This is a genomic window from Pseudoduganella sp. jia 12 (assembly GCF_055502675.1).
Map to the genome: position 1 here is coordinate 1 of NZ_JBUXKP010000015.1, position 113899 is coordinate 113899.

The 113899-nt window shown below is 65.9% G+C and carries 97 protein-coding genes, 3 tRNA genes, 1 rRNA gene, 1 other RNA gene and 1 riboswitch (1 of these 103 cut by a window edge); of the genes, 44 read left to right on the forward strand and 58 right to left on the reverse strand.

Annotation, left to right across the window (positions count from 1 at the left end):
- The first annotated feature begins 91 nt into the window (after nt 1-91).
- The 6 genes from rrf (at nt 92) to ACY65G_RS26735 (ending at nt 5179) form a co-directional block, all read left to right on the forward strand.
- Nucleotides 92-204, forward strand: a 5S ribosomal RNA gene (gene rrf / locus ACY65G_RS26710).
- 356 nt (nt 205-560) lie between these two features.
- Nucleotides 561-1004: a hypothetical protein gene (locus ACY65G_RS26715; RefSeq protein ID WP_465000317.1), complete on the forward strand. Its 444-nt coding sequence runs from the start codon at nt 561-563 to the stop codon at nt 1002-1004.
- A gap of 16 nt (nt 1005-1020) precedes the next feature.
- Nucleotides 1021-1497 (forward strand): D-Ala-D-Ala carboxypeptidase family metallohydrolase, encoded by a 477-nt coding sequence (locus tag ACY65G_RS26720; protein ID WP_465000318.1) that lies wholly within the window; start codon nt 1021-1023, stop codon nt 1495-1497.
- Between the two features lie 129 nt (nt 1498-1626).
- Nucleotides 1627-2118, forward strand: a complete 492-nt coding sequence (locus ACY65G_RS26725; protein WP_465000319.1) for a hypothetical protein — start codon at nt 1627-1629, stop codon at nt 2116-2118.
- Nucleotides 2119-2285: 167 nt separating this feature from the next.
- Entirely contained in the window at nt 2286-3731 is a 1446-nt protein-coding gene (locus ACY65G_RS26730) for a DUF2868 domain-containing protein (protein ID WP_465000320.1), read from the forward strand.
- Complete coding sequence (locus ACY65G_RS26735) at nt 3728-5179, forward strand: DUF3482 domain-containing protein (RefSeq protein ID WP_465000321.1); 1452 nt, start codon at nt 3728-3730, stop codon at nt 5177-5179. Before ACY65G_RS26730 ends, ACY65G_RS26735 begins: the two co-directional genes overlap by 4 nt.
- Before the next feature lie 45 nt (nt 5180-5224).
- On the opposite strand, the gene ACY65G_RS26740 is transcribed toward ACY65G_RS26735, so the two are convergent.
- The 3 genes from ACY65G_RS26740 to ACY65G_RS26750 all read right to left on the reverse strand — a co-directional run bounded on the left by ACY65G_RS26740 (nt 5225) and on the right by ACY65G_RS26750 (nt 8600).
- On the reverse strand, nt 5225-6613 hold the full coding sequence (locus ACY65G_RS26740) for a hypothetical protein (protein WP_465000322.1): 1389 nt from the start codon (nt 6611-6613) through the stop codon (nt 5225-5227).
- A gap of 196 nt (nt 6614-6809) precedes the next feature.
- The gene (locus ACY65G_RS26745; RefSeq protein WP_465000323.1) at nt 6810-8081 is read right to left on the reverse strand and encodes a nitronate monooxygenase; all 1272 of its coding nucleotides are present in this window, start codon (nt 8079-8081) and stop codon (nt 6810-6812) included.
- A 33-nt stretch (nt 8082-8114) separates the two neighbouring features.
- Nucleotides 8115-8600 carry a YajQ family cyclic di-GMP-binding protein gene (locus ACY65G_RS26750; protein ID WP_130185588.1) on the reverse strand — a complete coding sequence of 162 codons (486 nt, stop codon included), beginning with the start codon at nt 8598-8600 and terminating at the stop codon, nt 8115-8117.
- Nucleotides 8601-8746: 146 nt separating this feature from the next.
- Here ACY65G_RS26750 and murB point away from each other — a divergent pair, with 146 nt between their 5' ends.
- Nucleotides 8747-9787: a UDP-N-acetylmuramate dehydrogenase gene (gene murB / locus ACY65G_RS26755; protein WP_465000324.1), complete on the forward strand. Its 1041-nt coding sequence runs from the start codon at nt 8747-8749 to the stop codon at nt 9785-9787.
- Here the strand turns inward: murB and ACY65G_RS26760 are convergent.
- The 16 genes from ACY65G_RS26760 to ACY65G_RS26835 form a co-directional block, all read right to left on the reverse strand.
- Nucleotides 9748-10803: a diguanylate cyclase domain-containing protein gene (locus tag ACY65G_RS26760; protein WP_465000325.1), complete on the reverse strand. Its 1056-nt coding sequence runs from the start codon at nt 10801-10803 to the stop codon at nt 9748-9750. The two genes, murB and ACY65G_RS26760, sit on opposite strands and share 40 nt — an antisense overlap.
- A 59-nt stretch (nt 10804-10862) precedes the next feature.
- A complete protein-coding gene (gene cheB, locus ACY65G_RS26765) occupies nt 10863-11882 on the reverse strand; it encodes a chemotaxis-specific protein-glutamate methyltransferase CheB (protein ID WP_465000326.1) in 1020 nt (339 codons plus the stop codon).
- Complete coding sequence (locus ACY65G_RS26770; RefSeq protein WP_465000327.1) at nt 11879-14182, reverse strand: hybrid sensor histidine kinase/response regulator; 2304 nt, start codon at nt 14180-14182, stop codon at nt 11879-11881. The genes cheB and ACY65G_RS26770 overlap by 4 nt, the downstream gene beginning before the upstream one ends.
- Nucleotides 14179-14754: a chemotaxis protein CheW gene (locus ACY65G_RS26775; protein WP_465000328.1), complete on the reverse strand. Its 576-nt coding sequence runs from the start codon at nt 14752-14754 to the stop codon at nt 14179-14181. Before ACY65G_RS26775 ends, ACY65G_RS26770 begins: the two co-directional genes overlap by 4 nt.
- A 10-nt stretch (nt 14755-14764) precedes the next feature.
- A complete protein-coding gene (locus ACY65G_RS26780; RefSeq protein ID WP_465000329.1) occupies nt 14765-16090 on the reverse strand; it encodes a CheR family methyltransferase in 1326 nt (441 codons plus the stop codon).
- Nucleotides 16087-16539: a chemotaxis protein CheW gene (locus tag ACY65G_RS26785; RefSeq protein ID WP_465000330.1), complete on the reverse strand. Its 453-nt coding sequence runs from the start codon at nt 16537-16539 to the stop codon at nt 16087-16089. Before ACY65G_RS26785 ends, ACY65G_RS26780 begins: the two co-directional genes overlap by 4 nt.
- A 13-nt stretch (nt 16540-16552) precedes the next feature.
- Nucleotides 16553-18367, reverse strand: a complete 1815-nt coding sequence (locus ACY65G_RS26790) for a methyl-accepting chemotaxis protein (RefSeq protein WP_465000331.1) — start codon at nt 18365-18367, stop codon at nt 16553-16555.
- A 160-nt stretch (nt 18368-18527) separates the two neighbouring features.
- On the reverse strand, nt 18528-19760 hold the full coding sequence (locus ACY65G_RS26795; RefSeq protein ID WP_465000332.1) for an argininosuccinate synthase: 1233 nt from the start codon (nt 19758-19760) through the stop codon (nt 18528-18530).
- A 19-nt stretch (nt 19761-19779) separates the two neighbouring features.
- Nucleotides 19780-20175 carry a VOC family protein gene (locus ACY65G_RS26800; protein ID WP_465000333.1) on the reverse strand — a complete coding sequence of 132 codons (396 nt, stop codon included), beginning with the start codon at nt 20173-20175 and terminating at the stop codon, nt 19780-19782.
- A 20-nt stretch (nt 20176-20195) separates the two neighbouring features.
- Nucleotides 20196-21119: an ornithine carbamoyltransferase gene (gene argF, locus ACY65G_RS26805; RefSeq protein WP_465000334.1), complete on the reverse strand. Its 924-nt coding sequence runs from the start codon at nt 21117-21119 to the stop codon at nt 20196-20198.
- A 110-nt stretch (nt 21120-21229) separates the two neighbouring features.
- Entirely contained in the window at nt 21230-24049 is a 2820-nt protein-coding gene (locus tag ACY65G_RS26810; protein ID WP_465000335.1) for an ATP-binding protein, read from the reverse strand.
- A gap of 7 nt (nt 24050-24056) precedes the next feature.
- Nucleotides 24057-24710 (reverse strand): hypothetical protein, encoded by a 654-nt coding sequence (locus ACY65G_RS26815; protein ID WP_465000336.1) that lies wholly within the window; start codon nt 24708-24710, stop codon nt 24057-24059.
- A gap of 1 nt (nt 24711) precedes the next feature.
- Complete coding sequence (locus tag ACY65G_RS26820; protein ID WP_465000337.1) at nt 24712-25812, reverse strand: AAA family ATPase; 1101 nt, start codon at nt 25810-25812, stop codon at nt 24712-24714.
- 10 nt (nt 25813-25822) lie between these two features.
- Entirely contained in the window at nt 25823-26719 is an 897-nt protein-coding gene (gene rsgA, locus ACY65G_RS26825) for a ribosome small subunit-dependent GTPase A (protein ID WP_465000338.1), read from the reverse strand.
- Nucleotides 26716-27060 carry a 4a-hydroxytetrahydrobiopterin dehydratase gene (locus tag ACY65G_RS26830; RefSeq protein WP_465000339.1) on the reverse strand — a complete coding sequence of 115 codons (345 nt, stop codon included), beginning with the start codon at nt 27058-27060 and terminating at the stop codon, nt 26716-26718. Before ACY65G_RS26830 ends, rsgA begins: the two co-directional genes overlap by 4 nt.
- Entirely contained in the window at nt 27057-28361 is a 1305-nt protein-coding gene (locus tag ACY65G_RS26835) for a M48 family metallopeptidase (protein WP_465000340.1), read from the reverse strand. The genes ACY65G_RS26830 and ACY65G_RS26835 overlap by 4 nt, the downstream gene beginning before the upstream one ends.
- Nucleotides 28362-28408: 47 nt before the next feature.
- Here ACY65G_RS26835 and orn point away from each other — a divergent pair, with 47 nt between their 5' ends.
- Nucleotides 28409-29005, forward strand: a complete 597-nt coding sequence (gene orn, locus ACY65G_RS26840; protein WP_465000341.1) for an oligoribonuclease — start codon at nt 28409-28411, stop codon at nt 29003-29005.
- Between the two features lie 84 nt (nt 29006-29089).
- Here the strand turns inward: orn and ACY65G_RS26845 are convergent, their stop codons facing one another.
- Nucleotides 29090-29782, reverse strand: a complete 693-nt coding sequence (locus tag ACY65G_RS26845) for a UPF0149 family protein (RefSeq protein ID WP_465000342.1) — start codon at nt 29780-29782, stop codon at nt 29090-29092.
- Nucleotides 29783-29875: 93 nt separating this feature from the next.
- Between ACY65G_RS26845 and ACY65G_RS26850 the strand changes: the two genes are divergently transcribed.
- A complete protein-coding gene (locus ACY65G_RS26850; protein ID WP_465000343.1) occupies nt 29876-30865 on the forward strand; it encodes a serine/threonine protein kinase in 990 nt (329 codons plus the stop codon).
- A gap of 110 nt (nt 30866-30975) precedes the next feature.
- Complete coding sequence (locus ACY65G_RS26855) at nt 30976-33168, forward strand: coiled-coil domain-containing protein (protein WP_465000344.1); 2193 nt, start codon at nt 30976-30978, stop codon at nt 33166-33168.
- 208 nt (nt 33169-33376) lie between these two features.
- Here the strand turns inward: ACY65G_RS26855 and ACY65G_RS26860 are convergent, their stop codons facing one another.
- Both ACY65G_RS26860 and ACY65G_RS26865 read right to left on the reverse strand, forming a co-directional pair.
- The gene (locus ACY65G_RS26860; RefSeq protein ID WP_465000345.1) at nt 33377-33751 is read right to left on the reverse strand and encodes a hypothetical protein; all 375 of its coding nucleotides are present in this window, start codon (nt 33749-33751) and stop codon (nt 33377-33379) included.
- Nucleotides 33752-33799: 48 nt separating this feature from the next.
- On the reverse strand, nt 33800-34840 hold the full coding sequence (locus ACY65G_RS26865) for a DUF475 domain-containing protein (RefSeq protein ID WP_465000346.1): 1041 nt from the start codon (nt 34838-34840) through the stop codon (nt 33800-33802).
- A gap of 131 nt (nt 34841-34971) precedes the next feature.
- Here ACY65G_RS26865 and ACY65G_RS26870 point away from each other — a divergent pair, with 131 nt between their 5' ends.
- The 4 genes from ACY65G_RS26870 (at nt 34972) to ACY65G_RS26885 (ending at nt 41809) form a co-directional block, all read left to right on the forward strand.
- Nucleotides 34972-35394 (forward strand): divergent PAP2 family protein, encoded by a 423-nt coding sequence (locus ACY65G_RS26870; protein ID WP_465000347.1) that lies wholly within the window; start codon nt 34972-34974, stop codon nt 35392-35394.
- A gap of 290 nt (nt 35395-35684) precedes the next feature.
- Nucleotides 35685-36830, forward strand: a complete 1146-nt coding sequence (locus ACY65G_RS26875; RefSeq protein ID WP_465000348.1) for an efflux RND transporter periplasmic adaptor subunit — start codon at nt 35685-35687, stop codon at nt 36828-36830.
- 17 nt (nt 36831-36847) lie between these two features.
- The gene (locus tag ACY65G_RS26880) at nt 36848-40069 is read left to right on the forward strand and encodes an efflux RND transporter permease subunit (protein ID WP_465000349.1); all 3222 of its coding nucleotides are present in this window, start codon (nt 36848-36850) and stop codon (nt 40067-40069) included.
- 324 nt (nt 40070-40393) lie between these two features.
- Nucleotides 40394-41809 (forward strand): OmpP1/FadL family transporter, encoded by a 1416-nt coding sequence (locus ACY65G_RS26885; RefSeq protein ID WP_465000350.1) that lies wholly within the window; start codon nt 40394-40396, stop codon nt 41807-41809.
- Between the two features lie 70 nt (nt 41810-41879).
- Here the strand turns inward: ACY65G_RS26885 and ACY65G_RS26890 are convergent, their stop codons facing one another.
- From ACY65G_RS26890 to ACY65G_RS26905, 4 genes are all read right to left on the reverse strand, one after another.
- Complete coding sequence (locus ACY65G_RS26890; protein ID WP_465000351.1) at nt 41880-42209, reverse strand: hypothetical protein; 330 nt, start codon at nt 42207-42209, stop codon at nt 41880-41882.
- Nucleotides 42210-42314: 105 nt separating this feature from the next.
- Complete coding sequence (locus ACY65G_RS26895) at nt 42315-43229, reverse strand: NAD(P)H-hydrate dehydratase (protein ID WP_465000352.1); 915 nt, start codon at nt 43227-43229, stop codon at nt 42315-42317.
- Between the two features lie 14 nt (nt 43230-43243).
- A complete protein-coding gene (locus ACY65G_RS26900; RefSeq protein ID WP_465000353.1) occupies nt 43244-44008 on the reverse strand; it encodes a histidine phosphatase family protein in 765 nt (254 codons plus the stop codon).
- 124 nt (nt 44009-44132) lie between these two features.
- A complete protein-coding gene (locus ACY65G_RS26905; RefSeq protein WP_465000354.1) occupies nt 44133-45539 on the reverse strand; it encodes an L-cystine transporter in 1407 nt (468 codons plus the stop codon).
- A gap of 113 nt (nt 45540-45652) precedes the next feature.
- Between ACY65G_RS26905 and ACY65G_RS26910 the strand changes: the two genes are divergently transcribed.
- The gene (locus tag ACY65G_RS26910; RefSeq protein WP_465000355.1) at nt 45653-46168 is read left to right on the forward strand and encodes a hypothetical protein; all 516 of its coding nucleotides are present in this window, start codon (nt 45653-45655) and stop codon (nt 46166-46168) included.
- A 58-nt stretch (nt 46169-46226) separates the two neighbouring features.
- On the opposite strand, the gene ACY65G_RS26915 is transcribed toward ACY65G_RS26910, so the two are convergent.
- Entirely contained in the window at nt 46227-48014 is a 1788-nt protein-coding gene (locus ACY65G_RS26915; protein WP_465000356.1) for an amidase, read from the reverse strand.
- Between the two features lie 152 nt (nt 48015-48166).
- Here ACY65G_RS26915 and ACY65G_RS26920 point away from each other — a divergent pair, with 152 nt between their 5' ends.
- Complete coding sequence (locus tag ACY65G_RS26920) at nt 48167-48643, forward strand: (2Fe-2S)-binding protein (RefSeq protein WP_465000357.1); 477 nt, start codon at nt 48167-48169, stop codon at nt 48641-48643.
- A 20-nt stretch (nt 48644-48663) separates the two neighbouring features.
- Entirely contained in the window at nt 48664-50889 is a 2226-nt protein-coding gene (locus ACY65G_RS26925) for a xanthine dehydrogenase family protein molybdopterin-binding subunit (RefSeq protein ID WP_465000358.1), read from the forward strand.
- A gap of 50 nt (nt 50890-50939) precedes the next feature.
- On the opposite strand, the gene ACY65G_RS26930 is transcribed toward ACY65G_RS26925, so the two are convergent.
- The 5 genes from ACY65G_RS26930 to ACY65G_RS26950 form a co-directional block, all read right to left on the reverse strand.
- The gene (locus ACY65G_RS26930; RefSeq protein ID WP_465000359.1) at nt 50940-51533 is read right to left on the reverse strand and encodes an FxDxF family PEP-CTERM protein; all 594 of its coding nucleotides are present in this window, start codon (nt 51531-51533) and stop codon (nt 50940-50942) included.
- Between the two features lie 12 nt (nt 51534-51545).
- A complete protein-coding gene (locus tag ACY65G_RS26935) occupies nt 51546-52130 on the reverse strand; it encodes a PEP-CTERM sorting domain-containing protein (RefSeq protein ID WP_465000360.1) in 585 nt (194 codons plus the stop codon).
- Nucleotides 52131-52493: 363 nt separating this feature from the next.
- Nucleotides 52494-53774 (reverse strand): hybrid sensor histidine kinase/response regulator, encoded by a 1281-nt coding sequence (locus tag ACY65G_RS26940; protein ID WP_465000361.1) that lies wholly within the window; start codon nt 53772-53774, stop codon nt 52494-52496.
- A 3-nt stretch (nt 53775-53777) separates the two neighbouring features.
- The gene (locus tag ACY65G_RS26945) at nt 53778-55241 is read right to left on the reverse strand and encodes an ATPase domain-containing protein (RefSeq protein WP_465000362.1); all 1464 of its coding nucleotides are present in this window, start codon (nt 55239-55241) and stop codon (nt 53778-53780) included.
- A complete protein-coding gene (locus tag ACY65G_RS26950; RefSeq protein ID WP_465000363.1) occupies nt 55242-55661 on the reverse strand; it encodes a hypothetical protein in 420 nt (139 codons plus the stop codon).
- A gap of 319 nt (nt 55662-55980) precedes the next feature.
- Here ACY65G_RS26950 and ACY65G_RS26955 point away from each other — a divergent pair, with 319 nt between their 5' ends.
- The 3 genes from ACY65G_RS26955 (at nt 55981) to ACY65G_RS26965 (ending at nt 60506) form a co-directional block, all read left to right on the forward strand.
- Nucleotides 55981-57141: an MFS transporter gene (locus ACY65G_RS26955; RefSeq protein WP_465000364.1), complete on the forward strand. Its 1161-nt coding sequence runs from the start codon at nt 55981-55983 to the stop codon at nt 57139-57141.
- A 70-nt stretch (nt 57142-57211) separates the two neighbouring features.
- The gene (locus ACY65G_RS26960; protein WP_465000365.1) at nt 57212-59149 is read left to right on the forward strand and encodes a helicase-related protein; all 1938 of its coding nucleotides are present in this window, start codon (nt 57212-57214) and stop codon (nt 59147-59149) included.
- 169 nt (nt 59150-59318) lie between these two features.
- On the forward strand, nt 59319-60506 hold the full coding sequence (locus ACY65G_RS26965) for a DUF418 domain-containing protein (protein WP_465000366.1): 1188 nt from the start codon (nt 59319-59321) through the stop codon (nt 60504-60506).
- Between the two features lie 2 nt (nt 60507-60508).
- On the opposite strand, the gene ACY65G_RS26970 is transcribed toward ACY65G_RS26965, so the two are convergent.
- The 4 genes from ACY65G_RS26970 to ACY65G_RS26985 all read right to left on the reverse strand — a co-directional run bounded on the left by ACY65G_RS26970 (nt 60509) and on the right by ACY65G_RS26985 (nt 66189).
- On the reverse strand, nt 60509-61108 hold the full coding sequence (locus ACY65G_RS26970) for an IMPACT family protein (protein ID WP_465000367.1): 600 nt from the start codon (nt 61106-61108) through the stop codon (nt 60509-60511).
- An 81-nt stretch (nt 61109-61189) separates the two neighbouring features.
- Nucleotides 61190-62377 carry a DesA family fatty acid desaturase gene (locus ACY65G_RS26975; protein ID WP_465000368.1) on the reverse strand — a complete coding sequence of 396 codons (1188 nt, stop codon included), beginning with the start codon at nt 62375-62377 and terminating at the stop codon, nt 61190-61192.
- Between the two features lie 139 nt (nt 62378-62516).
- Nucleotides 62517-63086, reverse strand: a complete 570-nt coding sequence (locus ACY65G_RS26980; RefSeq protein WP_465000369.1) for a cohesin domain-containing protein — start codon at nt 63084-63086, stop codon at nt 62517-62519.
- Nucleotides 63087-63183: 97 nt separating this feature from the next.
- The gene (locus tag ACY65G_RS26985) at nt 63184-66189 is read right to left on the reverse strand and encodes a reprolysin-like metallopeptidase (RefSeq protein ID WP_465000370.1); all 3006 of its coding nucleotides are present in this window, start codon (nt 66187-66189) and stop codon (nt 63184-63186) included.
- Here ACY65G_RS26985 and ACY65G_RS26990 point away from each other — a divergent pair.
- A complete protein-coding gene (locus tag ACY65G_RS26990; protein WP_465000371.1) occupies nt 66179-66592 on the forward strand; it encodes a hypothetical protein in 414 nt (137 codons plus the stop codon). The genes ACY65G_RS26985 and ACY65G_RS26990 overlap by 11 nt on opposite strands.
- Entirely contained in the window at nt 66589-67509 is a 921-nt protein-coding gene (locus ACY65G_RS26995; protein ID WP_465000372.1) for a sulfurtransferase, read from the forward strand. The genes ACY65G_RS26990 and ACY65G_RS26995 overlap by 4 nt, the downstream gene beginning before the upstream one ends.
- Before the next feature lie 19 nt (nt 67510-67528).
- Here ACY65G_RS26995 and ACY65G_RS27000 read toward each other — a convergent pair whose 3' ends face one another.
- The 13 genes from ACY65G_RS27000 to ACY65G_RS27060 all read right to left on the reverse strand — a co-directional run bounded on the left by ACY65G_RS27000 (nt 67529) and on the right by ACY65G_RS27060 (nt 77396).
- Nucleotides 67529-67993 carry a hypothetical protein gene (locus ACY65G_RS27000; RefSeq protein ID WP_465000373.1) on the reverse strand — a complete coding sequence of 155 codons (465 nt, stop codon included), beginning with the start codon at nt 67991-67993 and terminating at the stop codon, nt 67529-67531.
- 259 nt (nt 67994-68252) lie between these two features.
- Complete coding sequence (locus tag ACY65G_RS27005; protein ID WP_465000374.1) at nt 68253-70463, reverse strand: OsmC domain/YcaO domain-containing protein; 2211 nt, start codon at nt 70461-70463, stop codon at nt 68253-68255.
- A 204-nt stretch (nt 70464-70667) separates the two neighbouring features.
- Nucleotides 70668-70743: transfer RNA gene (locus ACY65G_RS27010), tRNA-Lys, on the reverse strand.
- A gap of 22 nt (nt 70744-70765) precedes the next feature.
- A tRNA-Lys gene (locus ACY65G_RS27015) sits at nt 70766-70841 on the reverse strand.
- A 59-nt stretch (nt 70842-70900) separates the two neighbouring features.
- A tRNA-Lys gene (locus ACY65G_RS27020) sits at nt 70901-70976 on the reverse strand.
- A gap of 130 nt (nt 70977-71106) precedes the next feature.
- Entirely contained in the window at nt 71107-71862 is a 756-nt protein-coding gene (gene ybgF / locus ACY65G_RS27025; protein WP_465000375.1) for a tol-pal system protein YbgF, read from the reverse strand.
- A gap of 92 nt (nt 71863-71954) precedes the next feature.
- On the reverse strand, nt 71955-72485 hold the full coding sequence (gene pal / locus ACY65G_RS27030; RefSeq protein WP_130185537.1) for a peptidoglycan-associated lipoprotein Pal: 531 nt from the start codon (nt 72483-72485) through the stop codon (nt 71955-71957).
- A gap of 51 nt (nt 72486-72536) precedes the next feature.
- Nucleotides 72537-73799, reverse strand: coding sequence for a Tol-Pal system beta propeller repeat protein TolB (gene tolB / locus ACY65G_RS27035; RefSeq protein WP_465000376.1), 1263 nt, complete (start codon nt 73797-73799; stop codon nt 72537-72539).
- Nucleotides 73800-73807: 8 nt separating this feature from the next.
- Nucleotides 73808-74788, reverse strand: a complete 981-nt coding sequence (gene tolA / locus ACY65G_RS27040; RefSeq protein ID WP_465000377.1) for a cell envelope integrity protein TolA — start codon at nt 74786-74788, stop codon at nt 73808-73810.
- 3 nt (nt 74789-74791) lie between these two features.
- A complete protein-coding gene (locus ACY65G_RS27045; protein WP_465000378.1) occupies nt 74792-75232 on the reverse strand; it encodes an ExbD/TolR family protein in 441 nt (146 codons plus the stop codon).
- Nucleotides 75233-75249: 17 nt separating this feature from the next.
- Nucleotides 75250-75942, reverse strand: a complete 693-nt coding sequence (gene tolQ, locus ACY65G_RS27050; RefSeq protein WP_465000379.1) for a protein TolQ — start codon at nt 75940-75942, stop codon at nt 75250-75252.
- A gap of 84 nt (nt 75943-76026) precedes the next feature.
- The gene (ybgC, locus tag ACY65G_RS27055; RefSeq protein WP_465000380.1) at nt 76027-76434 is read right to left on the reverse strand and encodes a tol-pal system-associated acyl-CoA thioesterase; all 408 of its coding nucleotides are present in this window, start codon (nt 76432-76434) and stop codon (nt 76027-76029) included.
- 215 nt (nt 76435-76649) lie between these two features.
- Nucleotides 76650-77396: an SDR family NAD(P)-dependent oxidoreductase gene (locus tag ACY65G_RS27060; protein WP_465000381.1), complete on the reverse strand. Its 747-nt coding sequence runs from the start codon at nt 77394-77396 to the stop codon at nt 76650-76652.
- A gap of 192 nt (nt 77397-77588) precedes the next feature.
- Nucleotides 77589-77727, forward strand: a riboswitch (ZMP/ZTP riboswitch).
- 96 nt (nt 77728-77823) lie between these two features.
- Between ACY65G_RS27060 and glyA the strand changes: the two genes are divergently transcribed.
- From glyA to ACY65G_RS27115, 11 genes are all read left to right on the forward strand, one after another.
- On the forward strand, nt 77824-79068 hold the full coding sequence (gene glyA / locus ACY65G_RS27065) for a serine hydroxymethyltransferase (RefSeq protein ID WP_465000382.1): 1245 nt from the start codon (nt 77824-77826) through the stop codon (nt 79066-79068).
- A gap of 233 nt (nt 79069-79301) precedes the next feature.
- A complete protein-coding gene (nrdR, locus tag ACY65G_RS27070; RefSeq protein ID WP_465000383.1) occupies nt 79302-79769 on the forward strand; it encodes a transcriptional regulator NrdR in 468 nt (155 codons plus the stop codon).
- A 224-nt stretch (nt 79770-79993) separates the two neighbouring features.
- Complete coding sequence (gene pilV, locus ACY65G_RS27075) at nt 79994-80536, forward strand: type IV pilus modification protein PilV (RefSeq protein WP_465000384.1); 543 nt, start codon at nt 79994-79996, stop codon at nt 80534-80536.
- Nucleotides 80533-81456, forward strand: coding sequence for a PilW family protein (locus tag ACY65G_RS27080; RefSeq protein ID WP_465000385.1), 924 nt, complete (start codon nt 80533-80535; stop codon nt 81454-81456). Before pilV ends, ACY65G_RS27080 begins: the two co-directional genes overlap by 4 nt.
- A gap of 2 nt (nt 81457-81458) precedes the next feature.
- Nucleotides 81459-82022 (forward strand): pilus assembly PilX family protein, encoded by a 564-nt coding sequence (locus tag ACY65G_RS27085; protein ID WP_465000386.1) that lies wholly within the window; start codon nt 81459-81461, stop codon nt 82020-82022.
- A 12-nt stretch (nt 82023-82034) separates the two neighbouring features.
- Nucleotides 82035-84167: a pilus assembly protein gene (locus ACY65G_RS27090; protein WP_465000387.1), complete on the forward strand. Its 2133-nt coding sequence runs from the start codon at nt 82035-82037 to the stop codon at nt 84165-84167.
- Nucleotides 84164-84625 (forward strand): type IV pilin protein, encoded by a 462-nt coding sequence (locus tag ACY65G_RS27095; protein WP_465000388.1) that lies wholly within the window; start codon nt 84164-84166, stop codon nt 84623-84625. The genes ACY65G_RS27090 and ACY65G_RS27095 overlap by 4 nt, the downstream gene beginning before the upstream one ends.
- The gene (locus ACY65G_RS27100; protein WP_465000389.1) at nt 84622-85215 is read left to right on the forward strand and encodes a GspH/FimT family pseudopilin; all 594 of its coding nucleotides are present in this window, start codon (nt 84622-84624) and stop codon (nt 85213-85215) included. Before ACY65G_RS27095 ends, ACY65G_RS27100 begins: the two co-directional genes overlap by 4 nt.
- Before the next feature lie 74 nt (nt 85216-85289).
- Nucleotides 85290-86369 (forward strand): bifunctional diaminohydroxyphosphoribosylaminopyrimidine deaminase/5-amino-6-(5-phosphoribosylamino)uracil reductase RibD, encoded by a 1080-nt coding sequence (gene ribD / locus ACY65G_RS27105; protein ID WP_465000421.1) that lies wholly within the window; start codon nt 85290-85292, stop codon nt 86367-86369.
- Nucleotides 86370-86385: 16 nt separating this feature from the next.
- Complete coding sequence (locus tag ACY65G_RS27110) at nt 86386-87021, forward strand: riboflavin synthase (RefSeq protein WP_465000390.1); 636 nt, start codon at nt 86386-86388, stop codon at nt 87019-87021.
- A 4-nt stretch (nt 87022-87025) separates the two neighbouring features.
- On the forward strand, nt 87026-88021 hold the full coding sequence (locus tag ACY65G_RS27115) for a hypothetical protein (protein WP_465000391.1): 996 nt from the start codon (nt 87026-87028) through the stop codon (nt 88019-88021).
- Here ACY65G_RS27115 and ACY65G_RS27120 read toward each other — a convergent pair.
- Nucleotides 87996-89744, reverse strand: a complete 1749-nt coding sequence (locus ACY65G_RS27120) for a DUF885 domain-containing protein (RefSeq protein WP_465000392.1) — start codon at nt 89742-89744, stop codon at nt 87996-87998. The genes ACY65G_RS27115 and ACY65G_RS27120 overlap by 26 nt on opposite strands.
- Before the next feature lie 82 nt (nt 89745-89826).
- Between ACY65G_RS27120 and ACY65G_RS27125 the strand changes: the two genes are divergently transcribed.
- Nucleotides 89827-91563: a cation:proton antiporter domain-containing protein gene (locus ACY65G_RS27125; protein WP_465000393.1), complete on the forward strand. Its 1737-nt coding sequence runs from the start codon at nt 89827-89829 to the stop codon at nt 91561-91563.
- 46 nt (nt 91564-91609) lie between these two features.
- On the opposite strand, the gene ACY65G_RS27130 is transcribed toward ACY65G_RS27125, so the two are convergent.
- The 3 genes from ACY65G_RS27130 to ACY65G_RS27140 form a co-directional block, all read right to left on the reverse strand.
- Nucleotides 91610-92032 carry an OsmC family protein gene (locus ACY65G_RS27130; protein WP_465000394.1) on the reverse strand — a complete coding sequence of 141 codons (423 nt, stop codon included), beginning with the start codon at nt 92030-92032 and terminating at the stop codon, nt 91610-91612.
- Between the two features lie 99 nt (nt 92033-92131).
- The gene (locus ACY65G_RS27135; protein WP_465000395.1) at nt 92132-93013 is read right to left on the reverse strand and encodes an SMP-30/gluconolactonase/LRE family protein; all 882 of its coding nucleotides are present in this window, start codon (nt 93011-93013) and stop codon (nt 92132-92134) included.
- Between the two features lie 131 nt (nt 93014-93144).
- Entirely contained in the window at nt 93145-96723 is a 3579-nt protein-coding gene (locus ACY65G_RS27140; RefSeq protein WP_465000396.1) for an EAL domain-containing protein, read from the reverse strand.
- Between the two features lie 254 nt (nt 96724-96977).
- Between ACY65G_RS27140 and ribBA the strand changes: the two genes are divergently transcribed.
- Genes ribBA through nusB form a run of 3 tightly spaced genes read left to right on the forward strand, consistent with a single transcriptional unit; the run spans nt 96978 to nt 99108 of the window.
- Complete coding sequence (gene ribBA, locus ACY65G_RS27145; RefSeq protein ID WP_465000397.1) at nt 96978-98087, forward strand: bifunctional 3,4-dihydroxy-2-butanone-4-phosphate synthase/GTP cyclohydrolase II; 1110 nt, start codon at nt 96978-96980, stop codon at nt 98085-98087.
- A 30-nt stretch (nt 98088-98117) separates the two neighbouring features.
- Complete coding sequence (ribH, locus tag ACY65G_RS27150) at nt 98118-98606, forward strand: 6,7-dimethyl-8-ribityllumazine synthase (protein ID WP_465000398.1); 489 nt, start codon at nt 98118-98120, stop codon at nt 98604-98606.
- Nucleotides 98607-98637: 31 nt separating this feature from the next.
- Nucleotides 98638-99108, forward strand: coding sequence for a transcription antitermination factor NusB (gene nusB, locus ACY65G_RS27155; protein ID WP_465000399.1), 471 nt, complete (start codon nt 98638-98640; stop codon nt 99106-99108).
- A gap of 308 nt (nt 99109-99416) precedes the next feature.
- On the opposite strand, the gene ACY65G_RS27160 is transcribed toward nusB, so the two are convergent.
- Nucleotides 99417-100349, reverse strand: a complete 933-nt coding sequence (locus tag ACY65G_RS27160) for a transglycosylase SLT domain-containing protein (RefSeq protein ID WP_465000400.1) — start codon at nt 100347-100349, stop codon at nt 99417-99419.
- Nucleotides 100350-100840: 491 nt separating this feature from the next.
- On the opposite strand from ACY65G_RS27160, the gene ubiD reads away from it, so the two are divergent.
- From ubiD to recR, 6 genes are all read left to right on the forward strand, one after another.
- Nucleotides 100841-102325, forward strand: coding sequence for a 4-hydroxy-3-polyprenylbenzoate decarboxylase (gene ubiD, locus ACY65G_RS27165; RefSeq protein ID WP_465000401.1), 1485 nt, complete (start codon nt 100841-100843; stop codon nt 102323-102325).
- 37 nt (nt 102326-102362) lie between these two features.
- An RNA gene (gene ffs, locus ACY65G_RS27170) (signal recognition particle sRNA small type) lies at nt 102363-102461 on the forward strand.
- Nucleotides 102462-102732: 271 nt separating this feature from the next.
- On the forward strand, nt 102733-105042 hold the full coding sequence (locus ACY65G_RS27175) for a DNA polymerase III subunit gamma/tau (RefSeq protein ID WP_465000402.1): 2310 nt from the start codon (nt 102733-102735) through the stop codon (nt 105040-105042).
- Between the two features lie 42 nt (nt 105043-105084).
- Nucleotides 105085-105411, forward strand: coding sequence for a YbaB/EbfC family nucleoid-associated protein (locus tag ACY65G_RS27180; RefSeq protein WP_465000403.1), 327 nt, complete (start codon nt 105085-105087; stop codon nt 105409-105411).
- A gap of 19 nt (nt 105412-105430) precedes the next feature.
- Nucleotides 105431-105730 carry a YciI family protein gene (locus ACY65G_RS27185; RefSeq protein WP_130185510.1) on the forward strand — a complete coding sequence of 100 codons (300 nt, stop codon included), beginning with the start codon at nt 105431-105433 and terminating at the stop codon, nt 105728-105730.
- Between the two features lie 17 nt (nt 105731-105747).
- Nucleotides 105748-106338, forward strand: a complete 591-nt coding sequence (gene recR, locus ACY65G_RS27190; protein WP_465000404.1) for a recombination mediator RecR — start codon at nt 105748-105750, stop codon at nt 106336-106338.
- A 98-nt stretch (nt 106339-106436) separates the two neighbouring features.
- Here recR and ACY65G_RS27195 read toward each other — a convergent pair whose 3' ends face one another.
- Both ACY65G_RS27195 and ACY65G_RS27200 read right to left on the reverse strand, forming a co-directional pair.
- Nucleotides 106437-108575, reverse strand: coding sequence for a putative bifunctional diguanylate cyclase/phosphodiesterase (locus tag ACY65G_RS27195; RefSeq protein WP_465000405.1), 2139 nt, complete (start codon nt 108573-108575; stop codon nt 106437-106439).
- Between the two features lies 1 nt (nt 108576).
- Nucleotides 108577-111486 carry a hybrid sensor histidine kinase/response regulator gene (locus ACY65G_RS27200; RefSeq protein ID WP_465000406.1) on the reverse strand — a complete coding sequence of 970 codons (2910 nt, stop codon included), beginning with the start codon at nt 111484-111486 and terminating at the stop codon, nt 108577-108579.
- Between the two features lie 154 nt (nt 111487-111640).
- On the opposite strand from ACY65G_RS27200, the gene ACY65G_RS27205 reads away from it, so the two are divergent.
- Complete coding sequence (locus tag ACY65G_RS27205; RefSeq protein ID WP_465000407.1) at nt 111641-111931, forward strand: DUF3144 domain-containing protein; 291 nt, start codon at nt 111641-111643, stop codon at nt 111929-111931.
- Nucleotides 111932-112104: 173 nt separating this feature from the next.
- On the opposite strand, the gene ACY65G_RS27210 is transcribed toward ACY65G_RS27205, so the two are convergent.
- Both ACY65G_RS27210 and ACY65G_RS27215 read right to left on the reverse strand, forming a co-directional pair.
- Complete coding sequence (locus ACY65G_RS27210) at nt 112105-112305, reverse strand: YbdD/YjiX family protein (RefSeq protein WP_137316801.1); 201 nt, start codon at nt 112303-112305, stop codon at nt 112105-112107.
- Between the two features lie 16 nt (nt 112306-112321).
- Nucleotides 112322-113899, reverse strand: the 3' portion of a protein-coding gene (locus tag ACY65G_RS27215) for a carbon starvation CstA family protein (protein WP_465000408.1). 480 nt of this gene lie beyond the right edge of the window; 1578 of the gene's 2058 nt are visible here — the last part of the coding sequence; its start codon lies beyond the right edge, outside the window — the gene reads right to left on this strand; its stop codon occupies nt 112322-112324.

Genomic DNA, 113899 nt, shown 5'->3' on the forward strand with positions numbered 1-113899 from the left:
AGACGTAGTTGAACACTACAACCCAACTTTACTTCTTCCGGATTGAGATCGATTGCTGCTCCACTGAGAGCAATCGATCGTACAAGTCATGCCTGATGACCATAGCAAGTCGGTCCCACCCCTTCCCATCCCGAACAGGACCGTGAAACGACTTTGCGCCGATGATAGTGCTGCAACCAGTGTGAAAGTAGGTTATCGTCAGGCTGTAATTCCGAAAGAAGCCCATTGCGTGATCGCAGTGGGCTTTTTTCATTTGTACTCATGCTTTGCAGTACGCGCTGACTTCGCTCCAGGCCCCGGTTTTTTGCTCGGCCGGGCCATGGTCCGGTAACCAACATGGGAGTTGGTTCGATCAGGCTGTTACATGGAAAACCCTCAGGCGAGCTGACGCTGGTGAAGTCGTTCGTATTCCCTGAAACGCGTGCCGCGTCATCCCCACTGAAGCAGTGGACGATTGCCGATGTGGCGTTTTTGGCGCGTCGCTATATTCCTGCAAGCCACGCTGCTAGAATTCCCTGGTACCGTCGTTTGCCACGCATGATTCCACATGAAAGGCGATCATGGCGCAATGGGGAAACCTCGTCCGCTCGCGCAAGCTCGTGTCCACCAGGCTTGTGTCCACCAGGCGCGTGTTCGTTAGGCTCGTGTCCGCTGGCGCATTGGCCGCCATCGCCGCGTGCGCCGGTCTGCCCGCATCGCCTTCCGATAACGTCCTCATCGGCGCATGGGCCCGTACCCCGGCCGACTGTGCCCGCCCCGAACTGACATTCAGCCGCGACCGTCTCGATATCGCTGTCGATGCCGATGGCGCGGCGGCGAAGTTTTCCTATGCAGCAATCCGCTACCGGTTCGATCAAGGGCGGGTTGCCGTTGCGCTCGGTGGCAGCCATCCCTATGGCAAGACGGCGGACACGCGCGTGCTGGAATTCCGACACCAGCGAAACGTTCTTACCCTGGTGCGAACCCACGCTTCCGACACGAATTTCATCCGCTGCAGTCATTGATGACGAGGGCCATATCATGCCTACCCCGACACTGAGTCCGAATTTCACGCTGGCCGAATTGACGACAACCTCTACCGGCCTGCCGAACACCCCGGACGCCGCCGCGATCGCCAACCTCAGGGCGGTATGCGTCAATATCCTCGAGCCCGTGCGCAAGCAATTCTCGAAACCCGTCATCGTACACAGCGGTTATCGCAGTTCCCTGGTCAATACCGCGGTCGGCGGGAGCGATCGATCCCAGCACCGCGTGGGCGAGGCCGCCGACTTTCACGTAACCGGCTATACCGTCCACGACGTGGCGCTGTGGATTTCGGCGCACCTGGATTTCGACCAGCTGATCCTGGAAAACTTCGTTCCCGGTGCCGCCAGTTCCGGCTGGATACACTGCTCGTACACCAGGCGGAACCGGAATATGGAACTGACGAAGTTCAAGGGATCAAAACAGTATTACGCCGGCCTCCAGCTCACGGTGCCTGCCCCGGCCATGCACTGATCCCCTGCTTGCAACAGGTAAGGCATGTCCTACATGCCTGCACAGGCTGCGCCGATACAGCCATGCCGGCAGCGGGCGCATGATCGCCCTGTTGACGCCCGGCCGGCGTCGCCACAGGAGGAGCACATCATGTCGAAGAAAGGCAGTCCGGACGACAAGCGCGTCCGCTCGCAAACCACGAAGGACCAGAACACGGTCGCCGAAGGCAGCCTGCAGGGCGTGGCACCCGGCGCGGTGCAGGGAGGCGGTGCGAACGTGCAATCAGCATCGGCGGAGCAGCAGGGCGCTTCGCTGCGCAGCCGTGGGGAACTGCAGGGCCAGCCCGATGACAACGTCGGCAGCAGCCGGGGCGGCGAAGGTGCCCAGCAGGCAGGCTGGAGCGCTCGCCAGCAGGCTGTCCGCAACGAAGCCCAGGCAGATGAAGACCGCGAGGCAAGACCACGGCAGTCCGGCCATGGCGGCCTCGAACAGAAGCAGCACGCGGGATCGCAGGAATCGCCCTCCGCGCCATCGGGCAACCGGCAATCCGGCGACGCCGCCAACCGGCAGCGCCAGGGCAGCCCGGATGAAGCGCCGTCCGATGCCGGCAGCCGCCACACGGACAAGATCCAGCAACGCTGATCAGTACCGCGCTGTCCAGCCTGGGCCTGGTCGACACACCAGGCCCGGGCATCATTGCGCGCGCCTACCCGAGCTGTTGACCGGAGAAGATGCAGGCAGGTATTGCCGTGCGGACGGCTGTTGCGCCCGACGGGCGTTACAATCCGGATTCAACAACAAGGATGCCCATGAACGAAGAGCTGGCCCGCAGCGTGGTTCTCGTGCGCGCGATCGAAACCACGGACCGGAACCGCGAGATCCTCAGCGACGACGACCGCCGCTATGCCAACCGCACCGCCCGCGAACTGGCCCGATGGCAGGCTTCGGAAACCAGGGCCGAAGCAACCTCCGAGCATTTCCTGCAGCAGCGTTCCGAACAGGTCATCAAGAAGCTATCCCAGCGCCACCCGACCTTTGCCGTCTTCGCGAAGCGCGCCCCGGGGCTGCATGCCACCGCCTGGCTGCTGCCGCTGCTGGCCCTCGTGCTGGGTGCCGGCCTCGACAGGATCACCGACCCGCACCGGGTCGACCTGCTGTCCGCGCCGCTGCTGGCGATCGTCGGCTGGAATCTGCTTGTCTACGTGGCGATGCTGGCCTGGCTGTGCATACCGAAGGCGGGTGTCACGCGCATGCGGGCAGCATGGATCCGCCACCTTTCCGTGGGCAATGGCGCGATGCCGCGCAAGATGCCGCACGCGCTCGCATCGGGTCTGCATGCGTTCATGGCCGACTGGGCCGTGCTGAGCGCGCCGCTGAACGGGGCGCGGCTGTCGCGCACGATGCACCTGTCCGCCGCGCTGTTCGCGGTGGGCGCGGTGGCGTCGCTGTATGCGCGCGGCATGCTGTCGCAATATGGCGCCGGCTGGGAAAGCACGTTCCTGGGCGCGGCGCAGGTCCATGAGGTGCTGTCGATCCTGTTTTGGCCGGCAATGACCGTGTTCGGGGCGCAGGGCTTCACGCTGGCGGACGTGCAGGCGCTGCACTTTGCCGCCGGCGCGCCGGCGGCGGCGAGCGACGGCGCCCGCTGGGCGCACCTGTATGCGGGCACCTTGCTACTGCTGGTCGTCTTGCCGCGCCTCGTGTTTGCCGCGTTCGCCGCGGCGAAGGCGACGCTGCTGGCGCGCCGCTTCCCGCTCGACCTGGAGCAGCCGTATTTCCGCCAGCTGAACGATGCGGCCGGCGGCGAAGCCGGCATGCTGCGCGTACTGCCCTACAGCTTCACGGTGGACGAAGCCCGCAGCCGCGGCCTGGAAGCGGTGGCCGCGCAACTGCTGGGCGAGCGTGCCCGCGTGCGCCTGTTGCCACCGGTACCGTATGGTGCCGAGCCGGCCGCCGCGCTGCGCGACATCGATCCCCGCGAGCCGGGCGTGACATCGACGGCCCTGCTGTTCAGCCTTGCGGCCACGCCCGAGAAGGAAAACCACGGCGCGTTCATCGCCCATGCCGCCGGCATACTCTGCCGGCGTGCCGTGGTGCTGCTCGATGAATCCCCGTTCAGCAGCCGCACGCCCGACCCGCAGCGCGTGCGCGAGCGGGTCGAACTGTGGCGCGAGTTCTGCATGTTCCATGGTGCCGATCCCACCGTCGTCAACCTGCTTGCGGCGCAAGTGCCGGCAAGGGGGGAGGGCGCATGAGCGAAACGATCCAGCTGGCCCTGATCTCGCACACCAACAACGGCAAGACCACGCTGGCCCGCACGCTGCTGGGAATGGATGTGGGCGAGGTGCGCGATGCGGCGCACGTGACCGCGCTCTCCGAATCGCACACGCTGCAGGCCACCGAAGGGGGCGACCGGCTGGTGCTGTGGGATACGCCCGGCTTCGGCGATTCGGTACGGCTCATGAAGCGCCTGGCGATGACCGGCAATCCCATCGGCTGGTTCCTGCGCGAGGTGATCGACCGTTATCGCGATCGCCCGTTCTGGCTCAGCCAGCAGGCACTGCGCGCCGCGCGCGACGATGCCGACATCGTGCTGTACCTCGTCAATTCCGCGGAGCGGCCCGAGGATGCCGGCTACCTGCCATCCGAAATGCGCATCCTCGAATGGCTGGGCAAGCCGGTACTGGTGCTGCTCAACCAGATGGGCCCGCCCCGGCCGGCGCCGGAAGAAGCGGCCGAACAGTTGCGCTGGCGCGAGCACATGCGCCAGTACGGCGCCGTGCGCGACGTGCTGCCGCTCGATGCCTTCGCCCGCTGCTGGGTGCACGAGCACGTGTTCTACGAAGCGCTGGGCCGGCTCGTGCCGGAAGAAAAACGCCAGGCGCATGGCCGCCTGCTGGCGGCATGGGAAGCGCAGAATGCCCAGCGCTTCCACCACTCGATGGCCGTGATCGCGCAGCAGCTGCATGACGCCGTGCGCGATCGCCAGGTGGTGGAAACCGCGGAAAAAAACATGCTGGGTTCCGCATTGAAACTGGTCGGCATCGGCAAGGGCGACGACCGCAAGCGGCAGGAAAGGGCGATGAACACATTGGTCGCGCGCCTGAACCTCGGCATCGGCCAGGCGACGGTCAGCCTGCTGTCGCTGCACCGGCTCGACGCCAGCGCGGCCACCACGATCAACGCCCGGGTCAGCAACAACTTCGTCGTCAAGGCACCGGTGGAGAAGGGCCAGGCCGCGCTGCTGGGGGCGATCGTGTCCGGCGCCGCGACCGGGCTGTCCGCCGACCTGGCCGCCGGCGGGCTCACGCTGGGTACCGGCGCCTTGCTGGGCGGCGTGATCGGCGCGCTCACGTTCGCCGGCGCCGCCTGGGGCTTCAATGCGGGCACCGACCGCAACACGCCATCGATCACGCTGTCGGACGAATTCCTGCGTACCTTGCTGGTCACGAACGTGCTGCGCTACCTGGCTGTCGCCCATTTCGGGCGCGGCCGCGGCAACTTCGTGGAAAGCGAAGCGCCGGCATTCTGGCAGGATGAAGTGGAGCAGGCCGTTGCGCTGCGCGAAGCGGAGGTGACGGGATTGTGGCGCACGCTGCGCGAGCAGGAAGAGCCCGACATCGCCGCCGCCACGGGCCTGCTGGCGGGGATCACGCGGCAAGTACTGGCGCGGCTGTACCCGGCCACGCCGATCCCGGGCTGAAGCCGGATCGCGCAGAACCCGGGCAGGATCGGCCTGGGCCGGCGGTTACAGCTTCCCCTCGCGCACGTAGCCGTCGGCGAAGACCAGCGCGGGATCGCTGTCGCCCGAATGCGTGCCCGGGCCGTTGACGAGACCTCCGGCCAGCCAGCCGCCGTTCCAGGCCGCCAGCGAACGCACCTGGTTCTGGCGTGCGCCCGCCGGGAAGGGCAGCCGCTGCACGATGGCGCCATTCGCGTCGAGCACGGCCAGCAGCGGTTGCGACGTTTCCGAGATGCTGGCGCCGCCCGGGTTCTGCGTATAGGCGGTCGTGCCGGCCGCTACCATGCGCCCGTCGGCCAGTGGCAGCAGGTCGAAAACGATGTCGCAGCGGTCGACATCGATCACCTGCACCCGCGGCAGCTGGCCGGGACTGAGCAGCGCCACGTAGGCATCCCAGCCGGCGCTGTCCTGAGGCGTGGCGGTGCGCTGCCTTCCCGCCACCGCGATCGTGCCACCGGCCCAGCGCACCCCATGCACTTCGGGGCGCACCGCCATCGGTACCACGCGGGTGCCGATGCGCGTGCCCGCCGCATCGAGTTCCGTCACGAACAGGCCATAGGCCATGCCGGCCGGCAGCGGCTCGTCGAAGTGACGCGCATGGCCGTCGATCAGGTTGGTCCTGTCGCTTTGCACGACCACGGCGATCCGCCCGCTCGCGCTGACGTCGAGGCGCACGTGGGCAGGGTTGGACAACGACTGGAACGGATCGAAGCCCCCGCCGATGATGGCTGCAAGCCCGAGCTGCACGCCGGGTTCGACCAGCGTGCGCCAGCGCTGGGCGAACCCGGCCTGGCCGTAGCCGAAGCGGTAGGCCACCACGGCATCCTTGCCGGTACGCAGGGCGAGCACCGCGTCTTCGCCAAGGGGCGCGAGGCGTGCGGCGTCGCGTGTCGCGTAGGGCAGCATCGACTGCGGATCGCGTTCGTGGATCGGGTCGTCCATGAACGGATCGTGGGCCACGGCGGGGTCGGCGAACGCCTGCTCGCGCAACAGGGTGCCGCCGCTGTCGAAGCGCAGCAGGCGCACCGCGTGATCGGTGCCCAGCACCGCCGTCACTTCGAGCGAGGGGTGTTGTGCGAAGTCGAGCAGGGACCAGCCCTCGGGCGGCGTCCAGGCAACGGGCGTGGCCGCGCCCCGGGCGAACAGCAGGCGGCGCTCCGGCCGCGTCAGCGCGGCCACCTTTTGCGCTTCCGCCAGCGCCACCCAGGCGTTCCGTTCGGCGCGCACCTTGGTGATGGCCTCGCCGGTCAGCGCGTACTGCAGCGGCGGGGGCGGTGGGGCAGGTTCATTGCCCTGGCGCGGAGCCGGATCGGACGAACCGCCGCCGCATGCGGAAAGGATGGCGAGGGAAAGCGCCGACAGCAGCGCGCGCCGCCGGGAAAGGGAAGAATGCATGGTCTGTTCCTGTCGATGGGGAACGGCCCATTCTAGGCAGCGAGTGTCACGAAACCTTGCGCGAGGTGTCGTGATTTGTCCGCCAGCTTGTTACTGAACGTAAATTCGAAACGTAAATTTGAACGTAAGTGCGGAACGCCAAAAGAAACGGCGCGGATCTTGCGAGCCGCGCCGTTCGAATACCGCAATGAAGAGGTCAGGCCGCCTGGGCTTCCTCGCGTTCCGGCAGCGCGATGCGGTTGTCGGTACTGAACTGGTAATCGCGGAACACGTGTTCGGCCGTCAGCAGCTGGTAGTCGCCGCTGGCCAGCTTGTGCGTGGTGTCCTTCAGGCGGTACGTGTAGTGCCCGCACGTCCAGCAATTGAAGTTGCGCATGTGCGTGCACAGGCAGGTCTTGTCCATCACCTTCACGCCCTTGTCGCTGCCGCCGTTCGCCGTGACCTCGCGGTTGTACGAGTTGATGTACGAGCAGTTGCCGGTCGCGTCCAGCAGGTAGCCGTAGGATTCGCAGCCCGGGCGCGTGTTGGTGCCGATCGCCGGTGTGTTGCGCAGCATCCGCATCGGATAGCCGGTCGGCGAGATGCCGTTGACGATCACGTCTTCCTCGGAAGCTTTCGCATATTCCTGCTTTACCTTGTCCGGCAGGCCGCATTCCTTCGTGATCGTGAAGCGCGTGGCCACCTGCACGCCGGCCGCGCCCATCTCGAGGAACGACACGGCGTCGCTGCCGGTGAAGATGCCGCCGGCGGCGAGCACGGGGATCTCCAGCCCTTCACCCTTCAGGTAGGCCAGGACTTCGCCGGTGATCGTGTGCAGGTCGTAGTCCTGCCAGTCATCCAGGCCGAAGCCCAGGTGGCCGCCGGCAAGCGGGCCTTCGACGATGACGTAATCGGGCAGGCGATCCAGCTTGGCGTTCTTGCGCAGGAAGATCTGCAGCGCGCGCACCGACGAGACGATGATGCCCAGTTTGGCTTCGCGGAAGCGCGGGTGCTCGGCCATCAGGCCGAACGAATTGAAGTGCAGGCCGGCCGACAGCGTGATGCCGTCGATGCCCGCATCCAGCGCCGCGTTCAGGCGCACGCGCAGCGTTTCGCGCGGGCCGTTCATCGTCAGCTTTTCCATGCAGTTTACAAAGATCAGGCCGGGGCCCTTCTTTGCTTCCATGGTCTTGCCGATGTGAAGGCGCTGTGCCTCGGCCAGGCGGTTCAGGTCGAACTGCACCACCGCCTTGTCCATGTTATTGATGTTGAACTTGTACAGCTTGGTCTTTTCCTTGACGAAGCTGGTATCGAAGCGGCGGTCGGAAACATCTTCGACCATCGCGTCGGAAATATGACCGATGCCGCCCAGGCGCGCAGCCTCCAGCGCCAGCTCGGACGTGGAAATGTCCACGCCCATGCCGCCGATCATGATGGGTACATACTCTTTGTCGCCGAACCGCAGGCGGAAATCATCAACACGTTTCATTGCTGTCCTCAGGGATTGCCGGCACGCGCCGCATCAATCGCGGAAGTTGTTGAATTCGAGCGGCGTATCGGCCACTTCCTTGCGCAGCAGCGCCATCGCGGCCTGCAGGTCGTCGCGCTTCGCGCCGGTCACCCGCACCGATTCGCCCTGGATACTGGCCTGCACCTTCATCTTGCTTTCCTTGATGATCTTGGTGATCTTCTTGGCCGTTTCCGTTTCGATGCCGTTCTTCACCTTGATCACCTGCTTGACCTTGTCGCCGCCGATCTTCTCGATCTTGCCTTCGTCGAGGAAGCGCACGTCGACCTTGCGCTTGGCAAGCTTGTTGGTCAGCACGTCCCGTACCTGGCTCAGCTGGAAGTCCGAGTCGGCGAATGCCGTCAGCTCGTGTTCCTTCTGTTCCACGCGCGCGTCGCTGCCCTTGAAGTCGAAACGGGTGGTGATCTCCTTGTTGGACTGGTCGACGGCGTTGCGCACCTCGATCATGTCCGCCTCGGATACGACGTCAAACGATGGCATGATGGTTCCTTTCGATTTTTTTGTTGCTCGCGGCAATGCCGCGCAAGAGATGCGACATTTTAACGGACGCACGCTGCGAACGGTCGGTCGTTTTTTTCCCTTCCCTCTATAATCGAGCAAATATCGAGAAACCGAGCCAGCCGTCCATGCATCCCGAACCACCTCTCCAGAACGATTTTTCCCTGCGCGACCTGAACACTTTCGGCATCGATGCCCATGCCCGGCATTATGTCCGGATCACGGCGCCGGGCCAGCTGGCGGCGGTGCTGGCAAACGACGGACTGGCACGCTTGCCGCGGCTGGTGCTGGGCGGCGGCAGCAACCTGCTGCTGACGGGCAACTTCGACGGCCTGGTGCTGCACATGGCCACCAGCGGCCGCGCGGTCGTCGGCGAAACCGGCGAGCACGTGCTGGTGCGCGCGCAGGCCGGCGAGAACTGGCATGGTTTCGTGGAATGGACGCTGGCGCAGGGCCTCGGCGGCCTGGAAAACCTGGCGCTGATCCCGGGCACGGTGGGCGCGGCGCCGATCCAGAACATCGGTGCCTACGGCCTCGAAACAAAAGATGTGTTCCACAGTCTCACGGCATTCGATCCTTCCACGGGGGCGCTGGCCACGTTCGATGGTGCGGCGTGCCGCTTCGCCTACCGCGACAGCATCTTCAAGCACGAGGCCGGCCGCGGCCTGGTCATCGTCGACGTCACGTTCGCGCTGCCGCGCGCGTGGCGACCGAACCTGCGCTATGCCGAATTGGCCAACGAGGTGGCCAACGAGGTGGCTGGAAAAGGCGTTGGGGAGCCCACCGCGCGGCAGGTGGCCGATGCCGTCATCGCGATCCGGCGCCGCAAATTGCCGGACCCGGCCGTGATCGGCAACGCCGGCAGTTTCTTCAAGAATCCAGTCGTGGGCGCTGCGCAATGCGCCGCATTGCTCGAGAAGTTCCCCAACCTCGTGCACCACCGGCAGGAAGACGGCACCGAAAAGCTGGCCGCCGGCTGGCTGATCGACCAGTGCGGCTGGAAGGGGAAAAGCCTGGGCGCGGCCGGCGTGTATCCGAAGCAGGCGCTGGTGCTCGTCAACAACGGCGGTGCCACCGGCGCCGACGTGCGGCGGCTGGCGGCGGCGATCCAGGCCGACGTGCGCGAACGCTACGGCGTTCTGCTCGAACCCGAACCCGTCTTTATTTGAGCAAACACTGCGCTGGCAGCGCGGTTGCGCCCGCCATCCTTGGCCGTGTACAGTGCGCGGTCGGCACCTTCCACCAATTCGGCCGTGGACATGTCGGACGTCGGGATCAGCGTCGCCACGCCAATCGACATCGTGACGACACTGTGCGGCGCCCGTGGGTTGCCGATCTCCAGTTCGGCCAGGGCGCGCAGGCAATCGCTGGCCACGCTGCGTGCGCCGGCTTCATCCGTATCCGGCAGTACCAGCGCGAATTCCTCGCCGCCATAGCGGGCGGCCAGGTCGGCCGGCCGTTTCAGGCAGGCCGTCATCACGGCCGCCGCCTTCTTCAGGCACAGGTCGCCGGCCAGGTGGCCGAATGTGTCGTTGTACAGCTTGAAGCAGTCGATATCGCACAGCAGCAGCGACAGCGGGCGGCGTTCGCGCTGGCCGCGCTGCCATTCGTGCTGCAGCAGCTCGTCGAAGCGGCGGCGGTTGGCGATGCCGGTCAGGCTGTCCAGCGCCGCCAGCTTCTGCAGTTCGATATTGGCTTCGGCCAGGCGGTTCTGGCTTTCGCGCAGGAAGCGGAACGCTTCGTCGCGCTGCAGGCGGCTGATGTAGGCCCCCGAGTGGTAGCGCACACGGGCGAGCAGTTCCAGCCGGTCCGGCAGTTTCACCAGGTAATCGTTGGCGCCGACGGCGAAGCCATGCGCCTTCGACGCGGCTTCGTCGCGGGCCGACAGCACGATCACCGGCACGTGCTCCAGTTCGGGCGTGGCACGATAGCGGGCTATCAGGTCGAAGCCATCCCAGCCCGGCATCACCAGGTCTTGCAGGATCACCGTAGGCTGCAGGCGCGCGGCGCACTCGACCGCGCTGGCGGGATCGGTCACGAAATGGAATTCGATGTCGGGCTGGTCGGCCAGCATGCGCCGCACGGCTTCCACGACCAGCAACTGGTCATCGACAAGCAGCACGCGCACCTTGAAGGTGGTAGGGGTAAAACGGGGTTCCGCGCCAGCGGTGAAGGCCTGGGACATCGGGCTTCCTAAGGTTGATCAGTAACGGTTGAACGCTGGCGGCGTTCAGGGTTACTGCCCTAGGGTTTGCCTCCAGTGGTGCTGCGCAAAAACGGGCCGATTTTTTCCAGCGGCAGGATCAGCTGGGCCGCATCGAGCTCGGCCGCCGCACGCGGCATGCCGTACACGGCGCTGGTGGCCTGGTCCTGCGCCACCGTGGTCTTGCCGGCGCGGCGCATGGCCAGCAGGCCTTCGCCGCCATCGCGCCCCATGCCCGTCAGCAGGATGCCAATGGCATCGTCGCGCCAGTGCTGCGCCACGCAGCGGAAAAAGACATCGACCGACGGCCGATAGGCATAATCCTTCGGCACCGCATCGTAACCTAGTTGGTGACTTTCATCCAGTACCAAGTGGTCGTTGCTTTTCGCGATCATCACGGTGCCGCTCATCAGCGGATCGCCTTGTTCGATGGGGCGCACCGGCATCGTCAGCTGGTCGCCCAGCCATTTGGCAAAGGGATCGGCGAAGTTTTCGTCGATATGCTGTACCACGACGATCGTGCAGCCGGGCGGCGCCTGCCAGCCGGCCAGGATCCGTGCCACCGCAACCGGCCCCCCGGTCGAAGCGCCGATCGCCACCAGCGTGCGCACGTTCGACGCCACCCGCTCGGCCGATGGCAGGACGGAACGCGGCTGCATGCCGCCGCTGTGACGGATCAGCTTTTCCATCGTGCGCAGCTTGGCCAGCAACTGGGCGGCGCCCTGGTCGTGGCCGGGAATCAGGATCGGCGTCGCGGTCACGTCCAGCGCGCCGGCGCCCAGCGCGCGAAATACCTGGTTGACGCTGTCCTGCGGCCGGCCGGTGACCACCAGGATCGCGCACGGCGACTCGGCCATGATGCGCCGCGTCGCTTCCACGCCATCGAGTTCCGGCATGTTCAGGTCCATCAGCACCAGGTCGGGGCGGTTCTCGGCGCACATGCGCACCGCTTCCAGGCCGGTGCGGGCGATCCACAGCACCTGGTGCAGCTTGGTGCCGGCGATCACGCGGCGCAGCGCTTCCGCCGCCATCGCGACATCGTTGGCGATGCCGATCTTCATCGGAATGCATCCCCGATCAGGTCGGCCACGGCATCGAGCAGGGTCTCGTCATGGAAACTGCCCTTGGTGAGGTAGTAGTCGGCACCGGCGGCCAGCCCGCGCGCGCGATCTTCCGGCCGGTCCTTGTACGACACGATCATCACGGGCAAGGTATGCAAGTGCGGGTCCTTCTTGATCAGGTTGACGAGTTCGATGCCATCCATGCGCGGCATGTCGACGTCGGTGATGACCAGGTCGTAGTCGCCGGAGCGCGCCGCGTTCCAGCCATCCATGCCGTCGACGGCGATGTCCACCTCGAAGCCGCGGCCCGTCAGCAGCTTGCGCTCCATTTCGCGCACGGTCAGCGAATCGTCGACAACGAGGATGCGTTTCATTCTACGCCTCGCCGCGCTATCGGCGCGCGCGAGTTGCTGCAGGCCGCCCTCGGCGAGCAATTTGTCGATCGACATCAGGAGGTCGGACACATCGAGGATCAGCACCGGCTCGCCGTCGGTCAGCAGGGCGGCGGCGGCGATGTCGCGCAGCTTGCCGAACACCGGATCGATGCTGTGCACGGCCAGGCTATGCTCGCCGCGGATCGCATCGACCACCAGCCCATAGCGGTGGGCGCCGCTGCCCACCACGATCACCGGCAGCAGATCCTGGTGCATCGTTTCGCCCAGTTCCAGCACCTGGGCGGCGGACACCAGCCCCACGTTTTCGCCTTCGAACGCGAAGAACTGCTTGTTCTCCAGCGTGTGGATCTCCGAGCGCGGCACCTGCAGCACCCGTTCGACCTTGACGATCGGCATCGCGTAAGCCTCGCCGCCCACGTCCACCACGAGCGAGCGCACGATCGACTGCGTCAGCGGCAGCGTGATGTGGGTGTGGAATCGCCGGCCGGGCACCGATTCGAGCCGCACGGTGCCGTTCTGCTCGCGGATCGTGTCGTGCACGATATCCAGGCCCACGCCGCGGCCGGAGATCTCCGTCACCTCGGTCTTCAGGCTGAACGCGGGCAGGAACAGGAACTGCATCAGCTCCGCGTGCGACATCGTGTCGGCCATCGCCTGCGTGGCCATGCGGCGCGCCACCACGACGGCACGGATGCGCTCCGGATCGACACCGGCGCCGTCGTCGTGGATCTCGATGTTGAGCATGCCGGCCCGGTGCCGCGCCTCGAGCACGATGGTGCCGTGCGCCGGCTTGCCGGAGCGTTCGCGCACATCGGGCGCTTCGATGCCGTGGTCCACGGCATTGCGCAGCATGTGGTTCAGCGGGCTTTCGATGCGGGCGAGGATATCGCGGTCCACCAGCGTATCCTCGCCGCGGATTTCCAGCCGCACGTCCTTGCCCAGGTTCCTGGCCAGGTCGCGCACCATGCGCGGGAAGTGGTGCACGCCGTCGCGGAACGGCCGCATGCGCAGCGCCAGTACTTCGTCCACCATGCCCTGCGCCACGTTCAGCAGGCGGCGCTCGTACTGCTCCATGTCGGCGAGGTGCGCGAGGATGAACTGTTTCAGCGGTTGTCCCCGGTGCAGTACCTGGGCCACCTTTTCGCGCAGCACCGGGTCGCCGTTGCGGACGATCGCTTCCTGCAGGTCGTCGAGCGCGGCGAACAGCGCACCCTGGTGGCGCTTGTGGCGCTGCATCGCCTGGATCAGCGGCTGCATCTGGTGCGCCGCGATGCGCGCCTCGCCGGCCAGCGACAGCAGCCGGTCCGAGCCCACGGGCTTGCCGCGTGGTGCCGGTGCCTCCGCCGGCGTGGCCGGTTCGGGTGCCGCGGCGGGCATGGCCGCGGGCGGGGGATGAGGAAGCGATGCGGACTCCGGCGCCGATGTGAGGGCGGATGCAGGTGCCGGGGCAGGTGCAGGTGCCGGTGCCGGTGCGGGAGAGGGCGCCATGCTTACCGGCTCGGGCAGGAAGGCAATGCCGCGGATCGCTTCCATCGTGCGCCGGATCGTGTCGCCATGCTCCGCCAGCCAGCCTTGCAGGCCACTTTCCTGCAAGTGCGAGCACTGCACGATCAGGTCGACGCCGGCCAACAGCACGTCGACGCGATTCGGCGTCAGTTTCAGCAGGCCGTGCTGGGCGGCGATGAACGCGTCTTCCATGCCGTGCGCCAGCTGCACGATCACGTCCAGCCCCACGATGGCCGCGGCACCCTTGATCGAATGGGCCGCCCGCATCATCGCTTCCAGCGCGGCGGCACCGGCATGGCGCTCGACCGACAGCAGGCCGTCGGTCAGTGCCTGCGTCTGGCTTTCCGCCTCCATGCGGAACAGTTCCAGCATCGAAAACTGCGACAGGTCGTCACTCATCGCAATGCCTTCGCCAGTTGAGGCCCCAGCTGCGCGGCGTCCAGCAGGCCGATGCGCATGTCGCCTTCGGCCACCACGCCCGACAGGTAGCGCTGCACGCCCTTGTTGATGGTGGCGGCCGGCGGCTGCACGCGGCTGCCGGCATAGCGCACGATGCCGTGCAGGTCCGCCACCGGCAGTGCGTAGGCAAGGGATTCCCAGCGCACCAGCAGCAGCCGGGCGAATGTGTGGCGGCCGGTACGCGCGCTGCCGCCATCGGCATCGATGCCGAGCAGGTCGGCCAGCGCGATGCAGGGATACAGCTGCCCGCCCACGTTGACGATGCCGCGCAGGCCGCGCGCGGTGCGATGCGGCACCCGGTGCGGTCTCGCATGGGGGGCGACGCGCAGCAGCATCGCCGTGGGCAGCGCCAGCCATTCGGCCCCGACCCGGAACGCCACGGCCGAGGCATCGGCGGTTTCGCCGGCATCGATCGGCGCGCGGAAATGCTCGGCCCATTGCCGCAGATAGGTATCGTCGATGGCGCGGCCCATATCCTGCCCGCGCTTTTCCGGTTGAATGATTGTGCTCATCGTTTGCTATTCATGGTTCGGCCTTGCCGGCACCCTGGCGGCGCCACACGCGCGCGGCGCGCTCGCGCAGGGTGTCCTGCGCCGCCTTGTCGCCGCGCCGCCCGGCCAGCAGCGCCAGGTGGCAGAGCGCCTCGTAATGATCGGGCTCCAGGTAGATACAGCGGCGCAGGTGCGCCTGCGCCTCGTCGGGCGCGTCCTCCTCGGCCAGCAGTCCGAGCAGGAACCAGTTTGCGGCGTTGTCCGGCTCGCGCGCGGCGAGCGTGCGGCAGATCGCTTCCGCCTCGCGCGGCAGGCCCAGGTCCGCCAGGCGGCGCGCTTCGCCCAGCGTGCCGGCAACCGGCGCGGCGGTCGCTGCCGGCGGGGCAGGGCTGGTGACCGTGGCAGCGGGGGGCGGCTGGGCGGCACGCTGCATGGCGCGCACGGGAGCAGCCGGCGCGGCAGCGGGCGGGGCCGGGCGTGGCACGGCGCGCCGTTCGCGGGCCGCTGCCGCGGGGCCCGGCTGGCGGTGCCGCTCGACGGTGGATTCGTTCACCGGCAAAGGCAGGCCGGCATACGGGCCGTCATCGGGCGACGCATCCTTGCGCAGCGCGAATGCCTGCCGGTAGGGCAGCGCGGTGAACCCGTTCTGCACGAACGACGGCACTTCGGCATAACCGGCCAGCAGCACGCCCTCGTCGGCCAGCAGGGTCGACAGCCTGGCGATCGCCATGGCGGTCGTCGGCGTATCGAAATAAATCAGCAGGTTGCGGCAGAAGATCACGTCGTAGCTGCGCGGCGGTGCCAGCTCGCTCGTCAGCAGGTTACCCTGGCGGAAGCGCACGCGCCGTCGCAACCCGGCGTCGATCCGGTACTGGCCATCCTCTTCGGCGGTAAAGTGCCGCTCGCGGAAGTCCAGGTCCTTGCCGCGGAACGCATTGCGGCCATACACGCCTTCCTGGGCGCGGGCGATGCACGCGGTGGACAGGTCGACGGCATCGATCGCGAACGCCGCCGGCGGCACACCCGCGTCGGCCAGTGCCATCGCCAGCGTGTACGGCTCCTCGCCGCCCGCGCAGGGAATCGACAGCATGCGCAGCAGCTGGCGCTGGCCGTCGGCCAGGCGCCGCTGCGTGTAGGCCGCCGCCACGGCGAATGCGCCGGGGTCGCGGAACAGCCACGATTCCGGCACCACCACCAGTTCCACCAGTGCGGCCAGCTCGGCCTCGTCGACGGCCTGGCCGTATGCCTGGCGGTCGCCGATGCCTAGCGCGCCCATCCGGCTGCGCACGGCGCGTTCGACGGTCTCGCGGCTCAGGTTCAGCCCCGTTGCCGCGCGCAGCCGCTGCAGCGTGTTCATGGTGCGTTGTCCCGGAACAGGACCGCGCGCAGCGCATCGGGCAGCATCCGGTCCGGTTCCACGAGTTGCACGATGCCTTGTGCGTCGCCGGCCACGCGGTCCAGAAACGGGGCGGCCAGCACGCCGGCCGGCGCCAGCGCGGCATCGTCGACATGCTGCACGCCCTGCACGCGTTCGGCCACCAGGCCGAGCGCGTGCACGGTTCCGTCCGGGGCCGTGTAGTCGACCAGCACGATGCGCGTATCCATCCGGTGCGCGCTGGCAGTGCCGGCGGCCAGCCTGCTGATGTCGACGACGGGAATCCCGCTACCGTGCAGGTTCATGAGCCCCGCCACCGCTTCCGGCGCGCCGGGCAGGGCCTTCAGCGCCATCAGCGGCAGCACGCACCGGATCGCCGCCAGCGCCAGCCCGTAGCGGTCGGTGCCGATGTGGAAGACCAGCACCTTCATGATGGCCGCCGCGTCACACGTTGACCGCGAACGTGGCCACGGACGATTGCAGGTCGCTGGCCGCGTACTGCAGCTGGTGCACGGCTTCGCTGGTAGCCTTCAGCGATTCCACCGTCTGCTGCGTGGCATCGTTCAGCTGCATCATCGTTTCGCTGATCTGCTGCGCGCCCACGGCCTGGGCCTGCATGCCCTGCAGCACGGCGTCGAACTGGGGCGCGAGCTTGCGCACCTGGTCCATCATGCCGGACAGGTGGTCCGTCACGGCGCGCACCTCGCCCACGTTGCGGCGGATCTCTTCGGAGAACTTGTCCATGCCCATCACGCTGGCCGACACGGCGGACTGCATCTCCTTGAGCATCTGCTCGATGTCCCAGGTGGATACCGAGGTCTGGTCCGCCAGGCGGCGGATCTCGGTGGCGACCACGGCGAAGCCGCGGCCCGCCTCGCCGGCCTTCTCGGCCTCGATCGCCGCGTTCAGCGACAGGATGTTGGTCTGGTCCGCCACCTTGGTGATCGTCGTCAGCACGCTGTTGATGTTGGAAGCCTTTTCGGACAGCGCGGCCAGCTTGGCGTTGATCGAATCCGTGGCCGAGACCATGTTCTGCATCGTCGCATCCATGCGGCGCAGGTTCTCCTGCGCCTCGGCGGTGGCCGACGTGGTGTAGTCCGCCACCGCGGTGGCATCTTCCATCGTCTTCAGCAACTGCGACGTGTTCGACGAGATTTCCTTCGTGGTTGACAGCACCTCCACGCTGGTCTGCGCCTGTTCCACGCCGGTGGCTTCCTGTTCCTTGGCCGATGCGGCGATCTCGGTGGCCGAGGTGGTGACCTGGATGCCGGCCTTCTGCACGTTGTTGAGCAGCAGGCGCAGGTTGTCGAACATGCGCGACAGGCCGTGGCCGAGCTGGCCGATCGTATCGTCGCCGGCAATGTCCACCTTGCCGGTCAGGTCGCCCGAAGCGGCCCGCGACACCACGGCCAGCAGCGAATCGACTTTCGAGCGCAGGTCGTTGGTAGCGGCGCGTTCGCGCTGCTGGTTGTCCTGGATGGACTGGGCCATGCGGTTGAACTCCTGGCCGACCTGGCCGAGCTCGTCGCGCGTGACCACCTCCACGCGGGCATCCTGTTCGCCGGAGGCGATGCGGCCCACCACGTCGGTCAGGTTCGTCAGCGGGCCCATGATCGAACGCGTCAATGCCCAGACGATCAGCATGCCCAGCAGCACGCACGCGGCGCCACCGGCGATCAGTACCAGGTTCATGCCGCGCCGCAGCTCCGCGGCGTCTTGCGCGCGCGAAGCAAGCAGGCCGTTCTCTTCGGCGCGGGCCTGGTCCAGCAGCGTGTGCACGGCCGTCACGGCCGGGCTCCCCTGCTGGAACTGCGGCATGCGGCCGATCACGTCGGCGGCACCCGGCGCGTCGCCCAGCTGGGCGCGCCGCGCCGTCTGCGGCTCGACCACGTCGCGCACCCACGCCAGGATCATGGTTTCCAGCTGCCGCGCCCGGGCCAGCTGGGCAGGGTTGTCGGCAACGAGCTTCTGCAGGGCCGACACGGCGGCGGGCACGCGTGCCAGTTCGGCGCGCACCTTCGTCATGCGCGCCTCGGCGCCGGTAAGATAATAGCCGCGCGTTTCCGCCTGCACTTCCATCACGGCAAGGCTCACGCCGTCGATCGCGTGCAGCACCTGCATCGTGTGGCGATCCCAGCTGTTCGCTTCGGACAGGCGGGCGAAATTGTTGTAGGCCATGACCAGCAGGATCAGCAGGATCGCGAGGATCGCGCCGAAGCCGGCATATAGCTTGTTCTTGATGCTTATGTTCTGGATCATCGTTATCGCATCCGAAGAGTTCGTGTCGTGGGAAATGTATCACTTTCCGCGCTGGCGGCGAGCACGGGCGGATGTGAAAAGGGCTGCCCTGGGGCAGCCCTTTTTTCCTGAAAGGGACTACTTAATGATAGTGCCTGTTGACGGTGCTTATTGACCGCGCTTATTGCCCGCGCTTGATGCGGGCGTTGGCGGCGATACGCATGCGCAGCGCATTCAGCTTGATGAAGCCGCCGGCATCGGCCTGGTTGTAGGCGCCGCCATCCTCGTCGAACGTGGCGATGGTCTGGTCGAACAGCGAATCGGTCTTCGAATCGCGGGCGACGACGATCACATTGCCCTTGTACAGCTTTACGCGCACCCAGCCGTTTACGGTCTGCTGCGTGTGGTCGATCAGCGTCTGCAGCGCCACGCGCTCCGGCGCCCACCAGTAGCCGTTATAGATCAGCGAAGCGTAGCGCGGCATCAGGTCGTCCTTCAGGTGCGCCACTTCGCGGTCCAGCGTGATCGATTCGATCGCGCGGTGCGCCTTCAGCATGATCGTGCCGCCCGGCGTTTCATAGCAGCCGCGCGACTTCATGCCCACGTAGCGGTTCTCGACCAGGTCGAGGCGGCCAATGCCGTGCTTGCCGCCCACGCGGTTCAGCTCCGTCAGCACTTCGGCGGCGCTCATGCGCTTGCCGTTCAGGGCCACGATGTCGCCCTTTTCGTATTCGATGTCCAGGTACTCGGCTTCGTTCGGCGCCTGTTCCGGGCTCACGGTCCAGCGCCACATCGATTCCTCGGCTTCGGCGCTCGGGTTTTCCAGGTGGCGGCCTTCGAACGAGATGTGCAGCAGGTTGGCATCCATCGAGTAGGGCGCGCCGCCGTTCTTGTGCTTCATGTCGACGGCGATGCCGGCGTCTTCCGCGTATTTCAGCAGCTTCTCGCGCGACAGCAGGTCCCATTCGCGCCACGGCGCGATCACTTTCACGCCCGGCTTGAGCGCATAGGCGCCCAGTTCGAAGCGCACCTGGTCGTTGCCTTTGCCCGTGGCGCCGTGCGAAATCGCATCGGCGTTGGTTTCGTTGGCGATCTCGATCAGGCGCTTGGCGATCAGCGGACGGGCAATCGACGTGCCCAGCAGGTATTCGCCTTCGTACACCGTGTTCGCGCGGAACATGGGGAAGACGAAGTCGCGCACGAATTCCTCGCGCACGTCGTCGATGTAGATGTTTTCCGGCTTGATGCCGAACTTGAGCGCCTTCGCGCGCGCCGGCTCCAGTTCCTCGCCCTGGCCCAGATCGGCCGTGAAGGTAACGATCTCGCAGTGATAGTTATCCTGCAGCCACTTCAGGATCACGGAGGTGTCCAGGCCGCCGGAGTAGGCGAGAACTACTTTTTTAATGTCGCTCATTTCAAATTTCCAATCTGCTTCAAACAGGGTCGTGGCATACCGCTTCGATGTTGTGCCCATCCGGGTCCAGCACGAAGGCGCCAAAGTAATCAGGGTGATAGTGGGCACGGATGCCAGGGGCTCCGTTGTCGCGCCCGCCGGCTGCCAGCGCGGCCTCGTAAAAGGCGTCGACCTGCGCGCGGCTTTCCACGCGCAAGGCCACGTGGACAGGGTTGCCGGAGGCGGTGCCGGATTTTGCTTCCGAGATCCAGAAGTCCGGCTTCGGCGCGATGCCGAAGCCGGCCACGCGAACGGTACCCGTGATCTCCGGGCCCAGTTCCATCAGCATGGCATAGCCGATCGGTGCAAGCGCCTTCTCGTAGAACGCGCGGCTGTTGGGAAAATCGGTGACGATGATTCCAATGTGGTCGATCATGGCATGGCTTCGCGGGTGTGTTATTTGCCGTCGAGGCGGCCCAGCAGCAGGTATTCGATCAACGCCTTCTGGATGTGCAGGCGGTTCTCCGCCTCGTCCCACACCACCGATTGCGGGCCGTCGATGACTTCCGCCGAGACTTCCTCGCCGCGGTGGGCGGGCAGGCAGTGCATGAACAGGGCGTCCGGCGCTGCGCGCGCCATCTTGGCACCGTCGACGATCCAGCCGTCGAAGGCTTTCAGGCGCGCCGCGTTCTCTTCCTCGTAACCCATGCTGGTCCACACGTCGGTGTTGACCAGGTGGGCGCCTTCGCAGGCATCCGACGGATTGTCGAACAGCGTGTAGCGGTTGGTGGACACCAGCGACATGTCCATGTCGTAGCCTTTCGGCGTGGACACGTTGACGTGGAAGCCGAACACCTCAGCCGCCTGCAGCCATGAATACAGCATGTTGTTGGCGTCGCCCACCCAGGCCACCGTCTTGCCGGTGATCGGGCCGCGGTGCTCGTAGTAGGTAAAGATGTCGGCGAATACCTGGCATGGGTGGTGTTCGTTGGTGAGGCCATTGATCACCGGCACGCGCGAATTGGCGGCGAAGCGCTCGATGATCTCCTGGCCGAACGTGCGCACCATGATGATGTCGCACATGCGCGACATCACCTGGCCGGCATCCTCCACCGGCTCGCCGCGGCCCAGCTGCGAATCGCGCGTGTTCAGGTAGATCGCCGCGCCACCCAGCTGGTGCATGCCTGCTTCGAACGACAGGCGCGTGCGCGTCGAGTTCTTTTCGAACACCATCACCAGCGTGCGGTCGACCAGCGGATGGTAGATCTCGTAATTCTTGAACTTGCGCTTGATGATGTGCGCGCGTTCGATCACGTATTCGTATTCTTCAAGGGTGAAGTCGGAAAACTGGAGGTAATGCTTGATCGGTTTTGTAGACATGTTCACAACGGATTGGGCGGCGCGGTGAGGCTGCACACTTGAATCGGCTCGCCGGATGGCCGGGCCTTCGCGGCAAGTTGGCAAATCATTATAAGGGGTTTTACCTGTGACTAATAGATCGGCGGCCGATCATCCGGAGCGGGAGCGGGTGCGACCAGCGGCAGTTCAACCGTAAACGTCGTGCCGGCGGCGCTGCTGGCCACCGCGATCTGCCCGCCCAGCAGGCCGGTCACGATGTTGTAGCTGATCGACAGGCCGAGGCCGCTGCCGCCACGGCCCAGCTTTGTCGTGAAAAACGGATCGAAGATGCGCGACAGGTGTTCGGGCGCGATGCCGGCACCGTCGTCGGCGAACACGATGGTGACCCTGCCGGCCGGGCCGGGGGCGGCTGTCAGGCGCATGGCACCGCCGGTGCGGTCGTCGAACGCGTGCAGCAGCGCATTGTTGATGAAGTTCGTGATCACCTGGCCGAACGGGCCGGGGTAGCTGTCCAGCTCGATTCCTTCCGGCACCGTGCAGCCGATGCGGTGGCTCGAGGCACGGACGCGGTTCATCATCGTGGCCACGATCTCGTGCGTCACCTGGTGCAGGTGGAAACGGCGGCGCTGCTCGGTGGTGCGGTCCACGGCGACCTGCTTGAAGCTGGCGACGAGGTCCGCTGCACTGTGCAGGCCGCGCATCACCAGTTCGGCCGCCTTGCGCGCATCGCCGATGTAGGCGGCCAGTTCGGAACGGCGCAGCCCCGGCCCGTTCAGCGCGTTCTCCAGCTCGACGGTCTTCTGTTCCAGCGTGCTGGCGATCAGCAGGCTGTTGCCGATCGGCGTGTTCAGCTCGTGCGCCACGCCGGCCATCAGCGCGCCCAGTGCCGCCAGCTTTTCCTGCGCCGCCAGCTGCGACTGTGCTTCCTGCAACTGGCGGTACGCCTGCGCGTTGTCGAGCGCGATGGCGCCATAGGCGCACAGCGTGCGGAAGATCAGGCGTTCCCGTTCGCCATATGCGGCGCGCTGGCGCGCCTGCACGCTCATCGCGCCCAGCACGCGCTCGCCCAGCAGCAGCGGCGCGAACAGCGCGCTGGCGCACTGCGCGCACCCATCCACGGCCGGGGCATGCTGGGCCAGGTCGTCCACGGCGATCTCACGGCGTTCGCGCACGCAGCGCAGGCTCCACGCGGCAGGGTCCCCGGGCGCAATGGTGAACGGCGCCAGCGGTTCGCCCGCCTCGGTGCCGAACGCCAGCGCCAGCGCGGCGCCATCGGGCGCCTGCAGCATGATCGTGAACGCATAGGCGGGCAGCAGCGCATGCACATGGCGATCGAGCACATCGTAGACACCGGCGGCGTCGAGATGCATCGTGATCTCCTGGCCGATCGCGGACAGCCGCTGCAGGATCGCGCTGGTTTGCTGCTGCAGCTCGGCGCGTCCCGCCTCGGACATCGCCAGCGCGCGGTGGTGCCGTTCCTCGGCACGTGCTTTCTCGGTCTGGCGGTGCAGCTGCATGGCGATCGCGCGGCGCGTGGCGTCCTGCGTGTGTGTTTTCTCGCGCGCAGCGCCGGCGGCGCGCGCCGTCATGTAGGCTTCGCAGTAGTCGCCCACGCGCGCGTACTGTTCGGCCAGCGCGTCGTACAGGTCGCCGGGCACGATGTAGCCTTCGATCGTGGCGGCCACCTGCAGCGCCTGGCGCAGGTAGTGCAGCGCGGGGCTGGCTTCCACCATGCCTGCGGGGCCGGGCAGGGCGTGGCGGTTGTGGATCAGCGCCAGCACGCGCAGCCCGGCCACGTGGTTATAGACATTGTGGTGGCCGGCGGCCAGGTCGATCGCTTCCTGTGCCAGCGCCAGTGCTTCGGCGGGCCGGTCGAGGAAGCACAGCGCGTGGGCGCAGCCGCGCCGTGCCACCATCCGGAAATCGGCCTGGTCCAGCGCATCGGCCCGCGCCGACAATTGCTCGAACGCCGCCAGCGCGCCACCGTAGTCGCGCTGCGCCAGGCACAGGTCGCCCGTGTACTGCAGGGCGATCGCATACAGCCGGCTGTTCGCATAGGGTTGCAGCAGGTCGAGCGCTTCGCGCAGCAGTTCGCCGGCGGCATCGAGCCGGCCCAGGCGCCGCAGCGTATCGCCGGTGTGCAGCAGGGCCGCCGCGGTGCTGCGCGGCCAGCCTTTCGGCCGCGCCGTGTCCAGCGCGCGCTGCATCCATTCGAGCGCCGCGTGGTGGTCGTTCAGGTTGGAGAATTTTTCGCCGATGTTGGTGGCGGCGATGATCGCGGTGCGCACCTGTCCCGTCGCCAGCGCGGTTTCATGCGTGCGCAGGTAATGGCGGGCGGCGGCGCCGAAATCGCTCGACTGGCTGGCGGCCATGCCGAGATAGTCGTTGACCCAGCATTCCAGGGCCGGCGTGCGCTCCCTGTCGGTGGCGAAATGCCCTCCCCAGCGGTCGCGCGCCATCTCGAGATCGCGCAGCACGGCCCAGCGGGCGCTGGCCGCTTCGGCGATCGCGGCGCGGTCGGTATCGCCTGCCGCCTGTGCCGCGGCGGCGCAGCGTTCCAGCTCGCGGTCACGGCACACATGGTCGCCCCGGTCGACGGCGATCCAGGCACACAGCCAGTGCGCATCGGCGCAGCCGGCCATGTCGCCGATGGTACGGAACGCTTCGCACGCGCCCTGGGCCATGGCCTGTGCCCGGTCGAGTTCACCCTCTAGCCAGCGCACTTCGGCGCGCAGCAGTTGCAGGCGGGCGGCCACGCCTGCGCGCATGACAGGATCGGCATCCGGCAGCAGGGCCTCCGTCTCGTCCGCCAGCACTCCCGCGCGCCCGGTGTCGCGCTGGCGCAGGTGCCAGGCCAGCGGCACCAGCACCGGCAGGCGCGCCGTACCGGCCAACCCGGGCAGGGCCTGCTCCCATTGCGCTATCGCGTCGTCGCTGGTGAACAGGTCCATGGTGGCCTTACTCCTGTGGTCGCTCGGACGGCAGCGATTCAATGAAGATCTTGAAGCTGGCGTTGTGATCGATGTGCATGTCCAGGTTTTTCCGCTTAAGGAAAGGCTTGCTGACCTTCTCGTAGAGGCGGCTTTCCTTTTTCAGTTCGATGTTTTGCTTCGCCAGCGCGTCGGTGAGATGCTTCGCGCAATTTTTGATGCGTGTTCGTTTCGCTGGTGCGTTTTCATACGAAGGGATCAGCCAGCACTCGACCGAATGAACCGCGATCGCAAACACAATCCTTGTCGAGTACTTCTCATAAACAGCTGCGCCGATCCTGGCGACGATGACGTCCCTGACTGCGGCGATGATATCGGCTTCCGGCCGATCCTTCCCGCCGATGGTGAGAGGTACACCAAAGTTCGGATGTTCCGCCACGTCCGTATCGACCTGAATGATTGCGTAGTCGTTGGTCAGGAAGATCTGCTCGAAATGCGGCAAGCCACAGTATTCGAAGACCTTTTCCCAGCCTGCGAAATTTCCCTGGCGGTGCACATCCGTTTCATCGCGCACGGGCTGAGCTTCGACAATGTCGGGCTCCTCGTCGTAGAAGCCGTAAAGGATCGAGGAGATCACTTCCTGGTCGGTGATGCCTTCCGTGACCAGGGCGAAACTGGCCATGTCAGAATCCCTTGGGCAGGCCGCCCAGCAGTCCCCGCAAGAACAGTTCGGACAGGCGGTACGCGGCGCCATCCGAAGCCGGCTTCTGAATGCGTTTCAGCTTGGTGGCGCCATCGCGGCCACGCGACACGACGAAGAGCCGCTGTTCGTCGTCATCGAGGTTCAACCCGTCCAGCACTGCCGGGTTATGGGTGGTGACGATGACCTGCTTTTCGTTGGCCTTGGACAGCCGCACCAGTTCCGTGGTGAGTTTCTGGCACAGTTTCGGGTTCAGCGACGCGTCGATATTGTCGATGGCGAAGAACTGCGGCGTCAGCTTGCTGGTGAACAGGGCGAAGTAGAACAGCAGGAACAGAAAGCCTTCGTTGGCGCTCTTTTGGTCGAGGTCGAAGGGCAAGTCTTCCAGATACCTGTCGCGGATGATCAGGCGTTCGTCTGTGATTTCCGTGGACGGCGCAAAGTCTTCGAACCAGCCGAGCATTTTCAGTGCTTCACGGATTTCACTCAGGACTGTGCTGCCTTCCATTGCCGCATGGACGTGGATGAGCTTCAAGAGCCCTTCGCCATTGATGCCCAGCGGTTCAATCTGGCCTTCGCGGTTGAAAGTGCGCAGGGCCGAGTTCTCTGGAGAGTAGATCAGGAAATCGTTGAGTGGCCGGACGACGGAAGCAAGTCGCAAAAGTGCCAGTTGCAGCCCCGCATGAAAATCCACTCGCATCCGATCGTGCGGCGGTTCAAGGTGGGCTTCCTCGATATTCGTTGCAACTGCCACAAGCCACTTGGAATATGGTTGATTGTCGTTCTTGAGAAGGAATTCAACCCACTCGTCGCTCTGATGCGCGACCGAGATCGATATCGGTTCGGCAAAGGTCGCATTGGTGAATGCTGCGCGCATCAACTCCGATCTGGTCACTCGAATACCACGGGAGGCAAGGAATTCGTTATCCAGCTTGTTGCTCGCCGCCGCACTGGCGAGCGCGATCGCCTCCAGGATATTGCTCTTGCCCGCACCGTTCTCGCCGATGAACACATTGAAGCGCCCAAGCTCGATCGGCAGTTTCGTGATCGACTTGTAGTTCCCGATTTCGATACGTCGCAGCATGGCTCGCCAATCAGTAAAGGGTTTGCGCCGACTCGTGCAGCAACTGCCCGTACAGCTCGTGCCGCAACTTCGCGATCTTGCCGGTCCGTACCGCATCGAGCACGGCGCATTGCGGTTCCTGCAGGTGCCGGCAGTTGTAGTACTTGCAGCCGCCCAGGTAAGGCTGGAAATCGCGGAACGCCCGTTCCAGCATGCCTTCGGACAGGTGGTACAGGCCGAACTCCTGGAATCCGGGCGAATCGATCACCGTGGCGCGGCTGTCCAGGTGGTACAGGCGCGTGAACGTGGTGGTGTGCTTGCCGGTGTCGAGCGCCGCGGAGATTTCGCGGGTGGCGATGTCGGCGTCGGGAATCAGGAGGTTGATCAGCGACGACTTGCCCATGCCGGACTGGCCGATCAGGATCGTCGACTGTTCGGCCATCAGCGGGGCCAGTGCGTCGACGGTTTCCTGCGGCCGGCCCTTGGCCGACACTTCGTGCACCGGGTAGCCCATTGCCGTGTACATCTCGAGCCGCCGGCGCGTGTGCGCGAGGTTCTCGGTAACGTCCACCTTGTTCAGGATCAGCCGCGCGGCGATGCCGGCGGCCTCGGAGGCGACCAGCGCGCGCGACACCAGGTCGTCGGTGTAGCCGGGTTCCGTGGCGACCACGATGAACAGCTGCGTCACGTTCGCCGCCAGCAGCTTCGACTTGTACTGGTCGGAACGGTACAGCAGCGTCTTGCGCTCCTGGATCCGGTCGATGACGGCCTGGTCGGGAGATGTCAGCGTGAGGTCGACGATGTCGCCGACCGCCACGTTGGTTTTCTTGCCGCGCGTGACGCATTGCAGCCGGGTGCCGTCCGCTTCGGCCAGGTAGTGGCGGCCGTGGGCCGCGATGATGAGGCCAGTGCGCTGTTCCTTCTTCATGGGCGGCCCGCCACCCTTACCAGCACGTCCGCCTTGGCGGCACAAATGAAATCGTTCAGGGACAATCCTTTCACCGAGTGCGTTTCGAAACGCACCACGCAGTTCTTGTAACCCACCACCAGTTCCGGGTGATGGTCTTCGCAGTGTGCGATATAGGCGATGGCGTTCACGAATGCCATCGTCTGGTAATAGTCGGCGAACGCATAGGCCCGCGCCAGCCGGCCGCCATCGATCGCCCAGCCGTCCAGCAGCGCCAGCAGGCGTGCCGCTTCGGCCGCATCCAGCGGCTCGGTGGCGTGCGCGCAGCGCAGCGCGCGCAATTGATCCGCGGTCGTGATCATGCGTGTGCCGTCCCTGCATGTGGATTCGCATGCCCGTCCAGGTACCGGTTCAGGTGCTCGATGCGGATCGATGCCGGCGGGTGCGAATCGTAGAAAGCCGAATGCAGCGGATCGGGCGTCAGCGTGGACGCGTTATCCTCGTACATCTTGACCAGCGCGGACACGAGGTCGCGCGCATCGGTGTGCCGCGCCGCGAAAGCGTCGGCCTCGAACTCGTGCTTGCGCGAGCTGAGCGAGGCCAGTGGCCCCAGCAGGAACGTGAACACGGGCAGTGCCAGCATGAACAGGATCAGCGCCAGCGCATCGTTGCCCTGGCCGGGGGCGATCAGCGGCGACACGCCCAGGCCCGTGTAGAACCACACCTGGTTCTTCAGCCAGCCGAGCAGCGCCAGGAATGCCAGCGACAGCGCGAACATCAGGCCGATGCGCTTGACGATGTGCCGGAGCTTGAAGTGCCCCAGTTCGTGCGCCAGCACCGCCTCGATTTCCTGCGGCGCCAGGCGGGCCAGCAGCGTATCGAAGAACACGATGCGCTTGGCCGCGCCGAAACCCGAGAAATACGCATTGCCGTGCGCACTGCGCTTGCTGCCGTCCATCACGAACAGGCCCTTGGACGCGAAGCCGACGCGCCCCATCAGGCCTTCGATGCGCGCTTTCAGGGTTTCATCGGCCAGCGGCGTGAACTTGTTGAACAATGGCGCGATCACGGTGGGGAACAGCACCATCATCAGCAGCTGGAAGCCGCTCCACACGAACCACGCATACAGCCACCACAGTTCGCCGGCGCTGGCCATGAGCGTGAGCACGATCCATGCGAGCGGCAGGCCGAGCACCACGGCCAGCCCGAGGCCCTTGACCATGTCGGCAACGAACAGGCCGGGCGTCATCTTGTTGAAACCGAAGCGCTGTTCCAGGCGGAACTGGCGGTACCAGTCGATGGGCACGTCGATCAGCCCGGAGATCGCGGCAAACGCCACCAGCAGGCCGAGCTGGTAAGCCATGCCGCCGCCGGTCAGGCCGAACACCGCCACCGACAGCCATTGCAGGCCACCGAGCAGCGTGAAGCCCACCAGCACCGCGGCCTCGATGAACATGGTCACGATGCCGAACTTGGTGCGCGCGAGCGTGTAGTCGGCCGCCTTCTGGTGCGCCGCCAGCGGAATTTTCTCGGAAAATCCGGCGGGCACCGCGCTGCGATTGGCGAGCACGTGCCGCAGCTGGCGCGACGCCAGCCAGAAGCGCACGGCCAGCGTGAGCGTCAAAAACGCCACAAACAATAGTGAAAACGCGTGTGAAGACATTCGGTGCCTGTGAGAAAATGGCGGTTTAGTTAGGCCAAGAGAGAATTATGTCACAAGCGAACGATACTTCCGTCACCACACCTGTCGCCACGCCGCAGCAGCGCCCCAATGAAATGAACCTGGTGTGGGTCGACATGGAAATGACGGGCCTGGAACCCGATACGGATCGCATCATCGAGGTGGCGATCGTGGTCACCGACATGCACCTGAACGTGCTGGCCGAAGGCCCCGTGCTGGCGATTCACCAGTCCGATGCCACGCTCGACGCGATGGATTCCTGGAACAAGGGCACGCATGGCCGCTCGGGCCTGATCGACCGTGTGAAGGCGTCCACGATCACGGAAGAACAGGCCGAAGCGGAACTGATCGCGTTCATGAAGCAGTGGGTGCCGGCCGGCAAGGCGCCGATGTGCGGCAACACGATCGGCCAGGACCGCCGCTTCATGGTGCGCTACATGCCCAAGCTGGAAGCGTTCTTCCACTACCGGAACATCGACGTGTCCACGCTGAAGGAACTGTGCCGGCGCTGGAAGCCGGAAGTGGTGTCCGGCTTCAAGAAGGCCCAGAAGCATACCGCGCTGGCCGACATCCTCGAATCGATCGAGGAACTGAAGTACTACCGCGAGCACTTCATTAAGCTGTGATGCGCAATCTGTGATGCGCAAGCGGTGATGCGCCAGCCGTAAAGCAGCAAGGGGCCGGCCGCGATGCAGTCCGGCCCGGGCGGCTTACTGCGCTTCCGCGCCGCAGCACTTCTTGTACTTCTTGCCGCTGCCGCAAGGGCAATCGTCATTGCGACCCACTTTCGGTTCCTCGCGCTTGACGGTGGTGACCGGTGCCTTGCGGCGCGGGATCCAGAACTTGTGGATCGCCGGCAGGTTCGCCTCGATCTCCAGCGCCAGCTTGTGCGCCTTGACCGGATCTTCCACTTCCGGCAGTTCCTCTTCCTCGATCTCGTCGGCGCCCAGCAGGTAGATCGGGCGCATCAGGGCGCCGATCTCGGAATCCCAGATCTCGTCCCACGAACCGGGGCGCAGCTCCATGCCTTCCCAGAAGCCCCAGCACCAGGCTTCGGCGTTCATCAGCGGCTTGCCATCTTCCTCGTATTCGACGAACAGCGGCTCGAATTCCTTCGGCGCCACCTCGAACGTGATCGTCACTTCGTTATAGAAGCGCATGATCAGGTTGAAGATGCGGTCCGCTTCCTTTTCGTTCTTGTATTTCGGCGCCTGCTGGCCGTCGTCGCCCCAGATGCGCGGGATCCACTCGGCCGGCATGATGGTTTCCGGGCCGATCGCGATGGCGGTCATGTAGCCGTGCAGGTGGTCGAGCGTCATCGCATCCTCGGGCGTGCGCTCGCCCAGCAGGAACTGGTCCAGGTCGTCGAGTTCTTTTTCGGAGAGGGGCTGGTCGAGTTGCATGGATGTGCTTTCTTCTAAGGTAATCCGATAGTATACGCGCGTTGTGGGCGGGTCGCCATGCCGCGGCGAGCGCCGCCGCCTTACAATGGCGGCATGACGACTCCATCTACTCATCCATTCTCCGCGCTGGGCCCGGACTGCGTGCTCGACGCGCTGGCGGCCGTCGGCCTGTTCGGCGACGGGCGCCTGCTGGCGCTGAACAGCTACGAAAACCGCGTCTACCAGGTGGGCATCGAGGATGGCAAGCCGGTCGTCGTCAAATTCTACCGGCCGGCGCGCTGGAGCGACGCCGCCATCCTCGAGGAACACGCCTTCCTGGCCGAGCTGCACGCGCGGGAAATCCCCGTCGTGCCGCCGCTGGCGCTCGACGGGCGCACGCTGCATGCCTTCAACGGGTTCCGCTTTGCCGTATTCGCGCGGCACGGCGGCAGGGCGCCCGAACTGTCCGACCCCGCGGTGCTCGAATGGACGGGCCGCTTCATCGGCCGCATCCATGCCGTGGGCGCCACGCGGCCGTTCGCCGAGCGGCCCGCGCTCGACATCGACACGTTCGGCATCGCCTCGCGCGACTACCTGCTGGCCAACGGCTTCCTGCCGCCGGAACTCGTCGACGCCTACCGCAGCGTGGCCAACCAGGCGCTGGACGGCATCCACCGCTGCTACGAGCGCGCCGGCGATGTGGCGCTGCTGCGCCTGCACGGCGACTGCCACGGCGGCAACGTGCTGTGGACGGATGCCGGCCCGCATTTCGTCGATTTCGACGATGCCCGCATGGGCCCGGCCGTGCAGGACCTGTGGATGATGCTGTCGGGCGAGCGCCACGAGATGGTGCGGCAACTGTCCGATATCCTGGCCGGCTACGAGGATTTCGCCGAATTCGATGCGCGCCAGCTGTACATGGTGGAAGCGCTGCGCACGCTGCGGCTGATGCACTACGCCGCCTGGCTGGCGCGGCGATGGGACGACCCGGCATTCCCCGCCGCGTTCCCCTGGTTCAATACACAACGCTACTGGCAGGACCGCATCCTGGAATTGCGCGAGCAGGTGGCGCTGATGGATGAGCCGCCGCTGTGGCCGGTTTGATACAACCCTCGAACAGGCACTGAAAACCCGCTTTGATCGACCGCTGGCCGCGCGCGAACGGCCGGGATAATGGCAGCTCGGAAATCCCGCAACCCTCGAGCGAGACTGTCATGCAAGCACAACTGGTCCAACCCCTGCACATCGCCTATTCCGCCGACGAGGAAGACCACGATTTGGCCGAACCGGCCGAACCGGCAGGTGGCGAAGGCACGCCGAACCGTGCCGAAGCGGAAATGCGCGCCATCCAGCAGGCGATCGCGCGCGTGGAAGCCGAAGCCAAGGCCGCCTGCGCCGCCGAGAGCCGCGCGCATGCCGAATCGCGCGCCCGGTCACTGGCCGAGGACCGCGCCGCGATGGATACCGCCGCGGCCGCCGTCGCGCTGCAGAATGCCCAGGCCGCCGAAGATGTGATCGCCGCCAACCGCGAGCGGCTGGAAAGCCTGCGTGCCGCCGCCCAGGCCAGCGTGGCCAAGCTGGAAGCCGTCAAGCAGGAAACGGCCGAGCTGCGCGCCCGGGTGGAAGCCGACAACCAGATCCGCCAGGCCGCCGAGACGCGTGCCCGCGCCGAGGAGGAAAGCCGCCGGCGCGCCGCCGAGCAGATGGAAGCGGAGGCACACCTGGCCGAACAGGCGGAGCTCGCCGCCGAGGACCTGAAGAAGCAGACGAACGAAGCGCGCCTGCAGGCCGCTGAACGCGTGGCCGCCGTGCAGGCCGCGAAGGAAGAAGTGATCGGCATCGCCACCGCCGATGCGCGCATGGCCACACTGGCCCGCGAACGCGAGCGCCAGGCGTATTCCGCGCGCCAGACCGCCCAGCAACTGGCCCAGGCCGAAGCCGAAGCACTGGAAGCGACCCGCCAGCGCGAACGCGCCGACGGGGTGGCGCTGGAATCGGCCTTTGCCCGCGCCGCTGCCGAAGTGCACGCGGCCGAAGAGGCGCGTGCGCTCGCCCACCTGGAGCAGGAGCGCGAGGCGATCGCGCTGGCCAAGGCCGAGTCGGACCGCAGCGCGGCGCTGTCGCTGCACCTGCGCCTGCAGACCGAAAAGGAAATCCGCGACGCCGCCCAGCACCGCGAACGCCTCGAGGCAATGGCGGCCACCACCGCACAAGCCCGGCGCGATGCCGACGCGCGCATCATGGCCGCCACCGAAGCGCGCATCGCCGCCGACCGCGAACTGCACGCGGTGGCGATGGGCCGTGTCGAAGCGGAACAGCAGGCCGAGTTCGAGGCGCGCGGCAAGCTCGACGCCGAGCGCCATGCCATGGAGCAGGCAAAGCTCCGCCAGCAGGCCGAACAGGCCGCCGTCGCCGCCGCCAATGCCGCCGCCGAAGAAGAACAGCGCGCTGCCCGGCTGGCCGAGGAACGGGCCGAACTGTCGCGCGCCGCTGCCGAACTGGCGCGGGCGAAGAACGATGCGGAAAGCGCCGAAGTGGCCACGCTGGCCGAGCATGCGGCGGCGCTCGATGCCGCCAACGAGCTGGCGCGCGAAAAGGCCGCTGCCGCCGAGCGCCTGCTGGCCGCCGAGCGCGCCCGCGCCGCCGCCGAAGGAGAGGCGATCGCCGCGCTGAAGCAGCGGCTCATGGAAGAGGAACGCGCCACCGCCGCCGCCGAAGCGCGCGCCGCCGCCGAACGTGAGCAGGCCGAAGCGTTCGCCCGCAACGCCGCCGCCGAAACCCGTCGCGCCGAGGTGGAACGCGCCGAAGCCGCCGCGCTGGCCATGATGGCCGAGCAGTGCGACATCGAAGTACAGCAGAAGGAAGAGTCGGCCCAAGCAGCCGCCGCCCAGGCCCGCCTCGGTGCCGAGCTGACCGAAGTGCACCGCGAGCGCACCCGCGCCGAGCAGGCCAAGGCCGCCGCCGTGCAGGCCCAGATCGACGCCGAACGCGAATTCATCGTCCGCGAGGAAGCCGCGCTGGCGCTGCTGGAACAGCAAACGGCGCAACAGCGCGCCGCCGCCATGGCCGAGGAGGAAACCGCGTCCGCCATCGAAAGCCGGATGGCATCGGAAATCGCCATCGCCTCGACGGCGCGCGAACGCGCCGACGCCGAACTGGCCGCTGCCGCCATGCTGCGTGAACGTGAAATGCTGGAATCGGCCGCCGCCGCCGCCGCGCGCGACAAGGCTGCCCATCAGAAGTCGCTGCTGGACGCGGCCCGTGCCCACGCCGACATGCAGCGCAAGGCTGCCGATACCACCGCCGCGCTGGCCGCCGCCAAACAGGCGCTGCTGGAACAGGAAACCGCCCGCTACGAAGCCGCCCAGCGCGCACTGAACGCCGTGCAGCGCAAGCTGGAGGCATAAAAAACAGGGGACAGACCCTGGTTTCCAGGCAACCTTTCCTAGAACCACGGGTCCGGCAATCCGCTATGTCCCAGTGTTGGTGCTGAAAAAAACAGGGGACGGACCCTGGTTTTAAGGAAATTTCCTGAAAACCAGGGTCCGTCCCCTATTTTGCGTCCCCTGTTTTGCTGGGTGGAAACCGGTGGCGGTACCGGCTCCCTGGCCCTGCTTACTGGATCGCCACTTTCTCGATGTAGTACTCGGTCTCGCCGAAGCAGTTGCTCGGCACACCCTTGTGCTGGGCATACGTGAGCGTCACGCGCTTGCCCATGGCGGCCGACAGCTGGGCGGCGACGGCGTCGTCGCGCACGCTGAAGTGGAATTTCTCCGGGATCGCGCCCGGCATCGAGGTCAGCAGCATTTCGCCTTCCCACGTCTTGCAGAACCAGCCCACTTTCGAGAATTTCTGCAGGAAGCCGTTGCGCTCGCCTTCCGAGTAGGAGAAGTTGAGCGTTGCCATGGCCCATATCCAGAACAGCAGGGCGGCCACCACGAGCAGGCCAAGGAGGATCAGGAAAGGATTACGTCGGGTGCGTCGAATCATGGCGGACTAGTCAGAGTTGAAATGTGGCGATCTTACTGCATGTGCAAGTTATTTCACCATCTGTTTGCGGTACTTCACCGACGAGTACAGCGACACGACGATGAAGGCCACGCCTGATAGCCCGGTGAACCATTCCGGCACATGGTACTTGACGCTGGCCAGCATGATCACCGCCAGGATGCCGATCGCGTAGTGGGCGCCATGTTCCAGGTAGATGAATTCGTCCAGCGTGCCCTTGTGCACCAGGTAGACGGTCAGCGAACGCACGTACATGGCGCCGATCGCCAGCCCCAGCATGATGATGACGACATCGCTGGTGATCGCGAACGCGCCGATCACGCCATCGAAGCTGAACGAGGCATCCAGCACTTCCAGGTACAGGAAGCCGCCGATGCTGCCGCGCTGCACCGCCTTGCCCAGTTCGCCGTTTCCTTCCCCGTCGTGCTCTTTCTCTTCCAGCAGGCCGGACAGCCAGCTGACGCCCAGGTAGATCGCAATCCCGGTGATGCCGGCATACAGCACGGCGAAGCGGTGGGTTTCCTCGACCAGTTCCACGCACAGCAGGATCGCCAGCAGCGCCAGCAGTACCGACAGGCTGCCGGTGCCGATCTTCACGGCCGCTTTCTCGATCCAGCCGAGCCAGTGCACGTCCTTTTCCTCGTCGAAGATGAAGTTCAGGAAGACCAGCAGCAGGAACGCGCCGCCGAATGCCGCCACCTCGGCATGCACGCTCATCAGGTGGCGCGAGTACTCGGCCGGTTGCGTGGTGGCCATGGTCCATACCTGGAACAGGTCGAGGCCGGTCGCAACGGAAACGATGGCCAGCGGGAACACGAGCCGCATGCCGAACACGGCGATCAGGATACCCACGGTCAGGAACAGTTTTTGCCAAAACGCGTTCCAGTCTTTCAGCACGGAGGCGTTGACCACCGCATTATCGAACGACAGCGACACTTCCATGATGCCGAGGACGCCGGTGATCCACAGGGCGGACAGCAGTCCGGCGATGCCGCGCTGGCTGTAGCCCCACCAGCCGGCCAATATCATCAATACCACCGTAACGATGATTGAAATCCTGAAATGCTTCATGCCCCATCCTTCTTTGAAATGTTTTATTGGTTTTGAAATAAGCGTCCGGCGATTTTACTTGAGCCGCTTCCTTCGGGGAGCCAGCTTCTGCGATAATGAAGAATTGCCAAAAAGGAATTCGAAAGTTACTCATGGATATTGCCTACCTCGTCACGCCGCTGCTCACCTGGATTACCGTCGGTCCCATCAAATTCCTGATCAATAGTGTTCGTGCCCGCAAGTGGGCATTCAACCTGGTGGGCAATGGCGGCTTTCCCAGTAATCACAGTGCCGTGGTATCCAGCATGGCCACGCTGATCGCGCTGCGCGAGGGGATCGGCCATCCGGCGTTCGGCGTGGCGGTCACGTTGTGCTTCATCGTGATCATCGATGCCAACAGCCTGCGCCAGCACGTCGGCCGCCAGGCGGCCGCGATCAACCGGCTGTCCGACGGGCAGCCGGCGCACAAATGGCTGCGGGAACGGATGGGCCACACGGTCGTTGAGATCTGCGGCGGCCTGGCGACCGGCATCGCGATCGGCCACCTGGTGCATGCGCTGTTCGGCCGGGGCTGATCGCAATGGAATGCCGGGAGGATGGGAGCCGGGCGCCTGCCGCATATTGTCCAGTTCGTCCGGTCGATGGGTGGTCCGAAACGTCTCTGCAGTTAGTCCCGCGGTCTGTCCCGCAGTCTGTCCGCCTATTTCAGCAGTCCAGCCACTTATTCCCGCAGTCTGGCTCCGCGTGAATTGACACTGCCTGCCGCACTGGACATACTCGACGCTCCCCTGATACAAAAAATATAACGCGGTTCAATAAGCTGTACTTCAATAAGCTCAGCAGTCCAAAACTCTCGGAGATCTTCATGTTGCGAAATACCTTGATCGCTCTCGCCGTCGCCACGAGCCTCGTCGCCTGCGGAAAACCACCCGGTGCCGATGGGGCCGCGAAAGGGGAGGAAAAGAAGACAGCCAGGCTTCTGATCGCACCGGAAGACCTGCTCACCGTGCACAGCAATGCACTGGCGTCCGGCCCCGTCATCACCGGCTCGATCCAGCCGGAACGCCGTGCCGACCTGCGCGCCGAGGTATCGGCCATCGTGCTGCAGGTATTGAAGGAAAACGGCGAGCCGGTCAAGAAGGGCGACCTGCTGGTGCGGCTAGACGACACGTCGATCCGCGACAGCCTCTCGTCCAGCGAAGAAAGCATGCGCAACGCGAAGCAGGTCGTCGACCAGGCCCAGCGCATGCTCGAACGGAACAAGACGCTGCGCGCATCGGGCATGACGTCGATGCAGGCGCTGGAAGATGCCGAGGTGCGCCTGAACACCGCGCAAAGCGAACTGGCCGCGGCAAGGGCGCGTGCCGTGGGTGCGCGCCAGCAACTGGACCGCACGCTGGTGCGCGCACCGTTCGATGGCATCGTCAGCGACCGCAAGGTGTCGAATGGCGATACCGCGCAGATCGGCAAGGAACTGATCAAGGTGATCGACCCGAACAGCATGCGCTTCGAAGGCCTGGTATCCGCCGACAAGATCGGCGTGGTCAAGGTGGGCCAGCCGGTGCTGTTCCGCGTCAACGGCTACCCCGGCCAGAATTTCCAGGGCAAGGTGCGCCGCGTGGACCCGGCTGCAAACGCTGTCACGCGCCAGGTCGAAGTGCTGGTCGACTTCGCCGGCACGGCACAGCCGCGCGTGGCCGGCCTGTATGCCGAGGGCCGCGTGGAAGCGGAAACGTCCGACGCGCTGATGCTGCCGGAGTCCGCCATGGTGCAGGCCGGCGACGACCGCTATGTGTGGCGCGTGAAGGACAACAAGCTCACCAAGGTCAGCCTGGCGATCGGCTCGCGTGACGAGCGCACCGGCCAGTGGCAGGTCACGAAGGGGCTGGCCGCCGGCGATACCGTGCTGCGCGCTCCCGGCTCTACCGTGCAGGACGGCCAGCCGGTCCAGTTGACCGCGGCGAAGAACGTCGCATCGGCCAGCGGCACCGCCGCCAACAAAGGCAACTGAGCCCAGGATACCGAACCATGTTCCTTTCCAATTTCAGTATCAAGCGCCCCGTCGCCACGGTGGTGCTGATCCTCACGCTGATGTGCGTCGGCTTGCTGGCCCTGAGCAAGCTGCGCGTCAACCAGGATCCGGACGTCGAGATCCCATTCATCGTCGTCGCCATTCCGTACCCCGGCGCCTCGCCCGAGACGGTCGAGCGGGAAGTGCTGAACCGCATCGAGAAATCGCTGCAGAGCATTACCGGCGTCACCGAAATCAACGGCACGGCCGCCGAAGGCTCGGCCACGATCCTGATCAAGTTCACCTTCGAGCGCAACCTGATCGAAGCGTCGGACGATATCCGCAACGCGATCGCCTCGGTGCGCTACAAGCTGCCGATCGAGATGCGCGAGCCGGTATTGCAGCGCATCGACACGTCGGCCCAGCCGATCATGCAGCTGTCGCTGTCGTCCACGGCGCAGAGCCATGCCGAGATCTCGCGCCTGGCCGAGGACGTGCTGGCCGAGAAATTCCGCGGCATCGATGGCGTGGCCACCGTGAATGTCGATGGCGCATTGCGGCGCGAGCTGTCGGTGCTGCTCAAGGCCGAGAAGCTGCGCGAATACAATGTGTCGATCACCGACGTGACCAACGCGCTGCGCATGCAGAACACGAATGCGCCGGTCGGCAAGCTGCGCGGCGCGCTGGACGAGAAAAGCATCCGCCTGGTGGGCCGCATCGAACGGCCCGAGGAGTTCCAGGCGGTGGTGGTCAAGCGCAATGGCGATGAGGTGGTGCGGCTTGGCCAGGTGGCCACGATCGAGGATGGCTTTGCCGAGGTCAATGGCCTGTCGATGCGTTCGAACCAGCCCAACGTGGGCATCTCGATCATCCGCTCGCGCGACGCGTCGACCGTGTCCGTGTCCAAGCTGATCCATGCGATGGTCAAGGAGATCGAACCCACGCTGCCGAAGGGCACCACGCTGGAAATCACCAACGACGGCGGCGAGGATGCCCAAAGCAGCCTGAACAACGTGATCGAGGCGCTGGTGCTGGGCGCCGGCCTGACGATCTTCGTGGTCTACGCCTTCCTGAACTCGTGGCGCTCCACGCTGATCACGGCGCTGTCGCTGCCCACCTCCGTGATCGCCGCCTTCATCGGCGTGTGGCTGTGCGGCTTCACACTGAACTTCATGACACTGCTGGGCTTGTCGCTGGCCATCGGCGTGCTGATCGACGACGCCATCGTGGTGCGGGAAAACATCGTGCGCCACATGCAGATGGGCTCCGACCGCCGCACCGCCGCGATCAACGGCACCAACGAGATCGGTCTGGCGGTAGCCGCCACCACGTTCTCGATCATGGCCGTGTTCATCCCGGTGGCGTTCATGCCGGGCATCACCGGCGAATGGTTCCGGCCGTTCGCGCTGACCGTGACCGCCTCCGTGGCCGTCTCGCTGCTGATCTCGTTCACGCTCGATCCGATGCTGTCGGCCTACTGGGGCGACCCGCCAGGCCACCACGACGCGCCGCGCAAGGGCTTTGAAAAAGTGCTGCAGCGCTTCAATAACTGGTTCGACCACCAGGCCGACCGCTACGGCAACGTGATCGCCTGGGCGCTGCACCATCGCCGCTGGATGGCCGCGATCGCCATCGCCAGCTTTGTCGCGGCCATCGGCCTGCAGATGAAATTCGGCGGCGGCTCGTTCCTGCCGACCACGGACTTCGGCACCATCATGATCGACGTGCGCACGCCATCGTCGTCGAGCCTGGAGTACTCGAAGCTGAAGATGCTGAAGGCGGCCGAGATGGCGCATTCCATCAAGGAAACCAAGGCGACGAGCACCTACGTCAACCTGACGGGCGGCCGCATCTATGTCGACATCGGCAAGAAGAAGGAGCGCGACCGTTCCGCCACCGACGTCGCCAAGGAGTTGCGTGAAAAGCTGGCGCAACTGGTCGGCGCCGAATACACGGTGCTCGAAGACTTGAACAACGGTGCCCGCAAGCCCGTGCAGATCGAGTTCATGGGCGAGGATTCGCGCAAGCTGATGGAGCTGACCAGCAAGTTCATGGACGAGCTGAAGAAGGTGCCGGGCGCGGTCGACGTCAGCCTGTCCGAGCAGGATCCGAAGGATGAGCTGCAGATCGAACTCAATCGTGGCCTGGCGAACTCGATGGGCATCGGTGCCGGCGACGCCGCTTCGGCGCTGCGCGTGGCCTTCGCCGGTATCGAAGTGGGCGACTGGGTCGACCCGACGGGCGAAACGCGCGACGTGGCCGTGCGCCTGGCGCCGGAAGACCGTACCAACGCGCTGAACATCGAGCGGCTGCCGATCGCCGTGTCCGGCACGAACCTGATGGTGCCGCTGGACCAGATCGCCACCGTCACGATGGGCAAGGGCCCGGCCAAGATCCAGCACAAGGATGGCAAGCGGGTAATTTCGGTGTCCGCCAACGTGCAGGGCCGCTCGCCCGGCGAGGTGACGGCCGATGCGATGAAGCTGGCCAAGTCCATGGACTTCCCGCCGGGTTACGGCCTGGCCGTGGCCGGTTCGGGCAAGGACATGCAGGAAGTGTTCACGCAGATGGGCATCGCGCTCGTCGCCGGTATCGGCCTGATGTACCTGATCCTGGTGATCCAGTTCGGGTCGTTCACGGCCCCGATGGCGGTGATGTTGTCGCTGCCGCTGTCGCTGATCGGCGTCGTCGTCGCGCTGCTGCTGACGAAGGGCACGATCAACCTGATGAGCCTGATCGGCGTGATCATGCTGATGGGGCTGGTCGCAAAGAATGCGATCCTGCTGCTGGATGCGGCCCGCAAGCGCGAGGAAGAGGGCTACGGCCGCGAGGATGCGCTGATGTATGCCGGCCGCATGCGTCTGCGCCCGATCCTGATGACGACGTTCGCGCTGATCGCCGGCATGTTGCCGGTGGCCATCGGCCATGGCGAAGGTGGCGAGTTCTACCGTCCGCTGGCCGTGTCGATCATCGGCGGCACGATCACCTCCACCGTGCTGACCTTGCTGATGGTGCCGACGTTCTACGACAGCATCGAAATCACCCGCGACCGCATGTTCGCGAAGTTCAACCGCCGCGCCGAGCGCCGGAACGTGGCGGTTGCCGGCGTGCTGACGTTCATCGAGGCAATCCTGGCGCTGACCTTCGTGCGCCTGGTCTACCGCTTCATCATCAAGGGCGTCCACAAGATCACCGGCCGGGGCAACAAAACCCCGCCGCCGATGGCCGAAGCCGCCTGATCACACTGTCTTTCTCCGTTGGGGCCGCCACAAGCGGCCCCTTTTTTTTTGGATGGCGCCTGAACTGCCGTGAAAACGGGATCGCCCGGCAGATTGCGGGTGACTGTCAGAATAGTTGTTAGGAGGAAATTGAGCCCAAAAGACGCTTTCTGTCTAGCGGATTCATCAAGCAAATTGTTACGAAAGCTGATTTGATACATGTTGCAATGCAGAAAGCGAACGCTCGTATCAAAATTTCTCGTGGTGTAGTATGCTCGCCAACGCAATCCCGGAACTTATTGGGAGGCAATAACCTGAATGGTAAGAATAGACAGCGAGACTACCGTGAATAAAAAATATCTGACCCTGATTATTGCGGCCGCCGTGGCGACCGTGTCCACGACGGCCGGCGCATCCGGCTACCGCTTCGGCTCGCAGAGCGTGTCGTCGCAAGGTTCGGCCGAGGCCAACGGTGCCGAGGCGGCCGATGCCTCCACCATATTCGCCAACCCGGCCGGCCTGTCGCGCCTGGAAGGCCGCCAGCTCATGACCGGCGTCACCGGCCTGGTACCGCATTCCACGTATTCCGATAGCGGCTCGACCCGCTTCACGCGCGGCAGCACCGGCGGCCAGAAGCTGCAGGACGATTACGCGCCGACCGCGGTGGCGGCGCCTTCGCTGTACTACAGCCAGAAGATCAACGACCAGTGGACCGCCGGTTTCGGCATGTTCGTGCCGTATGGCGCCAACCTGTCGTATGACTGGGACTGGGCCGGCCGCTATGCGCTGACCGACATGAAGCTGACCGCGATCGCGCTGAACCCGTCGGTGGCCTTCAAGATCAACGAGCGCCACTCGATCGGCTTCGGCGTGACCGCCGAATTCATGAAGGCCAGCCTGGGCCAGAACGTGGACGTGCCGGGCTCGGTCGCCGCGTCGCAGGCAGCCGGCACCGGTGCCGCGCTGATCCGCCAGATCGTGGCGCTGGGTGGCAACCCGGCCGCACTGGCCTCGATCAGCGACGGACGTGCTGAAGTCGAAGGCAAGGACTGGGGCTACGGCTTCAATATCGGCTACCTGTACCAGCCGGCACCGGGCACCCGCTTCGGCATCGCCTACCGCTCGCACATCGACCACAAGCTGGGCGGCGGCGCCGACTGGGACTTCTCCACCGTCACCAGCGACCGCGTCGTGAACGGCGTCATCGAAGCCGCGTCGCACCATGAAGACTCCGCCGCGCGCGTGAAGCTGCGTACGCCGGAAACGCTGTCCGTGAACGGCTACCACGAGTTCGACGACCGCTGGGCAGGCATGTTCGACGTGACCTGGACGAAGAACTCGCGCATGCAGAACATCAACATCGAGTTCCTGGGTACCGACAACGGCGACCTGGTCATCCGCCAGCAGTGGAAGAACACGGTACGCGTGGCGCTCGGCGCCAACTACAAGCTGAACGACCGCGTGCTGCTGCGCGCCGGTATCGCCCACGACGAAGCGCCGGTGCGCAGCGACGAGCTGCGTCATGCCGCGCTGCCGGATTCGGACCGCAACCAGCTGTCGTTCGGCGCCAACTGGAAACTGTCGCCGAATTCGTCGGTCGACGTGGCCTACACGTACCTGGATTTCAAGGACGCCAACGGCGCGTACACGAACAACTGCCGCCCGGGCCTGCTCACTTGCACGGGTAACGGCGAAACCACGCGCGGCACGTGGAGCACGCACATGAACATGGTCGGCGTGGCGTACAACTACAAGTTCTGACCGACACTGGCCTTGCCATGAAAAAAGCCGGCGCCTCGCAAGAGGCGCCGGCTTTTTGACGTCTGCCGGATTACTGGTTCGGCGTGGTGCCCGTGCCGCCCGTGGTGCCCGGGGCCGTGGTGGCGCCATCGGTCGGGGGGGTGGTGGTATCGGCCGGTGGCGTGGTGGTATCGGACGGCATGGTGGAGGTGCCGCCCGTCGTGCCCATGTCGCCGCTGGTGCCGCTGGCCGGCGGCGTGGCCGGTGCGGCCGGCGTGGTGCTCGTATCCGGCGTCACGGCCGGTGCCGTCGTATCGGTTGGTGCCGGCTGGTCCGCATCGCGGTTCTTGCAGCCGGTCAGTGCGGCGGTACCCAGCACTGCGGCCAGGATCAGTGCGGACGATTTACTCAGCTTGATCATTTCGACTCCTTTCAGTGGATAAATTGGCGAACCCATCAGGTATCGTTAGACGGCCAGGATGGTTGCCGGTTCGTGATGTGCCTGATAGTAATAGCCGCCGTCCCCTCAGGCTGGGGCAAGCGTACGCAACAGGGCCGGAATCTCGGCCGAAATCTCCCGTGCCAGGTAACCCAGCACGCCATACCGGATCGACAGCTGTTCCCCGGCGGATGCATGCAGTGCGATACCCCATGCGGCCGCCTGTTCCAGCGGTGCGCCGCGCGCCGCGAGGCCGGCGATGATGCCCGCCAACGTATCGCCGGAGCCCGAAATCGCCAGGCCGACATTGCCGCCCTGGTGTTGCCATTGGCGGCCGTCCGGCGCAGCGATCACGGTGGTGGCGCCTTTCAGCGCCACGATCGCGTTCCAGCGCCGTGCGGCCTCCTGCGCCGCCTCGAGCGGGGCGTCGCAGATCTGTTTCTTGTCGCGCCGGGTAAGGTGCGACAGTTCGCCCGCATGGGGTGTCATCAGCACCGCCTCGCGGAAGCGGAAATGTTCCATGTCCTTTGGCTCTTCCAGCAAATGCGGTTCGCCCTGTGCGCGCACCGCGCCCATCGCCGCCGCATCGAGGATGATCGGCGTGCCGGCAAAGCGCGGCAGCAGCGCGTGCACCAGTTCCGCCGTGGCGGCATCGTCCTGCATGCCGGGGCCCACGAGCACGGCGCTGGCCTTGTCGGCCAGGTCGCCCAGCCGGCGCGCCGCTTCCAGCGTGAACCCGCCGCCGTTCGTTTCAGCCAGCCCGATCACGCGCGCCTCCGGAATCGCCGCCGCGACCAGGGGCGCCACCGAGGCCGCCGTGGCCATGGTCAGCTTGCCGGCACCGGCCCGCAGGGCGGCGGTCGCCGCCAGCATCACGGCGCCGGGCATTTCGCGCGAACCGCCAATGACCAGCACATGGCCGCGGCCTTCCTTGTCGTCGTCGAACGAGGGCTCGGGCAGCGCCCATTCCCGTAACGTGCCGGCGGTGATCTCGGTTGTCATGGATGCTCCTGTCATCATGCTTTCGGCGCGGCCGGCTGGTCCTTGCTTTTCGTCACCGGGGTGCCGGTCGACGTCAGCGGTGCAACGAAGTTTTCCAGGTCGAGCACGAGCTTGCCCCGCTTGCCGGCAGCGGGATCGAAACGGTAGGAAGTGACGCTGCAGTTCGGCACATCGGCCATGCGGTCGATGGCCAGGATCGCACTTTCATCCATGCGCTCGAGCAGGTAACGGAAACAGTTGACGATCACCTGGTGCCCCACGATCAGCACGCGCTCGCCGCGGTATTCGCGGGTAATCATGTCGAGCACGCTGCGCAGGCGCAGGATCACGTCGCACCAGCTTTCGCCGCCCGGCGGCCGGAAGTAGAACTTGCCCACGTGGCGGCGCTGTTCGTGCAGTTCGGGGAACTTGTCGGCAATGCCCAGCGGCGTCAGCCGGTCGACGATGCCGAATTCCTTTTCGCGCAGCCGCTCGTCGGTCACGACCGCCAGCAGTTCCTCGCGATCGAGCTGGTTCGCCACCGCCAGCGCCGTCTCGCGGGCCCGCACATAGGGTGAAAACAGCACCACGTTCGGCCGTTGTTCGGGCGGCAGGGCGCCGAACCACTGGCCCAGCGCCGCGGCCTGGCGTTCGCCCAACTCGGACAATGGCACGTCCATGTCCCGCTCGGCAATATCGATCAGGAACTGCGATGCGGCTTCGGCCGCTTCGCGCGCGACATTACCGGCACTTTGCCCGTGCCGTACGATCCAGATCTGCTGAGGCCATTTTTGTTCCATCGCCGTCCGTCTTGGTATTTCGGTTTGCGAATACTAGACGAAACCACAAAACGATGGCGCGAGATGGTCGCCCAACCGCGCGCGGCCGCTCCGGCGCTTCCGTGGCCCCCTGTACGGTACCCCGTCAGGCGGGAGTGGTTTCCGATTCGATATCGGCTTCGGCCTCGTCGTCTCTCTCGAAGATCGCCACGTCGGTCTCGCCCATCACGCGCGAGGTCAGGGTGCCGGCCGTGATGGCGCCGGAAACGTTCAGCGCGGTGCGGCCCATGTCGATCAGCGGTTCGATCGAGATCAGCAGGCCCGCCAGCGCCACGGGCAGGTTCATCGAGGAAAGCACGATCAGCGCGGCAAACGTGGCGCCACCGCCCACGCCGGCCACGCCGACCGAACCGATCGTCACCACGGCCAGCAGCGGCAGCAGGAACGACACGGTGAACGGATCGATGCCGACGGTGGGCGCGATCATGACCGCCAGCATGGCGGGATAGATGCCGGCACAGCCGTTCTGGCCGATCGTGGCGCCGAACGAGGCGGAAAAGTTGGCGATGCCTTCCGGCGTGCCCAGGCGCCGCACCTGCGTCTGCACGTTCATGGGGATCGCGCCGGCGCTGCTGCGCGACGTGAAGGCGAACGTCAGCACCGGCAGGATCTTTTTCGCGAAGCGCAGCGGATTGAGCCCGGTGCCCGCCACGATCGCCAGGTGCACGCAGAACATCAGCAGCAGTGCGCAGTAGGATGCGGCCACGAAGCCGATCAGGTCCAGGATGTCGGCATAGCTCGACGTGGCGACCACCTGGGCCATCAGCGCGAAGATGCCGTAGGGCGTCAGGCGCAGCACCAGTGTCACGATCCGCATCACGATCGCGTGCGCCACTTTCACCGCATGGTCGAACGACACGAACAATTCCGGCTTCTTGTCGGCGATGCCGATCGCGGCGATGCCGACGAACACGGAGAAGATGACGACGGCGATCGTCGACGTCTTGCGCCCGCCCGTCATGTCGAGGAACGGGTTGGCCGGAATGAACGACAGGATCATGTTCGGCAGCGAGATCGCCTGCGCGTCGGCCAGCCGGCCCTCGAGATAGGCGCCGCGCGCCACTTCGGCCGCGCTCGACGTCAGCCCCGCCGCGGACAATCCGAACAGCTTGGCCATCAGGATGCCGATCGCCGCGGCAACGGCGGTGGTGGCCATCAGCGTGCCGATCGTCAGCGCGCTGATCTTGCCCAGCGACTTCGCGTCGCGCAGTTTCAGGATCGCCGCCACGATCGATACCATGATCAGCGGCATGACGATCATCTGCAGCAGCTTCACGTAGCCGGTGCCGACGATGTCCAGGTATTCGCCCGTGGTCTTGACGACGGCGCTGTCCGCGCCATACAGCGCCTGCAGTACCGCGCCGAACACCACGCCGAGGCCGAGCGCGGTGAAGACGCGCACCGTGAAGGTGGCATGCCGGCGCTGCTGGCGGTACAGGAATGCCAGCAGGAGCAGGGCGGCGGCGAGATTGAGCAGAACGGGAAGTGTCATGGCGATCCTGGAAATGTATTGCTGTAGTGATTTTACAGCCGCGCCTGCGCTCGCGTGCGACTGTCCGGAGAACGGCATGCGAATATTGCCGCATATCCTTATTAATGAAAATTATGAAAATCTTGCATAAACTGTTTGGTGCCGGCCACATCGCCATCGCGGTATTCTTCCTGTTATGCGGTGTCGCGCTGGTGGGCATGGCCGCCTGGGAGCTGTGGCATGCGCTCACCGTCGTCATCGAAGCCGAGTCGCCGCCGCGCTTCGTGCGCGTGCTGGAATGCGTCGGCCTGCTGACGATCGCCGTCGCGTCGTTCGAACTGGGGCAGACCGTGCTGGAGGAAGAGGTACAGCGCGAAGCCAGCACCAGCACGCCGACACGGGTCCGGCGCTTCCTGTCGCGCTTTCTTGTCGTGGTCGTCGTGTCGCTGTCGATCGAATGCCTGGTATCGGCCTTCCAGTCGCTGCACGGGCATCCGGAACTGTTGCCCCACGCCGGCGTGATCGGGCTGTGTGCTGCCGGGCTGCTGGTGGCATGGGGCATCTTCATCCGGCTCAATATCGGTGCCGAACACCTCGAACCGCAGGCCATGGAGGAAGCGCAAGCCGAGGACGAGCAGATCGACAAGTGAGCGGCGGCCCACTGCGATCCGCCAATGGCTCGCCTGGCCTGGATGTCGTGACGCGGGCCTAGAAACCCGGCGGGCGCTCGCCCGCCACGCCGGCCAGCCGTTCCAGGGCCATGCCGGCGCGCGCCAGCGTGCCTTCGTCGAACAGGCGCCCGACCAGCGTGACGCCATGCGGCACGCGCCGCGGCGGAGAAAACTTCGGCAGCGGGCGCGCGGGGTGGGGGGCCCAGTCGCTGCGCGCCTCGCTCACCTGCACGAAGCCGGTGCGCAAGGTCAGCGAAGGGTGGCCGGTATGGTTCGAGATCACCAGCATCTCGTCGCGCAGCGATGGCACCAGCATCACGTCGATCTGCCGGAAGATGTCGGCCATGCGCTGCGCGACCATGCGGCGCATGCGGTCGGCCTGCACGTAATCGACGGCGGACAGGAAGCGGGCTTCGCGCAGCAGGTTCGGCCACGCGTCCGGCGTCTGTTCCGACAGCATTTCCATCTTGCCGGAGAACGTCCACTCCTCGAACGCGGCGGCCGCTTCGGCGAACAGGATCGTGTTCAGCGACCCGTACGGCCAGTCCGGCAGCGCCACCGGCACCGGCTTCATGCCGGCCTTCTGCGCGAGCGCCAGCGCGGCGCGGTCGACGTCCGTCCCATCCTTCATCCACTCGGGCAGGTAGCCCACGCGCAGGCCGCGCACCGGCATGGCGGGGTCGAAATCGAGCCTGGCGGGCACGCTGGCCACGTCGCCGGCATCCGGGCCGGCGATCGCCTGCAGCACCAGCATCGCATCTTCCACCGAGCGCGTCATCGGGCCCAGCTTGTCGAGCGACCAGCACAGCGTCATCGCGCCGGTACGCGGCACGCGGCCGAAGGTGGGGCGCAGGCCCGTCACGCCGCAGCGCGTGCTGGGGCTGACGATCGAGCCGCCCGTTTCGCTGCCGATCGTAAACGCCACCAGTGCCGCCGCCATCGCCGCGCCGGGGCCGGCGCTGGAACCGGAGGCGCCTTCCTCGGGCAGCCATGGGTTCATCGTCTGGCCGCCGAACCAGATGTCGTTCATGGCCAGGGCACCCAGCGACAGCTTGGCCAGCAGCACGGCGCCGGCTTCGCGCAGGCGCGTGACGATGGTTGCGTCGGTGACGGGCGTGCGCTCCTTCAGCGGTTCGGCGCCCCACGTGGTGGCGATGCCGGCCGTGTCGAGCAAATCCTTCAGGCCATAGGGGATGCCGTGCAGCGGCCCGCGGTAGCGGCCCGCGGCGATTTCGCGGTCGGCCTCGCGAGCCTGTTCCAGCGCCGCTTCGGGCAGCAGCGTGATGATCGCGCGCAGGCGCGGATCGAACTGGCGGCAGCGGGCAAGATAGATCTGCGTGAGCCGTTCGGATGTGAGCTTGCCCCCTTCGATCCAGCGCGACAGCTGCGCCACGCTGGCGTAGGCGATGTCGGCATCGCTGGCCGGCAGCGGGCCGGCATCGGCGAACCCGCGCACGAAACGGGCCCGCGCCGGACCGGCCTTCTGGCCCGGCAACACCGGGTCGAAGCGCGACATCGGTACCACGTTGTCGTCGATGGCGACCTTCTTCGGGCCGGTGCGGCGTGCGGTCAGGCCGGCCAGCGTGGTGGGCCAGGCTTGCGCGGCCATCTGGCGCTGGGCCGGTGTCAGCGTGACCTGCACCAGCTTTTCCGCTTCCGCGAACGTGGCCGGCGATACCTGCGGTCCGGCGGACGGCAGCGCACCGAAGGTGGGAGGGGCGCCTGCGGTGGCAGGCGGCTCGGCGGCGATGGCAGTGCCGGCGGCACTTGTGGCGGCCAGCAGGCCGAGCGGGGCATTGATCAGGAAGCGGCGGCGGTCGGTCATCTCTAACGGGAGTTTGATTGGCGGCGGAAACAGCAAAATCGATAAAAATCGAGCAAAGTCGACGGCAAAGTCTATCATCGGGGCGACAAGGCAGCGCCCATTGCCCTATAGTTCCACGTTTGTACCCCCCAACATCAAGAGAAGGAGCCCGCATGCCCACCCTCAACATCAACGGCACCGACACTGCGCTCGACGTGCCCGACGATATGCCCATCCTCTGGGCATTGCGCGACGTGGCCGGCCTGACCGGCACGAAGTTCGGTTGCGGTGTCGCGCTGTGCGGCGCCTGTACCGTGCATCTCGACGGGCAGGCGATCCGCTCGTGCGTCACGCCGGTATCGGCCGCCGCCGGCAAGAAGATCGTCACCATCGAGGCGATCGGCAACGACCCGGTGGGCGCGAAGGTGCAGGATGCGTGGCGCCAGATCGACGTGGTGCAGTGCGGCTACTGCCAGTCCGGCCAGGTGATGGCCGCGACCGCGCTGCTGGCCGCGACGCCGAAGCCGAGCGATGCCGACATCGACAACGCCATGTCCGGCAACATCTGCCGCTGTGGCACCTATGGCCGGATCCGCACCGCGATCAAGATCGCGGCGGGCACGGCGGCCGTCAAGGCGGTGGCCAAATGAAGGGGGACGCGATGGGAAACATGGATGACATCTCCCGCGGCCGCCGCCGCTTCCTGCGCGTGGGCGCCGCCGCCGGGGGCGGGCTGCTGGTGGCCTTCGTGCTGCCCGGCTGCAACCGCAAGGAAAACGACCGCCAGGAGGCGCCGCCGGAAAAAGCGGTAGGCCATGCCGCCACGGCCGTCTCGGAAGTGGCGCCGGGGCTGGCGCCGAACGCCTTCATCCGCATCGACCGCGAAGGGCTGGTCACGCTGATCATGCACAAGGTCGAGATGGGGCAGGGCACGTACACGTCGATCCCGATGCTGATCGCCGAGGAACTGGGCGTTGACCTGGCCAAGGTGAAACTGGAGCATGCGCCAGCCGACAACAACCTGTACAGCGATCCCTTGCTGGGCGGCCAGGTGACGGGCGGTTCGACGTCGATCCGCGGCGCCTGGAAGCCGCTGCGCGAAGCGGGCGCCGCCGCCCGCACGGTGCTCGTGCAGGCCGCCGCACAGACATGGAATGTCGCACCCCATACGCTGCGCGTGGCGAACGGCGCGGTCACGAACGGCGCCGGCAAGACGCTGCATTATGGCGAGCTGGTCGATGCCGCCGCGAAGCTGGAAGCGCCGAAAACGGTGACGCTGAAGGACCCGGGCGCGTACACGCTGATCGGCAAGAAGCATGCGCGCCTCGATTCGCCGCCGAAGGTGGATGGCAGCGCGCAGTTCGGCATCGACGTGAAGCTGCCGGACATGGGCATCGCCGCCGTGGCCGCGTGCCCCGTGGTCGGCGGCAAGCTGATCGCGTCGAACGACCCGAAGGCGCTGGCCGTGCCGGGTGTGCGCGAGGTGCTCAAGATCGGCAGCGCGGTGGCGGTCGTCGCCACCAATATGTGGGCGGCGAAGCAGGGCCTGGCCGCGCTGGCGCCGCAATGGGACTTCGGCGCGAACGCCGGCGTGACCACGGCCTCGATCGTGGCCGACATGATGGAAAAATCGAAGGCTGCCGGCGCGGTGGCGACCGACGAAGGCAACGCGCTGAAGGCGCTCGAAGGCGACGATAAGGATGGCCGCAAGATCGAGGCCATCTACGAGGCACCGTTCCTCGCGCATGCGACGATGGAACCGATGAATTGCGCCGTCGACCTGCGCGCCGATGGCTGCGACCTGTATTGCGGCACCCAGGTGCCCAGCCTGGCGCAGGGCGCCGCGGCCAAGCTGACCGGCCTGCCGATCGAAAAGGTGAAAGTGCACAACTTCTACCTGGGCGGCGGCTTCGGTCGCCGGCTCGAAGTCGACTACGTGACGCAGGCCGTGGCCTTTGCCAAGGCGCAGGCCAAGCCCGGCCCCGTGAAATTCGTGTGGACCCGCGAGGAAGACATCCAGCACGACATGTACCGCCCCTACTACGTGGACCGCATCGCCGCCCGGCTGGACGGCAAGGGCATGCCGCAAGCCTGGTTCCACCGCGTGACGGGGTCGTCGATCATGGCGCGGTTCGCGCCACCGGCCGTGAAGAACGGCGTCGACCCCGACGCCGTCGAGGGCGCCGCCGACCTGCAGTACGAGATTCCCGCCCTGCGCGTGGAATATGTGCGCCACGAGCCGCCGGTCCCGACCGCGTTCTGGCGTGGCGTGGGGCCGACGCACAACGTGTTCGTCGTCGAAAGCTTCATCGACGAGCTGGCACACGCCGCGAAGCAGGACCCGGTGGCCTACCGCCGCGCGCTGCTCGACAAGTCGCCGCGGCTGCTGGGCGTGGTGAACCTGGCCGCGCTGAAAGCGGGCTGGGGCAAGCCGATGAAGGCAGTGGCCGGCCGCAAGGTAGGCCGGGGTATCTCCGCCCAGTTCGCGTTCGGCAGCTACATGGCGCAGGTCGCCGAAGTGTCGGTGGGGCCGGACGGCGACGTGATCGTGCACCGCGTGGTATGCGCGCTCGATTGCGGCCAGCCGGTCAACCCGGACGGCATCGTGGCGCAGATGGAGGGCGGCATCGTGTTCGGCCTGACGGCGGCGCTGTGGGGCGAGATCACGCTCGAAGGCGGCAAGGTCGTGCAAACCAACTTCGGCGATTACCGGATGATGCGGATGAACGAAGCGCCGAAGGTCGAAGTGCACATCGTCGCCAGCAAGGATGAGCCGGGCGGCATCGGCGAACCCGGCACGTCGGGCATCGCGCCGGCGCTGTGCAACGCGATCTTCGCCGCGACCGGGCAGCGCATTCGCAAGCTGCCCGTCGCGGCCTCGCTCAAGAAGGCCTGATCGCCGCATGGCCCGGGCCGACCGGGCCATGCGGAATCAAACCATGTCCTTCAGGCGGTGACCATGTGATCCCGGCGGGCGCGGCGCCGTGCCAGCGCGCCAATGCCCGCCAGCCCGCCCAGCAGCATCAGCCCGGCCGAAGGTTCCGGCACGGGGCTGATGCTCGCCGGGCCGCCGGCCGTGATGCTGATGCCCCCCGGGCCGCCGGCCGTGATGCTGAACGCCCCGGCATCGCCGTCGACGTAGCCGGTTACGACAAAGGTGTAGTGCTTGCCTGGCTCCAGGAACGTCTGCATCGAGGAGAAATTGGTGGCATTGTCTGCAGTCGTCATCAGGTTCGTGCGCGAGTCGGCCGGGTCGAGCGGACCGCTGTAGAGGAAGGTGACGCAGCTGAATTCGCAGCTCGTCAGGAACGAGTTCTCCCAGTTGAACGGGCTCGGGCCGACGGTGGTCACGACATCGAATGCCCGATAGGCCACGCCGGTGATCCAGGGAGAGGGTTCTTCGCCGTGACTGCCCGGCGGGATGAACGTGGGGCCACCGAGCGTATCGCCGGTCACCGTCACGATCTCGGCGGCCGCATGCTGGAGGAAGCCCGCCAGCAGCAGCGCGGCGGCGATCGTATTGCGGAACATGGTGTTCATTGGTTCTCCTGGTCAGTCTGCGGTGTGGAGGGTGGCGGCGGCGCGGCGCCGGGCGGCGACGCCGAGGCCGGCCAGGCCGGCGCCGAGCATCAGCCAGGTGGCGGGTTCCGGCACGGGATTGATCGGGCTGATTTCGAACGTGTCGATGCCGACGGTGGAAACGGTGGTGCTGAAGGCGCCGAAATACGTGGCATCCTGACCCGTGACGAGGATCGTGTAGTGGCCGATTTCCAGTGGCCCGTAGAAATAAACCGCGTTATCGGTTGCCCCGTAACCGTTCCCGAAGAGGAAATTGGCCGTGGGCGCCGCCGCATCGAAGGCGCCGATATAGATATACATCGAACAGTCGAAGGTACACGTCGTGGCGAAATTGATGTTGTCCACATCCTCGAGGACATTGACGTCGAATGCCCGGTACGTCGTGCCGGGATACGTTGGATTGAAGGGCCAGTTGCCGGGGTTCTCGTCGATCCGGTCCCAGGTCGGCCCGCCGGTCGTGTCGCCGGTGACGGTGGTGATGGTGGCGCCGGCGTGTTGCGCAAGGCCGGCCAGCAGTGCGGCGCCGAGCAGGGCGCGGCGCAGGAAGGTTTTCTGCATCGAAGAAGTGCTCCTATCGTAACGGTCGATCCGGTCGCGACACCTCCGCCGGCAGGCTGGCTCGTGGCGGCCTGCCAACGGCGGGCACGCGTCGGCGGGAAGTGAAACTGATTTTGATAGCGCTACCAATTCGACTCGCGAAAATCGGTCGGATACCGGTGCGGAGGCATCGACCAAAGCGATGCAATCCTGCAGCGGGGTGCCTTGCGGCGCCGCGAGCCCTGCGCCTGCACGGAAAGATGCTCCGCTCAACGCATGAGCTCATGGTAAAACGAAAGCAGGTCCAGGACGCTATCGGTGATAGCGTTATCAAATAATGCTTGGGCGCGAGGGTAGTTTTCGTGTCTTTTTAACCACAGAAGGTCAGGCGCCGGTGCTGCGCCGCGTCCGGCACGGTGCCGAATCGATCAGCGCCAGCAGGCTGTCCGGCCGCACCGGCTTGACGAGGTATTCGTCGAAGCCGGCATCGAGCGCGTTGGCGCGGTCCGATGCCTGGCCGTAGCCGGACAGCGCGATGGCGAAGACGCGTTCGCCGCCGGCCCGCAGGCGGCGGATCACTTCCAGGCCGTCGATCCCCGGCAGGCCGATGTCGCAGATCAGCACGTCGAAGCGTCCTTCCAGCGCGAGTGCCAGGCCGGCATTGCCGTCGTAGGCGGCAACGACATCGTGCGTGTCGAGCATCAGGAAGCCCTTCAGCGTATCGCACACGTCCACGTTATCCTCGATCAGCAGCACGCGGCATGCCTCGTGCGAAGACGCCGAGCCATGGTGTTCGGGCGCGGCCGGCATCGGGCTGCCCGACGGCAGCGCCACCGTGAAGGTGCTGCCACGGCGCAGGCCGTCGCTGTGACCGTGGACCATGCCGCCATGCATGGTCACCAGGTTGCGCACGACGTTCAGGCCCACGCCCAGGCCGCCTTCGGACCGGGCCAGCGAGCGCGGCCCCTGGGTGAACAGGTCGAAGATGTGGGGCAGCACGTCGGCGGCGATGCCGGTGCCGTTGTCGCTGACCTTCACCTCCACGCCGGCCGCGCCGGGGCCGGCTTCGAGCACGATCCGGCCGCCATCCTGCGTGTACTTCGATGCGTTGGCCAGCAGGTTGGAAAACACCTGGGTAAGCCGCACGCGGTCGCCATTGAGCGTGAGTTGCGGCGCGCTGACCTGCACGTCGAGCCGCTGGCCCCGTTCGGCGATGCGTGGCTGCACGGTTTCCACGGCGCGGTCGATCACGTCGGCCAGCGTCACCGGCGCGATATCAAGTGTGATGCGGCCGCTGCTGATGCGGGCGGCATCGAGCAGGTCGTCCAGCAGGCGGGCCATGTGTTCGGTCTGGCGGCTGATCACGCTGCGCAGCGCAACCAGGTCGGGTGCCATATCCGGCATGCGCTCCAGCATCGCGGCGGCCATGCTGATCGGCGCCAGCGGATTGCGCAGTTCATGGGCCAGCATGGCCAGGAACTCGTTCTGCCGCTGGTTCGCCGCCTCCGCTTCATCCTGCAATGTCTGGGCATTGACGGTGGCCTGCACCAGGTGCGCATTGGCCTCGCGCAGCAGGTTGTTCTCGAAGCGGGCCTGGCGCAGCGCCAGACGCAGCTCCGCCACATGCTGCGGATCGTCGTCGCGGGGCTGGTCCATGTCGGCCATGGGCTAGAGGCTGTTCGAGGAAGGATGGCCCGAGAGCATGCCGTCGAAGCCGACCTTCATGTCGTCGACCTCGATGCCGTTGTCGGTAATCCGGAAGGCGCGCAATGCATTACTGTGCGAGCAGCCGCGCATCTTGACGACCGAAATCACCTTGGTCAGCTCGCCCCCCATCTCGACATAGCGGGTGGCGATGATGCCGTCCGTCAGGAAGGCGATCTCGGCATCGGCAAAGCGCAACTCGGTAAAACGGTCTTCGGTGCCCATCGTGACCAGCACGGTGACGCCCCGCTTGGCCAGGCTGGAAAGGATGCGGAATACGGTCAGCCGGAATTCGCGCCGGAATTCCGGTGCCAGGTACAGCAGGAACTCGGACAGCGAATCGATGACGACGCGCTGCGCGCCCGTCTCGTCGATCGCGATGAGCAGGTCTTCCAGCAATTCGTCGGCGGTCAGGTCGAGCGCGCGGCTCTCGACGATCCGCACGTGGCCCGCCTGCACCATCTCGGCCAGCGCCGCGTTGCGCAGCCGCGCCGTGCCTTTCTCGAAGTAGCACGCCACGCCTTTCTCGCCCTGGCGCACGCCTTCGCCCAGGAAGGCGGTGCCGAGGATGGTCTTGCCGGAGCCGGAAGGGCCGCTGACCAGGATCGAATGGCCTTGCGGGATGCCGCCATGCAAAAGCAGGTCCAGCGAGGGGACGCCGATGGAGATACGGCGCGCCTCGCGGTCCACCGGCATGCCGGGAATCCGGTCGGCGGCCAGCGGCGGCAGCACGCGCGGGAAGATGCGCACGCCGTCGTCGCCGATGCGGAACGTGTGCATGCCGGCCATGTGCGCCTGGCCGCGCATCTTGACGACGCGGATCTTGCGCACGGTCGAGTTCTCCTGCTGGGACTGCGACAGTGCCAGCACGCCATCGGCCACGGTCATGATCGGGTTGGCTTCGGCTTCCACGTGCACGTATTCGCCGATCAGGAACGTGGTGGCTTGCCAGCTGGTCATGCGCGTGCCCAGTTCCTGGATGAAGTGCTGCAGGTCGGCGATGCCTTCGCTGCCGCTGCGGGCCGTCTGGGCCACGGAACGGAACGAGTCGACAAACACCAGGCTGGGCGAGAACGCCTCGACCTCGAGCATGATGCGGTCCAGTACGCCGGAAAAGTCACCGCTGCGCAGGTCGTCTGCCAGGTTCACATAGCGGATCGCGCTGCCAACCTTGTCGAGCTGGAAGAAGCCGAACTGCTGCTGGTAGCGCAGCATCTTCAGCGGCGGCTCGCCCAATACGGTGAAGAACAGCGCGCGCCGCTCGGGCGTGGCCAGCGCGAACATCATCTGGTGGGCCAGCGTCGTCTTGCCGCTGCCGGGAGCGCCGGCGATCAGGTTGAAGGAATATTCGCCCAGTCCACCCCCGAGCAGGGTATCCAACCCCGGCACGCCGGTTTCCAGCAATCCCAAGCTAACTTTGTCGGTCATTTACTTCTGCTCCCCTGCATTGTTTGGTGCCTGTACGCCATTCCATGCCGTATCGATCAGCTGTGTCGTCAGCGCTTCGCCGATCAGCTCGGAAAGCAGCCGCGTGAATGCCATCAGCATGGCTTCGTTCGCCAGCGCCGCCTGCGCCGGTTCTGCTCCGGCAAGGTCTTTTCCCAGTGTGCGGAACAAGGCATCCAGCGGCTGCGACGACGGGCCGATGCTGAGGCACTCGTGCTGCTGCGCCAGCAGCCGCCCGGTTCGCCCGTAGAGTGCGCCGAACCCGATCTCGCCGATCAGGGGGCTCAGGTGCACCGCCAGCGAGCGCCAGGGCAGCAGGTGCCGCTCGGCCGCATCCGCGCTGCCGGGCTGTGCCAGCATCGCGCGAATCACTTGCCGGCGCTTCTCGTCTTTGTTATTCATGCATGCTGATCAGTATAGGTGTGCTGGGCGATCGAGGCGCATGCCTAGTCGCCGGTGGCGGCCATTATAGCTGCGCCTACGAGAGAGACAGGGCATGCGGGACTAATCGTGCAACTTATTGTGTGCTGCACAATCCTCGCATTGTTGATTTGGTAACGCAATGAAATTCGCGACCGAAATCCACGCGTTGCAGCGCCAAGCAGGATTGGCGGGACCATGCTATCCTGCCCGGCTTCGTTTTTTCCGGCTGTCCCTCATGCAAGAAGCAAACCTTCCAGATTCACAAATTCCGTCCATCATCGCCCCGCGTGGCGCCGGCATGGCCGAGCTGGCACTGGCCATCGGCGGGCTGGCCATCGGCACCGGCGAATTCGCGTCGATGAGCATCCTGCCCCTCGTGGCGCAGGATCTCGGCACCACGCTGCCCGACATGGGCCACATGATCAGCGCCTATGCGCTGGGCGTGGTCGTGGGCGCGCCGCTGATCACGATCTTCATGGCACGCATGCCGCGCCGCATGATGCTCATGATGCTCATGCTGATGTATGCCGTCGGCAATATCCTGGGAGCGCTGGCACCCACGCCGGGGCTGCTGATTGCGGCCCGTTTCGTGGCCGGCATTCCGCACGGCGCCTATTTCGGCGTGGCAGCCCTTGTCGCCGCGGCACTGGTCACGCCCGACAAGCGCGCACAGGCCGTGGGCCGGGTGATGCTGGGCCTGACGGTGGCCAACATCTTCGGCGTGCCGCTGGCCACGTGGCTGGGGCAGGTGATGGGCTGGCGTTCGGCGTTCGCGATCGTCGGCGGCCTGGCGTTCCTGACCGTGGCCATGGTGTATGTGTTCCTGCCGTTCATTGCCGCTGGTAACGCCAGCATCCGCGGCGAACTGGGCGTGTTCCGCCGGGTGCAGGTATGGCTGACGCTGCTGATGGTGGCGATCGGCTTCGGCGGCATGTTCGCGATGTACACGTACGTGACGCCGACGCTGCAGCAGATCACGCAGGCGTCGCCGCTGGAAATCTCCGTGCTGCTGGGCCTGATCGGCGTGGGCATGACGGTCGGCAGCCTGGTCGGCGGCTGGCTGGCCGACCGCAACCAGACCGCCACCATCTTCGGGGTGCTGATCTGGGAAGCGCTGGTGCTGGCCGCCTTTGCCTACACGAGCTCGAACCTGTGGCTGACCGGCCTGAACCTGTTCCTGATCGGTACCGGCATCGCCGTGGTGCCGGCCGTGCAGACGCGCCTGATGGACGTGGCCGGCGATGCGCAGACGGTGGCCGCGGCGCTGAACCATTCCGCGTTCAACATCGCCAACGCCCTGGGCGCCTGGGCCGGCGGCATGACGATCGCGGCAGGTTACGGCCTGCAGTCGACCGCGCTGGTCGGCGCCGTGCTTCCGCTGGGCGGCATCATCGTGCTGGCGATCGCACTGGCCCTGGAACGCAGCGGTGGCGCGCGCGCCGCCGTGCCGGCCGCCTGATACCGCACCTGTGCAACGGCTGTCCGGGCCGCGAGCTATACTCGTGGCCCGATAGCGAACCAGTACGGCAATGACGGAAGAATTCGACGACGAACGGCTGGGCCTCGAACTCGGCCTGGCGGAGCGCGGCATCGCGCTGATGAAACTGGAGGGCAGGGTCTTCCTGCGCTTCGACGGCACGGCCGATGCCGGCGGCCTGCGCGTGCCTTATGCACTGGTGCCCGCGCAGGGCGTGCTGGCCAAGCCGTCGAAATGGCGCAAGCTCGATGCCGAGGCGCGCGCCGCGCTGGTGCGCGAGCGCTCCACCGAGCGCGCACTGCGCGAACTGCATGACAGCACGGTGGCGTTCGTGCGCGAACTTGCCGCCGAGTGCGAGGAATTCGGCCTCGCGCCGATGGACTTCCTGCATACGCTGGCCGATGTGCAGACGTCCGAGCCGGCGTCGGTCGTGTTCGACCGTATCCGCCAGCGGCTGGGCCATGCCGTGGAGCGGCAGCGCGAGGAGCAGCATGCCGAGCGCACCCGCCAGAGCATCAACCTGGCCGAATACCCCGCGTCGTTCGAAGTGGCGCGGCGCCTGCCCCGCAAGTTCGTCGCGCTGCTGGGCCCCACCAATTCCGGCAAGACCCACAAGGCGATGGAAGCGCTGGCCAAGGCCGCCAGCGGCGTGTACCTGGCGCCGCTGCGCCTGCTGGCGCTGGAGAACTACGAGCGCCTGCTCGACGTGTCGCGGCACGGCAAGCCGCTGGCCGTCAGCCTCGTTACCGGCGAGGAACGCAGGATCGCGGAAAATGCCACCCATGTCGCCAGCACGGTCGAGATGCTCGATACCCGCACGCCGGTCGACGTGGCCGTGATCGACGAGATCCAGATGCTGGCCGACCGCGACCGTGGCGCTGCGTGGACCGCGGCGGTGTGCGGCGCGCCGGCCCGCACCGTGTACCTGGTGGGGGCGCCGGAAGCGCGCCGCGCCGTGGAAGCGCTGGCCGAACGCCTCGAATGCCCGATCGAAGTACACGTGATGAAACGCAAGGGGCCGCTGTCGATGGAAGACGGCCCGGTGCGCAAAGTAAAGAACCTGCGGCCGGGCGATGCGCTGATCGCATTCTCGCGGCGCGACGTGCTGATGTGGCGCGACATGGTGGCCGAGATGGGCCATTCGGTGGCCACCGTGTATGGCAACCTGTCGCCCGAGGTGCGGCGCGCACAGGCGCAGCGCTTCCGTGACGGCGAAGCCGACATCGTCGTCGGCACCGATGCCATCGCGATGGGCCTGAACATGCCGATCCAGCGCATCGTGATGACCTCCACCGTGAAGTTCAACGGCTACGAGGAAGAGGAAATCCCCGCGCCGCTGGCGCGCCAGATCGCCGGCCGCGCAGGGCGCTACGGCATCCACGAGGAAGGCCTGGTGGCCGGCTACGACGCCGACAGCCACGAGGTGATGCGCTCGCTGCTGAAGGAAAAACCGGTGCCCCTGAACACGAGCGGCTTCGCCGTGGCCCCCACGCTGGAGCACCTGCACCGCATCGCGGCCGTGACGCAGGAAACGTCGCTCGCCAAGCTGCTCAAGCGCTTCATCCACAATATCGACGTGCCGGACGGCTTCTTCTACCCGCGCATCACCGAGGACCAGATGGATCGGGCCCAGTGGCTCGACACGCTGCCGCTGTCGGTGGCCGACAAGTTCGCGCTGTCGCTCGTGCCCGTATCGACCAAGGTGCTCGCCTTGCAGCGCGCCTGGGAACACTGGTGCGTGGCGCTGTCGAAAAAGCGCATCACGCGGCTGCAGCCGGACGACCACCAGCTGTACCACATGACCTTGCAGGAAGTGGAAGACACGTGCCGCCTGTATTCCGCGTATGCCTGGCTGGGTTACCGGCTGCCCGAGTATTTCCCCGATATCGAGCTGGCGCTGGAACTGTCGCGCCAGGCATCCGAACGGGTCGATACGATGCTGCAGGACCAGAACACGTCGTCGCGCCGGCGCCACCACCGGCGGCGCTGATCCACCACGTCGTGCCACCCCAAACCGGTGCAGGGTCCGGTTACGCAGCCTTTGCATCACGTCGGCCTGTTACCCGCGCCGATATGCGCACGGGGATGCGTGTCCTGCGCTGGTAATTGGCAACGTTTTCATCCACAATCGGCGGCACCGTCATTTCCACAGGTTCGCGATGCCGCCCACTTCCTCCCGCCTGGATCTCGTCGATGCGCTGCGCGGCTTCGCCATCGTGTCGATCATGCTGTTGCATAACCTCGAGCATTTCGACCTGTACCACCTGCCGGCCGGCCAGCCGGACTGGCTGGTGGCGCTGGACCAGGGCATCTGGGACACGATGTTCTTCCTGTTCGGCGGCAAATCCTATTTGATCTTCGCGCTGCTGTTCGGCGTGACGTTCCACCTGCAGTTCGCGCGCCGGGCCGCCGCCGGCGAGGACTTCCGCCCCCGTTTCGCCTGGCGCATGGTGCTGCTGCTGGGCTTCGGCATGCTCAACTCGCTGTTCTACCAGGGCGACATCCTGTCGTTCTATGCCGTGATGTCGTTCACGCTGCTGCCGGTGGCACGGCTCGGCAACCGGGCAGTGCTGGCGATTGCGGCGCTGCTGCTGCTGCAACCCTATATCTGGGTCGCCGTGCTGCAGGCGCTGCCGCAGCCGGATGCGAAGCTGGCCGATCCGGCATCCTGGGCATACTTCGGCCAGGCCAAGGAGTACATGACGGGCGGCACGCTGCTGCAGACTTACCTCGGCAACGCCACGACCGGCAAGGCGGCGGCGGTGCTGTGGAGCTGGGAAAACGGCCGCTTCTTCCAGATTCCGGCATTGTTCATGCTCGGCATGCTGGCCGGTCGTGCCGGCGTGTTTGCCTTGTCCGATGCGAATCGCGCCTTCTGGCGCCGGCTGCTGGTGCTGGCCGTCGTGAGTTTCGCGGCGCTGTACGTGGCCACGCTGGGTGTCGATGCCGCGGTGTCCGGCAGCGCGCTGCGCCGGCCGCTGCTGGTGATCGTCAAGTCCTGGTCGAACTTCGCGCTGATGGGCGTGATCGTTGCCGCATTCGCGCTGCTGTACCAGCGCGGCACGCTGGTCCGGGCATTGAACATGTTCGCGCCGCTGGGCCGGATGAGCCTGACGAGTTATATGGCGCAGTCGGTGGTCGGCACCGCGCTGTACTACCACTTCGGCTTCGGCCTGTACCAATACACGGGCGCTACCGCGTGCCTGCTGATCGGCGTGGTGCTTGCCGTGTTACAGGGATGGTTCTCGGCCTGGTGGCTGCGCCAGCACAAGCAGGGGCCGCTGGAAACGCTGTGGCACCGGGCCACGTGGATCGGCAGCGGCCGCACCCGGGAGGCCGCCGCCTGAGTTCACGCCTGTTGGTCGTCGCGCACCCACAGCACCCGGCCGTTGCCCGCCTCGTTCAGCCGTTCCACGAGCGCTTGCGCCGCAGTTTCCGGCAGGCTGAAGTGGAAAACCACGTCATTGCCATGTGCCACTTCCAGTAGCGTCGCCCCTGCGGCGTCCAGTTCGCGCCGCAGCAAGCCTTCCAGCGCATAGGGTACCGAGCAGCGCAGCTCGCGCGACTTGACGATGGCGATGCGGTCGGCCTGCAGCAGTGCCTGGGCGACGCCATCCGTATAAGCACGCACGAGCCCGCCCGCACCGAGCTTGACGCCGCCGAAGTACCGCACCACGGTGGCCAGCACGCCTTCCAGGTCCTGGTGGCGCAGCACGTCGAGCATCGGGCGGCCGGCAGTACCGCTGGGTTCGCCATCGTCGACGGCGGCCGACTGGCCGCCGGCCAGCAGGGCCCAGCACACATGCGCGGCGCCGGGATGCTCGGCCTTCAGGCGCGCCACGACCGCCTGCGCGGCGGCACGGTCGGCCATCGGCTGCACGCAGGCGATGAAGCGGCTTTTCTTGATCAGGAGTTCGGCGGAGCAGGGGGCGGCGAGGGTGTTCGGCATCGGTGGCTGGAGGAGGGCGGACCCGCCGATTGTAACCGGCGGCCCGGCCGCGCCGGAAGGCGCGGTGCCGTGGCCGCCCGGTCAGGCGTAGCTGCGCAGGCGCGCCGCGAACTCGCGCAGCATGCCGATGCCGGAACGTTCGGCCTGTTCGCACCACTGGCGCAGGTGGGCCAGCAACTCTTCCGGTGCCGCATGCTGGCGCTGCCACAGTTCGGCCAGTTCGGCACGCAGTTGCTGCATCTTCTGCAGGGCGCCGCGGTGATGGAGGAACAGCGCCAGCGACGCGGCCTGTTCGGCCGTGACGAGGCCCGGATCGCGGCGCAGCAGCCGGTACACCTGGGCCAGGAAACGCTTGTCGAACACCACGTCGTGCGGCTGCCTGGCATCCTGCCGGAACGCCCGGCGCAGCATGCGCGCATAGCGGGCCATCACTTCATGCCGGTTGTCGATGATGGCATGCAGCGTGTGCAGGTCGGCCACCGGCTTGGCGGGCATGCGCCGTGGCCGCGGCGCCAGGCGCGTTACCCGGGCCAGCCCGCATGCCTGCAGCAGCCGGATGTACAGCCAGCCGATGTCGAACTCGAACCAGCGCGACGACAGCCGCGCCGACGTGGGATATGTGTGGTGGTTGTTGTGCAGTTCCTCGCCACCGATCAGCAGGCCGAGCGGCACGATATTCGTTGCGGCATGGGGGCCGTCGTAGCTGCGGTAGCCCCACCAGTGCCCCAGGCCATTGATGATGCCGGCCGCGGTCACGGGGATCCACAGCATCTGCACGGCCCACACGGTGAGGCCGATGACGCCGAACAGCGCCACGTCGATCACGAGCATGAGGCCCAGGCCCTGCCACACATAACGGGAATACACGTGCCGCTCCACCCAGTCGTCGGGCGTGCCGGCGCCATATTGCACCACCGTGACGGGATTGCCGGCTTCGGTGCGGTATAGCTCGGCGCCTTGCGCCAGCACGCGGCGGATGCCGAACACGGCCGGGCTGTGCGGGTCGCCGTCGAGCTCGCAACGCGCATGGTGCTTGCGGTGCACGGCCACCCACTCGCGCGTGACCATGCCGGTGGTGAGCCACAGCCAGAAGCGGAAGACATGGCTGGCCGCCGGATGCAGCGTCAGTGCGCGGTGCGCCTGGCAGCGGTGCAGGTAGATGGTGACGGCGGCGATCGTGACGTGCGTCAGCGCCAGCGTGCCGGCAGCGATCGCGATGGTGCTCCAGCCGAGCAGGCCGTGCGACAGGAAGGCGAGGAAGGCATCCATGCTGGTCCTTTCCGGGGGAGGTAAACCAGCTTAGGCAATTTCCGCGGGAAAGTCGATGCGTGCCCATCAACCCGGCCCGGCACGCTCTCCAAAAAAAACGGGCCGCACGAGGCGGCCCGGCGGGGACGTCGACCGTCGATCAGCCGCGTGCGGCTACCTGGCGCCGGCGCAGCGCCGCCACGCCGACCAGGCCCACGCCCAGCATCAGGTAGGTGGACGGTTCGGGCACGGCCGAGACCAGGATCGAACCCGCGGCAACGCTGGTGGCGATGTCGCCCTCAGCGCTGTCGAGCAGCAATACATCGGAGAACGTCAGCGCCGAGGTGCCGGCGCCGATGGTCTGGAACGTGATCGTTGCCAGGCTGCCACCGCCGGAAATGCCGGGCAGGCTGGCGCCCACCAGCGAGTTGGCCACATACGACAGCGTGCCTGCCGCGTTGTCGAGGTAGCCGGTGACAGGCCCCGTGGGGTAGCCGCTGAAGATATCGCCCAGCACGACCGAACTGACCTGCAGCACGGTCGGGTCGAACGCCAGCGAGAACTGATAGGTGTACAGATCGGTCACGTCCGACACCTGCACGTCCAGCTCGATGACCTGGCCGACGGTTGCCGGATTCGGGGTCGCAACAGGCGTCAGCGTTGCCGCATAAGCCTGGAAGCTGGCTGCGCTCAGCAGCGCGGCGCCGAGGTATTTCTTCCATCCATTCATTTGTTTCTCCTGTTTGCCCTGGGGGGCAGTGATCGGTAATGCCGGCCGGGCAACCCGGCCGGTAAGGCACGCGCCCTGCATGCGCGCTCGACAGCGGTCAGTTGCAGGACGATCCCTGCGTGACGCGACGGGCCACGTAGTTCAGGTCGCGTGCGTCGATGACGCCATCCTGGACGACGTCGGCACGGGCGTCGAAGCCGGGCTGGCCGGTGCGCTTGCCGAACGCGGAACGGATGATGCCCAGGTCCGCACAGTCTACGACGCCGTCAGTGTTGATGTCGCCCGACAGGTTGATCTTGAAATCCACGTTCGACACGTCGAAGAACACATTGCCGAGCGCCTCCACCTTGACGCGGGCCTTGGTCGTGGCCACCGCCGGCAGCATTACCGGGGCGCTGCCGTCGTTCGGCGTGCTGGCGGCCAGCGTGTGCCCCCAGGTCTTGCCGCCATCGGTCGACAGCGAGATCTTCACGTTCTGCACGCCGACCGGGGCCGTGTTCGTGTTGGCCACGCTCCACGTCACGGTCTGCGTCGAACCGGCCTCGAGCGTGGTAGCGCCGTTCGGTGCCGTCACGAGGAAGGGGCCGGCCGCATGCGCCAGCACGAGCCGCGTGTCAGCGCTGCTGACGCCGCCACGGCCGTCACGCGCCGTGAGCCGGAAGTTCAGCGATGCCGGGCTGGCATTGACACCTTCGTAGCCCACGTAATCGGGCGTCGGCAGGAATTCGGCGAAGCACTCGATATTGGCGGCGGTCGGCGTGCCGGCCGGCGTGGGGCAGGCGCCCGTCTGCGCGTTGGTGTTGTTCGCCAGGATCTGGTCGATGTCCGGGAACACGCGGGTCGGGTTGGTGGTCACGTGGTTCTGGCCGGGCGAGTTGTACTTGATCGTGTCGGCGCTGGTGACGACGGCGCGCTTGCCGAACTGGCTGAACAGCGGGCCGTTCGTCTTCACGTTGTCGAGCAGTGCCGTACCATCTTCGCCGCCGCGGTCGTTCTGCTCCCACAGGTAGGTGATCGTGTCGCCATCGGCATCGGTGGCGTCGCCGGTCAGGGCGAACGGCGTGCGCACCGGGATCGTGTAGCTGGCGGGCGCCGTGACCAGCGGGGCGCTGTTGCCGGTGCCGGACACGCTGCCGCCGCGCCGCGTCAGGCCGCCGGCGGTGATTTCGCCGGCGATGCCGCTGGCGCCGGCCGAGAAGTTCGCCAGTTCCAGCTGGGCGATATTGGTGCCCGCCAGCGTGCCGCCGTAGGTGACCGTGAAGCCGTTGTTGTTGACGCCGCTGACCGTGACGGTGGCGCCGGCCGGCCAGCCGGCGATGCCCTGGATCGCGGCCTTGATGCCCGCGGGCGTGTAGTTCGTGCCGCGCACGATGGGCACCGACAGGTTGCCGCCCCAGCTGATCTGGAACCGCGCGCCGCTGGCGGTGAAGTTGCGCAGCGCAGCCGCCTGCACCTCGTTGAGCGAGGACTCGCCACCCGATGTGTAGGCGACGATTTCATCGAAGCTGCGCTGCGACCAGTACGGGTCGCTGTGCGGCTGCACGTTGTCGGTCTCGCAAATGCCGGCGTACGCCATGATCGACGAGCCGCTGCCGGTTTCGACCGAGGTTTCCGGATTGCGGTTGCCGCCGGCGCAACTGCCGTTGACGCCGTTGAACGTGTGGTTGCCGGAGAACTGGTGGCCGATTTCGTGGGCCACATAGTCGACCGCGAAGTAGTCGCCCACCGGCGTGGGGACGCCCGTGCAACCCTGTGCTTTCGCGTTGCCGCCGACAACGCCCAGGCTGGCGATGCCGCCGCCGTTCAGGCCGAAGGCAATGTGGCCGATATCGAAATTGCTGGCGCCGACCAGCAGGCCGGTGACGATGCGGTTGCGTTGCAGCGTGCTGCTGCCGCAGCCGGATGCCTGGCTGGTGGTGTAGCACGCCGCGCCGCCGCAAGGGCCGTTGGCGCCCGTCATCTGCGCGTCCGTATCGAGGTTCAGCGCATCGTTGCCGTCGACCAGCACGAGGCGGATCGAGGTTTCGTCTTCGTAGATCTGCGTGACGCGGTTGATCAGCGTGACCTTGGCTGCCGTGACGTTGGCGGAACCGCCGAAGTAGCTGGCGTACGACGGATCGGTCACGAGCGCGAGCCGGTAGGTGCGCAGCTGGTTGCCAACGACGGCGCTGGCGGCCGCGGCGGCATCGACCACGTGGTAGGAAGCGGTGGTGGTGGCGCGGCCGTCGCTGGCGACGACTTCGAAGGCGCCGCTGCTGCCGGCCGGCAGCGTGATCGAGACGACGCCATTGGCATCGGCCGTGGCCACGGCGCTCTGCACTGCGGAGGTTTCGCCTTCCGCGCGCACGGTGATGTTCACGCTCGCGCCCGGCGCGAAGTTCAGGCCGCGCACCTCGAGGTTGTCGCCTTCCTTGTAGAAGCCGCGCGACAGCGTCAGCTGCGCTTCGCCCATCGCGGCCTCCACGAGCGGACCGTGCTGGTTGGTCAGGTCGCGGGAGTAATAGCTGGCATACAGGCTGTCGTCGAGATGGTAGTAGGGGTCGACGTACCAGCCGCCGTTCGGCGAGCGCACGGAGGCGTGCAGGCCCAGCTTGGTCATGTCCATCCGCAGCGTGGCGGACGGGTCGTCGATGCCCTTGCCGCGGTAGGTCTTGATGTCGGGGTGCTTGGCCGCCAGGCCCGCCTCCATGATCGGCGATTCGACCAGGGCAAAACGCTGGTAGCCGCCGTCCGGGTGGGGCAGCGAGATCGTCAGCGTGGTGGGGACTTCGCCATCGCCGCGCTCGGCCGGCGCGCCGGCCGTCACGCCCTTCATGCCATTCCTGTCCAGCGTGGTGGCATGGAAACGCTTGAGTTTCAGGGCAGGCTTCTTGACGACATTGCCGGTGGAAAGCGAGTCCGTCGGTACGGCGACGCTTTGCCAATGCGGCGCGGCGCGCTGGAGGGACACTGCGGTGGTGGCCGCCTGTGCAGCATGCGCGATCGGCGCGACTGCGGTGAAGGCGAGGGCGATACAGAGGGCCAGGGAGGATTTCACGCCCGGCACGTTGCGCATCTGCTGCAGCCCGCCGTGGTGCGGCGGGTTCGACGGCTTGATTCTCATGCAATGTCCTTTCACGACTTGGTTTGCTCTACGCGGTGGTCTTCTTGTGTTGCCTCTTTCTGCGGTTCCCATTGCTTCCACCGTCTCGGGCGGCGGTTGTCGTTCTGGCGATGATAAAAATAAGTCAATACAACTCAACAATACTATTGCCGGTTTGTTACATAACTCAAGCATAATTTTCAGGCGCGTTGTAAAGACGATGAAAACCTTGCCAGAGCTTGCTTTAAAGGGGCCGCGGAAGGTCTTTATTGCGGGTTTTGCTGCCCGTTGCGACCGGATTGCGCCATGCAAGCAAGGTGTGCCGCCACTTTTCGGGGACGGGCATGCACCGGGGCGCGATACAATGGCCAGCTTTTTTCATGCGCCGCGCCTTGTGGCCGATCCCAACCCCCGATTGCCTTGAACCGCGTTCCTCACCTGTCCGAAACCTGCCCGCGTGCCGACCTGGTCCGTGGCCGCCAGCTCGTCAGCGCGAGGCAGCTTGCGGCCATGACTGCCGATGGAACGATCGCTGCCGGTTGGCGCCTGTTCGAAGCGGGATGCGGGGCGTTGCGCGGGTTCATGGCAGCGCACATCCCCGGCGCGGCCTACCTCGATACCTGCGTATTCGAAGGCGGCCCTTTGTGGAACAAAGTGCCGGACGACGCGCTGCTGCGCGTGCTGCTGGCGCATGGCATCCGGCACGATACGACCGTGATCCTGTACGGCCGCAACAACCTGGCCGCCGCGCGCGTGGCGCACCTTCTGCTGTATGCGGGCGTGGCCGATGTGCGGCTGCTCGATGGCGGCTTCGCCGCCTGGCAGGCCGGCGGATATGCCTGCAAAGCGGGCGACGGGCGCGTGCCCATCCCGGTGGACGGTTTCGGGGCGCCGTTTCCCGCGCATCCGGAATACCTGGTCGGCATGGAGGAGGCACGCGCATTGCTGGCGCGGCCGGACGCGGTGCTGGCCAGCATCCGCAGCGAAGCGGAATTCATCGGAAAAGTGTCGGGATACAGCTATATCGCCGCGCGGGGCGACATTCCCGGCGCATCATGGGGCAGGGCGGGGGCCGACGGCGACGTCAACAGCATGAGCGCCTACCAGTGCGCCGATGGACGCATGCTGCCGGCCGCCGCGATCGCCGCCATGTGGGAGGCGGCCGGCATCACGCTCGGCCGGCGCGTCGCGTTTTATTGCGGCACGGGGTGGCGGGCGTCGATGGCGTTCTTTTATGCGTGGCTGATGGGATGGGAAGACATCGCCGTGTATGACGGCGGATGGCTGGAATGGAGCAACGAGGCGGGTGGTGGTGCGCGGTGTGCGACGGGCACGGGCTGAAGATTCGCATCGCAACCATTTAGACAGCAGGTTGAGGATTGCTCGACAGTGTAAAAAAACGGCGGAAACCAAAAGGTCGTCTCACCCCTTTCGGATCCGCAAAAAAGGGAAGCATCACAAGGCCCTCGGGTCGAAGGGTCAACTGCCATGGGGCTCCACCAAAAAATTGGAACTGCACCATATGTGCGGTGGGAATGCGCAGGTTTGAAAACGATCCTGTCGAATACATCGCCCCTAGTACGGCTGAATCGATGATGGTTAAATCAGGCCGAAGCAGATAGATGCGCAACATTTCCTCATTCGGCACATCGTCGGTTACAAAGGCTAGATAGCCGCCTCCCCAATCGAGCGCTGCTTCGAGCGTGGCGCCAGCAATCGTTACTTCGCTGGACGTGCCGTCGATGATGATTTCACTCACCGGTTCGGCATTATCCGCAGGGCGTACAAGCTGTAACGCAAAGCATGAAAGGGGAAGGCGCTTCATTTTGACTACCGTAAATAGGTCATGGCAGGAGCCTAGGAAAAATGGCTGAGCCACAAGCATAGAAGCGACGCTTGCTAGCGATATTGCCTTTTATCAACTATTTGGCTGAGCAGGATATCTGTCTGAAGTCAGGTGCTCGACGCTCATGTACGTCCGCAAAAAAAACGCCAACCCAATGGTTGGCGTTTTCGTCAGGTGCTGGCTATCCTTGCCTTCACTGTGTTGTAGTAAACGAAGGCACTGTTATTGGTAAGGCAGATTACTCTTGGCCAGCGATACCCGCCGCCTTCGCCCGCGCCACGTGCAGCTTCCTGTAGCTGTCGAGCAGCCGGTGATGCCGGTCCAGCCCCTCGAGCTTCATGCTCGTCGGCGTCAGGCCATGGAAGCGCACGCTGCCGTCGACGGAGCCCAGCACGGCATCCATACGCGGATCGCCGAACATGCGGCGGAAATTGACCACGTAGTCGTCCAGTTCCAGGTCGTCGTCCAGTGCCACTTCCAGCACGGCTTCCAGCGCCTGGTAGAACAGGCGGCGTTCGACCGTGTTGTCGTTGTACTGCAGGAAGGCGCCCACCAGTTCGTGCGCGGGCTCGAACTGCTTCAGGGCGAGGTGGATCAGCAGCTTGAGCTCCAGCACGGTCAGCTGGCCCCAGTCCGTGTTTTCGTCGAACTCGATGCCGATCAGCGTGGCGATGTCGGAGTATTCGTCCAGCTCATTGTTTTCCAAGCGTTCCAACAGGTCTTCCAGCGTTGCGTCGTCCAGGCGATGCAGGTTCAGAATGTCTTCGCGGAACAGCAGCGCCTTGTTGGTGTTGTCCCAGACGAGATCCTCGATCGGATACACCTCGGAATAGCCCGGCACCAGGATGCGGAAGGCAATCGCGCCCAGGCCGTCGTGCACCGCCATGTAGACTTCCTTGCCCATCTCTTCGAGGATGCCGAGCAGCGTCGCGGCTTCGTCGGCATTCGAGTTTTCGCCGTGGCCGGAAAAATCCCACTCGACGAACTCGGTATCGGCTTTCGCGCTGAAGAAGCGCCACGACACGATGCCACTCGAATCGATGAAGTGCTCGACGAAGTTGTTCGGTTCCTTGACGGCATGGCTGGAAAAGGTAGGCCGCGGCAGGTCGTTCAGGCCTTCGAAGCTGCGGCCCTGCAGCAGTTCCGTCAGGCTGCGTTCCAGCGCCACTTCGAAACTCGGGTGCGCGCCGAACGAGGCAAACACGCCGCCGGTGCGCGGGTTCATCAGCGTCACGCACATGACCGGGTATTTCCCGCCCAGCGAAGCATCCTTCACGAGTACCGGGAAACCCTGCTCTTCCAGCCCGGCGATGCCGGCCAGGATGCCCGGGTATTTCGCCAGCACTTCCTGCGGCACGTCGGGCAAGGCCATTTCGCCTTCGAGGATCTCGCGCTTCACCGCCCGTTCGAAGATCTCGGACAGGCATTGCACCTGTGCTTCGGCCAGCGTATTGCCGGCACTCATGCCATTGCTGACATACAGGTTTTCAATGAGGTTGGTCGGGAAATACACGATTTCGCCGTCCGAATGCCGCACATACGGCAGCGAGCAGATACCGCGCTCGGCGTTGCCGGAATTGGTGTCGACCAGGTGCGAGCCGCGCAATTCGCCGTCCGGATCGTAGATGTCACGGCAGTAGTCATCCAGGATTTCAACCGGCAGCGCATCCTTGCGGCCAGGCTTGAACCAGCGCTCGTTGGGGTAGTGCACGAACGGCGCGTTGGCGATCTCCTCGCCCCAGTACTGGCCCGCGTAGAAGTGGTTGTTGCTCAGCCGCTCGATATATTCGCCCAGCGCCGAAGCCAGTGCGCTTTCCTTCGTCGCCCCCTTGCCGTTCGTGAAGCACATCGGCGAATGCGCGTCGCGGATATGCAGCGACCACACATTGGGAATGATATTGCGCCACGAAGCGATTTCGATCTTGATGCCCAGGCCCGCCAGCAGGCCCGACATATTGGCGATGGTCTGCTCCAGCGGCAGGTCCTTGCCGACGATATAGGTGGCCGAATCGGACGACGGGTTCAGCGTCAGCAATGCCTGCGCATCCGCATCCAGGTTTTCCACCTCTTCGATCACGAATTCCGGACCTGCCTGCACCACCTTTTTCACCGTGCAGCGCTCGATGGAGCGCAGGATGCCCTGACGGTCCTTTTCCGAGATATCGGCCGGCAATTCCACCTGGATCTTGAAGATCTGCTGGTAGCGGTTTTCCGGGTCGACGATATTGTTCTGCGACAGGCGGATATTTTCGGTGGGGATATCGCGGGTATTGCAGTACAGCTTCACGAAATAGGCCGCGCACAGCGCCGACGAGGCCAGGAAGTAGTCGAACGGCCCCGGAGCCGAACCGTCGCCCTTGTAGCGGATGGGCTGGTCGGCGATGACCGTGAAGTCGTCGAACTTGGCTTCCAGGCGAAGCTTGTCGAGGAAGTTGACCTTAATTTCCATGAGATAGTCCCAGATTGTGTAATTCAGCCGCCATTATCCGCTTTTTCCTGCGCCAGGCCGCCGCTTCCCCGAGCATGTCCAGGTGCAAGACAAGCCACGCGTGGCGGCGCAGGAAGAGGTAACAAGGAGGTAACGGTGTGCTTCGGCGAACAGGGTTCGGAAAACAAAAACGCCAACCCGAAGGTTGGCGTTTTCGCGAAATCTTGGTAGGCCGTGCGGGATTCGAACCTGCGACCAACGGATTAAAAGTCCGCTGCTCTACCAGCTGAGCTAACGACCCAAGGTAAAACAATATTCTGCAATGGTAGGCCGTGCGGGATTCGAACCTGCGACCAACGGATTAAAAGTCCGCTGCTCTACCAGCTGAGCTAACGACCCTTTGCAAAACATGCACAACTACGCAACAGTAACAATGCAACTTCGCTGCGTCTTTCGAGTGGTAGGCCGTGCGGGATTCGAACCTGCGACCAACGGATTAAAAGTCCGCTGCTCTACCAGCTGAGCTAACGACCCTCCGAAAGAAGCGGGATTATAGGATGGCCCGGCCGTTCCTGTCAAATGCTTAGGAGCATCGAATTATGCCGGAACGGTCGGGCCGGCCCCGGCTGGTACGAACCCGGCCGCAGCAGGGCCGGGCAGAACCTTATTTGCCGCCCAGCCGCTCCTTGGCCGTGCGGGCCGCCGCGGTGTTCGGATAAGCCTTGATCAGCTCGTTCAGCGTTTTCTTGGCATTGTTGACGGCCTTCAGCTCCGTCTGGCAGCTGGCGATGTTCAGCATCGCGTCCGCGGCCTTCGGGCTGTCCGGGTAGTTCTTCACCACGGCCTGCTGGGCCACGATGGCCGCCTTGCAGTCGCGGTTCGCGTAATGGGCGTTGCCGAGCCAGTACTGGGCGTTGGCCGCATAGGCGGAAGCCGGGTAGCGGCGCACGAAGCCTTGCAGCGCCGTGGCGGCGCCTTCATAGTCGCCTTCCTTGAACTGCTGCATCGCGGCGTCGTAGGCGTTCTGCTCGGACTGGTCGACCGATGCCGTCTGGCCATCGATTTCCACCTGGCGCGGTTCCAGCGCGCGCAGGCGCTTGTCCATGTCGGCGTACAGGTCCTTCTGGCGCTTCGAGGCCACTTCGATCTCGTTCTGCAGCACTTCGACCTGGCCGCGCAGGCGGGCGATTTCCTGCATCGTCTGGTCGTGCTGGGCGATCAGGTCCAGCGTCGATGTCTTGTCCGCTTTCGTGTCCAGGCGGGTGGTCAATTCCTTGGACAGCGCTTCCACCTTGGCGCGCAGGTCGAGGATGGCGCGGCGCGCTTCGTCGTCGTCGAACACGCCGGCGGCGGCATGCAGGGAGAAGGTGGCCACGGCCAGCGCGACAGCGGACTTCGTGATCCGAGCGAATTTGATCATGTTCTAAACGCTTTCAATGAAAAAAACGGGGCAGCGCGCAGTATAACTTGCGCGCTGCCCCGTCTGTACGATCTCAGGATCGTGACTGGCGATTACTTGTAGACGATGTCGGCGCGGCGGTTCTGTGCCCACGCTTCTTCGTTGCTACCGGTTGCCTTCGGCTTTTCCTTGCCCAGCGAAACGGCTTCGATCTGGCCTTCCGACACGCCCAGCGCGACCATCGAACGCTTCACGGCTTCGGCACGCTTCTGGCCCAGGGCCAGGTTGTATTCGGCGCCGCCGCGTTCGTCGGTGTTGCCTTGGATCAGGATGTTGCGGCCGGTGTTCTTGGTCAGGTAGCCGGAGTGGTTGGTCACTACCGATTTGCCATCTTCGCGCACGACATAGCTGTCGAAGTCGAAGTACACGCTGCGCTGTGCCAGCACGCCCTGCGGATCATCCAGCGGATCGATCGACTTGGTTTCGACCGGTGCCACGGCACGGGTGTCCTGCGCTGCCGCTGGTGCTTCGGCTGGCTTGCTTTCCACTACCGGTGCCGGCTCGGAAACCTTGACGGGGCTCGAGCAAGCTGCCAGCAGGGCGGCGCTGCTGATGATGAAGGCGATGCTTTTTACGTTACGCATGTTGATTCTCCTGGTCGTTGTGAAAGGTCTTTACTGCCTGTTTTACTTCTTTTACTTCATGAAAGGACCCCAGGTGGGCTCCTTGATTGCTCCGGCCTGAATGGTCAGGCGCTGCTTGACCCGGCCGTCCACCGACACCACCGCCAGGGCCTTGCGCCCGCCCGATTCGGTCGAGTACAGGATGTACTTGCCGTTCGGAGCGAAGCTGGGGGCCTGGTCGTTCGTGTTATCCGACAAACGGAGCTCCTGGCCGCTTGCCAGATCCATCACATAGAGCTGGAAGTTGCCGTTGCGCCGGGAAATATAGGCCAGCGTCTTTCCATCGGAGGAAATGCGCGGGCTGATGTTGTAGTTACCCTTGAACGTCACGCGCTGCGCATCGCCGCCGTTCGCACTCATCCGGTAGATCTGCGGGCCGCCGCTGCGGTCGCTGGTGAAATAGATCGACTGGCCGTCCGCGGAGAACTGCGGTTCGGTATCGATGCCGCTGCTGTTTGAGATGCGGCGGATGCCGCCGCCGCTGCTGTTGGCGATATAGACCTGGGTATTGCCCGTTTTCGACAGCGCCAGCGCGATGCGGCTGCCGTCCGGCGACCAGGAGGGGGCCGAATTGCTGCCGCGCTCGTTGGCGATGACGGTACGCTGGCGGGTGATCAGGTTCTGCACGTAGATCACCGGCTTCTTCTGCTCGAACGACACGTAGGCCACCTTGGTGCCGTCCGGCGACCAGGATGGCGAAATGATCGGTTCGTTCGACGACAGCGCCAGCTGCACGTTCTCGCCATCGGCATCGGCCACTTCCAGGCGATACGACTTGCCCTGTTGCGTCACGTAGGCGATGCGGGTGGCGAAGATGCCGCGCACGCCGGTCAGTTTTTCGTACACGTCGTCGGCGATCTTGTGGGCCGACAGGCGGGTGAATTGCGCAGGCGCCTGCTGGTCCAGCTGCGAGATCTTCGTGTTCTGGATCGTCGACATGAGCTTGTAGCGCACGTCGTACGTGCCGTTCGCCGCCTTCTGCACGGTACCGACCACGAGCGCATCCGCGCCGCGCGCCTTGTAGGACGCCGCATCGACGCTGTTGATGTCGCTGATCGTGCCGGCATCGATCACCTTGAAGGCGCCGCTACGCTCCAGGTCGGTCTTGATGACCTTGGAAATCTGCGTGGGCGACTGGCCTTCGTCGACGAAGGCGGCGACCGCCACGGGAATCTGGTTGCTGCCGACGCCCGAGATTTCCACGCGCAGTTGCGCCTGGGCGGTCAGGCTGGCCAGCATGCCAGCGGTGAGGAACAAGGTGTTTAGTTTTTTCATGTTTCGCGTCAAGGCAAGTCTTTCAAATTAAAGTTGGCATTGATATCCCGTTCCACCGTGCCGTCTTTCTTTTTCGGCAGAGGCGACGATTTGTTGATCGCGTTCTCCACTGCGGCATCGTAGGCGGGAATCCCGCTGCTCTTGATCTTTCGGACCGAAATGATTTCCCCAGTCGGCAATTGCGAAATCTTGAACTCGGCACGCGGATTGCCGGGAACATCCTGGCTGCCCGCGTAGCTGATATTGCTCTTGATCTTGGCCGTGATGGCGGCCACGTAGCCACTGTCCATCCGCGGCGCGGTCGATTTCTCGGCCGTGCCCGAAGTGCCGCCCGCCGCGCCCGTGATGCGGCGCATTTCTTCCGAGCGGATCTTCGCCAGGCGGTCGGCTTCCTTCTTCTCCGCGGCCTTCTTCGCGGCCAGCTGTTTCTTCTTCTCTTCCTCGGCCTGCTTCTTCTCGGCCTTCTCCTCGGCCAGCCGGCGTTCCTTTTCCTCTTCCTCGCGCTGTTTCTTTTCTTCTTCCTTCTTCTTCTGCTCGGCGAGCTTGCGTTCCTTCTCGTCCTCGAGCTTCTGCTTGCGCTTCTCCTCGGCCTTCTCGGCCGCGAGGCGCTTTTCCTCTTCCTTCTTCTCGCGTTCCTTCTTCAGCGCGATCTCCGGATCGGGCTTCGGTGGCGTCACCTCGCGCGGCGGCGTCGGGGCCGGCGTCGGGGCGGGGGGCGGCGGAACCGGTTCAGGCTCGGGCGTGGGGGCAGGCTCCGGCGCGGGGTCCGGTTCCTCGGCGGGCGGCGGCGGCGGTGCCGCCTGCTGCGTCGTCAGGTCCCATACTTCCGCTTCCACGGCCACCGGTTCCGAACTTTGCCAGTTGATGCCACCCCACAGGAACAGGAACAGCAGCGCGTGCGTGGCCAATGCCAGGCCGAACGCGCGCCAGCCGCTGTCGTGCCGGGGGACCCGGTAAGGGCCGCCCGCTGTAGCTTCCTTGTTCTCCATGCCTTACTTCGTCGCCAGACCGACGCGTGTGATGCCCATCTTCTTCGCTTCGGAAATCAGCTGGATCACATCGTCATACTTGCTTTCCTTGTCGCCGGCGATCAGCACCGGATAATCGGGATGATCCTCGTGCAGCACCGCCAGCTTGCGCACCAGCGCATCGCGGTTCGGCGCCGTTTCCGGCGCATCCGCATTCTTGCCCGCGACGCCGATCGACAGCGCACCGTTGGGTTTCAGGGTGACCTGGATGTAGGCATCCGGTGGCCGCACCGACTTTTCCGCATGCGGCAGGTCGATCGAGCTCGGATTGTTCGAGCTCGGCATCACCATGAAGATGATCAGCAGGCACAGCATCACGTCGATGTACGGCACAACGTTGATCTCGGATTTCAGCTTGCGGCCGCGGCCGCCGCGCATGCTGTTGCTGTTGAAGGACGATGCCATGGTGGTCCCTTTTCCTGTTAACGCGACTGGCGCTGGAGGATGTTGGAGAACTCCTCGACGAAGCTCTCGAAGCGGATCGCCAGGCGGTCGATGTCATGCGAAAAACGGTTGTAGGCCACCACGGCCGGAATGGCCGCGAACAGGCCGATCGCCGTGGCGATCAGCGCCTCGGCGATACCGGGCGCCACGGCCGACAGCGTGGCCTGCTGCACGTTGGCCAGGCCGCGGAACGCATTCATGATGCCCCATACGGTACCGAGCAGGCCGATATACGGCGACACGGAACCGACGGAGGCCAGGAAAGCCAGGTGCGATTCAAGGACGTCCATCTCGCGCTGGAACGCGGCGCGCATGGCGCGGCGCGCGCCGTCGAGCAGGGCGCCGGCGTCGAACGTTTCGCGATTGGCCGCCACGGCCTGCTTGCCCTTGATGAACTCGCCCATGCCGGCCTCGAAGATGCGCGACAGCGCACCATTGTTGGCGCGGTTGCTGCCGGCGGCCTGGTAGAGCTGGTGCAGGTTGCCGCCGGCCCAGAAGGTTTTCTCGAAGTCGATCGTCAGGCGGCGAGCCGCGCGCACGTCGAACCATTTCTTGAAAATGTAAGTCCAGCTGACGATCGAAAGGCCGAGCAGCAACGCCATGATCAGCTGGACGATCAGGTGCGCGTTGGAGATGAGGGCAATGAAGGAAAGATCTTGGGAACCGTTCATTTATAAATTAGTTAGAATGATAAGTACGGCAAAGGGTACGCGAACGGTGGTGCGGCGTGACGTTAGTTTCGTTCGTTACGTTGGTTACGCTACATATGCACGCATGCGGGCGATCACATCGTCGGGCAGGCCACGCGGACGCAGCGTGGAATCCACGCACCCCACCTTCACATGTGCGGTATTGAGCAGCGTGGTTCCACACCAGGCCTGCTGCCGGAAGACGATGGATGCACGGCCAAGCTTCTCGATAACTAGTGTTAAGTTTAGAACATCGTCCAGCTTGGCCGGCGCATGATAGTCCGCGCCCACGTTCTTGACCACGAACATCGCGTCATGTTCTTCCAGCAGTTTTTGCTGGCCGACGCCGATCGCACGCAGCCATTCCGTACGCGCGCGTTCGAAAAATTTCAGGTAATTCGCGTAATAAACGATGCCGCCCGCGTCCGTATCCTCGTAATAGATACGGACTTCCCAGGTGAACTCTGAAGACATGGTGGACTTGCTACAAATGTTATTAGGCAACATTCTACGCCATCTGGCACAAAACGTTGCCAAAAGTTTGCTGACTCGATGTCAAGCTGATCAGTTAAACAAATTCCCTGCAAACAACCAAACCTTGTAACAATCGCTTACGATTCGTTCGCTCCAGCAACATATCTTGCCTGATGCACGCGCTCGACTTGACGAGTTCGACTGCGTGCGCCCGATTACACGCGCTTGATGGCCAGCGGACCGGGCGCCTGGCACGTCGGCATCAGTTCGATCTGGTTGATGTTCACGTGCGGCGGCAGCGTGGCGATCCAGTAGGCGGTCGCGGCGATATCGTCGGCCGTCAGCGGCGTGGTGCCCTCGTAGATTTTCGCGGCAGCCGCATCGTCGCCTTTCAGGCGCACGTTCGAGAACTCCGTGCCGCCGCACAGGCCGGGCGCGATATTGGTGGCGCGCACGCCGGTGCCCACGAGGTCGGTCAGCAGGTTTTGCGTGAACTGTTCGACGAATGCCTTGGTCGCGCCATACACGTTGCCGCCCGGGTAGGGATAGCGGCCGGCGATCGAACCGATATTGATGATCAGGCCGGTATTGCGTGCCACCATGCCGGGCAGGATGGCGCGGGTCATCGTGACCAGGCCGCGGCAGTTGGTGGCGATCATCGTTTCCCAATCTTCCAGCTGGGCTTCGTGGGCCGGTCGCACGCCCAGCGCCAGGCCGGCATTGTTGACCAGCACGTCGATGTCGCGCCAGTCGGCCGGCAAGGCTTCCAGCGCGGCCTGGATCGCGGCCTTGTCGGTCACGTCCAGGGGCACGACCCGTGCGTTCGGCCCCAGTTCGCCGGCCAGGGCCTGCAGACGGTCCTCGCGGCGGCCGGCGATCAGCACACGGTGGCCGTTGCTGGCAAAGATGCGCGCCATGGCGGCGCCGAAGCCGGCGGTTGCGCCGGTAATGAAGACGATCATGTTCGGTTTCCTCAAAGTGCGGTTGGCGCGAAATTCGGTGCAGGGGCTGGCGATGATCCACCGGGCCCGGTCAACCCCGGATTGTAGCTGAATCGACAGGATTGTGTTCGCGCTACCAATGCGCTTGCCTTGACGGGCGCGGCCCGCTTCCTTGCTCAGATTCTGCACATCACATACAATCTCGGCTCCATTTATGTCTCACGTAACTGGCGAAAAGCGTGCAATGCCCCCGCGAAGTTCGATCGCGAAGTTCAACTGGCGTTGCGCGCGAAAGGTGGAGTTCCACCGGGGAACGTGAGATGTCACAACGCCGTTCGCCTGGGCAGCCAAGATGGAATCGCGCGGATGTGCGTGCGGACGGGCTGCCTTTTGTCGACCCGGCCTTCGTCATTCGATCCTATCTGCCAGTCCTCATCGGAGTTAATTCATGTTCGCAAAAGATCACACCCTCGCAGCCATCGACCCGGAACTGTTCGGCGCCATCCAGAATGAAAACAAGCGCCAGCATGACCATATCGAGCTGATCGCGTCGGAAAACTACACGTCGCCGGCCGTCATGGCAGCGCAGGGTTCGCAGCTGACCAACAAATACGCGGAAGGCTACCCGGGCAAGCGCTACTACGGCGGCTGCGAATACGTCGACGTGGTGGAGCAGCTGGCGATCGACCGCGTGAAACAGTTGTTCGGCGCGGAAGCCGCCAACGTGCAGCCGAATTCCGGTTCGCAGGCGAACCAGGGCGTGTTCTTCGCCGTGCTGAAGCCGGGCGATACGATCATGGGCATGTCGCTGGCCGAAGGCGGCCACCTGACGCACGGCATGGGCCTGAACATGTCCGGCAAATGGTTCAACGTGGTCTCCTACGGCCTGACCGCCGAGGAAGACATCGACTACGCGGCCATGGAAAAGCTGGCCCACGAGCACAAGCCGAAGCTGATCATCGCCGGCGCCTCGGCCTTCTCGAAGAAGATCGACTTCGAGCGCTTCGCCGCCGTGGCCAAGGCCGTTGGCGCCTACTTCATGGTCGACATGGCCCACTACGCCGGCCTGATCGCCGCCGGCCTGTACCCGAACCCGGTGCCGCACGCCGACTTCGTCACGTCCACCACGCACAAGTCGCTGCGCGGCCCGCGCGGCGGCATCATCCTGATGAAGGCCGAGCACGAGAAGATCATCAATTCGGCGATCTTCCCGGGCATCCAGGGTGGCCCGCTGATGCACGTGATCGCCGGCAAGGCCGTCGCGTTCAAGGAAGCGCTGACCGATGAATTCAAGGCTTACCAGCAGCAGGTGGTGAAGAACGCCGACGTGCTGGCGAAGACCCTGATCAAGCGCGGCCTGCGCATCGTGTCCGGCGGCACCGAATCGCACGTGTTCCTGGTGGACCTGCGCGCGAAAAACCTGACCGGTAAGGAAGCCGAGGCGATCCTGGGTTCGGCCCACATCACCTGCAACAAGAACGGCATCCCGAACGATCCGCAAAAGCCGTTCGTCACGTCGGGCATCCGCCTGGGCAGCCCGGCGATGACCACGCGCGGTTTCAAGGAAGCGGAAGCGGAAGAAGTGGGCAACCTGATCGCCGACGTGCTGGACAATCCGCAGGACGCCGCCACGATCGAACGCGTGAAGGCTGCCGTCAAGGTGCTGGCCGACAAGTACCCGGTTTACGCATAATCAACGCGTTGTTACTATCGGGGCGCCGGATCGGTGTCCCGGATCGTAGCTTCGTCGACAAATAAATTTGACGAAATCGGCTCGAGACAAGGCGGAAATGCCAGGTAAGGCTGGAGCCTTTCCTGGTGTTTCAACGCAGTATCGGGTCGATTCTCGTCGGATTTATCCGGCGAAACCTGCGATTCGGGACACAGTGATCCGGCGCCTTTTTTTGATCCTCACCTGGTCCATCCATGAAATGTCCGTTCTGCCAGCACGATGAAATCCACGTCCTCGATACCCGCGTATCGGAGGAGGGGGATGCGATCAAGCGCCGGCGGCGTTGCGGCAAGTGCGACAAGCGCTTCACCACATATGAACGGATTGAACTTTCGATGCCGTTCGTGGTCAAGAAGAACGGCAGCCGCATGGAATACGCCGAAGCGAAATTGCGCGGCAGCCTGATGCTCGCTCTGCGCAAGCGCCCGGTCGCCGCAGCGGCCGTGGACGATGCGGTCAAGGCGATCGCCGAAAAGCTGCTCACGAGCGGCAAGCGCGAGGTCGACTCCAACTACATCGGCGAACTCGTCATGGCCGAGCTGAAGCGGCTCGACAAGGTGGCCTATATCCGTTTTGCCTCCGTCTACAAGAATTTCGAGGACCTGGCGGAATTCCAGGATGCGATCGAAGAGGCGGGGCAGGAGCGCAAGCGGCAGGAATAGACACCTCCACCCGCATCACGATGGCCATCGCGGCCATTGTGGTCGGCATCTCCGAAGGCGGCCATTGCCCGCGAAAAGTTCCCTCTCGTTTCCTGCGTTAGCGCAATCCACCTGCGCAAATTCTCTCCAGAAATATCTATCAAACCGACTCATCCTTGAGAGCGCGCAACCGCTCCCGTCCGCTGCCGGGTAACTTGTACGGCTGAACGGACTGGGGAGGTTTCATGCGCGATGCTGCCGGTTTCACATTGGTCGAAGTGCTGGTCGCCCTGCTGGTGCTGGGCGCGGGCCTGGTCGGCGGCATCGCCATGCAATTGCATGCGATGCGCACGCGGCACGAATCGGCGCTGCTCTCCGCTTCCACGCAGCTTGCCGTGGCGATGGCCGACCGCATGCGCGCCAACGCCGGGCAAGTGCCGGCCATTTACCTCGGCGTCGATATCGACGCGCATGCCGAACCCGTGTCCGCGGCGCCGGTGAACCTGTGCCGGCGCCACCCTTGCGATCCCGCCGGCATTGCCCGGCTCGATGTCCACGAGCTGGAACGCCAGGTACGCGCCGCGCTGCCGGCCGGGCGGGCGCGCATCTGCCGCGATGCGCACCTGTACGCGGCCGGCCGGCTGCGGTGGGAATGCAGCGGTGGACCCGGCGATCCGATCGTCGTGAAGATCGGCTGGCGCGGCAGGCGCCCGGACGGCACACCTCAGCACGAAGGGCGTGAAGGGGGGCCCGGGGTGGCGATCGCCGTGGCGGGAGTGCTGCCGTGACCGGCCCTTGCCGGCAGGTCGGCATCGCACTGGCCGAGATGCTCGTTGCGCTGGGCCTCGGCCTGTTCGTCACGCTGGCGGCATCGGCGATGCTGCTGCTGGCGAACCGCGATTTCGTCCACCACGCGGCCGGCACGCGGCTCGACGATGGCGGCCGCTATGCGCTGGAGCTGGTGGCCCAGGCCTTGCGGCAGGCCGCCTGGACCGACCTGGAAAGCGGCATGCCGCCGGCGGACAGCGTCGCCGGCATCGGGGGGCTGGACAATCGCACGCTGCCGCGCACGGCCGCCGGCCTCGAGGGCGCATTGCCGGCCAGCGCCGCGGCCCTGCGCGGCAGCGACGTGCTGGCCGTGCATTTCGGCGGCCATGGCGGACCCGCTGGCGACGGTTCGCTCGTCGACTGCGCGGGTTTCGCGATCGGCGCCGGCGAGCCGGGCTGGAGCATTTTCCATGTCGGCATCGCCGACGATGGCGAAACGGAATTGCGCTGCAAGTACCGGGCGCAATCGGGCAACTGGAGTGCCGACGCGATCGTGCGCGGCGTCGATTCCTTCCAGGTGCTGTATGGCCTCGACATGGACCGCGACGGCGTTCCCGAGCGCTACCTGCATGCCACGGCTGTCAAGGCGCTCGACGACGGCCTCGCCCTGGCGGGCGTTACGCCGCTGGAGCAGGCGCAGGACCTGCGCCGCAGGACGCACTGGAAACGCATCGTCTCCGTGCGCGTGGCGCTGCTGTTGCATGGCGAAGCGCACTCGCGCACCGGTTCGCTGCCGGTGCGCTACCACCTGTTCGGCACGCCGGACCAGCCGGACGATCCCGGCACCGTGGTCGACGAGGCCACGCTGCCCGAGCGCCTGCGCCTGCGTGCGCGACGCGTGTTCGAACAGGCCGTGTTGCTGCGCAACGGGGATGCCTGACGATGCGGCGCCGCGAACGCGGTATCGCGCTGGTGGTGTCGCTGGTGATGCTGGCGGCCGTGCTGCTGCTGGCGGCAACGGCCGCCGGCATGGCCTTGATGGGCGAAAAGGCGGCACGTGCGGAGCGGGACCGGCACGTGGCGCTGCAAGCTGCGGAGGATGCGCTGATGGATGCGGAACGCGATATCGACGAGGCGGCTTCCAGCCGCGAGGCGGCGCTGGCGGGGGCGGCGGATTTCGCCGCCGGCTGCGGCACCGGTGCGACCCTCGGCCTGTGCGGGCCGAGCGACGGGGCAGGGGCGCCGCCCTGGCAATCGGTCGACCTGGCTGGCGGGGACGCCGGCGTCGCGCTGGGCCACTTCACCGGCGCGGTCATGCAGACAGGCCAGGGCGCGCTGCCTCTGCGGCGCCCCCGCTACATCATCGAGCGGCGGCCTTACCACCGGCCGGGCGAGGAGGCGGGTGCCGCGCCCCGCTATTACTACCGCGTGACGGCGATCGGCTTCGGCAACCGCGAGGCGGCGCAGGTCGTGCTGCAATCGGCCTGGCGCCGGCCCGGCGACTGAACGGGAGAGGCGATGGACACTACCCGCAACGTCCACGTTTCGCCGTGCCTGGCGCTTGGGCTGGTGCTCGGTCTTGGCCTGTGCGGCGCCATGGACCTGCCGGAGGCGGCCACGGCGCCGGTACCGGTCGCGATCGACGGCGGCAATGCCGCGCTGGCGTGCGGCGCCGGTGGCATCGTCCAGGGCGCCGCGCTTGCGATCCCCGCGCCGCCACTGCCGCCGGACGGCAGCACGCCCGATGCTGCCGTGTTCCGCGTGGCGTACGACCTGTCGGCCGGCAGCGGCACGCTCACCCGGACGCCGCTCGTTCGCGACGGGGAGGGCGTTTCGCGGCTGGCCACCCCGCTGTGGGACGCGGCGGCGGGGCTGGCCGGCACGCCGCCGGCCGCACGCCGCCTGTTCACCATGGACGGCGCCGGCCTGACCGCGCCGTTCGAATGGCCACGCCTGTCGCCGGCGCAGCAGGCGGCGCTGGACCGGCCGCCCGGCGGCACTGCCGGCGACGGCCGCGGTGCCGATCGCGTTGCCTGGCTGCGCGGCGACCGCACGCTCGAAGGCAGCGTCTTCCGGCGCCGCACCGGCCTGCTGGGCGATGCGGCGCACGGCACGCCGCTATACGTGGGCGGTGGCTTGAACCTGCACGGCGATGCCGGCTATGCGGCCTTCCACGAACGCACGTTGCAGCGCGTTTCCGCTGTCTACCTGGGGGCGAACGACGGCATGCTGCATGCGTTCGATGCCGGCACGGGCAGCGAACTGTTCGGCTATGTTCCCGCCATGCTGCTGCCCGCGCTGAACGAACTGCCCGCGCCCGGCCACACGCACCGCCCCTATGTCGATGGGCCGCTGGCTGCCGGCGAGGCGTTCATTGCCGGCGCGTGGCGCAGCGTGCTGGCAGGGACGCCCGGCGCCGGCGCACGAGGACTGTTCGCGCTGGATGTGACCGACCCCGCCGCGTTCGAAGCCGGCCTGGGCGCGCTGTGGGAATTTACGGAGCGCGACGACCCGGCCATCGGCAACGTGATGCAGCCGGCACAGATAGCGCGCCTGAAGGTGCGCAACCGCGCCGGGTTGCCCGAGTACCGCCATTTCGCCATTGCCGGCAATGGCCTGAACAGCGATGCGGCCCATGGTGCGCTGTTCCTGCTTGCATTGGACAAGCCGCCGGCGGAGCCCTGGCGCCTGGACACCCATTACTACCGCCTCGACACGCCGCCCGGCGATCCCGCGCTGCCGTCCGGCCTGGCCGGCGCGACGCTGGTGAACGATGACGACAAGGTGCTGCGCCATGTCTATGCCGGCGACCTGCAGGGCAACCTGTGGCGCTTTGATTTTTCCCGCAACGCGCCGTGGCGCACCAACCCGGCGTGGCGGCCCGTGTTCGTGGCCCGCGACGCGGCGGGCCGGCCGCAGCCGATCACGCAGCCGCCGAAGGTCGTGCACGCGGAAGGCGGCGGCTACCTGGTGCTGTTCGGTACCGGCAGCCTGTACGGAAGGGCGGAGCGCGATCCGGCGCGCTTCACGCCGCAATCCTTCTATGCGGTCCATGACAATCCCGGCCCGCAGGGGCCGGTCGCTCCATTGCACCGTAGCGACCTGCTCGAGCGCCGCGTGGAAGGCGCCGAAGGGGACGCCGGCTTCACCGTGTCCGGTCGCCTCGCCTCCGTTGGTGGCGGCAGCCGGCCAAAAGGCTGGTACCTCGACTTCGCCCATGGCGCCGCGACCGGGGAGCGCAGCCTCATGCCCGCCACGCTGGTCGACGGCAAGCTGGTGTTCGCCACCGTCGTGCCCGGCCGCGATCCCTGCGCCGACAGCGCCAGCCGCCGCTACGTGCTCGACGCGCTGGCCGGCCTGCCGGCCGATGGCGCCATGGCAGCGGCCCGCGGCGTGACGGGCTTGCTGGTGCCCGGTCCGCTCCACGGCGCGCCGCTGCTGCTGCCGGGCCCGATCACGCGCACGCCGCGCGGCCCGGCGGGCCGGATCAGGGTGACGCGCGAGACGGCGATCGTGCACTTCGGCGCGGACGGGCAGCCGGTACCGGGCGGCCCCAGTAGCGCCACATGGCCGGCGGGCCGGCTGTCGTGGCGGGAAGTGGCCAACTGGCGGCAGTTGCACCGGCTCGCAACGCAAGGGGAGGCACCATGAACGGGCACGCAAGAACGGCGGGCGGCTTCACGCTCGTCGAGCTGATGGTCGTGGTGGCGGTAGCGGGCGCGCTGGCGGCGGCGGCGTATCCCGGCTACCGGCAGCATGTGGTCCGCGCCAAGCGCACCGAGGGGCAGGTGGCGCTGCAGGCGCTGATGCAGCAGCAGGAGCGCTACTTCACGCAGAACAACCGCTACATCGCGTTCGGTGCCGGCAGCGACAACGCAGAAGCGCGGCAATTCCGCTGGTGGTCCGGCGGCAGCGCCGCCACCAGCGCCTACGAGATCGAAGGCAGGGCTTGCGACGGCGAAGAGATCGCCGATTGCGTGCAGCTCATCGCCACGCCCGGCACGGCGCGCGTCGATGGCCTCCACCGCGACCCGGCCTGCGACCGGCTGGTCCTCACGAGCACCGGCCTGCACCTGGCCAGCGGCCCGGCCACGCGCTGCTGGCAATGACCGGGCCGTCGATCGCACCGAAGTCGCCCCGGCTGGCGAGGCTGGCGCGGCCGGCGGCCGGGTTCACGCTCGTCGAGTCGATGGTCACCCTGGCCGTGGCCGCCATCCTGCTCGGGGCGGCGTTGCCGGCCTACCACGCGATGCTGGAACGCCATGCCGTGCGCGCGGCAGCCGCCGACCTGCTGGCGGCGCTGCACCTGGCGCGCTCGCAGGCGATCGGCCGTGGCGAGAACATCGTCGTCGCGCCCGTGGACGCGGCGGGCACGGCATGGCGCGATGGCTGGGCCGTGTTTGCCGACGCCGATGGCGATGCCCGGCCCGGGCCGGGCGAAACGGTGCTGTTCCGCCACGGGCCCGCGCCGGACCGGCTGGGCATCCGCTCGCGGTTGTCGGACACCACGCCGCCTTTCTATGTCGCCTATAATGGAGCGGGCCGTTCTTGCCGTGCCGGCAACAACCTGGCCGCCAACTGGGGCACGCTGTCGCTGCAGCTCGGCAGTACACAGCGCAACATCAAGATCAACATGCTGGGCCGCGCACGGCTGTGCGACCCGCAGAAGGAATCCGGCTGCGATGCGGCCGGCGAATAGGAACCATGGAACTCGACCCGCACAGCGGCGGCCCAGGCCAGGCCAACCTCCACGTCGCCGACGACCTGTCGGGCATGCGTCTCGCGCTCCAGTGGGCGGCGCGGGGCCTGTACACGACGTCGCCGAACCCGCACATCGGCTGCGTCATCGTGAAGGACGGCATCGTCATCGGTGCCGGCGTCACGCAGCCGGCCGGCCAGGACCACGCGGAAATCCAGGCGTTGAAGGATGCCGGACGCCGCGGCTTCGACGTGCGGGGCGCCACCGCCTACGTGACGCTGGAGCCGTGCAGCCATTACGGCCGCACGCCGCCGTGCTGCGATGCGCTGGTGAACTCGGGCCTCGGCCGCGTGGTGGCCGCGATGGAAGACCCGAACCCGCTGGTGGCCGGCCAGGGCCTGGCGCGCCTCGCCCAGGCCGGTATCGAAGTGTCCTCGGGCCTGCTGGCGGACGAGGCTTATGAACTGAACATCGGCTTCTTCTCGCGCATGACGCGGCAATTGCCGTGGGTGCGCATGAAAACGGCCGCCAGCCTCGATGGCATGACGGCGCTGCACAACGGCACGAGCCAGTGGATCACCGGCGAGGCGGCGCGCAGCGATGGCCATGCCTGGCGCGCCCGTGCCTGCGCGATCCTGACCGGCATCGGCACCGTCAAGGCGGACGACCCGCAACTGAACGTGCGCGCGGTGGAAACGCCACGCCAGCCGCGCCGCATCGTCGTCGACAGCCGGCTCGAGACCGACCCGGCGGCCCGGGTGCTCGAAGGCGGCGGCACGTGGATCGTGTCGGCCGTGACCGACCACGAGCGCGAAGCGCGGTTGCGCGACACGGGCGCCGAGATCATCACGCTGCCGAATGCCCAGGGCAAGGTCGACCTGCCGGAACTGATGCGCGAGCTGGCGCGGCGGCAAGTCAACGAGCTGCACGTCGAGGCGGGCACGAAGCTCAACGGCTCGCTCGTGCGCGAAGGCTGCGTCGACGAGCTGCTGCTGTACCTGGCGCCCACGCTGCTGGGCGATGCGCAGGGCATGTTCGCGCTGCCGGCTTTGGCAAGCCTGGCGGGCAAGTACCCGCTGAAATTCCACGAGGCGAGGATGGTGGGCGACGACCTGCGCATCCTGGCCCGTTTTATTGACAAGTCCATACCTTGAAAGAGAAAGAACGACCATGTTTACCGGAATCGTCGCCGCTGTCGGCAACATTGAAACCGTGACCCCGCTGCCCGGCGGCCATGACGCGGGCGTGCGCCTCGTGATCGATGCCGGCGGCCTGCCGCTGGCCGACGTGGCGCTGGGCGACTCGATCGCCATCAACGGCGCCTGCATGACCGTCGTCGAGAAAACCGCCGGCAGCTTCGCCGTCGACGTGTCGCGCGAAAGCCTGAACTGCACGGCGGGCCTGGACAGCGTGGGCGAAGTGAACCTGGAAAAGGCGCTGACGCTGCAGGAGCGCCTGGGCGGCCACCTCGTCTCCGGCCACGTCGATGGCCTCGGCATCGTGCGCAAGTTCGAGCCGGTGGGCGAGTCGTGGGAACTGGTCGTGGAAGCCCCGGCCGCGCTGGGCAAGTACCTGGCGTTCAAGGGCTCGATCGTCGTCAACGGCGTGTCGCTGACCGTCAACCGCGTGGAAGACGTGCCCGGTGGCTGCCGCTTCTCGATCAACCTGATCCCGCACACGATCGAGGTCACCACCTTGAAACACCTGAAGGTGGATTCGAAGGTGAACCTGGAAATCGATCTGATCGCGCGTTATGTCGAGCGTATGCTGACGGCCGGCCAGCGCGTGCAGGCCGCGCAGGACTGACCCCATGAAAACGCTGGCCGCCTTGCTGCTCTGCGCCTGGTGCGCCGGTGCCGCGGCCAGCGGCAACGTACCCATTACTTTCGAGCCGGCGGGGCCGCAAAAGATGCCGGGCCGCGAAGTGTGCAGGAACGATTTCGCGACGGCCTCCGGCAACGATACGGCCGCGATGACGGCCCTGCTGGCCGCACCGGAATACGCATCCGTGCGGCCGCTGTTCAATGCGGCGCAGCCGCAGGTGATGTGGTGGATCCGCAATGCCGCCTCGATGGACCTGCAGGCCTTGCTGACGGCATTCCACGAAGCGAACCACATGCTGGACTTCGCGCTCTCCGCGTGCCACGGCAACCGTGCCGTGTTCCACTTTCGCGGCGAGATCCACGTGACCGACTACGTGCGCGGCCAGGCGCCCGGGTTCGTGCTGGCGGCCAGCGAGATACCCGACGACATCAAGGCGCAGCCGAACGGCCGCTACGCCGAGTACTTCGGCAGGCCCAACGTCAACCGGGGCGATTTCTTTCCTCTCATCGACGAACTGAATGCCCACGTGGCCGGTGCCGAATTCGAGGTCGCGATCGCCGACACACCCGTGTACCGCGCAATGGCGGCGCGGGCCAATTCTGTCAACGGCAATATCGGCGGCATGGCCGACTTCATGCTCTATACGGGGGCCTACCTGAAGGCGCTGCGCGCCAGCGATCCGCAAGCGTGGGAGCGCCTGGTCGCGCGCAAGAAGATGATGGCGCACGTGCAGCGGCTGTGGACGGCCGCCGAAGCCGTGCTGGCGAAGGCCGCGCCGCTCGCGCCGGAGCACGGCGGCCTGTACCAGTTCCCGGCGGCGGCGCTGAACGCGGCCTATGCGCCGGCGCTGCTGGCCGAACTCGATGCCGCCGGCATCCGGCACGGCGGCCGCCCGCCTCAAGCCAAACCCCCGCAGGCCAAGACTGCGCAGTCCAACGCCGCGCAGTCCAGGCCCGTTACTGCGCCTTCCGCGGCGCGATGAAGTCCTGCTGCACCGCCGCCTTCAGCAGGTCGGGCGGCAGGATGCCCTGGGCAATGACGAAGTCGTTGAACTCCCTCGCCTTGAAGCGTTCGCCCAGCTCGATCTCGGCCAGCGTGCGCAACGCGCGCAGCTTCACGTAGCCGTAGTAGTACGACGTGGCCTGGCCCGGCGAACGGTACGAGTAACGGTCCACTTCGGACTGCGCGAACGGCTCGGACAGCGCCACTTCCTGCATCAGGAACGCCTTCGCCTGCTCCGGCGTCATGCGGCCCAGGTTGATCGACGGGTCCAGCATCGCGCGTGCCATCCGCAGCAGGCGCATCTGCAGCGACACCAGCTGGCCCTCCGGCGGCATGTAGGGCAGCATCATGGCTTCAGAGTACAGGCCCCAGCCTTCCACGTTGGTGCTGTTGAAGGCGAAGTTGGCGCGCGCGATCGACATGCCCTGTTCCACCATCGAAGCGAACTGCAGTTCGTGGCCGGGGCGCGCCTCGTGCGCGGACAGCGTCCACGCCATGGCCTCGTAGTCGAAGTCGTCCATCTTGCCCTTCGACTTCGGGTTCGACAGCGGAATCACGAATTCGCCATATTCTCCCGTGTTGCCGATCAGGCGGGGAGGGCTCATGAACGGTGCCGGCGTGGCGGCCGCCTCGGCATCGGTGGCGGTGCGGATGTTCGGCGCGCGCGCGGGCAGGGCCACGATATCGTGCTTGCGGATGACTTCCTCGATGTCCTGCACGCGCTTGCGGTAGTAGGGCAGCAGCTGGTCGGCCGGGATCGACGTCTTCTTCAGCTCGCGGATCACGTCGCGGTAGTCGCTGGAAGCGAGCTTGCGCTGCGCGGCGATCGTGCCGGCGATCACGCGCATCTGGTCGCGCACCTCCTGGAAATCGAAGCTGGCGCGTTCGATCATCTGTTCGGGCGTGATGTCCACGCCCACGTTCGCAAGGCGGTTCACGTACAGCGCCGGCGGCAGGCGCACTTCCTTGCGGGTGCGCGGCACGATGCTGGCGCGCGTCCAGTCGTCGTAGGCCTTCACCTGGGCCTTCAATGCCTCGAAATCGGCTTCCCAGCCGGTCAGCTTGGCCTCCTTGAACAGGTCGGCGATGCCGGCCAGGTAGGTCGCGTTGTTGTTCAGCCCATCCTCGACTTCGCCCACGTAGGGGCCGATCAGGCCCTTGCGCGCCAGCTGTTCCTCGCCGCGCTGGCGCACCAGCGTGGCCAGCGGCGTATAGCCATTCTCGTTGCCGGCATAGCGTTTCAGGCGCACCAGCGCGGCTTTCTGGCGCTCCGGCTTGTTGCGCGGGTCGAGCAGCGCCTGCAGGCCGCCATAGGCCAGCTCCGCCACGTTCACGTAGTTCAGCAGGTGTTGCCGTTCCAGCTTCATCGTGGCGATCTTCTTTTCGCGCGAATCGATCAGGATGTCGAGGTCCTGCCGCACCTTCGCATCCTTCTCGGCGGCGCGCTGCTGGCGCAGCGACGCCAGGCGCTTTTCCGTGTCCGCCAGTTCGCGTTCGTAGTCGCGCGGCTTGAAGTCGGCCACCGCCGTGTCGAATTCCTCGCTGCCCAGCGACGATGCGTCCTCGGGCTGGTACTTGCCCGAATCCTGGAGCACGGGTTGTGCATAGGCGTCGCTTTTCGCGACCCAGGCGGGGGCGGCGGTGGCGATCGCACTGCACAGGAGCAGGGCGGTGAGGGTGGCGAGGCGGCCGGCACGTGGCATGGAGCTTCCTTTCTGTTCGGTACCCGGGTGGGCGATGGGCGATTGTATGCCGTGGCCCGGGCCGTTGTCATAAACTTGCGCCATGACCGTCGACGATCTCCGCGAGACGCTGCTGTTCCTGCTGCTGGCCGGGCTGGCCGTACCCCTGCTGCAGCGGCTGCGCATCAACCAGATGCCCGGGTTCCTGCTGGTGGGCCTGTGCTTCGGCCCCCATGGCCTGGGCACGTGGGCCGGCATGGCGCCATGGCTGGCCGACATCACGTTTCACGATGTCGAAGGCGTCAAGATGTTCGGCGAACTGGGCATCCTGTTCCTGATGTTCATGATCGGCCTGGAACTGTCGCCGGCGAAGATCTGGGCGCTGCGGCGCGACGTGTTCGGCAGCGGCGTGCTGCAGCTGGTGCTGACGGCGGCCACGGTCGGCGCCATCGCCTTCGCCTTCGGCAACCCCGCGGCGCCGGCGCTGACGATCGGCGTCACACTGGCCATGTCGTCCACCGCCGTCGTCATGCAGCTGCTCGTCCGTGCCGGAGCGCTGGCCACGCCGCTGGGCCAGGCGTGCTTCGGCATCCTGATGCTGCAGGACCTGGCCGTGGTGCCGGTGCTGATCCTCGTCGAGGGCCTGGCCGGCAGCGCCGGCGCGGCGCTGGGGTGGACCTTGCTCCTCGCGCTGGCGAAGGCGGCGGCGACGATCGCGCTGGTCTACGTGGCCGGCCGGCGCCTGGCCCGCCCGCTGTTCGCCGCCTTTGCCGTGCAGCGCCAGCCCGAGGTCTTCGTGGCGCTGATCCTGCTGCTCACGCTGGGCGTGGCCGCCGCCACCGCGGCGGCCGGGCTGTCGATGGCGCTGGGCGCACTGGTGGCCGGCCTGCTGCTGGCCGACACGGAGTTCCAGTACGAGGTGGAGCTCATCGTCGAGCCGTTCCGCGGCCTGTTGATGGGCATGTTCTTCATGGCGGTCGGCATGGAGCTCGACCTGCGCATCGTGGCGCGGTATCCGCTGCTGCTGCCGCTGTCCGTGTGCGGCCTGCTGTGCGTGAAGGGTGGCTTGATCGCGCTGGTGCTGCGGCGGCTCGGATGGCGCCGGGCCGTGCATGCCGGGCTGCTGATGGGGCAGGGCGGCGAGTTCGCCTTCGTCATCCTCGGCTATGCCGTGGGCTCCGGCCTGCTCGCCGGCGAGACCGGCCAGTTCATGCTGGTGCTGGTAACGGCCAGCATGCTGGCCACGCCCGCCGCCGCCGCACTGGGCGAGCGCATCGTGGCGCGTGGCGGCGCCGGCGAACAGGCCGTGGCGACCGAGCCGGAACCGGCGTGGCGCGGTGGCCACATCATCATCGGCGGCTACGGCAGGGTGGGGCGGCTGGTGGCGGATGTGCTGGCGCGGCAGAACGTCGCGTGCGTGGCGGTTGAACGCGACCGCCAGCTCGCGGCCGCGGGCAGGAATGGCGCATCGAACGTGTATTCGGGCGACGCGTCGATGCCGGACATGATGGCGCGGCTCGGCGCCGGCCGCGCCGCCTGCGTGGTGCTGACGATGGACGACCCGAAGGCGGCCCTGCAGGCGACGCATGCACTGCGGCGGCACTATCCCGCGGTGCCGATCTTCGCGCGTGCGCGCGACGAAACACATGCGCGCCTGCTGAAGGATGCGGGCGCCGATGGCGTGATTTCGGAGACGGTGGAGTCGGGCCTGCAACTGGCCCATTTCGCGCTCGGCGCGGCCGGCATGCCGGAAGCGGCGGCCGGCTTCCATATCGGCGTCGAACGCGCCGAACGGCTGGCGCGCGCGACCGGCGACCCGGTGCCACCGGCGGAGAATTAAAACGTGCCGGTGGAGATGTAGCGCCTGCCGGTGGCGATGTAGAGCCCTACAGCAGCGTGGCGTCCAGCGTGATTTCCGCCTTCAGCAGTTTCGACACGGGGCAACCGGCCTTGGCTTTGGCAGCCAGTTCCTGGAACTTCGCGTCGTCGGCACCGGGGATCTTCGCCTGCAGCGTCAAGTGCACGGCCGTGATCGCGAAGCCGTCGTCCTGCTTTTCCAGCGTGACGTCGGCGGTCGTTTCCATCTTCTCGGCGGTCAGGCCCGCTTCGCCCAGGATCAGCGACAGCGCCATCGTGAAGCAGCCCGCATGCGCCGCGCCGATCAGTTCTTCCGGATTGGTGCCCGGTTTGCCTTCGAAGCGGCTGGCGAAGCCGTACGGATAGTCCTTCAATGCGCCGCTGTGGCTGCTGATGGCGCCCTTGCCATCCTTGATGCCGCCGGACCAGACAGCCGAACCGTTAGTCTTCATGTGAACTCCTTGACAGGGTTGATTGGTGAAGCCCGGCTATCTTAAGCCGGGAACGGATAACGTGACGTCCTCCTTGTGGAAGAGGCTGCTGGCCGAAATTCAGCCGAAGCGCGCCACCGGCACGCCCGCCACGTCGGTGCGCACGGAGAACAGCGCGCCGGCGTGCGGATCGGCGGCCCGTTGCGCCGCATCGAAGCCCTGCCAGGCGCTCGTGATGTACAGCGTCTTCAGGTCCGCGCCGCCGAACGCCACCGACGAAGGCTGCGTCACCGGCATGGCGATCGTCGCCAGCAGTTCGCCGTCCGGGCTGTAGCGGCACACGCGGGCGCCGCCCCATTGGGCGATCCACACGCAATCCTCGCTGTCGACGGTCATGCCGTCCGGCGATCCTTCGCCCTCGGCGAACTGGCGCCACAGCCGGGGCGTGCCCAGGCTGCCATCGGCTTTCACTTCATGCGCGTAGGTGCGGTTCAGGAAGCTGTCGTTGTGGTACATGGTGCGCCCGTCCAGGCTGAACGTGGGGCCGTTGCAGATATGGTATTCGGGCAGCGCGACGTGCAGGCTGCCGTCGGGGTCCAGGCGGAACAGCTTGCCGTCCGGGCGGCTCACGTCGCGTGCGTTCATCGAACCGGCCCAGATCCGTCCGGCCGCATCGGCCTTGGCATCGTTCAGGCGGATGCCCGTGTCGGCGCCGGGCAGCTTGTGCAGGTATTCGAAGCGTGGTTCGAGAAGGACTGGCGACGGCAGCCACAGGCGCCCGATGCCGTCGCGCAGGCCCGCCATGTAGCCGTCGCCGTCCTTGCGGGGGATCAGCCAGCACACGTAGTCGGGCAGCGGCCATGCGTGGCGCGTGCCATCGGCATCGAGCGCATGCAGCGTGTTGCCGACGAGGTTGACGAAATACAGGCGGTTCTGTTCGGGGATCCACACGGGGCCTTCGCCCAGTTCGGCGCCCAGCGGCCACAGGTTTTGCGGGGTCATATGCTCTGGCAAGTTGAAGAGAAGCGTTAACTTACCCGAAAACAGTTGGCGCGTGGGCGTGGTGGGGAGGGCTGCCGAAATTGTGATCGCAGCGTCGGTGCAGGTTATCGGTCCACCGGGCGCGCATTCGATCACTCCACGGCGCGGCCGCTGGCGTGGTCGATACTGGCCTGCGGCGCCCGCTGCCGCGGCTGCGCCACGTCGAACGCTTCGCGCACCGCCTGGCGCAGCTCGTCGTCGTCCCACGGCTTGCTGAGGAACTTGTAGATCGCGCCGCGGTTGACGGCATCCATGATCGACGCGTGGTCCGCATAGCCGGACAGGATCATGCGCACCGTGTGCGGGTACAGTTCGCGCGTGCGTGCCAGCAGTTCGGAGCCGCTCATCTGCGGCATGCGCTGGTCGGAGATCATCACGTGCACGTCGTTCACCGCCAGCAGTTCCAGCGCCTGCGGCGCACCGTTCGCCAGCAGGATGCGCCAGCCCTCGCGCCGGAACACGCGTTCCAGCGCCCGCAGCACGCTCGGCTCGTCGTCCACCAGCAGCAGCGTGCGGCCGGCCGGCGGCGCCGTGGCCACGGGTGCCAGCGTGCGCTGCTCGCGCAGCAGCGCGGCCAGGTCGTCGGCCGGCAAGGGGCGGCTGAACAGGTAGCCCTGGATCTTGTCGCAACCCATGTCGCGCAGGAAGGCGAGCTGGCCTTCCGTTTCCACGCCCTCGGCCACCACCACCAGGTTCAGGCCATGCGCCAGCGCCGTCGTGGCGCGCGCGATGGCGGCGCTGCGCGGCTCGGTGGTGATGTTCTTCACGAAGGTCTGGTCGATCTTCAGCTTGTCGAGTCGAAAGCGCGACAGGTAGCCGAGCGAGGAATAACCGGTGCCGAAATCGTCCAGCGAGATCGACACGCCGAGCGCCGCCAGCTCGTTCAGCTGCATCTGCGTGTACTCGCTGTCGTTCATCATCACCGTTTCGGTCAGTTCCACTTCCAGCCAGCGCGGCGCCAGGCCGCTGGACTGCAGCGCGTTGCGCACCACGGCGGGCAGCGTGCCGGCCGCGAACTGGCGCGCCGACACGTTGACGGCCACCGTCAGCGGCGGCAGCCCGGCCGCCTGCCACGCCTTGCTTTGCCGGCAGGCTTCCTCGATGACCCATGTGCCGATCTCCAGGATCAGGCCGCTGTCCTCGGCCAGCGGAATGAAGTCGCCCGGCGGCACATTGCCCAGTTCTTCGCTGTGCCAGCGCAGCAGCGCCTCCGCGCCGGACACGCGGCCGTCCGGCAGCGACACCTGCGGCTGGTAATGCAGGCGCAGCTCGTCGCGCTCGATCGCGTGGCGCAGGTGCACTTCCAGCGACATCCAGCGCAGCGCATGCGCGTTCATCTCGCCGGTGTAGAAGTGGAAGCTGTTGCGGCCATTGTCCTTCACGTGCGACAGCGCCACGTCGGCCCCCGTCAGCAGGGCACCCGGCGTGGCGCCGTCGCGCGGGGAGATGCTGATGCCGACGGACGCCGTCACGTACAGGTCCTGGCCGGCCAGGTGCACCGGCTCGGCCACCTGTTCGCGCAGCTTGCGCACGGTGACGATGATGTCGTCCACGTTCTGGCAGCGGGTCAGCACCAGCGCGAATTCGTCGGCGCCCAGGTGCGCCAGCGTGTCGCCCGGCGGCACGATGGCGGCCACGCGACGGGCGATTTCCTGCAGCAGCGCGTCGCCCGTGGGGTGGCCGAGCGCATCGTTGATGCGCTGCAGCCGGTCGATGTCGAACAGCAGCAGCGCCACCTCGTCGCCGCCGTGCTGCGCCGCCGTCAGTGCCAGCTGCAGCCGGTCGTTCAGCAGGTTGCGGTTCGGCAGCAGTGTCAGCGGGTCGTGGTTGCTGAGGAAATCGAGCTGCGTGTGTGCTTCCTTCAGCGCGCTGATATCGCTCGACACCGAAACGTAGGCCACGACCTGCTCGCGCTGGTCGCGCACCGCGTTGATGCGCAGCCGCTCCGGGTAGACCTGGCCGTTCTTGCGGCGGTTCCAGATCTCGCCGGCCCACTGGCCCTGCGTTTCCAGGCTGTGCCACATCGCGCGGTAGAACGCGCTGTCGTGCCGGCCCGAGCGCAGCAGGCGCGGGTTCTGGCCCATGACTTCGCGCTCGACGTAGCCCGTGGTCTGCTCGAAGGCGGGATTGACGCCGATGATCCGGCCCTGGGCGTCCGTCATGGTGATGCTGTCCTGCGTGCTGTCGAATACCTGGGCCGACAGCCGCAGCCGTTCCTCGAGCGCGCGGCGCGCGGTGATGTCGCGCAGGATGCTGGTGAAGATCGCCTCGCCGTTCACGCTGACGGCCGACAGGGCCAGTTCGCCGGTGAACTCCTCGCCGTCCTTGCGCTTGAGCGTGAGTTCGACGAGGCGCGTGCTGTACGAACGCTCGCGGCTCTTGCGATAGCGCTGCACGCGCTCGCGGTGCTCGGGCAGCGAGCTGTCCGCGATCAGCAGCGTGATCGGCTGGCCGAGCATTTCCTGTTCCTTGTAGCCGAACATCGCCTCGGCGGCGCGGTTGAAGTGCAGCACGTGCTCATCCTGGTCCGTGCCGATGATCGCGTCGGGCGCCGATTGCGTCATCGCCCGGTAGCGCGCCTCGCTGGTGCGCAGTGCCGCATCCGCGCTGCGCCGCGCCGAGGCTTCCATCTGCAGCTGCGCCGCGTGGCGCTGGATCACCTCGTACAGGTTCATGTTTTCGTAGGCTACCGCCAGCTGGGCCGCCAGCATGCGGATGAACTGTTCGTCGGCATCGTCGAAGCAAGGTGCGCCGCGACGGTTGCCCGCGTACAGCCAGCCGTACAGGTGAAACTGGTCGCGCACCGCGAGGCCAAGCAGGCTGGCCAGCTGCGGATGCCCGCCGGGCAGGGCAGGCATGTCGCCGCTGGCGCGGCAGCGGCGCAGCACGTCGTGCCGGTCCATCATCGCGCCGGGGAACGCATCCCGGTCGACGAGTACCGGCTGCACCAGGGCCGCGTCGATGCCCAGTGCTTCCACGTGCTGCACGGCGCTCTCGTGCGCGTCGAGCAGGCACAATACGACGATGTCGGCGCGCAGGATCGTGCTGGCGCCGGCGCAGAAACGGCGCGCCATCGCGGCGGCATCGCGTTCCCCGTTCAGGCGCAGCGACAGCTCGTGCAGGGCCGCCATCCGCTCCACCGCGCTTTCCGGTGCCGGCGGCGACGAGGCCGGCGGAGAGTTGAAATACGCCGCGGCCGGCGGCGAGTTGAAATACGCCGCAGCTGGCGGAGAGTTGAAATACGCCGCAGCCGGTGGCGTAACGGCGCGGGCGACTTCCCCCGCCAACTTCGGGTACGCTTCCTCCAGGCCCAGCTCCAGGTGGATGGCTTCCAGGATCGCCTGCGGCTCGGCGGGCTTGGGCAGCACGGTGCGCACGCCGCATGCGGTGCCCATGGCCTGCAGTTCGGGCAGCGAATAGGTGGCGGAAAAGAAGATGATGGGCGTGTGGGCCAGGTCCGGCGTGGCGCGCAGGTGCTGCGCGAACTCGTAGCCGTCCATCGTGGGCATCAGGATGTCGGTGATCACCAGGTCGGGACGGTGGCGGTGGCACAGTTCCAGCGCCTGGGCGCCATCCACGGCTTCGAGCACGGTGTGCGACGTGAAACCGAGCAGTGTCAGCAGATAGTCGCGGTTCGTGGGACGGTCGTCAACGATCAGAATGGTGGACATAATGCCTTTTCGACCAGTCGGTCCTGTGATTCATGCTACTCCGCCGCCATGGCAGCGGGCGCACGCCTGTTGTCCTGTTCGCCGATCATAGCCAGTACGGTTGGGGTTGCCTATGGGTTTGTTGGTTTTCAGATAAGCATGACAGATTGTTTCAATGGAAATCCATTGCAATGGCCGGGGCGGTGGATTGTCGGGTGAAAGCGCGCCAAATCCATTAAAATAGCGGGTTGCGAAACACGCCAAGGATTTATTACATGACTATCTCCAGCACCGAAGAAATCGTCGCCGAGCTGCGCGCCGGCCGCATGGTGATCCTGGTCGATGAAGAAGACCGCGAGAACGAGGGCGACCTGGTGCTGGCGGCCGATTTCGTCACGCCGGAAGCCATCAACTTCATGATCCGCTATGCGCGCGGGCTCGTTTGCCTGACCCTGGCCGAGGAAATCGTCGACCGGCTCGAGCTGCCGCTGATGGCCACCCGCAACGGCACTTCGTTCGGCACCAACTTCACCGTATCGATCGAGGCCGCCGAAGGCGTGACCACCGGCATCTCGGCCGCCGACCGTGCGCGCACGATCCAGGTGGCCGTCGCCAAGGGCACCCAGCCATCCGATCTCGTGCAGCCGGGCCATATCTTCCCGCTGCGTGCGGTCAAGGGCGGCGTGCTGATGCGCGCCGGCCACACCGAGGCGGGTTGCGACCTGACCGCGATGGCGGGCCTGACGCCGGCTTCCGTGATCTGCGAGATCGTCAAGGACGACGGCACGATGGCGCGCCTGCCGGACCTGCTCGAATTCGGCAAGGAACACGGCATCAAGATCGGCACGATCGCCGACCTGATCCACTACCGCAGTGCCAAGGAATGCATGGTCGAGCGTGTGGCCGAACGCGAACTGCGCACGGCGCATGGCGATTTCCGCATGATCGCGTTCCGCGACACGCCGAGCGGCTGCGCCCACCTGGCGCTGGTGCATGGCGACGTGGATGCCGACGACGAAGCCCTCGTGCGTGTGCACCAGCCCGTGTCGATCCTGGATCTGCTGGAAACGGAAGCCACCACGCACTCGTGGAACGTGTCGGCGTCGCTGAAGGCCATCAAGGGCGCGAAGTCCGGCGTGATGGTGCTGCTGAACTGCGGCGAGACGGCCGAGCAGCTGTTCGGCCAGCTGGCCGCGCTGAACAAGGATGCAAAGCCGCAAGGCCGTGCCGCCAGCATGGACCTGCGCACCTATGGCATCGGCGCCCAGATCCTGCGCGCCATCGGTGTGCGCCGCATGAAGCTGCTGGCGAGCCCGCGCAAGATGCCGTCGATGACGGGCTTCGATCTCGAAGTGACCGGCTACCTGGCCAAACCCGAAGCGTAATCCACCCACATACTATATAAGAGGCCCCTCATGACGGTAGGAACCTACGAAACCAATCTGAACGGCGAAGGCCTGCGCATCGGCATCGTGCAAGCGCGTTTCAACGAAGATGTGTGCCATGGCCTGCTGTCGGCATGCCTGGCCGAGCTGAAGCACCTGGGCGTGGCCGATGAAGATGTGTTGCACGTGACCGTGCCTGGCGCGCTGGAAATTCCGCTGGTGCTGCAGAAGATGGCCGAATCCGGCCAGTTCGACGCACTGGTGGCGCTGGGTGCCGTGATCCGTGGCGAAACCTACCATTTCGAGCTGGTCTCGAACGAATCCGGCGCCGGCATCACCCGCATCGGCCTGGACTTCGGCATTCCCATCGCCAATGCCGTGCTGACGACCGAGAACGACGAGCAGGCCGAAGTCCGCATGGCAGGCAAGGGCGCCGACGCGGCCCGCGTGGCCGTGGAGATGGCGAACCTGGCGATCGCGCTGGAAGAGCTGCAGCAGGATGCCGGCGACGAAGAATAAGTGCCAAGAAGAGTAATACTGAAAGAACATCATGAACGATAAAGCTGTACACGCCAACCCAAGCAAGAACCGCACGCCGCGGCACCGCGCCCGCGAATTCGCGCTGCAGGGCCTGTATCAATGGCTGCTGAACAACGAGCCGGCGAAGACCGTGGTCAACAACATCCGCGCTGCCCATGGCTTCGACAAGGCGGACGGCGATTTCTTCGCGGCGCTGCTGTATGGCTCGATCGAGCAATCGGTCGAGCTGCGCGAAGGTTTCGCACCGCTGGTCGACCGCGGCATCGGCGAACTGTCGCCGATCGAGCACGCAGTGCTGCTGCTGGGCGCCTACGAGCTGAAGAACCACCCGGAAATCCCGTACCGCGTCGTCATCAACGAAGCGGTCGAGCTGACCAAGTCGTTCGGCGGCATCGATGGCCACAAGTATGTCAACGGCGTGCTCGACAAGCTGGCGCCGAAACTGCGCGCCGACGAAGTCGCGGCCGACAAGAAGCGCTAATCACCGCGCCGCACGATCCAGCCACCTTCGGGTGGCTTTTTTGTTGCCCGAAAAATGGGGACGTACCCCATTTTTCAGGCAACAAAAAGCAGATGTCCGGCTGCCTGAGGCCACATGACCACAATCGGCTGGCGTGCGTCCGCGCCATCTCGTTGGAAGCAGAGCTTGCCCAAGCGGCTGGAGCCGGATGGCTGCACCGTAATCCTCTATGCCGCTGGAAACATTGCCTGAAAAATGGGGACGTACCCCATTTTTCAGGCAATAAAAAAGCCACCGTGAGGTGGCCTGGGTTCGATGACTGGTCCGGATCACAGGCCGGCCAGTTGTTCCGCTTCGGGCTTGGGCGCTTCGGCCTGGGCAGGCTTGCGTTCGTTGCTTGCGGTGACCGTGGTCGGTGGCGGGGCAGAGGGGCGGGTGAATGTCGGCACTTTCTTGCCAGCGGAAACCTGCTTCAGGCGCCTGTATTCGGCCAGCACTTTCGAGCCGTAGCCATCGTCCGTTTCGAAAGCAGCGGCGCCCACGTAATATTTGAGGCCGGCTTCGACGGAGCCGCCACGCTTCACGTAATCCTTCAGGATCAGCGAGCCGACGCGGATGTTGGCCACCGGGTTCAAGGCGGCCTGGACGCCACCCATGTCCTGGAACTTGTCGTGGTGGACCTTGGACATCACCTGCATCAAGCCCTGCGCGCCCATCGGGCTTTCGGCGAACGGGTTCAGGCCCGATTCGATGGCCATCACGGCCAGGATCAGCAGCGGATCGAGCTTGATCTCGCGCGCCGTCACGTAGGCGGTGGAGACGAGCATATTGGCCGCGTCGTTCGCCACGCGGTAGCGCTTGGACAGCCAGTTCGTGACCCATTGCTGCTGCTTGCGCGTGCCCACCAGGGCTTTTTCCTCGGCCGGTGTCAGTTGCTTGCCGGCGTCCGTGGCGGCGGCGGTGATGGCGGGCGCTTCCATCAGTTCATGGAGCGGCGGCGCCGTGACAACCACCGCCGGTGCGGCCATGGCTGGTGCCGGCTGCTGTGCTGGCGCCAGCGATGCCGTCAGCGCGTGTGCCAGGTCGGGACGTGCCCACAGCACGGCCAGGATGACGAGGGCGCTCACGCCGAAGATCGTGAACGTGTGCTGCGCGGTCGTGAAGACGCTGCGCAAGGTGATGCGCTGCGCGCCGAGGCGCGCGGCCGGTCCGGAGACCAGCGAGCGGCCGGCATTTGCCAGCCCAGTGAAACGATTGATCATAGAACTCCCTGCAATGTCCGTAAAAGCATGGCTTCGCCGCGCGCAGGCGCGCGACACCGTAGCTGTGCAATTGCCGTGCATCAGATGTGTTTATCGTCCGCCGCCGCCGGGGGAGCGCGCGAGCCGGAACGCCTTCATTGCTTGCCTGAGCTGATTCGTTCGGTAAATCAGTCGCAATACAACTTTTTTCGGGGGTAAGGCTGAAAACGCCTTAAGGCAGACGCCTTGGGAAACAACACTCCTAAAATGTTTTATGGAGCCCCGACTCCGTGAATGAACGAGCGACACGTAGTTGGCATTTTTGCCATGTCCTCTTCAAGTAGGTCGAATTGTAGAAGCCGTTTTATATCAAGTCAATACTAACGAAGCAGTTCTTTATAACTTTTAGGTATGATATTGTCGAGCGTAGTTAAGCTAAAACCAATAGAATCAAGTACTTGACCGGAACACTTGACGCCGGCCTTCGACCGAGAAAAAAACGTAAAATTTGTATGAAATATTCAGATCTGCGAGATTTTATTGCCCAGTTGCAAAAAATTGGCGAACTTAAGCATGTTTCGTTGCCAGTTTCACCACATTTGGAGATGACGGAAGTCTGCGACCGCACGTTAAGGGCCGGCGGGCCTGCTCTGCTGTTTCAAAATCCTACAAATTTCGACATCCCCGTATTGGGCAACCTGTTCGGCACGACACGCCGCGTGGCACTGGGCATGGGCGCCGAGAACATGCAGGAACTGCGCCGCATCGGCCACGTGCTGGCGCGCCTGAAGGAGCCCGAGCCGCCCAAGGGATTCAAGGACATCATGGACATGGGCTCGCTGGTGAAAGCCGTGTGGGACATGGCGCCGAAGGAGCTGCGCGGCGCCCCGTGCCATGACATCGTCTGGGAAGGCAACGACGTCGACCTGGGCCGCCTGCCGATCCAGCACTGCTGGCCGGGCGACGTGGCGCCGCTGATCACCTGGGGCCTCGTCATCACCAAGGGCCCCAACAAGAAGCGCCAGAACCTGGGCATCTACCGCCAGCAGGTGCTGGGCCGGAACAAGGTGATCATGCGCTGGCTGGCGCACCGGGGCGGGGCGCTGGACTTCCGCGAGCACTGCATCCGCAATCCCGGCCAGCCGTATCCGGTGGCCGTGGCGCTGGGCGCCGATCCGGCCACCATCCTGGGCGCCGTCACGCCGGTGCCGGACACGCTGTCCGAATACCAGTTCGCCGGCCTGCTGCGCGGCAGCCGCACGGAGCTGGTGAAGGCGATCGGCAGCGAACTGCGGGTGCCGGCATCGGCCGAGATCGTGCTGGAAGGGCATATCTATCCGGATGAAAACCACCCATCGGGCTACGAACACGCGCTGGAAGGGCCGTATGGCGACCATACCGGTTATTACAACGAGCAGGACTGGTTCCCCGTGTTCACGGTCGACCGCATCACGATGCGCCGCGACCCGATCTATCACTCCACGTATACAGGCAAGCCGCCGGACGAGCCGGCCGTGCTGGGCCTGGCGTTGAACGAGGTATTCGTGCCGCTGCTGCAAAAGCAGTTCACGGAAATCACCGACTTCTACCTGCCGCCGGAAGGGTGCAGCTACCGGATGGCCGTGGTGCAGATCCGCAAGCAGTATGCGGGGCATGCGAAGCGGGTGATGTTCGGCGTGTGGAGCTTCCTGCGCCAGTTCATGTATACGAAGTTCATCGTCGTCGTCGACGAGGACGTCGACATCCGCGACTGGAAGGAAGTCATCTGGGCAATCACGACCCGCGTGGACCCCACGCGCGACACGACGCTGGTCGACCACACGCCGATCGACTACCTCGATTTCGCCTCGCCGGTCAGTGGCCTCGGCAGCAAGATGGGCATCGACGCCACGAACAAATGGCCGGGTGAAACGACCCGCGAATGGGGCACGACGATCCAGATGACGCCCGAGGTGAAACGCAAGGTCGATGATATCTGGCAGCAGCTGGGCCTGTAATTTCCTCTTTGCGGCGGGACGGGTTATAATGATGTCTGGCGGGCCCCTGCGCATTGCGGCATGGTTTACCTGGTCAGGTCGGGAACGAAGCAGCCAAAGCCGTTCACCGCAAGTGCCGCAGATCAGGCTCGCCTCCCGATTCCGAAAAAAGCTGCCCGGCAAAAGCTGCCTCGGCAGCTTTTTTTACGCCCGTATTTTTCGGCCCTTATATTGTCCAGCCCGTGTCCACCATGGGGGCAACCCCAAAAGTGGACACGGCCTCGGCGGTAATGGCGAGCGCGCCCCGTTCGGCATGGATGAGCTCGTGTCCGATTCCGGGCCTGGCCCCAAGGTGGACACGGGCCGGGCCGCGGTGCCGGCGGGCTATTGTCGGCCTCATCGTGGCTGGTCTGCGGTAAAATCCCGGCATGTCCTATCAAGTCCTCGCTCGCAAGTACCGTCCCCGCAACTTTGAAACGCTCGTTGGTCAGGAGCACGTCGTTCGTGCACTGACACATGCGCTGGGCACGGGCCGCCTGCATCACGCCTACCTGTTCACCGGCACGCGCGGGGTGGGCAAGACCACGCTGTCGCGCATCCTGGCGAAATCGCTGAACTGCACGGGGCCGGATGGCAACGGCGGCATCACCGCCACGCCATGCGGCGTGTGCGAGGCATGCCGCGCGATCGATGGCGGCCGCTTCGTCGACTATATAGAGATGGATGCCGCGTCGAACCGCGGCGTGGACGAGATGGCGCAGCTGCTCGAACAGGCCGTCTACGCACCGAGCAATGCGCGCTTCAAGATCTACATGATCGACGAGGTGCACATGCTGACGAACCACGCGTTCAACGCCATGCTGAAAACGCTGGAAGAGCCGCCCGAGCACGTGAAATTCATCCTGGCGACGACCGACCCGCAAAAAATCCCCGTCACCGTGCTGTCCCGCTGCCTGCAATTCAATTTGAAGCAGATGCCGCCGGGGCACATCGTGGGCCACCTGGAAAACATCCTCGGACAGGAAGGGGTGACATTCGAGCAGCCCGCGCTGCGCCTGCTGGCGCAGGGCGCGCACGGTTCGATGCGCGATGCGTTGTCGCTGACGGACCAGGCGATCGCCTACGCGGCCGGCGCCGTCACGCTCGATGCGGTGCAGGGCATGCTGGGCGCGCTCGACCAGTCGTATCTCGTGCGCCTGCTCGATGCACTGGCGAACCGCGACGGCGCCGACCTGATGGCCGTGGCCGACGAGATGGCCAGCCGCAGCCTGTCGTACAACGGCGCGCTGCAAGACCTGGGCACGCTGCTGCACCGGATCGCACTGGCGCAGACGGTGCCGGCCGCGGTGCCGGAAGACTTGCCGGAATACGCCGACATCATCCGCCTTGCCGCCGTGTTCGACGCGGAAGAAGTCCAGCTGTATTACCAGATCGCCGTCCATGGCCGCAACGAACTGGGCCTGGCGCCGGACGAATATGCCGGCTTCTCGATGACGCTGCTGCGGATGCTGGCCTTTCGCCCCGGCGTCGGTGGCGCCGAAGCCGCCCCCGGCGGAGCACCGGCCAACACGCCGGTGATGTCCCGTCCGGCCGCGGGTGGCTCGCCAGCCCGCGCAGCCGCGGCCGCCGCCGCGCCATCGGCACCAGCGGCCGCAGCGCGTGCCGCCGCGCCGCAGCCGCCAGCCGCCGCGCCCCGCGCATCCGTTCCGGTATCCGCTCCTGCGCCCGCATCTGCTCCTGCTGCTGCTCCTGCCCCTACGCCAGTGCCGCCGGCACCCGCGGCCGCGGCGCGTCCGTCCGGCCCCGTGAGCCCGGCGCGCGCCGCGATCAACGCGGCGCTCGAGGCGGCCCGTGCCGCCACGCTGGCGCGTACCGGCGGGCGGCCGCCGATGCGCACCGCCGAGCCGGAGGTCGCCCCGCCGCAAACCGCCACGCCACCGGCGCCGGCGGGCGCGCCGGGCAGACCGCTGCCGTGGGAAGAGGCCCAGCCGCAGGGCGAGGCCGCCGTGCTGGAAGCGCCGCCGGCGGTGCAGCCCGTGGAGCGGCAAGTGCGCCAGGCGCCGCCGGACGACGACCTGCCGCCATGGGTCACTGAATTCTCCGACGACAGCGCCGTCGCGGCACCGGGCCATCGCGCACCGCCGGCCGCATCGCAACATGCCGGCCTGCGCGCCGAAGCGCCGGCGGCGCCGGCCTATGCGGCTGCGCCCGCCCGCGCCGAGGCGCCAGCGCCCGCGCCCGCGCCCGCGCCCGCGCCCGCGCCTTCATCGGCGCCCGCACGCCAGCCGGTGCCGGCCCAGGCACCGTATGCCTACGTGGTCACGCCCGTGCCCGAACTGGCATGGGATGGCAACTGGCCGCTGCTGGCGGCGCACCTGCCGCTGCGCGGCGTGGCCCAGCAACTGGCCACGCAGGCCGAACTGATCTCGTGCAAGATCGACGGCAACGCCGTCGTGTTCCACTTGCGCTGCCCGATCGACACGTGGCGCACGGCGCCGAACGTGGAAAAACTGACCGCCGCGCTGGCCGAGCGCTTCGAGCGCCCGGCGCGGGTGGAAACGGAACTCGGCCCGGTGTGGTACACCACCGCCGCCGAGCAGCAGGCCCACCGCGAAGCATGCCAGCGCCAGGCCGAGGACACGGTGCACAACGACCCGTTCGTGCAGGCGATGGTGCGCGAGCTTGGCGCCTTCGTCGTGCCCGGCTCGATCGTGGCACCCGTCACGCCGGCGCACTGACCCGCATAACCCATTCTTTCAACCGATACGGAGAAACACATCATGATGAAGAACCAGCTCGCCGGCCTGATGAAACAGGCGCAAGCAATGCAGGACAACATGAAGAAGGCGCAGGAATCGCTGGCTTCCATCGAAGTGGAAGGCCAGTCCGGCGCCGGCCTCGTGAAGGTCGTCATGTCCTGCAAGAACGACGTCAAGCGCGTGTCGATCGACCCGTCGCTGCTGGCCGACGACAAGGACATGCTGGAAGACCTGGTTGCCGCCGCCTTCAACGACGCCGTGCGCAAGGCCGAAGCCACCGCCGCCGAGAAGATGAGCGGCCTGACCTCCGGCATGAACCTGCCGGCCGGCTTCAAGATGCCATTCTGACCGTTGCACGAGGCGCGCCATGTTCATCGTCACGCTAACGTACCTGAAGCCCAACGAGGAGATCGACGGTCTTCTTGCCGCGCACCGCGCCTTCCTGCGTGAGCAGTATGCGAACGGCATGTTCGTGCTGTCGGGCCGGATGGTGCCGCGCACCGGCGGCATCATCATCGCCGACGCCGACAGCCGCGCCGACGTGGAAGCGGTGATCGAGCTGGACCCGTTCAAGCAGGCCGGCGCGGCCAGCTACACGATCACCGAGTTCGTGCCGACGATGGCGGCGGACGGCCTGGAAACCTACCTGCCCGCTCCCCAGGCCTGAAGACGGTGAACTGATTTATGGCGAAATCGCTGGAATTGCTCACCGAGGCGTTGCGCCGGCTGCCCGGCGTGGGGCCGAAGTCGGCGCAGCGCATGGCATTCCACCTGCTGCAGCATGACCGCGAGGGTGCCGCGATGCTGTCGCGCGCGCTGTACCAGGCCGTCGAATCGGTCAACCACTGCGCACTGTGCAATACCTTCACCGAAGCCGAGGTCTGCGACATGTGCGCCGACGAGGCGCGCGACCGCCGCCTGCTGTGCGTTGTCGAAACACCGGCCGACCAGGTGATGATCGAGCAGACGCTCACGTACAAGGGCCTGTACTTCGTGCTGATGGGGCGCCTGTCGCCACTCGACGGCATCGGCCCGAAAGACATCCACCTGGAAAAGCTGCTGGCCCGCGCCGCGGATGGCGTGGTCGGCGAAGTGGTGCTGGCCACGAACTTCACGAACGAAGGCGAGGCCACCGCGCACTACATCAGCGAGATGCTGAAGGCGCGTGGCCTGGCCGTGAGCCGGCTGGCGCGCGGCGTGCCCGTGGGCGGCGAACTCGAATACGTCGATGCCGGCACGATCGCCCGGGCAATGCTGGACCGGCGCAGTACCTGACTGGAAAAAGTTGCTCGAAAAATGGGGTACGTCCCCATTTTTAGGGAAACATTGCCAGGAAAATGGGGCGGTCCGGCGTTCCGGCGTCCCCATTTCGCTCAACGGGCCGCTACCGCCTCCATCAGCATCGCCCCGATCGCTTCTTCCGTGGACGGGTGCCCGAGCAGGTAGCCCTGCGCGAGGTCGCAGCCATACTGCTGCAGCAGCGCCAGCTGCTCGCCCGTTTCCACGCCCTCGGCCACCACGGCCAGCTTCAGGCCATGCGCCATCGCGATGATGGCGCGGGTGATCGCGGCGTTCTCGGCATCTTCCGGCAGGCCGCTGATGAAGCTGCGGTCGATCTTCAGCGCGCGCACGTCGAAGCGCTTCAAATAATTCATCGACGAGTAGCCGGTGCCGAAATCGTCGATCGACAGGTAGACGCCGATCGCGCGCAACTGTTCGAGCGTGGCCAGCGTGGCCTGCGCGTCGTCCATCAGCGTGCCTTCGGTCAGTTCCAGTTCCAGCAGGCGCGGATCGAGGCCCGTTTCCTCCAGTACCGACAGCACCGTCTGCGCCAGGTTCTCGTCCTTGAACTGGCGTGCCGACAGGTTCACCGCAACGCGTACCGCGCGGCCGCTCTGCGCCTGCCAGGCGCGCACCTGCATGCACGCGGTGCGCAGCACCCAGGCGCCGATCGGCACGATCAGGCCCGTTTCCTCGGCCAGCGGAATGAAGTCGTCCGGCGCGATGATGCCCAGTTCCGGATGGCGCCACCGCACCAGCGCCTCCACGCCGACGAGCTGCGCGCTGCGCACGTCGATCTGCGGCTGGTAGTGCAGGTACAGCTCGTTGTTCTGCAGCGCGCGGCGCAGGCCCGTCTCCAGCTTCACGTGGCCCATGATCTGCGTGGTCAGCGCGGAGCAGTACAGCTTGGCGTTGTTCTTGCCGCAGTTCTTGGCATGGTACATCGCCGTGTCCGCGTACTTCAGCAACGACGTGGCATCGTCGCCATCGTCCGGATACAGCGAGATGCCGATGCTGGCGGTCACGCAGATCTCGTGCCCGTCCAGGTGGAACGGCCGGCGCATCGCTTCCTTGACGCGATGGGCCACGTTCAGCGCGTCCTCCACGCGTTCCAGGTCGGGAATCAGGATCGTGAACTCGTCGCCGCCCAGCCGTGCCAAGTTGTTGCCGCGCCGTTCCGGTGCGCCGCGCGGCGGTTCGCCGCCGGCCTGGTGCGCCACCACGTCGCCGGGGCGGATCGTGTCATGCAGCCGCTCGGACACCACCTTCAACAGCAGGTCGCCCACGTCGTGCCCCAGCGTGTCGTTGATGCGCTTGAACGAATCGAGGTCCATGAACAGGATCGCGAACTTGCGGTCGTGCTGGCGCGAGCGCACCAGTTCGCGTTCCAGCATTTCCAGGAACGCCTGCCGGTTCGGGATGCCGGTCAGGCTGTCGCAATACGCCAGGCGCCGGATCTGCTCCTCGGTGCGCTTGCGCTCGCTGATGTCGCGCACCAGTCCGAGCACTTCGCCGGCGCCCGTGCTGACCAGCCGGGCTTCGAAATGGTGCACCGTGTCGTCGCGCTCCAGCGCATAGTCGACCGAGCGCATCGAGTGCGTGGCGAGCACCGACCCGAGCTGGTCGAGCAGGCGGTCGGCGATCCCGCGCGGCAGCACGTCGCGCACATGCCGGCCCACGCACTGCTGCTCGGTGAACGCGGCGCCGGCATCGTGGCCCTGCTCGTAATCGAGGTAATAGCCATCCGGATTCATGCGGAAGAACGTGTCCGGGATCGCCGCCAGCACGGCGCGGTTGTGCGCATCGGCGATGCGCAGGCGGACGATGGCATCGCTGGCGCGCAGCACATACAGCACGCGGTGGCCCAGGATCGGCCAGTTGATCGGCTTCGACACGAAATCCGTGGCGCCCGCCTCATAAGCGCGCGTCACGGCTTCCAGGTCGTCGTCGCCGGTCACCATCACGATCGGCACCGCGGTGGGGTGGCCGCGGGCCTGCTCGCGGGCGCGGATCGCCCGGCACACGTCGAAGCCGTCCAGCCGCGGCATCTCCACGTCGAGCAGCACGAGGTCGGGCGCGAGCCGGTCGAAGCAGGCCAGGGCCTGTTCGCCGTCTTCGGCTTCGATCGTGTCCAGTCCGACCTGGGCCAGCATCTCCAGCATGAGGAGGCGCATGACGGGATCGTCGTCCGCCACCAGCACGGTGCCGCGTTGAGGGAAGGGCGCTGCCATACTAGGTCTCCTTGACGAACATCGAAGTAAGCGTTTCGCGCACGGCCGTGAATTCCTGCTCCATCGTCGAGAGCAGGGCGGCGGCGCCTCTGGTGGTATCGGTGCGGCCCAGCTGTTCCATGTCCCGGCTCAGCTGGGCCAGCGTGTCGGCGCCGACATTGGCGCTCGACGATTTCAGGCTGTGGGCGGCCTTGCGCAGGGCGCCGGCATTGCCCGCCGCGAGCGCCTCGTGCAGCGACGCGAGCCGCATGGGCGTATCGCGGATGAACGCGTGCAGCACGCGCTGCACCAGGGCCTCGCCCTTGTCCGCGCTGAGGCCGCGGATCGCTTCCAGCGCATGGCGGTTGACCGCGCCGCCGGCCGGCTTCGGTGCCGCCGGCGAGGAGGGTGCGCCGATGCCGACAGCCGCGTCCCGCGCGTCGCCGTGATGGCTCTGCGCCGGGCGCGGCAGCGCGATCCAGCGCGCCAGCGTGCCGGACAGCGCCGCCTGCGTAAACGGTTTCGACAGGTAATCGTCCATGCCTGCCGCCAGGCAGGTTTCGCGGTCGCCCTGCAGCGCGTTGGCCGTGATCGCGATGACCGGCAACTGGCGCGCGCGGCCCTGCTGCTGCTCGTGGCGGCGGATCTCGGCGGTGGCGGCCATGCCATCCATCACGGGCATCTGGCAGTCCATCAGCACCACGTCGAAGTCATCCGCCTTCACGGCCGCCAGCGCTTCCTCGCCGTTGCACGCGGAGCGTACGTCGAGACCCATTCTTTCCAGCATGGCGCTGGCCACTTCCACGTTGACCGGATTGTCCTCGGCCAGCAGCACCTTGTGGCGCCGTCGCGTGGCCGGGCGCGGCTCCGCGGGCGACAGCGATGGCGACAGCAGGTCCGGCTGCGGCGGCGACGCGGTGCGCACGCCTTCGCTGGCGCGCAGCGGCGTGACGATGCAGTCGTACAGGTCGCTCTCGCGTGCCGGCTTGATCAGCTGGAAGGCCACGCCGGCTTCCCGCCGTTGTACCGTGTCGGCCGCGCTGTGCTCGGTGGACAGCAGCAGCAGCCGGGCCGGCGCCAGCGCCGCATCGGCCTTGATTTCCGCCGCCAGCACCAGGCCGCCGATCTGCGGCACGTCCATGTCCAGCAGCGCCACGTCGTACGGCTGGCCGCCTTCGACCGCGGCGCGCAGCATGCGCAGGGCGTCGTCGGCAGTGCCGGCGCTGTCCGTTTTCAGGTGCCAGCGCTCCAGCAGGCCTTCCAGTGCGGCGCGCGTATCGGCGCCGGGATCGACGACGAGGGCGCGCAGGCCCTTCGTGGTTTTCTGGTTGAACGAGGCGTCGTCCACGTCCACGCGGCGTTTGTCGAAGCGCACGGTGAACCAGAAGATCGAACCGCGGGCCAGCCCGTTGTCGACACCGATCGCGCCGCCCATCAGTTCCACCAGCTGCTTGGAGATCGCCAGCCCCAGGCCCGTGCCGCCATGCTTGCGGGTCGTGGAGCCATCGGCCTGCGAGAACGAATCGAAGATGCGCGTGCGCGCATCGCGCGACACGCCGACACCGGTATCGTGCACTTCCACGCGCAGGCCGACCGACTGGGCATCCTCGCAGGTGACGGCGACGCGCACCATGATGCGGCCGGCATCGGTGAACTTGATCGCATTGCCCAGCAGGTTGACGATCACCTGGCGCAGCCGGTTCGGATCGCCGATCACGGCCACCGGGATATCGTGCGCGATCGCGAACTCGAGGTCCAGCCCCTTTGCCTGCGCCTGCGGCGAAAACACGTAGTCGATGTCGTCGAGCAGTTCGCGGAAATTGAAGTGGATGTATTCCACGGTCAGCTTGCCCGCCTCGACTTTCGAGAAATCGAGGATGTCGTTGATGAGCACCAGCAGGTGGTCACCGGAGCGCTTGACCATGCTGGTGTAGTGCCGCTGGCGCTCCGTGAGGCTGGTGGCCAGCAGCAGCTCCGTCATGCCCAGTACGCCGTTCATCGGCGTGCGGATTTCATGGCTCATGGTGGCCAGGAAGGCGCTCTTCGCCTGGCTGGCCGCTTCCGCCGCATTCTTGGCCTTTTCCAGCTGCTCGGTGCGCACGCTGACCTGGCGTTCCAGCTGGTCGCGGTACTGGGCCAGCCTGGCGTCGCGCGATTCGATCTGGGCCAGCATCTCGTTGAAGCTGTCGATCAGCGTGCCCAGTTCGTCGCTGCGCCTGTGCTGCACCGGCGCATAGGTCAGGCTGGTGGACATGCGCTGCGCGGCGGCGATCAATTCCCCGATCGGCTGCGCGATGCCGGCCTTGAAGCGCCTGGCCAGCACCAGCGCCACCACGAACGAGATCGCGGTGGCCAGCGCGGTGATGCCCAGGCTTTCCAGCATGCCGAACCACATGCGGCCGACACCCGCTTCGATCATGACCGCGCCGGCCAGGTTGCCGGCGGCGCCCACCGGGCGCACGACCTGCACCGGGCGGGAGAAAGCCTTGGCGAGGGGCTGCAGGAAGGACTGCCTGAGCGACTGCAGGTAAGGCTGAATAAGGGGCTGCATGAGGGGCTGTCCCCCCGCCTGCGCCGTGTTCAGTGCCGCCAGCACATCGGGCGCCAGCGCCGCGGCGGCGCCGCCGGCCGGGAAGGTGGCGAACGGCTTGCCATGGCGGTCGTACAACACCGCCTGCGTGATCTCGTCATCCACCACGAGTGCCGCGAGCGCCTGTTCGGCCCTTGCCCGGTTGGCATCGAGCAGCGGCGCCACGCTGTTGACGCCGATGACGTCCGCCAGCGATGCAAGCTGGCGGGCCTGGTTTTTCGTGTGACTGAACACGCTGGCCAGGGCGAAAGCGGCAAACACCAGCAGCAGGGCGCTACCGGTGGACAGCACGGTGATGAGGGTGAGTTTCCTGCTCAGGCCTGATTTTTCGAAGTTCAGCATTGTCGGCCCCGGTGAAAGATTCCATCAGGAAAGACTTTAACTGTTCAGAAAATCGCCACCTTGATACCCATCTACGTTTTTTGTCGCAAACTTCCCATTGTCAGGTTGATAATTGTCGAGTTACACTCGGTTTTTGTTTTGGAAAAAGCAAGCCATGAGCGACAACGGCATCGACGCGGCATTCTGGGAACGGGCGGATGCCATCATCCAACTGGCAAACGAACAGGGCACGAAGGCGCCCAACAGCAATGTGAGTGCATCGCTGCTGTACGCCGCCGCGCGTTTCAACGCCTTCATCGTGGCCAACGGCGCCAGCAACGCTGAAGCGATGCAGAAGGATAAGGAAGAAGCCATCCGCTACTTCACCGAGGAGTATCGGAAAATGCTGAGCCAGAACCTGGACGACTACATCGCCAACTTCGCGACCTATCTCGAAAAACGGTGACGAAAACCGGTGACAGGGAGGAGAGAAGGCTGGCAGGCCTTCTCTGCTGCACAGGCGAGGGGCAGTGCCCCTCGAAACACCCTGTTTCGCCACCGGTTTTGCCTGTGGCCAATGAAAACGGCCCGGCCGCTTGCGCGACCGGGCCGTTCATCGTGACGGGTCGGCGTGCCGCGTCAGCAGCAGCCGCCCCGCTTGCCGGCGCCGCCGTAGCGGGCCTCCTGGCGCTCCTTGAAGAACTCCTCGTAGCTCATGACCGGCTGGTCCGGATGGGTGGCCTCGCAGTGCGCCACGTAGGTGTCGTACTCCGGCAGGCCCACCATCAGCCGCATGCTCTGGCCGAGATAGCGCCCGGCCTTGACGATTTCATCGAACATGATGATCTCGCTCGCCTTACTGCGCCGGCATCATCTGCGGCGGCGTTTCCCGGTGGGTCGGGTTGGCCGCGGCGTTGGCACGCAGCGCCATGCGCACGCCGAACACCAGCACCGACAGCACCACCACCATGAAGAAGGCAGCCAGGCCGGCATTGATGTAGTCGTTGAAGATCACCTGGCCCATCTGCTCGAGCGACTTGGCCGGAGCCAGCACTTCACCCTTGTCCAGCGCCGCCGAGTACTTGTCGGCGTGGGACAGGAAGCCGATCTTCGGATTCGCGTCGAACACCTTCAGCCAGCCCGCATACAGCGTGCAGATCAGCAGCCAGATTGTCGGCACGATCGTCACCCACGCATAGCGGGCGCGCTTCATCTTGAACAGCACCACGGTGGCGAGGATCAGCGCGATACCGGCCAGCATCTGGTTGGCGATGCCGAACAGCGGCCACAGCGTGTTGATGCCGCCCAGCGGATCGACCACGCCCTGGTACAGGAAATAGCCCCACGCGGCCACGCACAGGCCGGTGGCGACCAGGCTGGCGAACAGGTTATCGGTCTCCTTCATGGCCGGGGCGAAGGCGCCCAGCAGGTCCTGCAGCATGAAGCGGCCGGCGCGCGTGCCCGCGTCCACGGCGGTCAGGATGAACAGCGCCTCGAACAGGATCGCGAAGTGGTACCAGAAGGCCATCATCGCCTTGCCGCCAATCACGTTGGACAGGATGTGCGCCATGCCCACTGCCAGTGTCGGTGCGCCGCCGGCGCGCGAGATGATGGTGTGCTCGCCCACGTCCTTCGCGGTCTGCGTCAGCATTTCCGGCGTCACGTAGAAGCCCCACTGCGAGATCGCCGCGGCGGCCGACTCGGCCGTGGTGCCGATCAGTGCCGCCGGGCTGTTCATCGCGAAGTAGATGCCCGGCTCGATGGTGGAGGCGGCGATCAGCGCCATGATGGCGACGAACGATTCCATCAGCATCGCGCCATAGCCGATGAAGCGGGCATGCATTTCGTTCTCGATCATCTTCGGCGTGGTGCCCGAGGAGATCAGCGCGTGGAAGCCGGAGACGGCGCCGCAGGCGATCGTGATGAACAGGAACGGGAACAGGTTGCCGGACCAGACCGGGCCCGTGCCGTCGATGAACTTCGTGATCGACGGCATCTGCAGCGTGGGCGCGACGATGATGATGCCCAGCGCCAGCGCCACGATGGTGCCGATCTTCAGGAACGTGGACAGATAATCGCGCGGCGCCAGCAGCAGCCACACGGGCAGCACGGAAGCAATGAAGCCGTAGCCGATCAGCATCCACGTCAGCTCGGTGCCGGTAAACATGAACATCGGCGCCAGCGCCTCGTGTTCCTGCACGTATTGGCCGCCGACGATGGCCAGCATCAGCAGCACGAAGCCGATGATGGACACTTCGCCGATGCGGCCCACGCGGATGAAGCGCGAATAGATGCCCATGAAGATCGCGATCGGGATCGTGGCCATCACGGTGAACGAACCCCATGGCGAGCCGGTCAGGGCCTTCACCACGATCAGCGCCAGCACGGCCAGGATGATCACCATGATCATGAAGGTGCCCAGCAGCGCGATATT

What these genes read in the sequence shown, in the direction of transcription:
- ACY65G_RS26945 (WP_465000362.1), bottom strand. Translation starts at nt 55,241, where the DNA reads ATGACCGACAAAGTTAGCTTGGGATTGCTGGAAACCGGCGTGCCGGGG.
- ACY65G_RS26770 (WP_465000327.1), bottom strand. Translation starts at nt 14,182, where the DNA reads ATGAGTGACGACCTGTCGCAGTTTTCGATGCTGGAACTGTTCCGCATG.
- ACY65G_RS26925 (WP_465000358.1), top strand. Translation starts at nt 48,664, where the DNA reads ATGGATGACATCTCCCGCGGCCGCCGCCGCTTCCTGCGCGTGGGCGCC.
- tolQ (WP_465000379.1), bottom strand. Translation starts at nt 75,942, where the DNA reads ATGAACGGTTCCCAAGATCTTTCCTTCATTGCCCTCATCTCCAACGCG.
- orn (WP_465000341.1), top strand. Translation starts at nt 28,409, where the DNA reads ATGTCACAAGCGAACGATACTTCCGTCACCACACCTGTCGCCACGCCG.
- tolA (WP_465000377.1), bottom strand. Translation starts at nt 74,788, where the DNA reads ATGGAGAACAAGGAAGCTACAGCGGGCGGCCCTTACCGGGTCCCCCGG.
- ACY65G_RS26780 (WP_465000329.1), bottom strand. Translation starts at nt 16,090, where the DNA reads ATGAACACGCTGCAGCGGCTGCGCGCGGCAACGGGGCTGAACCTGAGC.
- ACY65G_RS26880 (WP_465000349.1), top strand. Translation starts at nt 36,848, where the DNA reads ATGTTCCTTTCCAATTTCAGTATCAAGCGCCCCGTCGCCACGGTGGTG.
- ACY65G_RS26895 (WP_465000352.1), bottom strand. Translation starts at nt 43,229, where the DNA reads ATGACAACCGAGATCACCGCCGGCACGTTACGGGAATGGGCGCTGCCC.
- glyA (WP_465000382.1), top strand. Translation starts at nt 77,824, where the DNA reads ATGTTCGCAAAAGATCACACCCTCGCAGCCATCGACCCGGAACTGTTC.
- ACY65G_RS26980 (WP_465000369.1), bottom strand. Translation starts at nt 63,086, where the DNA reads ATGAATGGATGGAAGAAATACCTCGGCGCCGCGCTGCTGAGCGCAGCC.
- ACY65G_RS27120 (WP_465000392.1), bottom strand. Translation starts at nt 89,744, where the DNA reads ATGCCACGTGCCGGCCGCCTCGCCACCCTCACCGCCCTGCTCCTGTGC.
- ACY65G_RS26830 (WP_465000339.1), bottom strand. Translation starts at nt 27,060, where the DNA reads ATGATCACGACCGCGGATCAATTGCGCGCGCTGCGCTGCGCGCACGCC.
- ACY65G_RS26965 (WP_465000366.1), top strand. Translation starts at nt 59,319, where the DNA reads ATGCCGCCCACTTCCTCCCGCCTGGATCTCGTCGATGCGCTGCGCGGC.
- ACY65G_RS27195 (WP_465000405.1), bottom strand. Translation starts at nt 108,575, where the DNA reads ATGGCAGCGCCCTTCCCTCAACGCGGCACCGTGCTGGTGGCGGACGAC.
- ACY65G_RS26725 (WP_465000319.1), top strand. Translation starts at nt 1,627, where the DNA reads ATGTCGAAGAAAGGCAGTCCGGACGACAAGCGCGTCCGCTCGCAAACC.
- ACY65G_RS27160 (WP_465000400.1), bottom strand. Translation starts at nt 100,349, where the DNA reads ATGATCAATCGTTTCACTGGGCTGGCAAATGCCGGCCGCTCGCTGGTC.
- ACY65G_RS27100 (WP_465000389.1), top strand. Translation starts at nt 84,622, where the DNA reads ATGACCGGGCCGTCGATCGCACCGAAGTCGCCCCGGCTGGCGAGGCTG.
- ACY65G_RS27205 (WP_465000407.1), top strand. Translation starts at nt 111,641, where the DNA reads ATGAGCGACAACGGCATCGACGCGGCATTCTGGGAACGGGCGGATGCC.
- ACY65G_RS26730 (WP_465000320.1), top strand. Translation starts at nt 2,286, where the DNA reads ATGAACGAAGAGCTGGCCCGCAGCGTGGTTCTCGTGCGCGCGATCGAA.
- rsgA (WP_465000338.1), bottom strand. Translation starts at nt 26,719, where the DNA reads ATGAAGAAGGAACAGCGCACTGGCCTCATCATCGCGGCCCACGGCCGC.
- ACY65G_RS26715 (WP_465000317.1), top strand. Translation starts at nt 561, where the DNA reads ATGGCGCAATGGGGAAACCTCGTCCGCTCGCGCAAGCTCGTGTCCACC.
- ACY65G_RS27210 (WP_137316801.1), bottom strand. Translation starts at nt 112,305, where the DNA reads ATGTTCGATGAAATCGTCAAGGCCGGGCGCTATCTCGGCCAGAGCATG.
- ACY65G_RS26740 (WP_465000322.1), bottom strand. Translation starts at nt 6,613, where the DNA reads ATGCATTCTTCCCTTTCCCGGCGGCGCGCGCTGCTGTCGGCGCTTTCC.
- ribBA (WP_465000397.1), top strand. Translation starts at nt 96,978, where the DNA reads ATGACTATCTCCAGCACCGAAGAAATCGTCGCCGAGCTGCGCGCCGGC.
- ACY65G_RS27115 (WP_465000391.1), top strand. Translation starts at nt 87,026, where the DNA reads ATGAAAACGCTGGCCGCCTTGCTGCTCTGCGCCTGGTGCGCCGGTGCC.
- nusB (WP_465000399.1), top strand. Translation starts at nt 98,638, where the DNA reads ATGAACGATAAAGCTGTACACGCCAACCCAAGCAAGAACCGCACGCCG.
- ACY65G_RS26915 (WP_465000356.1), bottom strand. Translation starts at nt 48,014, where the DNA reads ATGACCGACCGCCGCCGCTTCCTGATCAATGCCCCGCTCGGCCTGCTG.
- ACY65G_RS27185 (WP_130185510.1), top strand. Translation starts at nt 105,431, where the DNA reads ATGTTCATCGTCACGCTAACGTACCTGAAGCCCAACGAGGAGATCGAC.
- ACY65G_RS27180 (WP_465000403.1), top strand. Translation starts at nt 105,085, where the DNA reads ATGATGAAGAACCAGCTCGCCGGCCTGATGAAACAGGCGCAAGCAATG.
- cheB (WP_465000326.1), bottom strand. Translation starts at nt 11,882, where the DNA reads ATGAAGATCGGCATCGCCAACGATGTCGCGATGGCGGCGGAAGCGCTG.
- ACY65G_RS27200 (WP_465000406.1), bottom strand. Translation starts at nt 111,486, where the DNA reads ATGCTGAACTTCGAAAAATCAGGCCTGAGCAGGAAACTCACCCTCATC.
- pal (WP_130185537.1), bottom strand. Translation starts at nt 72,485, where the DNA reads ATGCGTAACGTAAAAAGCATCGCCTTCATCATCAGCAGCGCCGCCCTG.
- ACY65G_RS27005 (WP_465000374.1), bottom strand. Translation starts at nt 70,463, where the DNA reads ATGGAAATTAAGGTCAACTTCCTCGACAAGCTTCGCCTGGAAGCCAAG.
- ACY65G_RS27095 (WP_465000388.1), top strand. Translation starts at nt 84,164, where the DNA reads ATGAACGGGCACGCAAGAACGGCGGGCGGCTTCACGCTCGTCGAGCTG.
- ACY65G_RS26865 (WP_465000346.1), bottom strand. Translation starts at nt 34,840, where the DNA reads ATGAAGCATTTCAGGATTTCAATCATCGTTACGGTGGTATTGATGATA.
- ACY65G_RS26910 (WP_465000355.1), top strand. Translation starts at nt 45,653, where the DNA reads ATGAAAATCTTGCATAAACTGTTTGGTGCCGGCCACATCGCCATCGCG.
- ACY65G_RS26815 (WP_465000336.1), bottom strand. Translation starts at nt 24,710, where the DNA reads ATGGCCAGTTTCGCCCTGGTCACGGAAGGCATCACCGACCAGGAAGTG.
- ACY65G_RS26905 (WP_465000354.1), bottom strand. Translation starts at nt 45,539, where the DNA reads ATGACACTTCCCGTTCTGCTCAATCTCGCCGCCGCCCTGCTCCTGCTG.
- ACY65G_RS26810 (WP_465000335.1), bottom strand. Translation starts at nt 24,049, where the DNA reads ATGGACCTGTTCACCAGCGACGACGCGATAGCGCAATGGGAGCAGGCC.
- ACY65G_RS27135 (WP_465000395.1), bottom strand. Translation starts at nt 93,013, where the DNA reads ATGACCCCGCAAAACCTGTGGCCGCTGGGCGCCGAACTGGGCGAAGGC.
- ACY65G_RS26800 (WP_465000333.1), bottom strand. Translation starts at nt 20,175, where the DNA reads ATGATCGACCACATTGGAATCATCGTCACCGATTTTCCCAACAGCCGC.
- ACY65G_RS27045 (WP_465000378.1), bottom strand. Translation starts at nt 75,232, where the DNA reads ATGGCATCGTCCTTCAACAGCAACAGCATGCGCGGCGGCCGCGGCCGC.
- ACY65G_RS26750 (WP_130185588.1), bottom strand. Translation starts at nt 8,600, where the DNA reads ATGCCATCGTTTGACGTCGTATCCGAGGCGGACATGATCGAGGTGCGC.
- ACY65G_RS27000 (WP_465000373.1), bottom strand. Translation starts at nt 67,993, where the DNA reads ATGAAGCGCCTTCCCCTTTCATGCTTTGCGTTACAGCTTGTACGCCCT.
- ACY65G_RS27140 (WP_465000396.1), bottom strand. Translation starts at nt 96,723, where the DNA reads ATGTCCACCATTCTGATCGTTGACGACCGTCCCACGAACCGCGACTAT.
- ACY65G_RS26795 (WP_465000332.1), bottom strand. Translation starts at nt 19,760, where the DNA reads ATGAGCGACATTAAAAAAGTAGTTCTCGCCTACTCCGGCGGCCTGGAC.
- ACY65G_RS26935 (WP_465000360.1), bottom strand. Translation starts at nt 52,130, where the DNA reads ATGCAGAAAACCTTCCTGCGCCGCGCCCTGCTCGGCGCCGCACTGCTG.
- ACY65G_RS26745 (WP_465000323.1), bottom strand. Translation starts at nt 8,081, where the DNA reads ATGAAACGTGTTGATGATTTCCGCCTGCGGTTCGGCGACAAAGAGTAT.
- ACY65G_RS26785 (WP_465000330.1), bottom strand. Translation starts at nt 16,539, where the DNA reads ATGAAGGTGCTGGTCTTCCACATCGGCACCGACCGCTACGGGCTGGCG.
- ACY65G_RS26900 (WP_465000353.1), bottom strand. Translation starts at nt 44,008, where the DNA reads ATGGAACAAAAATGGCCTCAGCAGATCTGGATCGTACGGCACGGGCAA.
- recR (WP_465000404.1), top strand. Translation starts at nt 105,748, where the DNA reads ATGGCGAAATCGCTGGAATTGCTCACCGAGGCGTTGCGCCGGCTGCCC.
- ACY65G_RS27130 (WP_465000394.1), bottom strand. Translation starts at nt 92,032, where the DNA reads ATGAAGACTAACGGTTCGGCTGTCTGGTCCGGCGGCATCAAGGATGGC.
- ACY65G_RS26955 (WP_465000364.1), top strand. Translation starts at nt 55,981, where the DNA reads ATGGCCGAGCTGGCACTGGCCATCGGCGGGCTGGCCATCGGCACCGGC.
- ACY65G_RS27090 (WP_465000387.1), top strand. Translation starts at nt 82,035, where the DNA reads ATGGACACTACCCGCAACGTCCACGTTTCGCCGTGCCTGGCGCTTGGG.
- ACY65G_RS27125 (WP_465000393.1), top strand. Translation starts at nt 89,827, where the DNA reads ATGACCGTCGACGATCTCCGCGAGACGCTGCTGTTCCTGCTGCTGGCC.
- ACY65G_RS26975 (WP_465000368.1), bottom strand. Translation starts at nt 62,377, where the DNA reads ATGGATGCCTTCCTCGCCTTCCTGTCGCACGGCCTGCTCGGCTGGAGC.
- ACY65G_RS26890 (WP_465000351.1), bottom strand. Translation starts at nt 42,209, where the DNA reads ATGATCAAGCTGAGTAAATCGTCCGCACTGATCCTGGCCGCAGTGCTG.
- ACY65G_RS26930 (WP_465000359.1), bottom strand. Translation starts at nt 51,533, where the DNA reads ATGAACACCATGTTCCGCAATACGATCGCCGCCGCGCTGCTGCTGGCG.
- ACY65G_RS27060 (WP_465000381.1), bottom strand. Translation starts at nt 77,396, where the DNA reads ATGATCGTCTTCATTACCGGCGCAACCGCCGGCTTCGGCGCCGCCATG.
- ACY65G_RS26860 (WP_465000345.1), bottom strand. Translation starts at nt 33,751, where the DNA reads ATGATTCGACGCACCCGACGTAATCCTTTCCTGATCCTCCTTGGCCTG.
- ACY65G_RS27110 (WP_465000390.1), top strand. Translation starts at nt 86,386, where the DNA reads ATGTTTACCGGAATCGTCGCCGCTGTCGGCAACATTGAAACCGTGACC.
- ybgC (WP_465000380.1), bottom strand. Translation starts at nt 76,434, where the DNA reads ATGTCTTCAGAGTTCACCTGGGAAGTCCGTATCTATTACGAGGATACG.
- murB (WP_465000324.1), top strand. Translation starts at nt 8,747, where the DNA reads ATGCATCCCGAACCACCTCTCCAGAACGATTTTTCCCTGCGCGACCTG.
- ribH (WP_465000398.1), top strand. Translation starts at nt 98,118, where the DNA reads ATGACGGTAGGAACCTACGAAACCAATCTGAACGGCGAAGGCCTGCGC.
- ACY65G_RS26760 (WP_465000325.1), bottom strand. Translation starts at nt 10,803, where the DNA reads ATGTCCCAGGCCTTCACCGCTGGCGCGGAACCCCGTTTTACCCCTACC.
- ACY65G_RS26845 (WP_465000342.1), bottom strand. Translation starts at nt 29,782, where the DNA reads ATGCAACTCGACCAGCCCCTCTCCGAAAAAGAACTCGACGACCTGGAC.
- ACY65G_RS26970 (WP_465000367.1), bottom strand. Translation starts at nt 61,108, where the DNA reads ATGCCGAACACCCTCGCCGCCCCCTGCTCCGCCGAACTCCTGATCAAG.
- ACY65G_RS26720 (WP_465000318.1), top strand. Translation starts at nt 1,021, where the DNA reads ATGCCTACCCCGACACTGAGTCCGAATTTCACGCTGGCCGAATTGACG.
- ACY65G_RS26870 (WP_465000347.1), top strand. Translation starts at nt 34,972, where the DNA reads ATGGATATTGCCTACCTCGTCACGCCGCTGCTCACCTGGATTACCGTC.
- pilV (WP_465000384.1), top strand. Translation starts at nt 79,994, where the DNA reads ATGCGCGATGCTGCCGGTTTCACATTGGTCGAAGTGCTGGTCGCCCTG.
- ACY65G_RS26875 (WP_465000348.1), top strand. Translation starts at nt 35,685, where the DNA reads ATGTTGCGAAATACCTTGATCGCTCTCGCCGTCGCCACGAGCCTCGTC.
- ACY65G_RS26850 (WP_465000343.1), top strand. Translation starts at nt 29,876, where the DNA reads ATGACGACTCCATCTACTCATCCATTCTCCGCGCTGGGCCCGGACTGC.
- ACY65G_RS26790 (WP_465000331.1), bottom strand. Translation starts at nt 18,367, where the DNA reads ATGATCCAGAACATAAGCATCAAGAACAAGCTATATGCCGGCTTCGGC.
- ACY65G_RS26820 (WP_465000337.1), bottom strand. Translation starts at nt 25,812, where the DNA reads ATGCTGCGACGTATCGAAATCGGGAACTACAAGTCGATCACGAAACTG.
- ACY65G_RS26920 (WP_465000357.1), top strand. Translation starts at nt 48,167, where the DNA reads ATGCCCACCCTCAACATCAACGGCACCGACACTGCGCTCGACGTGCCC.
- ybgF (WP_465000375.1), bottom strand. Translation starts at nt 71,862, where the DNA reads ATGATCAAATTCGCTCGGATCACGAAGTCCGCTGTCGCGCTGGCCGTG.
- ACY65G_RS26985 (WP_465000370.1), bottom strand. Translation starts at nt 66,189, where the DNA reads ATGAGAATCAAGCCGTCGAACCCGCCGCACCACGGCGGGCTGCAGCAG.
- ACY65G_RS26960 (WP_465000365.1), top strand. Translation starts at nt 57,212, where the DNA reads ATGACGGAAGAATTCGACGACGAACGGCTGGGCCTCGAACTCGGCCTG.
- ACY65G_RS27175 (WP_465000402.1), top strand. Translation starts at nt 102,733, where the DNA reads ATGTCCTATCAAGTCCTCGCTCGCAAGTACCGTCCCCGCAACTTTGAA.
- ACY65G_RS26735 (WP_465000321.1), top strand. Translation starts at nt 3,728, where the DNA reads ATGAGCGAAACGATCCAGCTGGCCCTGATCTCGCACACCAACAACGGC.
- ACY65G_RS26940 (WP_465000361.1), bottom strand. Translation starts at nt 53,774, where the DNA reads ATGGCCGACATGGACCAGCCCCGCGACGACGATCCGCAGCATGTGGCG.
- ACY65G_RS26775 (WP_465000328.1), bottom strand. Translation starts at nt 14,754, where the DNA reads ATGAGCACAATCATTCAACCGGAAAAGCGCGGGCAGGATATGGGCCGC.
- ubiD (WP_465000401.1), top strand. Translation starts at nt 100,841, where the DNA reads ATGAAATATTCAGATCTGCGAGATTTTATTGCCCAGTTGCAAAAAATT.
- ACY65G_RS26950 (WP_465000363.1), bottom strand. Translation starts at nt 55,661, where the DNA reads ATGAATAACAAAGACGAGAAGCGCCGGCAAGTGATTCGCGCGATGCTG.
- argF (WP_465000334.1), bottom strand. Translation starts at nt 21,119, where the DNA reads ATGTCTACAAAACCGATCAAGCATTACCTCCAGTTTTCCGACTTCACC.
- ribD (WP_465000421.1), top strand. Translation starts at nt 85,290, where the DNA reads ATGCGTCTCGCGCTCCAGTGGGCGGCGCGGGGCCTGTACACGACGTCG.
- nrdR (WP_465000383.1), top strand. Translation starts at nt 79,302, where the DNA reads ATGAAATGTCCGTTCTGCCAGCACGATGAAATCCACGTCCTCGATACC.
- ACY65G_RS26855 (WP_465000344.1), top strand. Translation starts at nt 30,976, where the DNA reads ATGCAAGCACAACTGGTCCAACCCCTGCACATCGCCTATTCCGCCGAC.
- ACY65G_RS27085 (WP_465000386.1), top strand. Translation starts at nt 81,459, where the DNA reads ATGCGGCGCCGCGAACGCGGTATCGCGCTGGTGGTGTCGCTGGTGATG.
- tolB (WP_465000376.1), bottom strand. Translation starts at nt 73,799, where the DNA reads ATGAAAAAACTAAACACCTTGTTCCTCACCGCTGGCATGCTGGCCAGC.
- ACY65G_RS26835 (WP_465000340.1), bottom strand. Translation starts at nt 28,361, where the DNA reads ATGTCTTCACACGCGTTTTCACTATTGTTTGTGGCGTTTTTGACGCTC.